Origin of the sequence: Psychrobacter sp. CAL346-MNA-CIBAN-0220 (assembly GCF_040309805.1) — a bacterium.
In the GTDB taxonomy this organism is placed as follows: domain Bacteria; phylum Pseudomonadota; class Gammaproteobacteria; order Pseudomonadales; family Moraxellaceae; genus Psychrobacter.
The window spans coordinates 173,014-288,356 of sequence record NZ_JBEOPF010000004.1 but is presented as its reverse complement, the minus strand read 5'-3'; the positions used below and the strand labels follow the sequence as shown (position 1 = coordinate 288,356).

90 protein-coding genes and 1 riboswitch (2 of these 91 only partly in view) are annotated in these 115,343 nt (G+C 42.3%); of the genes, 26 read left to right on the top strand and 64 right to left on the bottom strand.

Translation table 11 applies throughout. The features are described 5' to 3' along the window. From AAEY88_RS10135 to AAEY88_RS10120, 4 genes are all read right to left on the bottom strand, one after another. Positions 1–275 carry the 5' portion of a hypothetical protein gene (locus AAEY88_RS10135; protein WP_350562001.1) on the bottom strand. It extends 49 nt beyond the left edge of the window, so only the first 275 of its 324 coding nucleotides appear in the window; the start codon lies at positions 273–275; its stop codon lies off the left edge, out of view. 99 nt (positions 276–374) lie between these two features. Continuing rightward, positions 375–1,292, bottom strand: coding sequence for a 4-hydroxy-tetrahydrodipicolinate synthase (gene dapA / locus AAEY88_RS10130; RefSeq protein WP_350561999.1), 918 nt, complete (start codon positions 1,290–1,292; stop codon positions 375–377). Positions 1,293–1,649: 357 nt separating this feature from the next. Beyond that, positions 1,650–2,846, bottom strand: a complete 1,197-nt coding sequence (locus AAEY88_RS10125) for a hypothetical protein (RefSeq protein ID WP_350561997.1) — start codon at positions 2,844–2,846, stop codon at positions 1,650–1,652. A gap of 285 nt (positions 2,847–3,131) precedes the next feature. Further along, the gene (locus tag AAEY88_RS10120) at positions 3,132–4,574 is read right to left on the bottom strand and encodes a Do family serine endopeptidase (RefSeq protein WP_350561995.1); all 1,443 of its coding nucleotides are present in this window, start codon (positions 4,572–4,574) and stop codon (positions 3,132–3,134) included. Positions 4,575–5,294: 720 nt separating this feature from the next. On the opposite strand from AAEY88_RS10120, the gene AAEY88_RS10115 reads away from it, so the two are divergent. Then, positions 5,295–7,691, top strand: a complete 2,397-nt coding sequence (locus AAEY88_RS10115; protein ID WP_350561993.1) for a cation:proton antiporter — start codon at positions 5,295–5,297, stop codon at positions 7,689–7,691. A gap of 90 nt (positions 7,692–7,781) precedes the next feature. On the opposite strand, the gene tmk is transcribed toward AAEY88_RS10115, so the two are convergent. Next, entirely contained in the window at positions 7,782–8,492 is a 711-nt protein-coding gene (gene tmk, locus AAEY88_RS10110; RefSeq protein ID WP_350561991.1) for a dTMP kinase, read from the bottom strand. A gap of 121 nt (positions 8,493–8,613) precedes the next feature. Continuing rightward, positions 8,614–9,897: an endolytic transglycosylase MltG gene (gene mltG / locus AAEY88_RS10105; protein ID WP_350561989.1), complete on the bottom strand. Its 1,284-nt coding sequence runs from the start codon at positions 9,895–9,897 to the stop codon at positions 8,614–8,616. Between the two features lie 164 nt (positions 9,898–10,061). On the opposite strand from mltG, the gene AAEY88_RS10100 reads away from it, so the two are divergent. Next, positions 10,062–10,826 carry a DpnI domain-containing protein gene (locus tag AAEY88_RS10100; protein ID WP_350561987.1) on the top strand — a complete coding sequence of 255 codons (765 nt, stop codon included), beginning with the start codon at positions 10,062–10,064 and terminating at the stop codon, positions 10,824–10,826. A 10-nt stretch (positions 10,827–10,836) separates the two neighbouring features. Here the strand turns inward: AAEY88_RS10100 and AAEY88_RS10095 are convergent, their stop codons facing one another. Then, positions 10,837–11,403 (bottom strand): hypothetical protein, encoded by a 567-nt coding sequence (locus AAEY88_RS10095; protein ID WP_350561985.1) that lies wholly within the window; start codon positions 11,401–11,403, stop codon positions 10,837–10,839. A 168-nt stretch (positions 11,404–11,571) separates the two neighbouring features. Here AAEY88_RS10095 and AAEY88_RS10090 point away from each other — a divergent pair, with 168 nt between their 5' ends. Continuing rightward, positions 11,572–11,766 (top strand): DpnD/PcfM family protein, encoded by a 195-nt coding sequence (locus AAEY88_RS10090; RefSeq protein WP_350561983.1) that lies wholly within the window; start codon positions 11,572–11,574, stop codon positions 11,764–11,766. Positions 11,767–11,770: 4 nt separating this feature from the next. On the opposite strand, the gene AAEY88_RS10085 is transcribed toward AAEY88_RS10090, so the two are convergent. Together AAEY88_RS10085 and AAEY88_RS10080 are read right to left on the bottom strand one after the other, a co-directional pair. Further along, positions 11,771–12,760, bottom strand: a complete 990-nt coding sequence (locus tag AAEY88_RS10085; RefSeq protein ID WP_350561981.1) for an aminotransferase class IV — start codon at positions 12,758–12,760, stop codon at positions 11,771–11,773. Positions 12,761–12,762: 2 nt separating this feature from the next. Then, positions 12,763–13,452 carry a hypothetical protein gene (locus tag AAEY88_RS10080; protein ID WP_350561979.1) on the bottom strand — a complete coding sequence of 230 codons (690 nt, stop codon included), beginning with the start codon at positions 13,450–13,452 and terminating at the stop codon, positions 12,763–12,765. Positions 13,453–13,963: 511 nt separating this feature from the next. On the opposite strand from AAEY88_RS10080, the gene aroE reads away from it, so the two are divergent. Beyond that, positions 13,964–14,818: a shikimate dehydrogenase gene (gene aroE / locus AAEY88_RS10075; RefSeq protein ID WP_350562085.1), complete on the top strand. Its 855-nt coding sequence runs from the start codon at positions 13,964–13,966 to the stop codon at positions 14,816–14,818. Positions 14,819–14,902: 84 nt separating this feature from the next. Here aroE and AAEY88_RS10070 read toward each other — a convergent pair whose 3' ends face one another. After that, positions 14,903–16,030, bottom strand: coding sequence for an FUSC family protein (locus AAEY88_RS10070; protein ID WP_350561977.1), 1,128 nt, complete (start codon positions 16,028–16,030; stop codon positions 14,903–14,905). Between the two features lie 390 nt (positions 16,031–16,420). Here AAEY88_RS10070 and AAEY88_RS10065 point away from each other — a divergent pair, with 390 nt between their 5' ends. Continuing rightward, entirely contained in the window at positions 16,421–18,241 is a 1,821-nt protein-coding gene (locus tag AAEY88_RS10065; RefSeq protein WP_350561976.1) for an acyl-CoA dehydrogenase C-terminal domain-containing protein, read from the top strand. 221 nt (positions 18,242–18,462) lie between these two features. Beyond that, a complete protein-coding gene (locus AAEY88_RS10060) occupies positions 18,463–18,918 on the top strand; it encodes a hypothetical protein (RefSeq protein ID WP_350561975.1) in 456 nt (151 codons plus the stop codon). 130 nt (positions 18,919–19,048) lie between these two features. On the opposite strand, the gene AAEY88_RS10055 is transcribed toward AAEY88_RS10060, so the two are convergent. Beyond that, positions 19,049–19,423 carry a 5-carboxymethyl-2-hydroxymuconate Delta-isomerase gene (locus AAEY88_RS10055; RefSeq protein WP_350561974.1) on the bottom strand — a complete coding sequence of 125 codons (375 nt, stop codon included), beginning with the start codon at positions 19,421–19,423 and terminating at the stop codon, positions 19,049–19,051. A gap of 84 nt (positions 19,424–19,507) precedes the next feature. Continuing rightward, the gene (gene ybaK, locus AAEY88_RS10050) at positions 19,508–19,978 is read right to left on the bottom strand and encodes a Cys-tRNA(Pro) deacylase (RefSeq protein ID WP_350561973.1); all 471 of its coding nucleotides are present in this window, start codon (positions 19,976–19,978) and stop codon (positions 19,508–19,510) included. A 306-nt stretch (positions 19,979–20,284) separates the two neighbouring features. On the opposite strand from ybaK, the gene plsB reads away from it, so the two are divergent. After that, positions 20,285–23,092, top strand: a complete 2,808-nt coding sequence (gene plsB / locus AAEY88_RS10045) for a glycerol-3-phosphate 1-O-acyltransferase PlsB (protein WP_350561972.1) — start codon at positions 20,285–20,287, stop codon at positions 23,090–23,092. A gap of 158 nt (positions 23,093–23,250) precedes the next feature. On the opposite strand, the gene ettA is transcribed toward plsB, so the two are convergent. Beyond that, positions 23,251–24,912, bottom strand: coding sequence for an energy-dependent translational throttle protein EttA (gene ettA / locus AAEY88_RS10040; RefSeq protein WP_350561970.1), 1,662 nt, complete (start codon positions 24,910–24,912; stop codon positions 23,251–23,253). Positions 24,913–25,416: 504 nt separating this feature from the next. Here ettA and AAEY88_RS10035 point away from each other — a divergent pair. The 4 genes from AAEY88_RS10035 (at position 25,417) to AAEY88_RS10020 (ending at position 29,631) form a co-directional block, all read left to right on the top strand. Beyond that, the gene (locus tag AAEY88_RS10035) at positions 25,417–26,700 is read left to right on the top strand and encodes a 2Fe-2S iron-sulfur cluster-binding protein (RefSeq protein ID WP_350561968.1); all 1,284 of its coding nucleotides are present in this window, start codon (positions 25,417–25,419) and stop codon (positions 26,698–26,700) included. Between the two features lie 324 nt (positions 26,701–27,024). Further along, complete coding sequence (locus AAEY88_RS10030; protein ID WP_350561966.1) at positions 27,025–28,521, top strand: acyl-CoA desaturase; 1,497 nt, start codon at positions 27,025–27,027, stop codon at positions 28,519–28,521. 169 nt (positions 28,522–28,690) lie between these two features. Further along, positions 28,691–28,984 carry a GNAT family N-acetyltransferase gene (locus tag AAEY88_RS10025; protein WP_350561964.1) on the top strand — a complete coding sequence of 98 codons (294 nt, stop codon included), beginning with the start codon at positions 28,691–28,693 and terminating at the stop codon, positions 28,982–28,984. Between the two features lie 353 nt (positions 28,985–29,337). Next, entirely contained in the window at positions 29,338–29,631 is a 294-nt protein-coding gene (locus AAEY88_RS10020) for a 4a-hydroxytetrahydrobiopterin dehydratase (protein ID WP_350561962.1), read from the top strand. Positions 29,632–29,763: 132 nt separating this feature from the next. Here the strand turns inward: AAEY88_RS10020 and AAEY88_RS10015 are convergent, their stop codons facing one another. Then, entirely contained in the window at positions 29,764–29,919 is a 156-nt protein-coding gene (locus AAEY88_RS10015) for a DUF1328 domain-containing protein (RefSeq protein WP_025646712.1), read from the bottom strand. Between the two features lie 614 nt (positions 29,920–30,533). Between AAEY88_RS10015 and AAEY88_RS10010 the strand changes: the two genes are divergently transcribed. After that, positions 30,534–31,901 carry a saccharopine dehydrogenase NADP-binding domain-containing protein gene (locus tag AAEY88_RS10010; RefSeq protein WP_350561960.1) on the top strand — a complete coding sequence of 456 codons (1,368 nt, stop codon included), beginning with the start codon at positions 30,534–30,536 and terminating at the stop codon, positions 31,899–31,901. A gap of 787 nt (positions 31,902–32,688) precedes the next feature. After that, positions 32,689–33,195, top strand: coding sequence for a hypothetical protein (locus AAEY88_RS10005; RefSeq protein WP_350561958.1), 507 nt, complete (start codon positions 32,689–32,691; stop codon positions 33,193–33,195). 162 nt (positions 33,196–33,357) lie between these two features. Here AAEY88_RS10005 and AAEY88_RS10000 read toward each other — a convergent pair whose 3' ends face one another. Next, the gene (locus AAEY88_RS10000; protein WP_350561956.1) at positions 33,358–35,925 is read right to left on the bottom strand and encodes a Tex family protein; all 2,568 of its coding nucleotides are present in this window, start codon (positions 35,923–35,925) and stop codon (positions 33,358–33,360) included. Positions 35,926–36,272: 347 nt separating this feature from the next. On the opposite strand from AAEY88_RS10000, the gene ompR reads away from it, so the two are divergent. Then, entirely contained in the window at positions 36,273–37,034 is a 762-nt protein-coding gene (gene ompR / locus AAEY88_RS09995) for a two-component system response regulator OmpR (protein ID WP_350561954.1), read from the top strand. A gap of 32 nt (positions 37,035–37,066) precedes the next feature. Next, positions 37,067–38,245, top strand: coding sequence for a GTP-binding protein (locus AAEY88_RS09990; protein WP_350561952.1), 1,179 nt, complete (start codon positions 37,067–37,069; stop codon positions 38,243–38,245). 97 nt (positions 38,246–38,342) lie between these two features. Here the strand turns inward: AAEY88_RS09990 and AAEY88_RS09985 are convergent, their stop codons facing one another. The 4 genes from AAEY88_RS09985 to ubiG form a co-directional block, all read right to left on the bottom strand. After that, positions 38,343–38,609: a DksA/TraR family C4-type zinc finger protein gene (locus AAEY88_RS09985; protein ID WP_350561950.1), complete on the bottom strand. Its 267-nt coding sequence runs from the start codon at positions 38,607–38,609 to the stop codon at positions 38,343–38,345. Positions 38,610–38,812: 203 nt separating this feature from the next. Next, complete coding sequence (locus tag AAEY88_RS09980; RefSeq protein ID WP_350561948.1) at positions 38,813–39,613, bottom strand: YciK family oxidoreductase; 801 nt, start codon at positions 39,611–39,613, stop codon at positions 38,813–38,815. A gap of 108 nt (positions 39,614–39,721) precedes the next feature. Further along, positions 39,722–40,432, bottom strand: coding sequence for an HAD-IA family hydrolase (locus AAEY88_RS09975; RefSeq protein WP_350561946.1), 711 nt, complete (start codon positions 40,430–40,432; stop codon positions 39,722–39,724). A gap of 82 nt (positions 40,433–40,514) precedes the next feature. Further along, positions 40,515–41,342 (bottom strand): bifunctional 2-polyprenyl-6-hydroxyphenol methylase/3-demethylubiquinol 3-O-methyltransferase UbiG, encoded by an 828-nt coding sequence (gene ubiG / locus AAEY88_RS09970; RefSeq protein ID WP_407074447.1) that lies wholly within the window; start codon positions 41,340–41,342, stop codon positions 40,515–40,517. A gap of 495 nt (positions 41,343–41,837) precedes the next feature. Between ubiG and AAEY88_RS09965 the strand changes: the two genes are divergently transcribed. Then, positions 41,838–42,458, top strand: coding sequence for a thiol:disulfide interchange protein DsbA/DsbL (locus tag AAEY88_RS09965; protein ID WP_350561944.1), 621 nt, complete (start codon positions 41,838–41,840; stop codon positions 42,456–42,458). Positions 42,459–42,579: 121 nt separating this feature from the next. On the opposite strand, the gene yjgA is transcribed toward AAEY88_RS09965, so the two are convergent. The 8 genes from yjgA to mazG all read right to left on the bottom strand — a co-directional run bounded on the left by yjgA (position 42,580) and on the right by mazG (position 50,654). After that, positions 42,580–43,089 (bottom strand): ribosome biogenesis factor YjgA, encoded by a 510-nt coding sequence (gene yjgA, locus AAEY88_RS09960; protein WP_350561942.1) that lies wholly within the window; start codon positions 43,087–43,089, stop codon positions 42,580–42,582. Between the two features lie 48 nt (positions 43,090–43,137). Beyond that, positions 43,138–44,076 carry an RNase adapter RapZ gene (rapZ, locus tag AAEY88_RS09955; protein ID WP_350562081.1) on the bottom strand — a complete coding sequence of 313 codons (939 nt, stop codon included), beginning with the start codon at positions 44,074–44,076 and terminating at the stop codon, positions 43,138–43,140. A 134-nt stretch (positions 44,077–44,210) separates the two neighbouring features. Further along, positions 44,211–45,089: a pantoate--beta-alanine ligase gene (gene panC, locus AAEY88_RS09950; protein WP_350561940.1), complete on the bottom strand. Its 879-nt coding sequence runs from the start codon at positions 45,087–45,089 to the stop codon at positions 44,211–44,213. Between the two features lie 132 nt (positions 45,090–45,221). Then, on the bottom strand, positions 45,222–46,022 hold the full coding sequence (gene panB / locus AAEY88_RS09945) for a 3-methyl-2-oxobutanoate hydroxymethyltransferase (protein ID WP_350561938.1): 801 nt from the start codon (positions 46,020–46,022) through the stop codon (positions 45,222–45,224). Positions 46,023–46,239: 217 nt separating this feature from the next. Beyond that, positions 46,240–46,740: a 2-amino-4-hydroxy-6-hydroxymethyldihydropteridine diphosphokinase gene (gene folK, locus AAEY88_RS09940; RefSeq protein ID WP_350562079.1), complete on the bottom strand. Its 501-nt coding sequence runs from the start codon at positions 46,738–46,740 to the stop codon at positions 46,240–46,242. Positions 46,741–46,882: 142 nt separating this feature from the next. Then, positions 46,883–49,144, bottom strand: a complete 2,262-nt coding sequence (gene pcnB, locus AAEY88_RS09935) for a polynucleotide adenylyltransferase PcnB (protein ID WP_350561936.1) — start codon at positions 49,142–49,144, stop codon at positions 46,883–46,885. Positions 49,145–49,351: 207 nt separating this feature from the next. Next, on the bottom strand, positions 49,352–49,804 hold the full coding sequence (locus AAEY88_RS09930; protein WP_350561934.1) for a helix-hairpin-helix domain-containing protein: 453 nt from the start codon (positions 49,802–49,804) through the stop codon (positions 49,352–49,354). Continuing rightward, a complete protein-coding gene (gene mazG, locus AAEY88_RS09925; RefSeq protein ID WP_350562077.1) occupies positions 49,773–50,654 on the bottom strand; it encodes a nucleoside triphosphate pyrophosphohydrolase in 882 nt (293 codons plus the stop codon). The genes AAEY88_RS09930 and mazG overlap by 32 nt, the downstream gene beginning before the upstream one ends. A gap of 358 nt (positions 50,655–51,012) precedes the next feature. On the opposite strand from mazG, the gene AAEY88_RS09920 reads away from it, so the two are divergent. Further along, positions 51,013–52,512 (top strand): phosphomannomutase CpsG, encoded by a 1,500-nt coding sequence (locus tag AAEY88_RS09920; protein ID WP_350561932.1) that lies wholly within the window; start codon positions 51,013–51,015, stop codon positions 52,510–52,512. A gap of 334 nt (positions 52,513–52,846) precedes the next feature. Here AAEY88_RS09920 and AAEY88_RS09915 read toward each other — a convergent pair whose 3' ends face one another. The 24 genes from AAEY88_RS09915 to sdhC form a co-directional block, all read right to left on the bottom strand. Then, positions 52,847–54,184: a UDP-glucose/GDP-mannose dehydrogenase family protein gene (locus AAEY88_RS09915; RefSeq protein ID WP_350561930.1), complete on the bottom strand. Its 1,338-nt coding sequence runs from the start codon at positions 54,182–54,184 to the stop codon at positions 52,847–52,849. A 39-nt stretch (positions 54,185–54,223) separates the two neighbouring features. Further along, on the bottom strand, positions 54,224–55,897 hold the full coding sequence (gene pgi / locus AAEY88_RS09910) for a glucose-6-phosphate isomerase (RefSeq protein WP_350561928.1): 1,674 nt from the start codon (positions 55,895–55,897) through the stop codon (positions 54,224–54,226). A gap of 3 nt (positions 55,898–55,900) precedes the next feature. Further along, the gene (locus AAEY88_RS09905; RefSeq protein WP_350561926.1) at positions 55,901–56,818 is read right to left on the bottom strand and encodes a UTP--glucose-1-phosphate uridylyltransferase; all 918 of its coding nucleotides are present in this window, start codon (positions 56,816–56,818) and stop codon (positions 55,901–55,903) included. Between the two features lie 222 nt (positions 56,819–57,040). Beyond that, positions 57,041–58,564 carry a glycosyltransferase family 2 protein gene (locus tag AAEY88_RS09900; protein ID WP_350561924.1) on the bottom strand — a complete coding sequence of 508 codons (1,524 nt, stop codon included), beginning with the start codon at positions 58,562–58,564 and terminating at the stop codon, positions 57,041–57,043. 12 nt (positions 58,565–58,576) lie between these two features. Next, positions 58,577–59,746: a nucleotide sugar dehydrogenase gene (locus tag AAEY88_RS09895; protein ID WP_350561922.1), complete on the bottom strand. Its 1,170-nt coding sequence runs from the start codon at positions 59,744–59,746 to the stop codon at positions 58,577–58,579. 44 nt (positions 59,747–59,790) lie between these two features. Then, positions 59,791–61,209, bottom strand: a complete 1,419-nt coding sequence (locus tag AAEY88_RS09890; protein WP_350562075.1) for a mannose-1-phosphate guanylyltransferase/mannose-6-phosphate isomerase — start codon at positions 61,207–61,209, stop codon at positions 59,791–59,793. Positions 61,210–61,239: 30 nt separating this feature from the next. Beyond that, on the bottom strand, positions 61,240–61,686 hold the full coding sequence (locus tag AAEY88_RS09885; protein WP_350561920.1) for a GDP-mannose mannosyl hydrolase: 447 nt from the start codon (positions 61,684–61,686) through the stop codon (positions 61,240–61,242). Between the two features lie 4 nt (positions 61,687–61,690). Beyond that, positions 61,691–62,650 (bottom strand): GDP-L-fucose synthase, encoded by a 960-nt coding sequence (locus tag AAEY88_RS09880; RefSeq protein WP_350561918.1) that lies wholly within the window; start codon positions 62,648–62,650, stop codon positions 61,691–61,693. 29 nt (positions 62,651–62,679) lie between these two features. Then, positions 62,680–63,795, bottom strand: a complete 1,116-nt coding sequence (gmd, locus tag AAEY88_RS09875) for a GDP-mannose 4,6-dehydratase (protein WP_350561917.1) — start codon at positions 63,793–63,795, stop codon at positions 62,680–62,682. Positions 63,796–63,827: 32 nt separating this feature from the next. Continuing rightward, positions 63,828–65,645, bottom strand: coding sequence for a hypothetical protein (locus AAEY88_RS09870; RefSeq protein WP_350561915.1), 1,818 nt, complete (start codon positions 65,643–65,645; stop codon positions 63,828–63,830). A 158-nt stretch (positions 65,646–65,803) separates the two neighbouring features. Beyond that, positions 65,804–67,474 (bottom strand): hypothetical protein, encoded by a 1,671-nt coding sequence (locus tag AAEY88_RS09865; protein ID WP_350561913.1) that lies wholly within the window; start codon positions 67,472–67,474, stop codon positions 65,804–65,806. Positions 67,475–67,487: 13 nt separating this feature from the next. Further along, the gene (gene glf / locus AAEY88_RS09860) at positions 67,488–68,585 is read right to left on the bottom strand and encodes a UDP-galactopyranose mutase (RefSeq protein WP_350561911.1); all 1,098 of its coding nucleotides are present in this window, start codon (positions 68,583–68,585) and stop codon (positions 67,488–67,490) included. A 12-nt stretch (positions 68,586–68,597) separates the two neighbouring features. Then, positions 68,598–72,101 carry a glycosyltransferase family 2 protein gene (locus AAEY88_RS09855; RefSeq protein WP_350561909.1) on the bottom strand — a complete coding sequence of 1,168 codons (3,504 nt, stop codon included), beginning with the start codon at positions 72,099–72,101 and terminating at the stop codon, positions 68,598–68,600. Between the two features lie 67 nt (positions 72,102–72,168). Beyond that, positions 72,169–73,653 carry a hypothetical protein gene (locus tag AAEY88_RS09850; protein ID WP_350561907.1) on the bottom strand — a complete coding sequence of 495 codons (1,485 nt, stop codon included), beginning with the start codon at positions 73,651–73,653 and terminating at the stop codon, positions 72,169–72,171. A 65-nt stretch (positions 73,654–73,718) separates the two neighbouring features. Then, positions 73,719–74,759 (bottom strand): UDP-glucose 4-epimerase GalE, encoded by a 1,041-nt coding sequence (galE, locus tag AAEY88_RS09845; protein WP_350561905.1) that lies wholly within the window; start codon positions 74,757–74,759, stop codon positions 73,719–73,721. Between the two features lie 107 nt (positions 74,760–74,866). Beyond that, positions 74,867–75,745 carry a succinate--CoA ligase subunit alpha gene (gene sucD / locus AAEY88_RS09840; RefSeq protein ID WP_350561903.1) on the bottom strand — a complete coding sequence of 293 codons (879 nt, stop codon included), beginning with the start codon at positions 75,743–75,745 and terminating at the stop codon, positions 74,867–74,869. Positions 75,746–75,867: 122 nt separating this feature from the next. Continuing rightward, positions 75,868–77,034 carry an ADP-forming succinate--CoA ligase subunit beta gene (sucC, locus tag AAEY88_RS09835; protein WP_350561901.1) on the bottom strand — a complete coding sequence of 389 codons (1,167 nt, stop codon included), beginning with the start codon at positions 77,032–77,034 and terminating at the stop codon, positions 75,868–75,870. A 154-nt stretch (positions 77,035–77,188) separates the two neighbouring features. After that, entirely contained in the window at positions 77,189–78,640 is a 1,452-nt protein-coding gene (gene lpdA, locus AAEY88_RS09830; RefSeq protein ID WP_350561899.1) for a dihydrolipoyl dehydrogenase, read from the bottom strand. Positions 78,641–78,888: 248 nt separating this feature from the next. After that, positions 78,889–80,151 carry a 2-oxoglutarate dehydrogenase complex dihydrolipoyllysine-residue succinyltransferase gene (gene odhB / locus AAEY88_RS09825; protein WP_350561897.1) on the bottom strand — a complete coding sequence of 421 codons (1,263 nt, stop codon included), beginning with the start codon at positions 80,149–80,151 and terminating at the stop codon, positions 78,889–78,891. Positions 80,152–80,398: 247 nt separating this feature from the next. Beyond that, the gene (locus tag AAEY88_RS09820) at positions 80,399–83,266 is read right to left on the bottom strand and encodes a 2-oxoglutarate dehydrogenase E1 component (RefSeq protein WP_350561895.1); all 2,868 of its coding nucleotides are present in this window, start codon (positions 83,264–83,266) and stop codon (positions 80,399–80,401) included. Positions 83,267–84,540: 1,274 nt separating this feature from the next. After that, a complete protein-coding gene (locus tag AAEY88_RS09815) occupies positions 84,541–85,251 on the bottom strand; it encodes a succinate dehydrogenase iron-sulfur subunit (protein ID WP_350561893.1) in 711 nt (236 codons plus the stop codon). 226 nt (positions 85,252–85,477) lie between these two features. After that, positions 85,478–87,328, bottom strand: coding sequence for a succinate dehydrogenase flavoprotein subunit (gene sdhA, locus AAEY88_RS09810; protein ID WP_350561891.1), 1,851 nt, complete (start codon positions 87,326–87,328; stop codon positions 85,478–85,480). A 374-nt stretch (positions 87,329–87,702) separates the two neighbouring features. Continuing rightward, positions 87,703–88,089, bottom strand: coding sequence for a succinate dehydrogenase, hydrophobic membrane anchor protein (sdhD, locus tag AAEY88_RS09805; RefSeq protein WP_350562073.1), 387 nt, complete (start codon positions 88,087–88,089; stop codon positions 87,703–87,705). Between the two features lie 20 nt (positions 88,090–88,109). After that, positions 88,110–88,496, bottom strand: coding sequence for a succinate dehydrogenase, cytochrome b556 subunit (sdhC, locus tag AAEY88_RS09800; protein WP_350561889.1), 387 nt, complete (start codon positions 88,494–88,496; stop codon positions 88,110–88,112). Between the two features lie 1,183 nt (positions 88,497–89,679). Between sdhC and gltA the strand changes: the two genes are divergently transcribed. Next, positions 89,680–90,960 carry a citrate synthase gene (gltA, locus tag AAEY88_RS09795; RefSeq protein ID WP_350561887.1) on the top strand — a complete coding sequence of 427 codons (1,281 nt, stop codon included), beginning with the start codon at positions 89,680–89,682 and terminating at the stop codon, positions 90,958–90,960. A 143-nt stretch (positions 90,961–91,103) separates the two neighbouring features. Here the strand turns inward: gltA and AAEY88_RS09790 are convergent, their stop codons facing one another. After that, a complete protein-coding gene (locus tag AAEY88_RS09790) occupies positions 91,104–92,102 on the bottom strand; it encodes a hypothetical protein (protein WP_407074446.1) in 999 nt (332 codons plus the stop codon). A 149-nt stretch (positions 92,103–92,251) separates the two neighbouring features. Then, entirely contained in the window at positions 92,252–92,824 is a 573-nt protein-coding gene (locus AAEY88_RS09785; protein WP_350561885.1) for a type IV secretion protein Rhs, read from the bottom strand. A 383-nt stretch (positions 92,825–93,207) separates the two neighbouring features. On the opposite strand from AAEY88_RS09785, the gene AAEY88_RS09780 reads away from it, so the two are divergent. Both AAEY88_RS09780 and ribBA read left to right on the top strand, forming a co-directional pair. Next, positions 93,208–94,497, top strand: coding sequence for a replication-associated recombination protein A (locus AAEY88_RS09780; protein WP_350561883.1), 1,290 nt, complete (start codon positions 93,208–93,210; stop codon positions 94,495–94,497). 312 nt (positions 94,498–94,809) lie between these two features. Then, complete coding sequence (ribBA, locus tag AAEY88_RS09775; RefSeq protein WP_350561881.1) at positions 94,810–95,922, top strand: bifunctional 3,4-dihydroxy-2-butanone-4-phosphate synthase/GTP cyclohydrolase II; 1,113 nt, start codon at positions 94,810–94,812, stop codon at positions 95,920–95,922. 134 nt (positions 95,923–96,056) lie between these two features. On the opposite strand, the gene AAEY88_RS09770 is transcribed toward ribBA, so the two are convergent. From AAEY88_RS09770 to AAEY88_RS09745, 6 genes are all read right to left on the bottom strand, one after another. After that, the gene (locus tag AAEY88_RS09770; RefSeq protein WP_350561879.1) at positions 96,057–96,581 is read right to left on the bottom strand and encodes an acyl-CoA thioesterase; all 525 of its coding nucleotides are present in this window, start codon (positions 96,579–96,581) and stop codon (positions 96,057–96,059) included. A gap of 35 nt (positions 96,582–96,616) precedes the next feature. Beyond that, complete coding sequence (locus tag AAEY88_RS09765; protein ID WP_350561877.1) at positions 96,617–97,600, bottom strand: hypothetical protein; 984 nt, start codon at positions 97,598–97,600, stop codon at positions 96,617–96,619. A gap of 133 nt (positions 97,601–97,733) precedes the next feature. Next, positions 97,734–98,633, bottom strand: a complete 900-nt coding sequence (locus AAEY88_RS09760) for a uroporphyrinogen-III synthase (protein WP_350561875.1) — start codon at positions 98,631–98,633, stop codon at positions 97,734–97,736. A 108-nt stretch (positions 98,634–98,741) separates the two neighbouring features. Continuing rightward, positions 98,742–99,752, bottom strand: coding sequence for a hydroxymethylbilane synthase (gene hemC, locus AAEY88_RS09755; protein ID WP_350561873.1), 1,011 nt, complete (start codon positions 99,750–99,752; stop codon positions 98,742–98,744). A 331-nt stretch (positions 99,753–100,083) separates the two neighbouring features. Next, positions 100,084–100,821, bottom strand: coding sequence for a LytTR family DNA-binding domain-containing protein (locus AAEY88_RS09750; protein ID WP_350561871.1), 738 nt, complete (start codon positions 100,819–100,821; stop codon positions 100,084–100,086). Positions 100,822–101,446: 625 nt separating this feature from the next. Next, positions 101,447–102,598: a histidine kinase gene (locus tag AAEY88_RS09745; RefSeq protein WP_350561869.1), complete on the bottom strand. Its 1,152-nt coding sequence runs from the start codon at positions 102,596–102,598 to the stop codon at positions 101,447–101,449. A 131-nt stretch (positions 102,599–102,729) separates the two neighbouring features. Between AAEY88_RS09745 and argH the strand changes: the two genes are divergently transcribed. From argH to thiC, 3 genes are all read left to right on the top strand, one after another. Next, complete coding sequence (argH, locus tag AAEY88_RS09740) at positions 102,730–104,103, top strand: argininosuccinate lyase (protein WP_350562069.1); 1,374 nt, start codon at positions 102,730–102,732, stop codon at positions 104,101–104,103. Between the two features lie 362 nt (positions 104,104–104,465). Further along, positions 104,466–104,762: an oxidative damage protection protein gene (locus tag AAEY88_RS09735; protein WP_350561867.1), complete on the top strand. Its 297-nt coding sequence runs from the start codon at positions 104,466–104,468 to the stop codon at positions 104,760–104,762. Between the two features lie 91 nt (positions 104,763–104,853). Continuing rightward, positions 104,854–104,978: riboswitch (TPP riboswitch) on the top strand. A 251-nt stretch (positions 104,979–105,229) separates the two neighbouring features. Then, entirely contained in the window at positions 105,230–107,182 is a 1,953-nt protein-coding gene (gene thiC / locus AAEY88_RS09730; RefSeq protein ID WP_350561865.1) for a phosphomethylpyrimidine synthase ThiC, read from the top strand. A gap of 116 nt (positions 107,183–107,298) precedes the next feature. Here the strand turns inward: thiC and AAEY88_RS09725 are convergent, their stop codons facing one another. Together AAEY88_RS09725 and AAEY88_RS09720 are read right to left on the bottom strand one after the other, a co-directional pair. Beyond that, the gene (locus AAEY88_RS09725; protein ID WP_350561863.1) at positions 107,299–108,189 is read right to left on the bottom strand and encodes a fructose bisphosphate aldolase; all 891 of its coding nucleotides are present in this window, start codon (positions 108,187–108,189) and stop codon (positions 107,299–107,301) included. 188 nt (positions 108,190–108,377) lie between these two features. Next, complete coding sequence (locus tag AAEY88_RS09720) at positions 108,378–109,316, bottom strand: EamA/RhaT family transporter (protein WP_350561861.1); 939 nt, start codon at positions 109,314–109,316, stop codon at positions 108,378–108,380. A gap of 302 nt (positions 109,317–109,618) precedes the next feature. Between AAEY88_RS09720 and AAEY88_RS09715 the strand changes: the two genes are divergently transcribed. From AAEY88_RS09715 to AAEY88_RS09705, 3 genes are all read left to right on the top strand, one after another. Beyond that, positions 109,619–111,532: an ABC transporter ATP-binding protein gene (locus AAEY88_RS09715; RefSeq protein WP_350561859.1), complete on the top strand. Its 1,914-nt coding sequence runs from the start codon at positions 109,619–109,621 to the stop codon at positions 111,530–111,532. Positions 111,533–111,580: 48 nt separating this feature from the next. Next, positions 111,581–112,465 carry an alpha/beta hydrolase gene (locus AAEY88_RS09710; protein WP_350561857.1) on the top strand — a complete coding sequence of 295 codons (885 nt, stop codon included), beginning with the start codon at positions 111,581–111,583 and terminating at the stop codon, positions 112,463–112,465. Positions 112,466–112,536: 71 nt separating this feature from the next. Continuing rightward, positions 112,537–113,271 carry an alpha-ketoglutarate-dependent dioxygenase AlkB gene (locus AAEY88_RS09705; protein WP_350561855.1) on the top strand — a complete coding sequence of 245 codons (735 nt, stop codon included), beginning with the start codon at positions 112,537–112,539 and terminating at the stop codon, positions 113,269–113,271. 36 nt (positions 113,272–113,307) lie between these two features. Here the strand turns inward: AAEY88_RS09705 and AAEY88_RS09700 are convergent, their stop codons facing one another. From AAEY88_RS09700 to AAEY88_RS09690, 3 genes are all read right to left on the bottom strand, one after another. Further along, positions 113,308–113,505 (bottom strand): hypothetical protein, encoded by a 198-nt coding sequence (locus AAEY88_RS09700; RefSeq protein ID WP_350561853.1) that lies wholly within the window; start codon positions 113,503–113,505, stop codon positions 113,308–113,310. A gap of 38 nt (positions 113,506–113,543) precedes the next feature. Further along, entirely contained in the window at positions 113,544–114,551 is a 1,008-nt protein-coding gene (locus AAEY88_RS09695) for an NADP-dependent oxidoreductase (protein WP_350561851.1), read from the bottom strand. Positions 114,552–114,681: 130 nt separating this feature from the next. Continuing rightward, positions 114,682–115,343 carry the 3' portion of an endonuclease/exonuclease/phosphatase family protein gene (locus AAEY88_RS09690; RefSeq protein ID WP_350561849.1) on the bottom strand. Its footprint extends 97 nt past the window's final position, so 662 of the gene's 759 nt are visible here — the last part of the coding sequence; the start codon falls outside the window, past its right edge; the stop codon is at positions 114,682–114,684.

Genomic DNA, 115,343 nt, shown 5'->3' with positions numbered 1-115,343 from the left:
AGCTGATACTGTTTACCCGAATCGTTTTGTAATGTAAGAGTGTTTGCTCCTACATTTGGCGTTGGATATAAGGGTACAAATGGCGCTGTTTCTTGTGCAGCAGGAAGCTCTAGTGGCGCAAGTTTTTTGCTGTCTTGATATTCTAAGCTGCCATTATCACGTTGGCCAAGCCAACCCTTTGCCGTTTGGCAGCCGCTCAACACTAAAGTACTGCCCAAAATTAGGGTCAGCAAGGTGGGAAGCATCTTTATGGTGGGTAATGATGTTTTCATCATATTATCTCTATATTGTCTTTCAGAGTTAGCAATTAGCGCCTATGCAGACGTGTAGCTTATCACTTGTAATTAATTGGCTTACCGTTTTTCGCTGAGCATTTATAGCAAATTTGCCCTAACATTTGCCTTAACTAAGGCACTATCAATGGTCGCGTGATGTTCTTTCGCTAGCCATACTAGTGGCAAACGAATACCGGTATCTATCAGGCCCATTTTATGTAGCGCATACTTAGCAGGAATGGGACTTGATTCAATAAATAGATCACGGTGTAAATGCTTAATGATATCGTGTGCATGGTTAGCAGCAGCAAAATCACCACGTAGGGCGGCAGCAAAAGTCATACTCATCGCTTGCGGTACGACATTAGCTGTCACCGAGATATTACCTTTGGCGCCCACTTTCATTAGCTCCAGCGCGGTAACGTCATCACCTGATAACACAACCATTCGCGCACCGACCGCTTTAATCAATTGCTCGCCACGCGCAACCGAACCAGTAGCATCTTTAATCGCCACAATATTATCGATATCGGCTAAGCGCTCTACCGTTTCTTGAGCAATATCAACGACAGTACGCCCTGGTACATTATAGAGCATTTGCGGCATATCAACCGCTGTAGCAATCGCTTTATAATGCTGATATAAGCCTTCTTGTGGCGGCTTGTTATAGTAAGGAGCAACCAATAGCGCGCAGTCTGCACCAGCATCAGCCGCTTCTTGCGTCAGCTTAATGGCTTCGGTGGTATTATTGGCACCCGTACCTGCTATCACTGGCACACGGCCCTTAACATGCTGCACAAAAAAGCGAATGACATCGCTGTGCTCTTGCATAGATAAAGTAGCCGATTCCCCAGTGGTACCTACAGCGACGAGGCAATGAGTGCCTTGCTCGATTTGCCAGTCTATGAGGTCTGCCAGACGTTTATAATCGACCTTGCCGTCAGGATGCATGGGCGTTACCAAGGCTACCATTGAGCCTTGAAGTCGGGTTTTGATGTCGTCGTATGCTGTGCTCATAACCGTGCCTTACCGTGTTGTCCTAGCTTTTGTCAAAGCTGTCATGATAGTCGTATGCAAGAATTATTGCCTTGCTTGATTTTAATGCTAGTGGTGCGTTACTTTTTTATAAAAAACTCTTTTCGTAAACAATATTATTCGATCAATATTACTCTTAAATTAGCACTACTAATTAAGCGCTTAATCAAATCCCCGTATTATTTACGGTTACAAATGCCTGCTATTGTAGCATATTTTAATTTGTTGCCTCACTATCAATTAGGCACGAGTTTACTATCAATAAGCCGATACTAACCTTATATTCTAGGAATCATTTTAGCTCAATTGCTTAGTATTGATAAAAAATTTTGGCATATTTTAACGAATCGTCAACACATCGATAGTCGGACGATACAACCGAAACGGCAGTCCTCGCGTACCAATGCCACTACTGACAAATATTTGGGCGCTACCATGTTGATACAAGCCGCGCTTTTTACTAAAGCTGTTGGTAGTAAAACCCGTAGACTTACCGTTCATCCGATGCTCAGCTTGGCGCTGTTGCCCGGTCAATACGCCTTGCAGTGCTGATTTTTCTGCGCCAGCTATCAGAAGTGGGCGTGGCCGTATCAATTTTGGTAAATTGATAATACTATCAAAGCGCGACGCAAGGATAATCACCGGCTGCGTAGCATTAGTAATTTTGACACTCAGCGCCTCTTTATTAGGTGCAATCATTATCTCATTATTCGTCAGCGGCTTCGGTAGGTCTTGCCAGCCATAAAGCATTGCTATAATCATGGCGTTAGCTTCAGCAGCGGCCTCATTATTTTGGCTATTGCTTAAACCATCAGCGGTTAGTTGCGTATTCTCTTTATAAGCGCATTTGGAGGATAGCGGTAAACACTGCTGCCCAATATAGCTAATATCAAGCACATCAAAGGCGGCAGCTAGGGTATCTTCCAATAATGGCTGGCCTTGCTTGGTGGTATTAACCGACTGATAGCGTAAATCTGAGGTGCTCATGACGGTGTAAATAGGTTTATTCACCCCTTTAAATAACATCAACTGCCCGACTAAATCAGCACCCGGATAATACAGCCAATCGCCAGTAATCAGCACCACATCTGCTGATAACGCGTTAATAGTAGCGACTAGCTTACGAATATGGCGTGGTTTTCCGCTATATAGCCCAATACGTAAATCTGCCAATACTGCCACCGTGAGCGTCGCTTGCAAGCCAAGATCAATCGCTTGAGGTTGTAAGCGCAAGCGATTGGGTTGTACGATAACTGTATAAAAATATAGCGCCATCATTAACATAGCACCGGACACCGCCAGTACCGATAAGCTACCAAATAGTGGCGTCAGATTTAATACCCAGCTAACCATCAATAACAACGCCCAAATTGGCATAGTATAAGCAGCGTAATACAAGGCTAATTTAGGCCAAATACGCCTAAAACGCTTGCTGGGATTGGCATTAAAAGTTTGTAGCCCTGACCACAGTATCACATACGCCAGCAGTGCCGTCGCAGTAGTGATACAGAGCGTGTAGATAGCGTGGTCAATCATGGTTACCTGACTGTAATGTGAAGGTATAAAGATAAAAAATAACTTATTCCGTATGAGATTTTAAAGATAAGGCTGACTATAGTGTCATTAATATGAGCCTACTTGGTCACTAAATTGATAAACAACTTAAGAGATGCATGCCGTCAGCTTCTAAAAAATCAGCCATTATAGAGGTCGACGTCGATGATAGCCAAGGATAATTACCCACGCTTACTGGTATAAACATGATCATTAAGCACGATCAAGCAGCCATTAATAATCATCAGTAGTTGCTATCTCTTAGCATTATTCAATACGTAAACCAATAATTCCAGGAATACCCTGTCGCATCACCTCAATGGTGACTACGCCTTTTTTGGGTAATGAAGAAATAGCGCTTGAAAAGTCAGTCACCTTTTTAATAGGTTTCTGGTGCAGATTGGTAATAATATCGCCTGCCAATATTCCTGAACGCGCTGCCAAACCTATCGGGTCAACGGTAGTAACCAGTATGCCGGTCTTATTATCGGCTGCCAGCTCTGCTTGCTCATCAGTAGTGAGATTACGTAATCGAAGCCCTAACTGCACCTCATTGTCTTGTTGATCCCGACCTTGTGCTTGTACATCCTTGGGCGCATGGTCGAGTTTACCAGTCACTATCAACTGCTTACCATCCCGCTGTAATTGTGCCCGAAAGGGGTCATCAGGACGTGCCCGATTAATCAGGTTCAATAAATCCGACGCGCGCATAATTTTGATATCGTTATACTGCAAAATAATATCACCAGATTTTAGACCTGCCGTTTGTGCTGGCGAGTCTGGAGAAACCCGGGTTAGTAGCGCCCCTTGCGGACGGGATAGCTTATAAGCTTCTGCTAAATTACGATCAATATCCTGTGGATAGATACCCAAGTAGGCACGGCTTACTTCGCCATTGGTTTTCAGTTGCTCATAGATATCCATCGCCGCATCAATTGGGATGGAGAACGACAGACCCATATAACCGCCAGTCCCACTAAATATACGCGAGTTAATACCAATGACTTCGCCGCGCTGATTAAACAAAGGTCCCCCCGAGTTTCCCGGGTTTAGCGCCACATCGGTTTGGATGAACGGTACGCTAGTCTCACGTGAAAAGCTACGTGATTTGGCGCTGACAATACCGGCAGAAGCTGAGTAATCAAAGCCAAATGGTGAGCCAATGGCCAGTACTGGTTCACCAACTCGAAGCTTATTAGAGTCACCAATCGGTAGCGCTGGAAAATTACTGCCGTTAACTTTTAATACCGCCACATCCGAGCGCTCATCACTACCCACTAAGGTCACATCAAGCTCAGTCCGATCATTTAACGTAACAGTGATTTTATCTGCACCTTCGACGACATGATGGTTGGTAAGCATATAACCATCAGCAGTGACAAAAAATGCCGTCCCATAAGCGTGTTCAATAGCAGGGGTTGCTGCTTGTTCTGGAATGCGCAGGCGATCCCCAAAAAACTGTCTTAACAGTTCAGCAGTCTGGGCTTTGGCGAGTTCTGCCTCACTGACAGTTTTAGTGACATTGACGCGCGCCACTGCAGGGGTAACTTGCTGCACGAGATCTGAAAAATCAGCGGTAGTAACTGCTGCCTGTGCATTTGGAGCGATAGATATGCCGAGACCAGTTGTCATTACTGTACCAATGGCGATTGCCAGCGCACTGCGCTGCAGCCATTGTTGTACTTTATTAGTGGTTGATTGTCTGTGCATATTATCGCCCTTATGAATGGTCTATATATCAGTTATTTATATCTGTTATTGATCTTACTTTTTAATCAAGTTATTCATCAATACCAATGCCTGTTTATATATTTATCTTATAAATTTATTATTTATCCGTTATCTATTGGCATCAGTAGCGGCAGCTTTTTTCTTAACCATACTTTGGCCGTGTATCTACTTATTAGTTTAATAATAAGACATCATCATATTCACAACCACCTTTAGAGCTGTTTTCTTGGTCAGTATAATAAACGCTGCTGCCCTATGATAAATTCTACAGCTAACTTATGGCGGTCGTTGTTATGCAGCATAACCTAAGAGGTGGCTATTTGCATAGCGGTACAGCCTACGTTATGCCGGACGCGCTTGGGACAGATAAAATAAAATCATGTTATAATAACAAGCCAAATAACCTGTAAAGCAAACAAAAGTCTATTATTAATTATAGTTATTACCCATAATATCAGCGAATTAGCTATACTTATTCCTGTTCACCGTTTTTTACTGCCTCAGATTATCTCTGTTTATCTCAGGGCACTTTTGTCCCTGCTACTACTAACTATATGTCATTAACGCATTGAATGACTCATGCGATTACTTATGATATCTATAGTTATTATCAGCCAGTTGTTATCAGTTTTTGTGATAATTGGCTATAGCAAACCTTAATAGTTGTGAAGTATGTGACGCTTATAAAAGGATTAATTTATGGATACCGCCCTATTATTATCTAGCGTGGTTGGGATAGGCATCGCCGCCCAATGGTTGGCTTGGTACTTAAAGCAACCGTCCATTTTGTTTTTATTACTGATTGGTATCATTATCGGGCCGGTATTAGGATACTTTGATCCTGATTTGGTATTAGGCGAGCTGATGTTCCCTTTTATCTCATTAGGCGTAGCGATTATTTTATTTGAAGGGTCATTGACTTTAGAGTTCGATGAGATCAAGCAACACGGAACTGTGGTACAGATGCTGGTATCCGTTGGGGTGCTCATCACTATCGCCATTGTAGCGCTATCGACTTACCTATTATTCGATGTCGATCCCTTGATCGCCTTACTATTTGGGGCACTGGTATGCGTGACCGGACCGACAGTAATCATGCCACTACTGCGCAGTGTTCGCCCTAATAAGAATATCTCCAATATCTTAAAGTGGGAAGGTATCATTATCGACCCAATCGGCGCTATTGCGGTGGTATTGGTCTACGAATATATCATCTCGGGCGGTGAAGCCAGTAGTATTTTACTATTTGCCAAAATCGTGGTGCTGGCGACCTTATTAGGTCTGGTTGGCGCATGGGTGCTAGCGTTCTTAATGCGTAAGCATATGGTACCTGAGTTTTTGCGCAACGTCTTTACCTTAGCTTTTGTCCTAGTCTTATTTTCAATATCGAATCATTTAGAGCACGAGTCTGGCCTTTTAACGGTTACCGTACTAGGGGTGGCGCTGGCCAACTGGCCAAAATTCCCACGCGATACCATTCTAGAGTTTAATGAATCCTTAACCATACTGCTTATATCTGTACTGTTTATTATCCTTGCCGCTCGTGTTGAGCTGGCGAGTTTGATGAGCGTTGGTTTTGCCGGTCTGGTACTGTTGGCCATCGTGATGTTTGTGGCTCGTCCCTTGTCGGTTTGGGCTTCTTCAATTGGCTCTAACCTCAAAACCAATGAAAAACTGATGATCAGCTGGATTGGTCCGCGCGGTATTGTGGCTGCTGCTATCTCTTCACTGTTTGCTATTCGCTTGCAAGAATATGATATTCAGGGCGTTGAACTGTTAGTACCCTTAGTATTTATCGTCATTATTGGCACGGTAATGATTCAGGGCTTAGGCGCAAAAATGGTTGGCAATTTTCTGGGGGTCCGTGAACCTGCGACCAATGGTATTTTAGTGGTTGGTTCTAACCCAGTAGCACTATTGGTTGCCACGTCCTTAAAAGAGCAAGGCTTTGATGTGATTGTCGCCCATAACAACTATACCAATATCGCTGGGGCCCGTATGAGTGGCCTGCGCACCTACTTTGGTAATCCTATTTCCGACCACGCTGACCACCATCTCGACTTAATCGGTATCGGTCATCTGTTTGCTATGAGCATGGATAAAGAACTTAATACCTTATCCGAGATTCATTATCACCATGAGTTCGGTGAACAAAAGATTTATCGTCTTAAATTCAGTGACGAGAAAGTCAAAAATGAGCGCGATGATAAGCAAGCAAACTACCATTCGCAGTGGCTATTTGGCAAAGACGTGACCTACACTAAGCTTGCCAGCATGCTGTCAAAAAAAGCGCGTATTAAAATTACTAACATTACTGACAGTTATAGCTTTGCGCAGTATAAGGCGGATAACAAGCAATTTGTCCTACTGTATACCCTCGATAAAGAAGGTAAGCTAAACGTTATTACCAATAAATTCGATGGTAATGTACCGCGTGATCGTAAGCTGGTTGCTTTAGTAGTCGATGACGATGTGCAACCAAAACCTGTCGACGTCACTGCTAAACAGGAGCAAGCTCGCATCATTGCCGATGAAAAATTCGAAGCCAGCTCCAAAGCACCTGAAAAGCGTAAAGAAATAGAGCTTATTGATAAGGAAAAAGAGCCACCTGCACAGAGTAATCCAACAGGCGAAAGTAACGATGCTGAGCTAAAGGGTCAAGCTAGTAATACTGACAAGCAAAACCCCTTGCAGGAAGGTATGCAAACAGATCTAAAAAATAGCGCGGTAACAACCGAGCCGTCGCCAGCAGCTGCTAAGCCTGCTATTACAGAAAAAAATACGACGTCAGAACCTAAGAGTGCTGAAGTTAAAAGTCCTGAAGTCAAGAGCCCTGAAGTCAAGAGCCCTGAAGTTAAAAGCCCTGAATCCAAAAAAAGTACGACGCCTAAAAATAACAGCTCAGCGTCAAAGCTAAAAGCCAATGCCAATGGTAGTGGCAGTGCCCCTAAAACTAAAAAAGGGTCGCTTGATCCCAATCGTTTACCTGATACTAATAACAGTGTTGGAACCAATACTGCGAACGACAATGCTAAGAGCGGTGTTGAGAACAGTGCTGAAACCAGTATTAAAAACAATGGAAAGCAGGACAAATAGTAACTACTCTTTACCTTACTCTTTTGACGAAAACCCCAGCTCAATAGCTGGGGTTTTTTATGGGAGTTATAATCTCAAGCGTTGTAGATGCTAATCAATATCAAATGATAATTTAAGCACTTGCCAAATACGGGCGTTCACCTCATCCGTATGTCCTGACGCATCAATACGCTGAATACGCTCAGGATGTTGCACGGCCAGCGCGCTAAAACCCTCATGTACCCGTGTAAAAAATGCCGTTGCTTGCTGCTCGAAGCGATCTGCCACACTGCGTTTATTAGCGCGCGCCATACCTTCTAACACTGGCAAATCCAGCCATAGCGTTAGGTCAGGTAATTGCGGAATAAACTGCGCGATAAGGGCTTCAATCTTTGCTAATACTAGCGTATTCCCATAGGCACGCCCAAAACCTTGATAAGCAAAGGTTGAGTCCGTAAAACGATCACAGATTACCCATGACCCGCGCTGCAAAGCTGGCAAAATAACCTGCTGTAGATGGTCACAGCGCGCCGCAAATAACAACAACAGCTCGGTATCATCATTAATATCTGTGGCGGGATCTAACAAAATATCGCGCAGGCGCTCAGCAAACGGGCTACCACCCGGCTCACGCGTACACAGGTAGTCAATATCGTTGGCTTGCAAGCGCGCGCATAAAGCTTCAATCGCTGTGGTTTTACCAACGCCTTCGGTACCCTCGAAGCTAATAAAACGCCCTCGCTGCTTTAATTTAGCCGATACATTATTTGTAGCGGTTTGAGTAGTTGCTGCAGTAGAGCTAGCGCTTACAGGTGCTGACATCATATGGCCTTATGTGACATATATTTATTATAACTGCTAAATATTCTGACAGTTCTACAAGTTACCTATTAGAAAGCTACTTAGTAAAAAACTATCTAGCAAATGGTGACTTCTATATTCTTTATTGCGGCGGCATTTGTGATTTCTTTTCACGCATCACGTTCAGATATTCTTTTACCGCTTGATTATGGCCGGCCAAGCTATTGGTAAATTTGTGCCCGCCATTACCAGTTGCAACAAAGTATAGCGCATCACTATCGGCAGGATGCAAAGTAGCTTCGATAGAGGCGGCAGAAGGTAGTGCAATTGGCGTCGGCGGTAAACCATCAATCTGATAAGTGTTATATGCAGTCTTTTCATTAATATCTGACTTACGAATATTGCCATCATAGCGACTGCCCATGCCATAAATAATAGTAGGGTCGGTCTGCATACGCATACCTTTATTCAGGCGGTTACTAAATACCGCAGACACTAAGGGACGTTCCTCAACCACGCTGGTTTCTTTTTCGATGATAGAGGCCATAATCAACGCTTCATAAGGACTTTTATAAGGCAGATTTGGCGCACGATTGTCCCACGCTGTCGTCAGTGCCTGCTGCTGACGCTTATACAGATCGGTGAGCACTTTTTTATCGCTGGCTCCTTCACCATAATAATAGGTATCGGGAGCAAACCAACCTTCAAGGTTATAATTGACGATAGAATCAGCACTGTTGGTCACCGCGTCCGGCAATACGCCGACTAAATCTAACGCTTGCGCAATACTGGCGTTATCGGTATCAGCGGTCAAAACTTCCTTCTTGATACCTTTGTTCTCGCGCAAGGTTTGATATAAGTCTTTAGAAGTCTTACCTTCGATAATTTGTACTTTTACCATGGCCACTTTTGCGCCTTGTTCTAGTACTTGTAATACTTCAGCAATCGTTGGATTCGCGGATATCTGATAGATACCGGCATGTAGTGGGGCATCGATTTGTGACTTGATATAAAGCTTAGCGATACTGGCAGAAAACAGCGGAATCTGCTGTTGCCACTGTGGTAGTAAACCGTAATAAGTGTCGCCTTTCTCGATCGTCACCATCTGCTGCGGCTGGGTAATGCGCCCAAACAAGGTCTGATAGACCATCACCAATAAAAACGCAGCAATCAGCCCGAATACCAATAATATCTGATAACCTCGCATCATAAAAAATGATTGATGGTCTTCTTTATAACGTCGTGGTTTACTTTGTTGACTAATCAGTGAGATATCGGTTGCTGATACTTTGTCTTCTTCTACCTTATCCGCGTTGGGTTCTAGTTGAGACTGCTCCGCGCGCGCTTCATCAGCCGCGATATTCTTATCAGGGGGTGGCGTATCATTAGGACGTTCAGAAGGTGTTTCAGGTGTCGGCTTGCTCATGGCAACTCGCGAGGCAGTAGTTTGCTAGAATTTAGCATTGAACCGTGTGTTTTTCAATGTTATTTGTTTGGTCGTTAATAATTTACTCATTAATATCTGATTTGGCTTCCTATTTAGCCTACCAATTAATGGACCTTTTTACGGTTATAAAATGGCCAGTCACTATGGATTTAACTTTTAATACTAAATTAGCTGCCAACTATCGCTCACCACCACAAATTATTCGAGTGCTTAGTGAGGCGTGGGTAAAAGACAACGGTTATTGTCCTAATTGTAGCGTTCAGCCGTTGTCTGAATTTGCTAATAATCAACCGGTTGCAGACTTTTATTGTAAGAATTGCCATGAGCAATACGAGCTTAAAAGTAAGAAAGCAAAGCTAAGCAATATCATTAACGATGGTGCTTATGACACTATGATTAAGCGTATAAGTAGTGAGAATAATCCCAGTTTTTTCTTTTTGACTTATTCTAAAGAGTTTACCGTTAATAATTTTTTGATCATCCCCAAACATTTTTTTAAGCCGGATATGATCATTAAGCGTAAGAAGTTACCGCTAACGGCAAAGCGCGCTGGTTGGGTCGGCTGTAATATTGATTTGCGCCAAGTTCCTGAGTTTGGAAAGGTATTTTTAGTCAAAAACCAACAAGTGATATCCCGAGATATTGTCACCACTCAATTTCAGCAGACATTGTTCTTACGAGAGCAAACACAACGTACACGCGGCTGGACATTAGATATTTGGCAATGTATTGATAAGTTGGACGTAAACTTTTCTTTAAATCAGGTTTATGCTTTTGCAGATGAGCTACAACTCAAACATCCTGATAACCATCACATTCATGACAAAATCCGTCAGCAATTACAAATCTTACGTGGTAAAGGGTTTATTGAATTTTTGGGTCGTGGTAATTATCAAAAGATAGTATAAATTGTCCTGGTTATACTAAGCGTTTTTTAAGATAGCCTTTAGGTCGTAAGTGGCCTTCTCTATCAAAATAAGCAGGCGTAGTGATCGTTTTTTGGTTGTCCCAAAGTGGCAAGTGCATTGTAGCAACGAGACACTTATGGTATCTATGAGGCGGATAATCCATCTCTAACTCATCATTCACGGGGAAAAAATGTTGAACGTCATTATCCAGGTAAGTATGCCGTCTATTTTTCACATAATTATTCCAGTGCCACAGCAGTTCAATAGGTTTGCGGACAGGTTTGGTAAATGCTTGTCGTTTTACGGTAATGGCACACATGATAAGCTCATCATGAAGCAGACAATGCACACCTTGCTCAATCACTTCTTTGCGTGTATGCGCATATTCAAATATTCCACCAAAGGCAATAAACTTCTTAAAATCTTGCAAATACATAACGCCAAATGCCAGCTGTGTAAAGCGTGATAAATGGATAATTTCATCAGGATATTTTTGCGCTTTACGGCAAATTTCATCAAAAATCATTAATCGGCGCACTTGTAGAGGAATGCTTTCTTCTTCATAGACTGAGCGCATGGGATATTATCCTTTGTTAAAAACAGGATCATTGATCACTTTGCATCAAGGTACAAGTACAGGTAACAAAAGACGATCACTTCTCTTAAGTCCTTTTGATAATCCGAGTGACATAATAGACGTAATATAAATGACTAAAGTTGTTTGATAATTTTGAGAGAGGGTATTATGAGAAAAAACGTAAAAGTAGAAAAAACCTTTCACATAGAAATTATCGAGACACTCAGTCAGATCGTTGAGAGTGTCGCTGAGGACGAGCAAACCGCTCTTTTAAAAGCGCAGCAACTTTATAGAAATGAAGAAGTTGTTTTAGATTCAGAAGATTATATGGATACCAAGTACAATATATTTGAGTGGGAATAGAACGTCATACTGAGAAACAAACCTTATCCCCACTTAACAAGCTAAGCATAGTTATCGGTATTATCCCACGTACTGCATTACAGAAGAATAGCCGAGTTATAGTAGGTAAATCTTTATCCCCTAAAACACGCATTTCTACTGGATTATCGGTCTTAGCAAATCCATCAACGATGACTTGTCGTAGAACTCCTGTAACCCCTGATTGAGTAAGCGGCGGCGTAAACCATTGTCCGTTTAGCAGATAGTTTTCGCTTAAATGAGTGCTGTTGACTGCCTCTAGAGTGGTTATATTTGAGCTAGAGAATGATTGCTGGCAAGCTGATTTATCCGTATCTACTACGTTACCTTCATTTGCTAATTGATAGAACATATTGCTCATCGTGCCCTCAACCCAGCTCCCCGTCATATCGCGTATCAGCCCTTCGCCTATATCCGATTCTGTCACCTTAATACGCTGTAACTCACCACTAGCCAACACATTATCCAAACGATTAAGACTTTTCAGACCGGCTAAGATCGGTGGTAGACAAGCCAGTTGCGCATTCAAACATACCGCTGTTGTTGCCGGTTGCATGAGTACTGTGCGCCCATCGGGCAAACGCACAGACTCAGCGCTAGTGATTGGCATAGCAGAGGATTTTAGCCAGATCTCGCAGGCGCTACCGGATGCATCAGGGATAAAACCATAACCACGTATATCTTGCGCAGCACGGGTGACGACAAGTTTCATCAGCCCTTGTTGTAACTGCTGAGCGTAGGCTTGTAATGTAGCGAGTAGTGCTTGGCTATCTATATCAAGTTGCAACGCATAGGCATGAGAAATGAGGCGCTGGTAATGGTAATCTTGCCACAATATCGCCCCATCGATGACACCCATAGTGGTAAAAAACCCATCACCATATGCCATCCCGCGGTTGTCTGGTGTTATCGCAACCGTGGCCGCAGTATTGGCCTGCGGATAGAGACATCGCCAGTGGCTAGGCTCAATAGTCATATTTAGCTGGCATCCGCTTCTTGCGTGGCTGATTTATTAAGTACCAACATACAGCTGTAAAATTCACATTTTGCCAGCTCAATTTTTTGACCGCCAATACTGGTATTTTTGATAATTTGACCACTGAGTATATCAGAGAGCACTTTACCACCGGCATCACCCATCAGTTGCCGCGCCAGCTTATAGGCTTTTTTGGCATGCGCTTTACTGAGCTTCTTTTCTTTATCAGAGTCACTGGGATTGGCGTAATACCAGCCAAGCTCAAGATATTTTTCAGAGTCAATTAGGTCTAAATAAGGCGCATCCGTGCTCATAAAACGATATTTGGTTGCATGGTTACTAGCGTAGTCTAGGCTGTTCTCATCGGTACTCACAACCTTGCCAAATGCGGCTTTGATTTGATCAATATCATTGATACTGAGCGTCTCAACTTGCGCGCTACCCCATGACGATACATCATAGCTAACTGCCATGCCTTGCTCAGCAGTCGCCCCATCTAAGTCAGCATTCGGCATGGGGTTTGTCTGTACAGGCGCAGCGTCGGATGCTTGGTCAGTAGTAACGTCTGAGGCAACTTCAGAGGTGGCGTCTGTCTTAGAGCCATCGCACGCGCTCAAAGTTACGCTAGCTGCCATCATTATACCGACCATGACGGTCTGTAGGGGGTGATTCCACATGGGCAATTTACTCACACTGTTAGGGTCTTAGAATGATATTAACGAGTCGGCAAAGGCCGCTGATAATAAAGAATAGTATTTTAAAGCCGTGCATTTTAAATACATTAGGGTATCAGTATGATGAATGTCTGCAATCAGTAGATATTAGGATTAGAGGATATAGGCATAGCAGTCATTCGTGCAATAAATGCGCCAGTTATATGGCTGCAATATTAACCATATCATGCTGATTTCGACTCTGATATTTAAAAGGCTATTGGGTTTACAGTTTACCCAACTGCCTAGACATTAACCACCTTTTAGGTTACGGATAACAGTCCCAGGGGGTACAGATTTGTTAAAAACCTTGTTATCCCCTATGATGGATAAAGCCTATTGTTTTATCTTAGGTGTACAACAAGTATTAATAATAAAAAAGCCACTTAACCAACAGTCACCCAATGGATGCCACTCAAGAAGACATACCATCAATTTTATAACATCGAACCTTTCACCTATCATAGGTAGCAGACAAGCTATGAATCAAATGACCCAAAATTTTATCGTCATTGGTAATCCGATCGACCACAGTAAGTCTCCTGAGATTCATCATGTATTTGCCGCCCAAGCTGGACTTGATATTCACTATCAGCGTCAGTACTGCCCAAATGATGCCGCTAGCTTTACTGCAGTCGTTGAAGCATTCTTTCATGGTGGCGGCGTGGGTGCAAATGTTACCGTACCGTTTAAACAGGTGGCTTATGATTGCTGTCTGGCACGTGGCGGACTATCGGAACATGCTAAAGTCGCCGGCGCGGTCAATACGCTGTTATTGAATAAAGACCTGCTAAAAGAGGGCTCATCAGTAAAAGAGGCCCTATATGGAGACAATACTGATGGGCAAGGCTTAGTTAAACATATTATCAGCTTAGGTTGGCCGCTTAATGGCGCACAAGTCGCGATTATTGGTGCAGGCGGTGCGGCACGTGGGGTAATATTACCCCTTATTCAAGCCGGAATTGCTCAACTGACCCTTGCCAACCGCACCCTAAGCAAGGCAGAAATGCTGATAACTGAACTTAGTGCTGCCAGTCTTGATATTCATCATCATGCTATTAATAGCTGTACGACAGATAAGCTGACCGGCCAGTTTGATTTGATTATTAATGCCACCTCTATCGGGCTGTCAGATAATACCTTACCCTTAGCGGATGAGGTAAATTGCCACTACGCCTACGATATGATGTACGGGCGCGATCTGCCGTTCTTGCAGCATTTTGCGGGGCGTGGTGCTCAAACGTCTGACGGCTACGGTATGCTTATTGGGCAGGCAGCATTGAGTTTTGAGCGCTGGACAGGACACACGATTGATGTAAATCAAGCGACTCTAGCGTTGGAATAACAGTCTTAAAAACAGTCGGCTTCAATAATTAATGAAGATAATACCGACTGATTTACGGTTATCAAATTTTTGCTATGTTCTATCTCAACTAAAGCGTGTTAATAGCCATTTTTCAATACGGCGTAATGGCACGCGCAGATTCGTTGAATGCATCACGACCCCACCACTTAGACCAACCATACAGCCAAGTGCAGTATCGAGCAAGCGCGCACGCATCACTTCTTGATAAACATGTGTTGAGAGCGGCAAGCCACTGCCATATTCTGCGATAAATAGGGTTAGCGGGGTAATAAATATCACCGCCATTCCATAATGACGATCGACCAATGACTCAATACAAAGCATCATCGCCAATATCGCAACCGCCACCCCCCAAATCGGCAGCCCCCAAGATAGCATCCAACCTGCCAGCACCACACCTATCAGCGTTCCAAGCAAGCGGTGTAACTGCTTAATCCACATGGTACGCAAATGAATACCTTGAATAATAATAAAACAGCTGACTGCTGCCCAATATGGGTTAGACATCTCTAGCATGACCGCTATCAATAACGCTAAACTGACAAAGCCCGCCACAATAATACTTTCGCTGATGGTATCCGGCTCATAAGTATAGATAGGCGCAGGTACAGTCTCGCGGGTTATTAATAAAAACAGTGAGTACAGCAGCCCCATTACCAGTGCAAAACCACTGCCTAACATCACCAATCCTGTTGCTGGTAATATCTGCGTCAGAGGCAGTGGTATAAATAACGCAATGGCACTGGCCATCATAATAAACAGACCTGCTGGTGGCGGTTGTCGATAATGGCGTCCAAATACTACGATACCAAAAGCAATTAAGGTAAATACGGGCAGCCTGACAATAGGAATCTGCTGCGCTATCAAGCCGAGCGCAAAGCATAGAGACATGGCAAAACCCCATGACATTACCGTCACTAAGCGATGAGGTAGTGACCCTGTGAATGGCAAGTTTAAAATAACCATTGCCCCTAACGAGGCCTTAATACCTGAAGGTAAGTCTCCGAAGTACGCGCCAACGAACACTGGAAAGCTGATCGCAATAGCAGCTATGATAGGCATATGCCACGGTCGACGGCTGCGATTAACCGTTAGCAGATGCGTCAGCTCACCATTGATTAAACGCTTGATATGCATAACTACTTGCTTAATCCAACCTGTTGGCGGTGTAGAGGGCCTAGACGCGCTCATAAAGTGCTACCCTTATTAAATAAATTGACTTTAGTTTGTCCGTTAGTAGATTATCGGTCAGGATAAAGACGTTAAATAGAAAATAGTTAGAAATACATAAAATAAAGTAATTGGTTGTCTTCTTTGATATGAATATTAATTATATATAGTATATTTGTTAGAATAGAACACCTATAATGATGTTAACTGCGTAATCAATAACTGGTTTAAGAAAACCTTAACTGCCATTGAAATCAATAATCTGTGCTTAACAATATCTAAATGCTCTACGTACCCTAATACTTAACGACGATGACGCTTAATAACAATCACGCTTAACAACAATCACGCTTAATAACAGTAGCAACGAGCTAATAAGTGATTTGAGCGAACTGACTAGAGAGACCGACTATGTTAACTTACAAAGCCCCTTTACGTGACATCAAGTTTTTGATTAATGACGTTTTTGATTTTCAAGAACATTATAAAGACTTAGATAATGGCCACAATGCCGATCCTGAAACCGTTGATATGATCTTACAAGGCTTTGCTGACTTCGCCGAAAATGTTTTAGCACCTATTTATCAACCAGCGGATGCGGAAGGCTGCCATTTTGATAACGGGGTGGTAACGACTCCTAAAGGCTTTAAAGAAGCTTACAATCAGTTTGTGGATGGCGGTTGGCAAGGTATCTCATACCCTGAAGAATACGGTGGGATGAACTTGCCAATGTCAATTAACCTTATTAAGTCTGAAATGATGGGTACGGCGAACTGGCCGTGGGCCATGTATCCTGGTCTATCAACAGGTTGTATTAACACTATAATGCAATACGGGTCGGATGAGCAAAAAGAGGCCTACTTACATAAATTAGTCGAAGGATCATGGGCAGGTACCATGTGTCTGACTGAACCTCAATGCGGTACAGATTTGGGTCAAGTCAAGTCAAAGGCTATTCCACAAGAGGATAATAGCTACAAGCTTAGCGGCACCAAAATCTTTATTTCAAGTGGTGAGCACGACCTAACCGAAAATATTATTCATATTGTCTTAGCACGCCTACCAGATGCCCCAGAAGGCACGCGCGGTATCTCATTATTTATCGTCCCAAAATTCTTGCCAAATAGTGATGGTGAGATTGGCGAGCGTAATGGCGTCTCTTGTGGCTCTATTGAGCATAAAATGGGTATTAACTCATCAGCGACTTGTGTACTGAACTTTGATCAAGCAATCGGTTACCTTATTGGTGAGCCGAACAAAGGCCTCAAAGCGATGTTCACCTTTATGAACACCGCCCGTATCGGTACCGGTATCGAAGGTTTAGCCCATACTGAATTGTCCTTCCAAAACGCCCTACCATATGCCAAAGATCGGCGTTCAATGCGTACCTTATCAGGTACTAAAGACCCTGAAAAAGTCGCTGATGCTATCATTCATCACGCAGACGTACGCCGGATGCTGCTGACTCAAAAAGCCTTTGCTGAAGGTGGCCGCTCAATGATTTATCATTCAGCACGCTACGCCGATAAAATGTCACAAGGCATTGCTAATGGCGATGATGCCGAGTTCGAGAAATGGGATGATAAGCTTGGTTTTTATACCCCAATCCTAAAAGGCTTCTTAACTGAATTAGGCATTGAAGCGGCCAAACATGGTCAACAAATCTATGGCGGTCATGGCTATATTAAAGAATGGGGCATGGAGCTCATCGCCCGTGATGCCCGTATTGCCACTATGTATGAGGGTACTACGGGTATCCAAGCGCTGGATCTATTAGGCCGCAAAGTACTGCTACAGTCAAAAGGTAAAATCATTCGCGACTATACTTCCAGCATCATGAAATGGTGTAGTGAATATGCGCTTGATAAAAACATGCGTAAATTTGTTTGGGCGCTAACCAAGCTATGTGCAGAATGGAATACCCTTACCGTACGTCTAATGCTGATGGCTCGTAAAGACCGCGAAATTATTTCAGCAGCGTCAGATGACTTTTTGATGTACTCAGGCTACGTAATGATGGGTTACCACTGGGCGCGTATGGCGGCAGTTGCCTATGACAAGCTAGAGAATGGGGGTACAGAAGCGCCAGAATTCTACAAAGCCAAAATCCAAACCGCAGAGTTTTACTTCGATAAAATCTTGCCACGTACCTCAGGTCATGCCGAAAGTATGGTCGCACCAAGTGAGAGTATGACGGCAATGGATATTGAGAACTTTGCATTTTTAGACTAAGATTTAGTTGCCTTTAAAATCAAAGTTTAAGAACAAGAAGCAAGAATAAAAAAGCGCCTAGCTTATTAATAACGAGGCGCTTTTTTTATGATGAATTTTTCATTTATTGAAAACTATAAAATCGGTACTGAAAACTCAGGAAGTATTGTATAAACTTAGATATAGATGCGGATTTTCACACCAGTAGAATGGTAACTTTCTAATATTTACAGGAGCGGCTAATGTTCCCATTTCCTCTTAAATTGCTTATATCTACTATCGCTATAGTTAGTGTAATGATAGCTACTGATGCACAAGCCACCAGTTCCAAGGTAGCTGCCGACCAACCGATTCGCTTTGCAAAAGGGCAAATCAGTACGACCCTTACTGGCACATTAAACCCCAAGCAACATGAGCGCTGGTATCAATTTGAGGCTTCAAGTGGACAATACGCGCTGATTAATATTGCGCCGCTAGCAGGTACATCTGAGACTGCTAATGTTGGTGTATTGCATATGCCAAATGGGTCACAAGACGGCACCAAAGGCGGTATTATCTACCAAGGATGTTTGCCTGTATCCGGCACATATCGCTTGCGTATCGCCCGTAATTTGATGGCAACCCGTGGCAAAACGGCAGGCTATACCGCTGAAGTGATTATCCTACCTAAATATGTTAGCGAGACCCTTTGCCCATAAAAGAAATCTATAACAGAAAAATGATAGTGGAAAAACTAAAAAGTGCGGCAACGAAGCCGAGTGCAGACCGTAGCTGGCTTATACAGACAGATAGATGAGATGGCATACTGTGAATTAACTTTTTAACTCTTTAACTACCAAAAACTTTCTTTTGATAAACGGCGCTAATCTCTTCAACCTCGACACATATTTGTAGTACTGCTCGCCCTGACTGTGCCGCACCAAGCTTGTCTTCTATTGCCGTGACCAATAGCTCAGCCAGTTGATTACGAATACTACTGTCTCGACCTGTCATTAGTTTGAGATGGGCATAGATAAAACCTTGCGCTTGTTCATCATCCTCTATCCCCACTAAAAATGTATTAACCGGCAGTATACGCGCTTTAATATCAGTGGCTTTGCCAAAATGACCACTATCCCAAAGGACTTGATTAAGTGCTTTAAGCAAGGATTCAGCATGAGGAATACTGACGTTAGGCGTCGCTTGGATGGTTAAATGCGGCATGGAAGTCGTCCTTGTTATGGGGATAGGATATAGTAATTTATCTAACATAAAAGCCAGTTAGGTTTTAATGTTTTTACAGGGTGGTTAGCTATCCGCAATGGCAGCAAAGCGCGCCTTAAGCGTATCTGCTAACTGCTGTGGTGGCAATTCAATCTCTAGTCCACGGCGACCAGCACTGACATATATTGTAGGCTGCGCTTGCGCTGAACTATCAATCACCGTTATTAAATGCTTTTTTTGTCCTAATGGACTAACGCCGCCCAATACATAGCCAGTACTGCGTTCGACTTGTTTCGGTTCGGCCATTTGTACTTTTTTACAGGCGAGCACTTTGGCTATTTTTTTCAGATTTAGAGTGGTATCAACCGGCAGAATAGCCACCGCTAGTTTGCCATTATCGGTTTCGACCACTAAAGTCTTAAAGATGCGCTCTGCAGCAACGCCTAATTTTTCAGCAGCTTCTAAGCCATAAGAGACCGCATTATTATCATGAGCATAATCGTGCAGCTGATAATCAAGGCCGCGCTGTTTGGCAAGGTTAATGGCAGGTGTCATAAGCGTTCACGTTCAGTCAGTGATGATAAAAAGGGTATTTACTTATCTTACGCAAAAAGAGCGCTCATTTAAACATGCAATCGGTTAAACCTCATACTATCAACCCATAACAGTACCCATACAAAGCAATCGAGTGCAGGTTACACCTGACTTATCAAGGCCTCTAGGGCGAACGAGCTTGATGTTGGTGTCGTTTTATAGCGGGTAGACTATAATATCAAGCAGAGATACCGACACCATATATCGCTTCACTTACTTTTATGGCATCATAAGCGCATTATATTTTACAAAGTTTGACTTTTGATTATGATACCCAGTTTTTTAAAAAAGCGGATGTTTAAAGCGCCTGTTGTTGCCGATACCACTGACAAGGCTCAAACCTCTGACAGCAATAAAGTGGCGACCACGTCCTATACCAAAGCACCGATTAACCAGCTCTATCGCAAGATATCAGGGCAAGTACTTGATGTGGCGGTCAAGCCGAAATTATTAGGCGAGCTACCAGAATTTGATACTGACGATCAAACGCTGACATTTTATGTGCTGCAAGATTATTCGCGTTCTAATAGTATTTTGATTGATCTGCAAACTCAAGAATATAAATTACCAGCCGCTCTAGTTGGGGTAAAAGATCGTATCCATCAAATAGATGAAAATGCAGCCATTATATTTTTGCATCATCCAAAAGCCAAAGACGATCAGCTGTCGCCGCGTCTATCGCGTCTGATTGCCGCGACATTACAGTATTCAGAGGTTAAGATTCGATTGGTACCAGTCTCGATTCTCTGGGGACGCGCCCCTGAAAAAGAAGATTCCCTATTTAAGCTACTGATGACCGATGGTTGGGAAGACCCCAGTATCACCAAGCAGTTATTTAATATTGGGGTGATGGGGCGCGATACCTTTGTCCAATTCCATCCACCGCAAGACTTAAGAACTATTATATATGACAGCCTGCACGACGAACAAGAATCTGACTTAGACGAGCCTGCATTATTTGATGATATTTTTACAGCTGATCTTAAAGATAGTGGCACTGCTATTACTGGCAACTCTAATAATATAGACCGCTTAAATGAGACAGATAAGATCAATAATAAAGGGCCGCGTCATGCATTGGTTTCTACTGCTGATGCCAATCGCGAACTGCTACGGTCACTCCAACAGCAGCTAAATGTTTATCTTGATAAGCAACGCGCCAGCATGCTTGGCCCTGACTTGTCAGATAGACGAAACCTGGTGGATAAGCTGATTTACTCGCCAGCTATTAAGCACGCCATAGAAAGTGAAGCTAACGAGACAGCGGTCACAGTTCGTGAAGCACGTGGCACTGCTAAAGGCTATGCTAATGAGATGGTTAATAACTACTCCTACCCCATTATCCGCGTCTTTGATCGGTTTTTAACTTGGTTATGGACGCAGCTCTATGATGGCGTGGAAGTCCATCACTTTGAGCGCGTGCGCGAGCTGGCGGCTGATTATGAAATTATTTATGTTCCTTGTCATCGCAGCCATGTTGATTATCTATTACTGTCCTACGTTATTTATAAGCGCGGCTTAAGCATTCCTTATGTCGCCGCAGGCGATAACTTAGATGTACCCGTATTAGGGCCATTTTTACGCGGGGCAGTAGCCTTCTTTATTCGTCGTAGCTTTCGAGGTAACGCCCTTTATACCGCGGTATTGCGTGAGTATATGCACTCTCTTATTACCCGAAAGACGCCAATTGAATACTTTATTGAGGGCGGGCGCTCACGTACAGGGCGGTTATTACCACCTAAGATGGGTATGTTGGCAATGACCGTGCACAGTCAGCTACGCCATACCAATAAGCCGGTGGTCTTTATTCCGACTTATATTGGCTACGAGCGTATTATGGAAGGGGGCACTTATGTTGGTGAACTAAAAGGCAAACCCAAAGAATCAGAATCCTTAATAGGGCTACTTAAAGTGGGTCGTAAAATTGAGCGCATCTTTGGTCATGTTCATTTAAGCTTTGGCACCCCCCTACATCTTAGCGATTTTATGCAAAAGTTTGATGTGCCTGCTGATAGTTTGCCTATAGATCGCACTGATACGCCGCTAGATGAAAAAGCCAGCGCCATGGTCGATAATATTGGCGTCAAAATCATGCAGCACATTAATAAAGCGGCGGTGGTCAATCCAGTATCGTTATTGTCCTTAGTGCTACTATCAGCACCAAAAGCGGCGCTTGATGAAGATATTTGCCGCGAGCAAATTGCCCTTTATCAAGGTATTGCACGCCAAGTGCCGTATGCTGATGACACAGTTATCACCGATATGAGCCCGCAGAAAATCATCGATTATGGAATCAAACTCAAACTTATTGAGCGCACGCCGCATATCCTAGGGGATATTATTCAAGTGGCTGATAAGCAGGCCGCACTGCTTAGCTATTTCCGTAATAACATCTTGCATGTGTTTATTCTACTGTCATTTTTAGCAGCGCTAGTGGCACGCAACGGTCGCATCACCCGCAGTCGCCTTGATGGTATCGTGTCGCAGCTGTATCCCTTTTTACAAAGTGAGCTGTTTTTACATTACCCAGCGCATGGTTTGACGGATACCTTGAATCAAAAAATCGAAAACATGCTGTCTCATGGTCTTATTGTCGAGTTAGGTGATGACATTCTTAGCGTACCTGACGCCAATAGCAGTCATTATCAGCAGTTAGAAGTGTTAGCAACGCCTGTTGGCCAAAGTCTTGAGCGTTACTTTATGACCTTGGCTCTGCTTGCTCAGCAAGGCTCAGGGAACTTAACGGCAGAAGAAGTCGTTGACTTATGCCATCTGCTCGGACAGCGCTTATCGGTCCTATATGCCGATGATATTCCGGACTTCTTTGATCGTTCGCTGTTTCTCAGCTTCGTTAATGCGCTTATCCGCCTTGACTATCTACGAGAAGATGAGGAGACCGGCGTATTAACCTTTGACAAGCGTATTGATAATATCGCTCATCATGCCAAATATGTGCTTAGCCCCGATATGATGCAAATTTTGCAGCAAGTGGCGAGCCTTGATGAGAAAGCAATTGCCCACGCGATTACTGAGATTAGCAATAAAAAACAACGTAAGTTCAGTCGTAAGCGTTAATATGAATTGAAAGTTTTAACTATCATTTAAGCCGATAATTTAAATCAAGAATTTAAGCCCATAAAAAAGACCTCTAATTAATTAGAGGTCTTTTTTTGAATGTCTATAAGTTTAATAAAAGCGATATTATTTAATCCGCCCCTATTCTACTTAAGATACTAGCTGGTAATTTTCTTATACTTCATACGTTTAGGGCCGGCATTATCACCAAGTTGCTTTTTACGATAAGTCTCAAACTCAGAATAGTTACCGTCAAACCAGACTGGACCTTCTTCTTCAAATGCTAAGATATGAGTCGCAATGCGGTCAAGGAACCAGCGATCATGCGACACGACCATAACGGTGCCAGGGAATACTTGAATAGCATCTTCCAGCGCACGTAAAGTTTCAATGTCTAAATCGTTCGATGGTTCATCCAGTAATAAGACGTTCGCCCCTTGCTTCAAAGTTTTCGCCAGTTGTAAGCGGTTACGCTCACCACCGGACAGTTGACCAACACGTTTTTGTTGGTCTGAGCCTTTAAAGTTAAAGCGGCCGATATAAGCACGGCTGGGAGTGGTATATTCACCAACAGTGATAATATCAAGACCGTCAGAAATTTCTTCCCAAACGGTTTTGTCGTCATCTAAATTATCACGAACCTGACCGACATAGGCAACGCTAACGCTTTCACCCAAATCAACTGAACCACTATCTGGGGTATCACGCTCAGTAATCATATTAAATAGCGTGGTTTTACCGGCACCATTCGGGCCAATGATACCGACGATAGCCCCTGCTGGTACGTTGAAGCTTAGGTTTTCATAGAGCAAACGGTCGCCAAATGATTTAGCGATATCATTCACTTCGATGACTTTATTACCCAAACGAGGACCAGGTGGAATATAAATCTCAGAGGTCTCGTTACGCTTTTGGAACTCTTGTGAGTTGAGCTCTTCAAAACGCTGGACGCGAGATTTAGACTTGGCTTGTTGGCCTTTTTTGTTTTTACGGATCCAATCCAGCTCTTTTTTCAAGGCTTTAGCAAACGATTCTTCTTGCTTATTTTGCTGCTCTAGACGGGTATTCTTTTGCTCGAGCCATTCAGTGTAGTTGCCTTCATAAGGATAACCATGACCACGGTCAAGCTCCAAAATCCACTGGGCGACATTGTCCAAGAAATAACGGTCATGGGTAATAGCCACGATAGTACCGCTATAGTTTTGCAAGAATTGCTCTAGCCAGGCGACAGACTCAGCGTCCAAATGGTTGGTCGGTTCGTCGAGTAACAGCATATCAGGACGCGACAGCAGCAAGCGGCATAAGGCCACACGGCGTTTTTCACCACCAGATAGTCTGCTGACGTCCGCATCCCATGGTGGCAAACGTAGCGCATCGGCTGCTTTCTCTAACTGCGAGCTTAAGTTATGCGCATCCCACGTTTGAATAATGTCTTCCATCTTGCCTTGTTCTTCGGCAAGCTTGTCAAAGTCAGCATCAGGCTCAGCGTATTCAGCATAAATGGCATCTAGACGCGCTAACGCATCTAAGGCTTCACGCATACCGTCTTCGACATTACCGCGTACGTCTTTACTGTCGTCTAGCTGCGGTTCTTGCGGTAAATAACCGATTTTAGTACCCGTTTGGGCACGCGCCTCCCCGCTAAATTCGGTATCAACCCCAGCCATAATACGTAGCAAAGTTGATTTACCCGAACCGTTGATTCCCAAGACGCCGATTTTGGCACCAGGGAAAAAGGACAGATTAATATTTTTTAGAATCTCACGCTTAGGCGGAACAAGTTTTGACACGTTGTTCATCGTGTAAATATATTGAGCCATTAACACTCCGATAGACTGCATAGAAGAGGTCAACAAACACGACTTAGCGATGATGCTAAACGTGCCGTACCTCAAAATCTGGGTTACCAATTGTCTGCTATTATCGCATTGTGGCGCATGCCCTGCAAGCTATAGTCTGCCTATAGTAAAACGTCACCATCGTCAACCTCGATTGCCGTCGCTGTTTTCATATTCTAGATATAGCCTACTCGCGGTTTCTTTATATTTATATTATTATGAATTGACTGTCACAGGCGGTTTTAACTAAAAACTGGAAATAAAATTACTATTTAAGATGGCACCTCATCTGCCTGATAGACTTAGGTGGGTTAATTGCCACAAAAAATTGCAGCAAACCTTTCGCAAATCTAAGCAATAGCCGTTAATATATTAGAATAGCTAATCAATAAAACTAACGTTTAAAAATTTTATTGATATAAATTTTGTTATAACAGACAATTATAAAGTATTGAAAACAAGCCTCAAAAATAAGGTATTGTGCCTATGACCAGCGGTTACCGCCCTGAACTCGTCCAACGTGCTTTTATTGATTTTATTGGCACTAAACTACATCCGTTTTGGTCATTGACGACGCCCAAGTTGCGCCTTGTTGCTCGGCAGCCACTCAGTAACGATTTGATTGCGCTACATTTTGCAAGTAATCACGCTTTTAAACAGCAGGTATTTGGTTTACAGGGTGGATGGCAAGGCGGACAACACCTTAATTTAACTATCCCTATTGATGGGATTAACCATCAGCGTAGTTACTCGTTAGTGGGTTTGCCGCAGCAATCACTGTGGTGGCACGATGACTATCATGAATCTAATAACGAATCTAATAATGACGTTAATGATAAGTATCATAAAAAGCAAAAGCAGCAAGGTCATAGCATTACTATCGCTGTTAAACCCCAAGGTTTGGTTTCTGACTATCTGACTAAGCATGCCGTGCTTGGGTCAATATTTGGTAGCAGCATACCGAGTGGTGATTTTACGTTAGCGCAAGCAGATTTGGCAAAAAAGGTAGATTTAACAACTTTGTCTAATAAGCAGCAACCGCTATTATTTATAGCAAGTGGGAGCGGTATCACTCCGATGTTAGGACTGATTATGCAGGCACTACAAGGCGTGCAAGAGGTAGCTTTATTACATTATAATCGTAGCCCTATATTAACGTCCTATTGGCAAGACTTAGCTAAAAATTATCCAGCCTTTACTTATCATCTGATTAACACTGAAGATTCCAGTACCTATTTAGCGGGCACGCGGCATTTAAGTGCACAAAGCTTATTATCACTAGCGTTACCATTAGCAGACACGCAAATATTTGCTTGCGGCTCGCAAACATTTTTAGCCGAGCTATATCGCGTCGCCGCTGAAATAGCGTTGCCTAGTGGTTCTGTATCAAGTGACCATTCAGCAATTAACGCATCATTATCTGACAGCCATTCATTACGCGACAACATTATCATCGAGCGCTTTGGCACCGCTTTACCTGAGTTAAATAGTGACGGGGAAAATAAAATAGAGGAAGTAGAGTCAAAAACCATCTATTTAAGATCCCGGCAACGCCAATTCGACAGCAGTAGCACTTTATTGCTCGGTGCTGAACAAGCAGGCATTCGCATGAACTATGGCTGTAGGCAAGGAATTTGCCAGATGTGCCGTTGTAATAAAATTAGCGGCATTGTCAAAAACATTCAGACTGGTAAAATAAGCAGCGACGGTTATGAATCGATCCAAACCTGTATCAATGTGGCACTGACAGACGTAGTACTCGATATCTAGCGACAGCCAAAAACCCCATTAGCTATCAGCACTCCATAGAACACTTATAGATAGAATGGACGCACAAATAATTGATGGGCTTTGAAGGTTCGATAGCGGTAGGATTGATATTTATTTATTCATTAGTTATTATTTAAATTATTAATCATAAGATTAGATATACTAACCAAAAGACAGCAACTATTACCAGATGTAAATAGACTAACATTACCCTGTATTGTATGCTGAAGCTTACTTGACCTATTAAACCGATCCTGGGTTTCCAATACTGTATTTTCAGATATAGTACTTCCAACTATTAACAGCCTCGGTTAAGGATTACTTATGCGCATGTTACCGCCTATATCCACCGCACACTCTGCTGTACCCATACTGACGGCATTAACTGATGAGCAGTTGATCGGACAGGGTCGCCCAACATTGGCAGCGCAAACCGCTGCTCATACAGCAGCTAATGACGATCAAATTGCTAAAGGCAATACTGATAGTTCCTTTGATAATCAACACCCTGAACATCAAAACTCAGAGGCGCAGATTAAACCTATGCGCTACCCTATCTTGACGGGTGCGCCATTATCGAAAGCGCAGACCGAAGCGCTTGCGGGTGAGTTCAATACACTCTATCAAAGTGTCATGGACACCCTTGATGGCAATGATGCACGCTATATTAAGAGGGTTTACGCCACGGTGGTTTATAGTGAACTTGTTGCGCGTGGCCTACTGGCAGTGGCTGGACGACTGTCATCACGACGACACCAACTGAGTGTATGGCTACTGGGTACTACTGTATTGAGTTTTAGTAAAATTTTAAACAATATGGAGCTTGGTCATAATGTCATGCACGGACAGTATGATTGGATGCAACATCCACATCTGAACAGCCAAAACTTCGACTGGGATATTGTTTGTCCTGCCCCTTTATGGCAGCATTCTCATAACTATCTGCATCATACTTTGACCAATATCGTGGGACGTGATCATGATGTCGGCTATCATTTGATTCGGGTCACTGATGAGCAAACTTGGACACCAAGCGATCGCTACAACCCATTTAAAACCCTAATCCTAGCACTCGGTTTTGAGTGGGCAGTGGCTTTCCATGATATTCAAATCAGTGTTGACGAATATGCAGATACTCCGCAGCTGCCACTGATAATGCAAAAGAAGTCACGCGCCTTATTTGCCAAAATTGTTCGGCAAGTCGGTAAGGATTATATTGCTCTACCTGCCGTTGCAGGACTGACTTTAGGTCGGGGTAGTGCCGTTAGCACTCTAAGCGGTAATATCACTGCTAATATTGCTCGTAATCTGTGGACGTGGGCGGTGATATTTTGTGGACACCTTACTGAACAGGCCCACATTTATACCCATCTTGACGATAATGAGAGCAAAGGTGACTGGTATGTACGTCAGATTCTGGGCTCGAGCAACATTGAGGGCAGCAAATTATTCCATATTTTAACCGGTAATCTATCGCATCAGATTGAGCACCATATCTTCCCTGATATGCCTGCTCACCGTTATTCTAGTGTCGCACCCCAAGTGAAAGCGATATGTCGTAAGTATGGCTTAGGATATAATACCGGACATTTTGGTACCCAATTTCGCCAAGTGCTGGCACGTATTCATCATTTCAGTAAGCCGAGCGCTGATGAGTGGCAGACATACACCCAATCAATAGCAACGACTGATGCCAATCAGGTAACCGAAAACGGTGCTGAGAAAAATGCTAAAAAAGAACAGAGAAGTAGAGAGTTGGGACGCGGTCTGGGTAAATATATCCCGCAAGTAGTGCGCCAAGCTTGGTTTTATGCCTGGTAATTTGAAGGATAATAACATCTGCCCTATCTACTTTTACGGTAAACCACTGGTCAAAAGAGTGGTAAATGCTGACAATAGTAAGATGTAAATTCGGTTGCAAGTGGCACTGCCATCATATTGCACCCTATTGATAACAACTACTTATTTATAATAAAAAAGGAGTTCTCTTATGAGTACACCAGATTCGCAACAAGACTTAGATATTAATCATAACGAACAAGCCAATCGCTTTGAAACCACCCTTGATGGACAAACTGGCTATATCAGTTATCAAGAGCGCGGCGATACCTTGGTTTATGACCATACTATTGTGCCTCAAGCGTTAGGTGGTCGCGGAGTGGGCTCAGCCTTAGTCAAACATGCCCTAGACTATGCGCGTAAATATGACAAAAAAGTCGTGCCCCAATGCTCATTTGTATCATCGTATATTAATAAGCATCCTGACTACCAAGACTTGGTATAGCGCTTTCTTATATAAGATTCTTTATATAGAAATCGTTATATAGAATTAACCATATAGAAATAGTATCACGAGATAGAAACACCCTAGAAAACGCTTTCAACCTGTCTTAAATTACCTGCCTACACCCCTAATATCTTTACCCATATATTTCTAACTGAATATATGGCAGGATGTAAGGCGTAGGTAGGTTTTTTGCTCTATAGCCATTTTAACACCGCCATTATGAAATAGCAGGGTCAGAAAATAATAGCAGAGATATAAGACTAGCATGATTTTACTATTCGCTTTGGGCTTGATACTACGGGCGCCCCGAATCTTCAATTAATTTTTATACAATAATAAAGGATATTCCTATGAGTAGTTTATCTGATAAACAAGTCGATTTGCAGTTAGAAGACTTAGCTGGCTGGCAGCGTGACGGCAATAGTATCGTTAAAACTTATCACTTTAGTAATTTCATTGAGGCCATTAGCTTTATGAGCCAAGCGGCATTTCATGCTGAGGCACTTGAGCACCATCCAGAATGGCACAATATTTATAACGTAGTGGACGTACGTCTAACGACTCACGATACTGGGGGTATCACTAGTCTTGATATTCGTCTGGCAAAGCGTATGGAACATATTATTCAGCCCAAACGTTTGTAAATGTTTTTTTGCCACGGCCATCAAAGGCTTAAACGTATTAACTTAAAGCGACAAGTTACTCAAACAAAAAAAGCCCTCAATTGAGGACTTTTTTTATGCGGCTTCTTTACGATTAACTTGAAACCCTTGCCATTACATCTTACGACCAACAAAAGCCACGATAAATAATATAACCGCGACTACTAAGAAAATGTATGCCAAGTTAGAAGATAGACCAGCTACCCCACCAAAACCTAGTAAGCTTGCGATCAGTGCGATAACTGCAAAAATAATAGCCCAGCGAAACATAATCATTCTCCTCAGATAAAAAATAAAGCTAAGTAACGTGTAGCAAGGTACTTTTTTATATTGATTGTCTTATCATGAACTCATTTATTGACTGTTTAATGAGAACTTATAATATAGACCTCGATACTTTTAATCTTTAATGCTAATCGTTACTGCTTGTTTTGTTGTTAATATTATTGCTTACGAGTTGTGATGCTAGATTAGCAATATATTGCAGGATTAAACGTTCATTTTGGTAATCATCACGCTATATTGTGTAACCTGTGTAGCAGTATTACCTTGTTTGTAGCAAATTTGACTCTTTTAAGTTTTTTTTCTTGGTTTCTATTCTTGAATGTGCTCAGATGATTTTGTCAGCTCAATTCTTTACATTATTACTAGCCAGCAATCTGCTATAAACATAAGTAGCTTACGCTCAGCTTTTATACTCTAATTTTTATATCAGTTTTTATATCGACCGTGAAAAACAAGATCCAGTAATTAGATTTTTGTTTTATAACGATTATTTAAAGTTAGTTGCCATTCATATCATCTTCATTTATCTAATAATCACCTGTATAACAATTATTTTTATAACAAACGTTTTTATATAACAGTCATTAAGGACAACCAATATGGACAATAATACACAAACAGCGTCAGATTTTAATAAGTCAGATAAAACAAAGCAGGCTAATAATGGAAATCGTCCTTATGCAGTGGTTTTATATGGTGCTACTAGCTTTGTAGGACAAATAACCGCTCACTACTTGGCACAGTTTTTATCCAATGCAGAAACTGATGCTAGCTCAGTATCTAAAGACAGCTCAACAGCCAAATCAGCAGTAACTTGGGCGATAGCAGGTCGCGATGAAGACAAGCTTAAAAAATTGCAGACTGAAATCAGTCACAAAAAAGATGATGGCGCAACACCTACTAAAGTAGATATTATCATTGCGGACAGTAACGATGAGGCCAGCCTCGATGAGATGACTCAACAAACACAGGTTATCATCTCAACCGTTGGCCCTTATCTGAAGTATGGTGAGCCACTGATCAAATCTTGTACCAGTAACGGTACCGATTATGTGGATCTCACTGGTGAGGCTATCTTTATCAAAGACATGATGGACAAATACCAAGATTCCGCTAAGCAAAGTGGAGCACGGATTGTCAACTCATGTGGCTTTGACTCTATCCCCTCAGACTTAGGCGTCTACTTCACTCAGCAGCAAGCCGAAGCGCAATTTGATAAAGTCTGCAATGTTATTCATATGCGCGTAAAAGCGGCTAAGGGCGGATTGTCCGGCGGTACCATTGCTTCGATGGCCACTATTTTTGAAGAAGTCGGTCAAGATAAAGAACGTCGCCGACAATTGGCCAACCCGTATCTACTTAATGACGATCAAGACGTTCCTGATGCGCGCCAAGATAATGTCAGTAAGCCGGAATACGATACCAAGCATGGCCGCTGGCTGGCACCCTTTGTGATGGCCAGTATTAATACGCGTATCGTCCATCGTAGTAACCAGCTGCTCGACTACGAATATGGCCGCGATTTTAAATATGACGAAGCGATGTGGATGCAAGATGGGGTCAAAGGTCAATTGATGAGCTATGGCTTAAGTGTGGGACTATTAGGTTTCGCTACTGCCATGACCTTTAAGCCCAGTCGTGAGTTTCTATCAAAGCACGTTCTAACCAAGTCAGGTGATGGCCCATCTAAATCTGAGCAAGAAAATGGCTTTTTTGACATTCGCTTCTTTGGTAAGACTTCTAAGAATGACAGCATTACTACCAAAGTCACGGGCGATAAAGATCCAGGCTATGGCAGCACCTCACGTATGCTGGCCCAATCAGCATTGTGTCTGGTGCAAGATATTGCTAAAGAGGATGTTAAAGGTGGCTTTTGGACGCCAGCATCAGCTATGGGTGATAAGCTATTAACGCGACTTAAAACCCATTCTGGCATCTGCTTTGAAGTCGTGGATGATGCTAAGTAGTGTGTACTGATTGATAATTAGGCTGGTTTTTTTATAAATGTTATTAGAGAGGTATACAGTTCGATAGTCCTTTATATCAGCTGTTAATTAAATGACCATATCTTAGCAATGAGATATGGTTTTTTATCACCTACCTTTAATTATTTATTCCTATCGAATGTTAATAAACGCTACCATCCTATCTATTTGATAACGAATATTTCTGGATTCTTACTTTTTAATACATTAAGATAAATATTCTTAACGTATTGTTATATCGATGGTCAAGAAGTCAATACTGACGTTATTAATAACATAGCAATCAACCACATCTTTGCCGTGATTGACGTTCCTAATAATGATAAGTAAAAACGTCCTATACACCTAAATACTGATTGAGTTCTTATCATTAAATAAAATGATAGAGCTACGAAACGTCAAAAAATATCCTAATATTAATATAACAACACGACTACAGCAGTTGCGCAATGTCACATGAAAACATCAAGCCGTTAGACTATTAATCTATGTACTACTGAACTATTAGGGTTTTAGTTGCTACTCTTACATTCAGAGGTTCTGACCGACTTAGTTTGGTTTATGAATCACTGTGTTCGTACTAATCATGACAATCACAACCGTGGTTATCGTGATTTTATTTTATCTATCTGTATTATGTTAGATATACTAAATACACATATTTGAAATTGTAAATAGAGTCGAGCTGCACGAAACAACGTTAAATGTTAGTCAAGTTTAAGAGTGCTTTAAACGGACACTTTAAATATGTAAATCAAGGAATCAATTAATGAAAAACCGTACTTTACCTTTGTCGCTACTCATTGGCGCTGCCCTTACTATCCCAAGTTTAGCAATGGCTGCACCTACTAATACTATGCCAGTGAATATGCAAACTGCGACTGCTGACAATACGCTTCAGACTGAAGTCAAAAGTGCCGATGGTGGGCTAGCGTCAGTCCAAGTGAGTCCGTTTGAGATTAGTGAAACAAAAACCTTTTCACGTACCAGCACGAACAATCGCAATAACAAAGAAGCCGTCGCGACTCAGATAGAAACCATGCAAGACCCACAACAAGCCATGCAAGACCCACGACAAACCATGCAAGACCCACGACAAACCATGCAAGACCCACAACAAACCATGCAAGATCCACGACAAACCATGCAAGACCCACAACAAGACATGCAAGATCCACAACAAGACATGCAAGACCCACAACAAGATATGCAAGATCCACAACAAGATATGCAAGATTCGGAAGAAGACATGCAAGATTCACAAGAAGTGATGTAACTGTAACCACTCATTAGATAAGAAAGATAAAAAATTACGACGGTAAATTTTTTTAGCAAAACAGCTTTCAAATAGATATTTTAGACCAAAAAAGGCAGCCCGATGGCTGCCTTTTTTAGTCTTGTTTATTTTTATTGAGCAATTAGTTGCTGATATATCCAACTACTTCTTAGATTTGGCCACGCCTGCTTCTTTTAAAAGTGCGCCGAGTGTACCCATTTTGATTGGTGCGTCTGCTTTGGGCTTCGGTGCTTTACTACGATTATCAGTAGCATTCGCACTGCCTTTGTCATTTCTATCTTGACGCTTACCGCGCGGTGCTGATGGGCGTTTATTAGTATCAGGACGTTTGTTAGCATCAGGACGATTACTGCGCGGACGACTGGTTTTGTTGTCGTCACTGCTATTGTTATCGGTTGCAGTAGATTTAGCGGCTGTCCGTGCTGGCTTTTCAACTTCTGGTTTCATACTAAAGCCGATACGGCCACGCGACTCATCAATAGCAATAACGCGAACTGAGATGATATCACCTGGTTTGACGCGGTTCATCGGATCCGCAACGAAGTCATTGGCCATCTGTGAGATGTGTACCAAGCCATCTTGATGGACGCCAACGTCAACGAAGCAACCAAAGGCAGTGACGTTAGTAACCACACCCTCTAAAGTCATGCCTTCAGTCAAATCTTTGATGCTATTGACATCATCGCGGAAGTTTGCAGTTTTAAACTCCGGACGCGGATCACGGGCAGGTTTGGCCAGCTCTTCTATGATGGCTTTGACACTAACATTATCGTCATTAGCAGCAAGGGCTTTAATTTCAGTGGTATCGATACTATTAAGCACACCATCATTGCCCAGTACTTCCGCTAACGCTTTGCCCGTTTGCGACAGTAGCGTTGCGACCAATTCATAGCTTTCCGGATGAACCCCAGTCGCATCAAGTAAATTACTACCGTCATGAACGCGTAAGAAACCTGCGGCTTGCTCAAAGGTTTTAATCCCTAGTCGCGGGACGTTTTTTAGGGCTTCGCGGCTATCGAATGCACCGTGTTCTTTACGGTAGGTCACGATTTGCTGAGCGACATTGCGATTGAGACCGGCAATGTGTGCCAAGATCGCAGGACTGGCGGTATTGACGTCAACGCCGACCGCATTCACGCTATCTTGGGTGACTTTATCAAGGCTATCTGCCAATTGAGTTTGGTTAACATCATGCTGATATTGACCGACGCCAATGGCTTTTGGATCGACTTTAACCAACTCTGATAAAGGGTCTTGTAGACGACGGGCAATAGAGACTGCCCCGCGTACTGAGACATCCATATTGGCAAGCTCATCACTGGCAAGCTCACTGGCCGAATATACCGACGCGCCAGACTCATTAACGATAACTGCTTTGGCTTGCAAGCTGTCATTGGCTGCCAAAATCTCTTTAATCATTGCATCTGTTTCGCGGCTAGCGGTACCGTTACCAATCGCCACTAAATCGACGTTATAAGTGCTTAGCAGTTTATCAATGACTGTTTTAGCTTCAGCCATTTTATTATCAGGCGCAAATGGATAGACAGTGGCCACTACTGGCTTATCCGCCTCATCGAGCATAACATGGCCTTGGGCATCGACAATGGCCATCTTGACGCCATGACGGATGCCAGGATCGACGCCTAAGATAACTTTGCGACCCGCAGGCGCTGACATCAATAAATGCTGTAAATTATTGGCAAATACATCAATGGCATCCGCCTCTGCGGTCAGACGCTTTTCAGTCAATATGCGATGCTCAATATGTGGACGCCACTTATCTTTCCATAAGCTACTTGCTGCCTCGCTTAAAAACTCGCGACGAGCGTCAGGGGCTTTAACATCGATATCAAAATATTTAACAATTTTTTCGATAAACGGCGCGTCTTCGCCTTCAATCTTTAGGCCTAAGACGTTTTCTTGGCGACCACGTAGCATGGCTAATAAGCGATGATTGGGCAAACGTGCGAGGCTCTCACTATGTTCAAAGTAGTCTTTGAACTTCTCACCGACTTCACGCTTCTCATCACTGGCAACCGCAGAGACAATACTTGCTGTCTTCGCAAAACCGTTACGTAACGTATCTAGTAGGCCTAACGCTTGCGTCCACTCATCAACGATGATGGCTTGCACGCCAGCAAGTTGTTTTTCAATATCGCTGAAGTCGACTTCGATCTCGTTACCGCTATTATCAGTAACGCTAGATGGCGCTTGATAATCCGTAAGCGCATCCGTTGGGGTAATTTCTTGGGTCAAAACCGCTTGGGCAGCGGTATCTAAGCCAGCCGCACGAGCTTTAGCGGCTGGTGAACGGCGACGCGGACGATACGGCAGATAAATATCTTCAAGCTCAAGCTTGGAGGTCGCCTTATCAATACGGGCTTGTAGCTCGTCTGTTAAATTGCCCTGTGTGCTTAACAGCTCAATGATTTTAAGGCGGCGCGTTGCCATATCACGCTCATAGTTGAGCGACTTTTCTAGCGCACGTAACTGTACATCATCAAGGTTTTGGGTCTTTTCTTTACGATACCGTGCAATGAATGGCACGGTATCACCCGCATCGTAGAGTTTGACAAACGCATTGACTTGAGCAGTCTTAATGCCAAGCGCGCGAGCAAGCTTGTCGTGAATATTCGCGTGTGTGGTTGCATCCAAGCCCTGCGCATTTGTCGAGGTCTTAGATGACGTTAAGGTATCAGTGCTACTCATATACGTATCAATCATTGAGAAATGTAGTTTGGCATTATAGCAAAAGCTGGATGAATAAAAATCCTTTTTATAATTTCGTTACTTATCATAGTTTTTATGGCGTAAATCACCATATATTGTCAGCCCTGCGCCTTTGTTAAACAAACGCATACAGCATTTATGCGCACGAGTGATGCAATTGGTGGTGCAATCTTATACACTAAAGCGGTACAGCGATAAATATTAAGCAATACTTAGCTGTTGCACAAAAGTTGTGGTTGTCCTATAAAATCTTATAATAGCGAATAAATGACCCTTCACCCAATTAATCACTCTGACAATAGTAATGTTCATTAAGGGATTCTTGCATGACTGACAATAAAAGCTCCGATAAAATGACTCAGCGCATTTTAGTGGTCGATGATGATGCGCGCCTGCGCTCTTTGCTGCAACGCTTCCTAGAAGACGACGGTTTTGTCGTGCGTACCGCTCACGATGCCAGTCAGATGGATAAATTGATGCAACGTGAACTGTTCTCTTTGGTGGTATTAGATTTAATGCTTCCAGGAGAAGACGGCATTAGTATTTGTAAACGTCTACGTGAAGATAATAGTGATATTCCTATCATTATGCTGACCGCTAAAGGTGGGGATGCCGATCGCATTGCCGGTTTAGAGGCCGGTGCGGATGACTACCTGCCTAAGCCCTTTAATCCAAAAGAGCTATTAGCGCGTATCAAAGCCGTGCTGCGCCGCCAAAATCGTGAGTTACCGGGTGCACCCAGCTATCAGCTTGAGGTGGTCGAATTTGGCCCTTGGACGCTTGATTTGTCTACTCGTACTCTTAAACGTGATGGTAACTTGGTAACGCTAACCACTGGTGAATTTTCAGTATTAAAAGCCTTAGTTCAGCATCCCCGTGAGCCTTTAACCCGTGATAAGCTGATGAACCTGGCCCGGGGCCGTGAATGGGGTGCAATGGAACGCTCAATCGATGTGCAAGTATCTCGTTTGCGTCGCCTTATTGAAGATAATCCATCACAAGCGCGTTATATCCAGACCGTATGGGGCGTTGGTTATGTCTTTGTACCTGACGAAGCCGAAACTGATGCGACCAAGACCACTGATTAGTTGATAGCTCTTAGCTCAGGTTTCCATATTTTATGACCACATCCTCAATCTTGCAAAACGTACCCTGTACTTTAGTGACAGGGTTTTTGGGTGCCGGTAAGACTACCGTCATCAATCAACTGCTGGCTACTAAACCTGCTGACGCGCGCTGGGCGTTATTGATTAATGAGTTTGGGCGCATTGGTATTGATGGCGCATTGCTGGCAAGTGCGCAACAGGGTAAAAACGGACAAAACAATATCGCTATTCAAGAGGTTAGCGGTGGCTGTATTTGTTGTACCAGCCAATTGCCGCTACAAATCGCGCTAAGCCGTTTATTGAGTGAGCACCGTCCGCAGCGCCTCATTATTGAGCCCACAGGCCTGGCACATCCGCGCGAGCTGTTACGCCAACTTAGTGCCCCACATTGGCAAACGGCTCTATCCATGCGAGCCGTTATTACCGTACTCAGCGCGGTACAATGGCAGCAAGAGAAATATCGCAGCCACGATGGCTTTCAAGCGCATGTACGCGCGGCTGACGTGGTAGTGATTAATCGTTATCAGCAACTTGCTGCGCTTGACCAACAGCAGTTGCAAGATTGGATTACCACGCTAAATGCCCATGCAAGCGTTATTTGGACGACCTCTGATCAAGGGGCTGAGCATGAATTAGTAGAGTTGATGCTAAACCAGCTAACGGCGCAACTTGACCAGCCCAGTCAGGTTATCTCGCAGCTGCGCCTAACCAATACGAGCCAGTCCCGCATTAGTTTAACCTTACCTAAGCATTTAGCCCCAAACACCTCAACTACGTCTGGTGCGTCTGTTAATAGTGTTGAGGTAAATACAAACAATGAGCTGCCCTATCGCTATCATGATCAGCAACAAGGCATGCTATTAGGCGGTTGGCGACTGCCACCTGAGTGGGTGTTTGCCACCGATGAATTACAACAGTGGCTATTACAACTGCCAAACTGGCAACGTATTAAAGGCCTTGTGCATACGTCAGACGGCTGGCTACAGCTGAACTTTACCCCTGATAGCTTCACTATTAATGACACTAGCGCACAAATTGATAGCCGATTAGAGGTCATATTACTTGCTGACACCAATATAACAAGCAAGCCCATTACTACGGTAAAAAATGGTAGCGCAGAGACTAAAAATAAGCAGCAACAACCTATAGATTGGGAAGTATGCGATCGTGAACTGATGGCGCTGATTCTTTAAAAAAGACTATGAAATAACGCTTATAGAGTACTTCAAATAACAAAAAAGCTAACATTGACTCACAGTGTTGGCTTTTTTATTAATTTTTCAATCTCTATTAGCGTAATTGACTGTCTTTACTACCGCGCCGATTAAAGAGCTCAGCTGCCCTAGCTTCTTGCTCAAGCTCAGTCTGACAACCAATGCAATGCTGAACCCCAGATACTGCTACCCGCCGTGCCTCCGGAATTGGGTTACCGCATTCATCACAGAACTCTGCGCTATCCCCTTTCGGTAGCGAGCTGCGTACTCGGTCTAAGGCATCATTGACCGTTGCATCCATCTGTTCGTGCTCTGCCCCATCTCTTGACCATCCACCTGCCATAATCGTATCCTTTGTAATTTACTAATCACTTATTATTGCCAATTACTTTTTATTAACAGTTGCTTATTATTAATACTATAAAACTGTTTAAGAACAGATAGATGGGGATAAATGACCCTTCTTTCAATATAGTAATCGGCATAAAAGACATTAGAAACAGACCATTTACATTGACATTTTAGGTCTAGATTGAATTCCTAAAACTAGTCTTTTGGTTGCAGCGCCACTACTTGCCCGCGCACATTAATACTGGCATCACTCATTAAACAAACATAACCAGCCATAATTTCTGCAGGGGTTTTAAGGGTCATTGGGTCCTCACCTGGAAAAGCATGGGCGCGCATATTAGTACGGGTGCCGCCGGGATTGATACAGTTAAAGCGCAAATTGCTGGTATTTTGGGTCTCTTGGGTAAAGATATCGCTCATCCCTTCAGTAGCTTGCTTTGACAATGCATAAGCACCCCAAAATGCGCGTGGATGAGTACCAACAGTGCTTGAGGTAAAGACAATAGAGCCATTTGCAGCATCTTTGAGCAGTGGTAATAGCGCTTGGGTCAACATAAATGTGGCAGTAACATTAACCTTCATAACTTTAGCAAACATATCGACATCATACATCTCGAGCGGCGTCAGCACACCTAATAGGCCCGCATTGTGCAATATGCCATCAAGTTGCCCCACTTCTTTAGTGATTAGCCCTTCTAACTGCTGCATTTCATTATAGGTTGCCGCCTCTAAATCCATTGGTAGAACCGCCGGCTGCTTGCCACCCATGCTTTCGATTTCATCATAAACCGCTTCAAGCTTGCTACTGGTACGACCTAATAGCAGTACAGTGGCGCCGTAGCGGGCATAGGTTAGTGCGGCAACCCGTCCAATACCAGCGCCTGCACCAGTAACCAAGATAGTTTTGCCATCTAGGCAGTTATCTACTGGCTCAAAGTTACGAATATCGTCATGGTTTAAAGAGGGCTTAAAATTTTGATTGGTGCTGTCGCTCATTAGATTACTCACTACTTATCGATTTATTTTGGAAACTACTGTTAAACATTTACCAGCTCATACACAGATTTATAAATAGTAACTTCTTTTAAATAGTAACTTCTTTATTTATAAATATTCAAATTTACCTGATGACAGCAATAGCTTATTTAACTGCTCAGGGGTGTCAGTAATATAGCTTGCCCCCCATTGCTTTAAACTTTTCTGATCTTCAGGTGGAATATAGCCGTAAGCGGCTAAAATAGTCGGCATCCCAGCTGCATTGCCGGCATCAATATCACGGATATGATCACCGACATAGAGTACGCAACTAGCGCCGCCACGTGGTATCCCCAGTTTTTCTAATGCCAAATACATCGGTTCAGGATCGGGCTTAGAGCGTGAGACATCTTCAGGGCAGACCAATACCGCACAACGCGCATCTAACTGCATTGTCTTTAATAACTGTTCAGCTAAATAGCGCGGCTTATTGGTAACAATGCCCCACGGTACGCCTTTTTGCTCAAGTGTGGTCAGTACTTCTTCAAGCTCGCCAAACACGCAGCTATCCACACAGATATCCGCTTCATAATCATCTAAAAACTGTTGGCGAAATTTTAGTAGTTCCTCATCGCTTACCGTTGATTGCTCATTATGGTGTAGCATGAGCTTGACCATCGCTGACGCTCCGGAAGAAACTTGTTCACGAATGTCAGACTCAGCAGGCGCTTGCCAGTTATTCTCTCCGCTCATTTTACCGATAATTCGTACAAAATCGGCGGCGGTATCGATTAAGGTACCGTCAAGATCAAATAAAACTGCTTTTACAAATTGGGACATGACAGATGCTCTTATGGTTATTACAAGTGACGCTAAGCGATAGTGACGCCAATAGAGGGCGAATTTAAATATAGTGGACTCACTATAATGGTTTCTGTACCGCCATCATATAATTAACATCAACATTTTGCGCCAGCCAATAACGCTTGGTCAGCGGATTGTAGTGTAGCCCGATGATATCTTGGCGGGTAAATCCAGCATTAATGGCCATTTTATCAAGCTCAGCGGGGGTGATAAATTTAGCATAATCATGGGTACCACGGTCGAGCAAGCGCAGCACATATTCGGCACCAACAATGGCAAATAGATATGATTTGGGGCTTCTATTAATGGTAGATAATACACAAACGCCGCCGGGTGCAAGGAGCTCAAAGCAAGCTTGAACAATAGAAGCGGGATTCGGCACATGCTCAAGCATCTCCATACAGGTCACCACGTCAAACTGGCCGGCATGGGTTGCTACTAAGCTCTCAATCGCAATATGCTGGTAACGCAAAGTATTATTTAAGCCACTTTGCTCAGCATGGACACTGGCCGCTTTTAGGTTTTCAGTTCCTAAGTCAATACCGGTCACCTCAGCACCGCGACGCGCCATAGACTCTGCTAAAATACCGCCGCCACAGCCTACATCTAGGATTTTTTTACCCGTGATTCCCGTGTCAGCGCTCTTGTCCGAGCGGTTACTGATGTAGCCGCGCTTGACGTTTTCTTCTATCCAATTAAGGCGTAACGGGTTGATTTGATGCAAAGTTGCAAATGCACCGGTATTGTCCCACCATTCATTGGCCAGTTTATTGAACTTATCGACTTCGCTAGGATCAACATTGGTCACGGTATTTACCGCCTCATTCATGCTAGTGTCTGTCTGGCTACCAGTATCGTGCGCAGCAGAAGGTACATCTGAACTCATAGCGTGTTCCTTTATTAGCGTTATTAGTAAATGTCGTTAGTACCATATAAAATCAGTATTTTATATCAAACGGCTAGTTATTAAAGCGTTTATGTCTAAATGTCTATAGTAGTGATAGACAGCTGCAACAGTATGCTACTTAATGTCGTATAAGGTTAATGTTAGCATGACAATGGTCGGTTTGTCGTGAAGGCTTATGTGCCTGATTGTGACTACCTTCAAAAGTTATGCTTGGATTAATAAAGCAATTAATCGCTATCTTTATGGCTAAACAGTAGGCATTTTTTCAGGGTTGATATTATATTGGGCAACCGTAGTAGGTCTTAGTAAGTTACTATTAATAATGCCTCACAGCTTTACAACCTTTGGTTAAGAATCCAGTTCACAAGCACTACCGTTTTACGTTATTATAGGCAAACTTCAGGCAAACTGCGCCTAACGCTTTATCATTTATTATCTTTAAATCCTCAAGTATTTATCCCTCAAGGAAACAGTATGAAACGTGTCATCGCATTGACTGGTCTGGCCTTCGCCATTGGACTTGCCAGCACGGGCGCCCAAGCCGCCAATTATGTCGCAGGAAAAGACTACCGGGTGCTAGACAATCCAGAGAACATCAGCGGTGATGCTATCGTTGTACGTGAGTTCTTTTGGTATGGCTGCCCGCATTGCTATAACCTTAACCCGCATATGGAAAAATGGGCAAAGACCAAAGGTAAAAACGTGGCCTTCTTTAAGACCCCAGCCGCGCTCAATCCTGTTTGGGAAGCCAGCGCCCGCGGCTTTTATTCAGCCCAGCTTTTAGGCTATGAAGATAAAACTCATGATGCTTTGTTTGAAGCAGTACACACAGACGGTAAACAACTCTTTGATCAGGCCTCACTAAGCAAATGGTATGCATCAAAAGGCGTTGACCAAAAGAAATTCAACAGTCTTTATAACTCTTTTGCCGTGGGTACTAAGATTGGGCGTTCACAAGCAGGCGCTAAGCGTTATCAGCTGACAGGAGTACCGGCAGTCGTAGTCCAAGGTAAATACGTTGTGACTGGTGAAGGGGCTAAGGTGGTTAAAGTGGTTGACTATTTAGTCGATAAAGCACGTGCTGAGAAAAAATAGGGTGCGGTAAAAAAAGTAAGCGCTAACTATTTACGATCAAATCATTAATTAGCGACATTAAAAAAAGCCAATCATTACTGATTGGCTTTTTTGTATTTAACTTTTTATAGTGGTATTTTAGCTATTTTAGTTGCGTCAAAATAGCCACTTCACGAATATAACTGACCAAATCTTCCTTAGACTCCTGCATCAGCTCATCATCTTGCATGTGCTTGGCGTATTCAATCCATAATAACAATTGGTATAGGCTATTGCGCTCAGAAGCTTTGTACTGCTTCACAAACTGTTTGAGTGTGCCCTCGTCATTGATATTCAAACGCTCAGACCAACTTTCTATTTTAGCCACTTGTTCACTAGCAAAGAAGGCCTCAAACAGAGCTTTGACCAGTTCGTGACGGTTTTCTTCACTGATTAGCTTACCCACTCGTTTGGTCTGACGATTACGTGCATTAGCACTAGTAATGTCGGCAAGTGCCATTAGTTCTGCCATAAAATAGTCACTGGCAGGGAGCTTTTTTAGCTGCTTTTTGGATAAGCTGGACAGTGGTATCGACAGCGTTTGTAAGCGCTCATGGGCTTTTTTAAGTTCAGTGCGCGAAACGCGCATGTCATGTTCTGACCAGTCAATCATACAAGCTTTCCAAAATAATGAATAAAAAATAGAGGTGGCACATAAGGCTTACCAGCGGCGTTTTTCTCGATGCTTAGCGACGACGGTTAAACCTTCTGGCAAATTACCGTTAAGTCTACGCTGTAACTGCTCAGTAATAAAGACCGAGCGGTGTTTACCGCCCGTACAACCAATGCCGACCGTCACAGTATGGCGGTTATTGTGCAAAAAATCAGGCAACCATCGGCTTAAGAACGTAGCGATATCGTCGGTCATTTCAGCTACCTCAGGATAATCGGCAAAGAAATCACCGACTTCAGCATCCAGACCAGTCGCCGTACGCAGTGTAGGGTTCCAATGAGGATTGGGCAAAATTCTAACATCAAATACAAAATCAGCATCGATAGGACTGCCATATTTAAAGCCAAAGGACAGCAGATTGATGACAATCTTATTGTCCGCCCCAACATGGTCACGAAGACACTCTTTTAGCTGATGGATATTGAGCTTACTGGTATCAATTTTAATATCAGCACAACTGGCAATCGGCTCTAACAGTTCGACTTCTTTTTTAATAGCAGCGGGCAAATTATAGGTGGTATTCCCTGAACCTTCGGCGTCTTGCGCCATCAAGGGATGCACGCGGCGGGTCGCATTAAAACGCGCTACTAACGTATTCTCTTGCGCCGTTACATAGATTACTTTAACCGTCTGCGCACCATAAGTCTGCTTTAAAGACTCATGGATCACCGCAAAGTTAGATAAATCTGCCCGTGGCGAGCGTATATCAACCCCGAGCGCGATACGCCGTATGCTGCTCTCACTTACTAACTTATGAGCAGCTTCAGGAACTAAAGATAAGGGCAAATTGTCAATGGAGTAGTAACCCAAATCTTCTAAAATATTTAATACTGAGGTTTTGCCTGAACCTGAACGCCCTGACACCACTAAAATACTGATGCTGTCATCTGTCGATTGTACTGGCGTTACTGGGTGCTCTTGATTCATACCTGCTGCTTCCATGACCCATCATCCTAGTCTATTACGTCCATTGAATCACTTTTACACTATTTGCTATCTACTGCCACGTCAACCACTATTGCTTACTAGCTGAACATTTATTAATAGTGGCTGCTTGAAAGCTATTGATTAACATTTATCAGCTGGTTGTCCAGTAAGCGCGCACGACCTAGCCAAGCGGCCACTAAAATAATTAAATCTTGTACATCAAGGGGCGATTTTGAGGTTTTATTATTTAAAGCTTCTAGTTGCAGCGTTTTTACTTCTAGATAATCAATATTAAAACCAGCGTTGCTAATGCGTGTACTTGACTCTACTATAAGAGCTGCAAGTCCTTGCTGAGTATGAGCGCCATCTGCTAATTGTTGTGCCAAATACTGTAATTCTTGATGCAAAATTGGCGCTACTTGCCGCTCTGCCGGACTTAGATATTGATTGCGCGACGATAGAGCCAAACCGTCTACCGCGCGGACAATAGGTGCGGCGATAATATCAATAGAATAGCTCAAATCACGTACCAATTGCTTGATAATAGCCAATTGTTGATAGTCTTTTTGGCCAAATATGGCCACGTCAGGCTGTACGATATTAAACAACTTAGAGACGACAATGCCAACCCCGTCAAAATGATCTGGACGCGATTGTCCGCACAGCTGGACAGTAATCGCACCGGCACGAATTGAGGTAGATGGCGGTAACACCGCATACATCTCATCGACATGGGGTGCAAAGATATAATCAGTACCGACCGTAGCTAACTTTTTGGCATCGTCGTCAAGCGTGCGCGGATAGCTGTCAAAATCTTCACCCACCCCAAACTGGGTAGGGTTAACAAAAATACTAACCACCACAATATCGGCATGCTGTTTGGCAATTTTTACCAGCTCTAAATGCCCATCGTGTAAATTACCCATCGTCGGCACTAAGGCAATACGCTGCTGACTGCGGTAAGGCTGTAAAGCGGTACGTAGATCTGAGATATAAGGATGGATAATAGGCATTGCTTGATCTTCTTATCTTTTTAAATAAGCCAATTTAAGGTAGGGTTTAATTATTGAAGCACTGCATCTTTTTTTGAGCTACTATAAAAGTATAAACGTGGCTATAACTATATGTTATAGCCAAACTATATTCTAGCTAAATTGGTGTTGCTCTGTTGGAAAACTACCCTCACCTACCGACTGTTGATATAACGCAAATGCCCCTTCAATACTGCGGGCAGTGTTACGCTCATCGGTCAAAAAATCATGTACGAAGCGCGGAACGCGGCCATGGGCCATACCGAGCATGTCATGCATGACGAGCACTTGGCCATCAGTATCAGCCCCAGCGCCAATGCCAATCACCGGTACTGTAACGGCCTCTGTCACTGCTTTTGCCAATTCAGCGGGAACGCATTCTAACACTAGCAACGCTGCTCCTGCGGCAACGACTGCCTGGGCATCGGCAAGTAACTTATTGGCCGCTTCATCGCCGCGACCTTGTATCTTATAGCCGCCAAAAACATTGACAGATTGCGGGGTCAAGCCCAGATGGACACAGGTTGGCGTGCCAGCCATGGCGAGCGTTGTGACTAAGTCACATAACTCACGACCGCCTTCAATCTTAATAACATGCGCGCCCGCTTGCATCAAGCGCCGACTATTGGTCACAGCTTCTGGTAACGTCACATAACTCATAAAAGGTAAGTCTGCTAAGATTAGGGCATGGTCATTACTGCGAGCAATATTAGCCGTATGATAAGCCATATCGTCGACTGTAACGGGCAAGGTTGAATCATGGCCTTGTACGACCATACCCAAACTATCACCGATCAAAATCGCATCAATCTGCGCCTTATCCATCATCCGGGCGAACATCGCGTCATAGCAGGTCAGACAGGTAAATTTAGTGCCGTCTTTCTTGTATTTATTTAATGTCGATAATGTTGTCATAAGACCCTTAATAACTCTATAAAAACAATATTGTTAAAACCGTAATTAGGCAATGTAAGTTTTACTATAATAGTAGTAATATCAATAACAGGGCGCAGCAGAATTCGATCAGCTATCAATTTCTTCTATCGTCAACTCAAAACAGATTCAGCCTCTATAACTATATGACAACATTATGTGAGGTCGACTGACTATATGAATTTTTATGACAATTAGCTTATGTATTGTCTGTCATCAGCTTCAGCCCTGTCCAATCTTCACTTGGTGGATAGCTGCTTATCAACTTATCGCCAATTAATAATTCTGGCGCCAGCTCACGTAGTGGTAACAAGACAAAATTGCGCTCAGTCAATCCAGCATGCGGTATGGTTAATTGCAGCTCTGTAATCTGCTGCTGACCATACAATAAAATATCCACATCAAGACTGCGCTCACCCCAATGGCGACGACGGGCGCGCTTAGCCTGCTGCTCTAACTGTTGGCAAAATGCCAATAGCTCAAACGGCAGCAGCGTGGTCTCAAAACCAACCACTGCATTGACAAAATCAGGTTGATCTTGTGGGCCCATCGGTGCAGAGGCATAAAACGAAGAGACTCGAATATCTTTTATAGACTGATGCTGACGCAAACTATCAAGCGCTTGCTGTAAATGCTCGACCGGTGAACCTAACTCGTTAGCAAGGTTACTGCCCAAGCCTAAATAGCAAGTGAGCCCCATCACAGAATTATCTGAGCTGTTAGCTCTGTTATTGGCACCATTAACAATAGGTACATCAGCTTCAGTATTACTGGCTCGGGTGCTACTATTTACAAGAAGGCTCATGGCTATTATTTTGCTCTACATTTTAATTTTAAAGCTATTAATTATCAGTCGCTATTTTATCAGAGCTAGGCTGACGACGGCGACGTTTTGAGGGTACAGGGCCTTGGTTAGTAGCCAATTTATTATTACTGGGATTACTAGCCTTAGCGACTTTTTTTACCTCAGCCTCAACTTTAACGTCAGTTTCTTTAACGGTAGCTTCTTTAACATCAGCCACTTTATTAACTTTACGTTTGGTCTCGGTTTTGGCCTTAGGCTGATCAGCGGCTTTAGGCGCTTTTTTTGCATAATCAGCGCTCGCGGTGCTATTGACCTCTGCCACTTGGGGCTCTGAGCTTGGTTGACGTCGGCGGCGCTGATGCGGTATCGGCTCATTATTGGTGCTGACCAATTGTGGCGACTTTGCCACCGTGGCTACCGATTTTCCTGGGGTTGCCTTAGCTGCCGAGCGCGTTGCAGTTACTGTCGTAGCAGATTCTTGCTTGGCATTAGCCTGCTTCGTTTTAGGCGCTTTATCATGAGCTTGCAGGTCTTTACTTTTGCTATCGGCACTCACCCTAGTTTTCTTAGGCGGCGTTTGTTCCTTATTAGGAGCAGGTTTTGCTTTTTTAGGCTCAGTTTGCTTCATATTATCGCTAGCAATCTGCTTTTGCAGTGGCGGCACGACGTTTTTATGCTCTATCACAAATAAAGGCGCAGGCTGAGTAGCGCGACTTTTATTGGCTGTAGGGTCATCAGAAGCGTCACAACTAGCAAGAGACAACTGTTGTAGCTGCGCAAGCTCACTGTTGTTCTGTTGTGCTTGTTCGGTGAGCGCCTTATTAGATCCTTTACTAGGATGGGCTTTTGATCCAACAGCTTGCTTTGACTGCGACTCTATTGGCGAGGAATTATCGGCAGCACGGCGACGGCGACGTGATGGAATATTGGACGCGTCATTGACTATGGTCTGCTCCTCGCTACTACTGCTGGGCACTTGAGCGTCATTATCCAATTGCTTAATCTGCTCGTTAGCCACTTCAATGTGTTTTGAGCGATTACGACCACGACCGCGCTTATAGGAACCGCGACGAATGTTCTCATCAAACTCGTTAATCGCTTGTTGTTGTTGCTTCTCAGATAGGGTCTGATAAGTCTGCCACCAGTCGCCCATGCCATTGGTTGACTCTGATAACGGATGCTCAGCGTCACCGCATTGCTCCCGTAATAATAAAAAGTCAAAACCGGCACGAAAGCGCGGGTGTTCGGCAAGCTGTAAGATTTGCTTACTACGCGGGGCAGCAAGTTTGGGCTGTAATATCCAGATATCACGGATAAATTGTTCCGCAAATTTAGGAATAGCGGTCTTGATACGCTGGCGATCAATGACTTTACTGGCCGCTTGCATCTGGGCTTCTGCGAACGGCAAGTTACGTTTTTTGGCCTTTTCTAACTGATGGAGATAGTTCTCCCACAGTAAAGCGGCATAAAAGAATGCCGGATTGATACTTTTACCAGCGCCAATACGCTTATCGGTATTAATGGCCACTTGCTGTACTAAAGCGCTGGGCTCAGATGGCGGGTAAATAATTAGACTATCAATAGCGCCGGACTCAAACAATAGCGGCAACAAGGGTGCCAGATAGCCACCGGTGAACATCTTCTGGGTTTCATCATATAAACGATGCGGCGATATTTGATCCAACCGCGCCCAATTATCATCATGGAATTGCTCGGCCAGCTCATCATCAAACTCAAAGCCTAATTTGGCTTTAAAACGTAGGGCGCGCAGCAGGCGTACCGGGTCTTCTTCAATACGAACCGAGGCCTTGCCCAATAGACGAATAATTTTATTATCAATATCATCAAGCGCGCCGCAATAATCATGCACCACACCTTTCAGCGGCTGATAATATAAGGCATTGATAGAGAAATCACGACGGACAAAGTCTTGCTTGATATCGCCCCAAACATTATCACGAATAATCATGCCATCTTGATTGGTATTGGCATCACTGTTTGAAGGCCCGCGAAAAGTGGCCACTTCGATTAACTCACGTCCTGAGTATACATGTGCCAACTGAAAGCGGCGTCCAATAATGCGGCAGCGCTTACCGAAGACGTCTTTGATCTCATGCGGCTTGGCATCAGTGACGGCATCGAAGTCTTTGGGTTTCAGACCCAGTAAGGTATCACGCACACCACCACCGACGATATAGGCGTCAAACCCAGCTCGGGACAAAGTGGCAATTACTTCAGTAATGGAATTGGGTAATTCAGATTTATTCAGTTCTAACTGCTTGGCGGCACGCTCGGCCATGCATCTACTCCTCGCCGGTATTCTTAACCACCCCTGAAGAACACAGCGTTTATCAGGCGGATGTATCCGCTAGTTTAACAAATTTTATGCTTGCTGGGTGTGTTATGACATTAACTTACACGCTATTTTGTCAATAGTGGCGTTATTCAAAGCGACAGGTAGCGTTAATTCAAAAAAACAGTCCAGCGTAATAGTAAATAAAACCAGCTAATAGCGCAGTTGCAAACGCGATCGATTGTTCTCGATGGTTTTGGGGCCGATACCTTTTACTTTCTGTAACTCATCTACGGTTTTAAAACCGCCAAACATCTCCCGATATAAAACAATCGCCTGCGCTTTACTGCTGCCAATACCATATAGCGACACCAGCTCGCTTTCGGTGGCACGATTAATATTGATACCGAATTGCTCGCGTGCTTGGGTCTCTACTTTTTCTTGCTGTAATAAATAGTGATAAGCACTTTGAGCATCGTCAAAACAGGGGGCCGCATTGGCATTGTTGAGCATAACACTAAAGATAAATATTAAACAAAAACCAGCGCTGGCGAGCGAAGTGATTACTGGCACTCTATCATTATGAGCCCTAGTGGGGTTATTGGATGCTATAGCACCTATCCTGATATCAGTACTATTGAGCTGATGGTTGATGCGAGCGCTCATGCTGTTTTGCTGCCTCCCAAAGCGCGTCCATCTCGGTTACATTACTGTCTTCTAAACGCTTACCAACCGCTTCTAGTTGCGCTTCGATATAACCAAAGCGTGATTTAAACTTATGTACACAAGTCAGGGTAGCCGCTTCGGCATCGAGGTTTAATTTACGGGCGACATTGACCAAAGCAAACATACAATCACCCAGCTCTTTTTCAATATCGCGTATATTAGCTTTTATCTCAACTTTTGACTTATCTATAAGCTCAGCTTTTAACTCGCTTACTTCTTCATCAAGTTTGTCGAGCGCACCACTTATCTCTTCCCAATCAAAGCCTAACTTTGATGCTTGCTTTTGTACCTCTTGCGCTTGCATGAGAGCACTACCGGGCCTGCAAGCCTCTAAACGACGGCGCGGCTTACCACGTTCAGTGCGTTCTGCTTGCTCTTCAGTTTTAATCTCATCCCAACGGACTTTAACAGCCGCCTCATCTTTGAGGTTTTCGGCTTCAAATACATGCGGATGGCGACGAATCAGCTTTTGTTGTAAGGTGGTAATGACATCGCCAATATCAAAACGTCCTTGCTCGGCATAAAGCTGACAGTGAAAAATGACTTGTAGTAACACATCACCAAGCTCACCTTTGATATCTTCGTCATCATCGGTCTGTACCGCCTCGCCCAATTCATAGGCTTCTTCGATGGCATAGGGAATTAGACTATGATTGCTTTGTTTTTGGTCCCAGGGGCAGTCTGCGCGCAGACGCGCCATAAGCGCTAGTAAGTCAGTTAGATTACCGCTCGCTATTGGTGTTCCTTGCACCGGATTGGGCGCTGTAATCTTATTTTTCTCACTATTTATAGAGGGTAAATTATTATCTTCTTGATTGTTTATAGGTTTGGGGTCGTTCATAGTCTTAGGATCGTTCATAATGGTTACTCTTAGATTTTTGCTTATAGTCAATACCAAATAAAATAGATACGCTCATAGTCATGTGCCACTGGTAAAAATTTTTCTGGCTTGCTGTGCGACTACGCCACTCTAGAGGCTTCGGAAATTTCTCCCAGCTATACTGTATTCGCTTTAAAGTGGCTCAACGATAGCAACACGCTTCTACCCTATTCATTTATGAGTTAGTGTATCATTTAATAGTTATTAACTCGTTTTTTTGCTGCTCATTCCATAATCAATCTACTCAACCGCAAGGAACTTCACTATCATGTCCACCACCGATAACGCCGCTACTTCTAGCTACACTCCTGCTGATAGCAATTTTAAACCCATAAGCATCGGCTCTTTCAAGGCTTATGATATTCGTGGCGAGCTGGGGGTCAATCTTGATGACCCTATTGCTTATCGTATCGGTCGGGCTTTTGGTCAGATTTTATATCAACGTTATGCGGCATCTTCTGATAATAATGGTGATGACATGGCAAACCTACAGCCCGCTATCGTGATTGGTAGTGACATCCGCCATTCCAGTGAACAGTTAAAGCAAGCAACCATTGCAGGTATGATTGATGCTGGTGTCGATGTGATAGATTTAGGCATGACCGGCACCGAAGAGGTATATTTTGCCACCAGTCATTATCAGGCGCTGGGCGGGATTGAAGTCACTGCCAGTCATAATCCTATTAATTATAACGGCCTAAAATTAGTCAAAGAACATTCAAAACCGATCAGCGCCGATGATGGTCTAGCAGAGATTCAGCAGCTGGCAGAATCTGGTCAATTTGCTACTAGCCATAAACCAGGCAAGTTGCAGTTATTGACCGCTAAAAACGCTTATATAGACCATGTCATGAGCTTTATAGATACCGATAAATTAAAACCATTAAAGCTGGTCATTAATTCAGGCAATGGTAGCGCAGGACCGGTGGTTGATTTACTAGTCGATAAATTGGCGCAAGCAGGCGCACCGATTGAAGTAATAAAGCTGCATCACACGCCCGATGGTAGCTTTCCGAATGGTATTCCTAATCCAATGATTTTGGCCAATAGAGAAGCTACCCAACAAGCGGTAATCAACCATAAAGCAGATCTTGGTATTGCCTTTGATGGTGATTTTGATCGCTGCTTTTTATTCGATGAAAATGGTGCATTTATTGACGGTAGCTATGTAGTCGGTATGCTCGCCCAAGCTTTTTTGAATAAATATCCGGGCGAGTCCATCGTTTATGATCCACGAGTGATTTATAATACTGAAGCCGTTATTGATACGCACCAAGGTAAAGCGGTCATCAGTAAATCAGGGCATTCTTTTATCAAACAAGTCATGCGTGAGTCAGGAGCGGTTTATGGCGGTGAGATGTCCGCCCATCATTACTTCCGCGACTTCTGCTACTGTGATAGCGGCATGATTCCTTGGCTGTTGACTATTGAGCTGTTATCGATTACCGGCAAAACCCTATCAGAGTTGGTCACCGGTTATATCACTGATTACCCCAGTTCAGGTGAATTGAATTTCCATCTGACCACGCAGGATGCACCAACTATTATTACCACTATTGAAGAAAATTTCAGTGCTCAAAACCCTACTAAATCAACGTTAGATGGGCTGAGTCTTGATTTTGGTGACTGGCGTTTTAATCTGCGCGCGTCCAATACTGAGCCCTTAATCCGCTTGAATATCGAAACGCGCGGTGACGAGCAATTATTGATCACTAAAGTGCAAGCGCTTCAGCAGTGGTTAGCAGAGCAAGGCGCCGTACCCGCTTAGCTATAGTCAATACCAAATAAAATAGAGACGCTATAATAGAGACGCTATATAGTCACGTGCGGCTGGTAAAAATTTGCTGGCTTGCGGTGCGGCTACGCCACTTTTCGATGCTGCAAAAATCTCTCCCAGCCACACGGTATCCATTCTAAATTAAACCGACTATATCTTAAATCAACTATAAATATCTGCATCAAATAAAGATCTACTTTCAAATACTTGATAAAAAAAGCGCCTGTTAATCGCTACATTAACAGGCGCTTTTTAACGTTTTAAGCATTATTGTTTTATTCTATAAACTCACATGACTGACAAAGTTTAAAGCAAAGTAACTGTGCTATTTAGCGCGACCAATGCCCATATAATCCCCTACCAAGGCATCAATTTGTGGCCGGGTTAGCGCATTTTGGGCATCGAATATAGGTTGAGCAGTATTATTAACTCGACTGATCTCTAAACTACCCTCTAACGGCCAGCTCATGATAAATAACGCTTGGGTATCAACAAGCTGCGCATAAGGGTCAGTAACCAATTGAAATAAACGCTGTTGGTCATATAGAATATTTAGCTCTACCTGGGCCTTAGGGCTATAAACCAGAGTACTAATATTATAAGACCACAGCAACTCTAGGAGCGGATGAATAGCAGAGCCTGCCGTACGTCCTGAGCCTACTTTATAGGTACTACCCCAAATCATTACGGTTTTATGATCGATAAAGCCATCAAAATATTGCCAAAACTTACGGAATATCAGCTCTTTTTGATCTTTATTAATATGCATCACTGACTGCAACAATGGCATGGCAACGCTATTGTCTTGGCTTGATTGTTGTAGTTTATCAAGCTCAATAGGTAGCGTATTACCGCCAAAGCCCCACCCTGCTTGTAGATAACTGCTACCAACGCGTGCATCTAAGCCCATGATACGGCTGACTTGCTGAATGTCTACTTGCTGACTATCAGCAAGCCGCGACATCTCATTCATAAAGCTAACTCGTGTTGCTAGCATCGCCATAATACTGCTGCGGGCAAACTCTATGGTGGCGATATCGGCATGATGAGAGGCGCGCGCATGTTGCATTAAAGGCTGTACGGCAGTTAAATATTGACTACTATCAGGGGTTTTTTCACCCAGTAACCACAACGATGGGGTCAGCATTGAGCTATAAGCTTCTCCATCTTGCAAAAATACAAACGGCACATAATAAACCCATGCTCGTTGCAATCGCGCCGCAAGCGCGGCAACTTGTCCTAACTGCTCGATACCACTCAGGATAATAGGCTGCGCTTGCTGACGGCTATGATTAAAAGCGGTCAGCCAGCTATCATTTGTCCATACTGACTTAATACTATCTAAAAACAACCAATAAAGCGCCACCGGGGTGCTGCTGCCGTGCTCTGAGGGCTCATAGTTCTCGATAAGCTTGTCAGCACTCTCTGGTAACGGTTTACTGATAATCTGTTGCTGCTGGACATACAGCTGCCATAGCGCTTGCAAATGATGTTCAAAGCCACACTGCTGTAGCTGTTGCTCCAATATTGTGCTATCGGCATATAAATGGACGGTCTGTCCTAGACTTGCCAGCACTACGGCACTGGTAATGGCTTCAATACCATGGCCAATAAGGATACAGACTTCAGAATTTTTGAGATGTTGCTTAGCATTGGAGGACATGCTGCTACCTTTATAGGTTAAATGGGTTATTTAGGCGAGTTACGACAGCCGTCTAATATGCTGTAGCAACTGTTCGGTGGAGGTATCAAATTGACTGTTACTGTCTTGTTGCAACGCCTGATAGACAGTTTCTGCCATCTCCTTACCCATTTCAACGCCCCATTGATCAAACGGATTGATATCCCAAATACTGGCCATTACATAGACTTTATGCTCATATAACGCAACCAGCGCGCCCAAGCTATGGGGGGTCAGCTCGTCAATAAGTAGGGTGGTCGAAGGTTGATTGCCACGATAATGCTTATATTTGTCCGCATCACAAGCAATAGTCACAGCGGCAAGCGTGTCATTACCAAAAGCCAATACTCTACTTTGTGCTAAACAATTCGCTAGTGATAACTCATGCTGATGTTGCAGCGAGGCATTCTGCGCTTCATCACTATAATGACGGACACAAGCAATAAAGTCACAAGAGACGTGCTGAGTACCTTGATGCAGCAGCTGATAAAAGGCATGCTGGGCATTAGAGCCGATCTCACCCCAAAGGATAGGACAAGTATCATAGTCGATATGTTCGCCACTATGCGTGACCGACTTGCCATTGCTTTCCATTTCTAGCTGGGTTAAATAGCTGGGCAGGTAGCTTAAACGCCCATCATAAGGCAGTACGGTATGGGCATGGATCTGTAAAAAGGTACTGTTCCAAACAGCAAGTAGTCCGAGCAGCACCGGTAGATTATCGGCAAAATCAGCATTAGCAAAATGCTCGTCCATACTGTGCGCGCCCGCTAATAACGCCTTAAACTGAGGCATGCCAATACGAATCGCTAGCGCCAGCCCAATCGCTGACCATAAGGAAAAACGTCCACCGACCCATTCCCAAAGCTGCAGTTGGTGCTCAGGATGAATACCCCAAGCGCTCATCTTGTCACTATTGGCTGAGATACCGATAAAGTGACGGCGTAATACGCTATCTTGAGTACCCGCCCGCAGGGTAGCAGTAGCCAGTAACCAGGATAAGGCGGTCTTGGCATTAGACAGGGTATCAACGGTACCAAAGGATTTAGAAGAGATAATAAATAATGTGGTTTCCGCATTTAAGCGCTTAAGTAGATTATCAAGCTGCGAGCCATCCATATTAGAGACAAAATGCACCACAATATCGGTATCTGCCCACTCATCAAGGGCAGTAGCAGCCATCAGTGGCCCCAAATCAGAACCACCGACCCCAATATTGACCACATCAGTAATCGCCTTACCCGAGAACCCACGCCAAGTGCCACTCCGGATACGCTGTGATAAGCGCTCTACTTGGGCCAGACTGTTATGCACATCGGCAACCACATCCTGATCAGCAACGTTTAGCTCAGCAGTTGCGGGCAGACGTAGTGCAGTATGTAACGCCGCTCGCTGCTCGCTGGTATTGACCATAGCACCTTGTAATAACGCCTCAATACGCCCCTGCAAATCACAGCTGTCCGCTAGATTCAATAAACCAGCAAGCACAGTCTCATCAACACATTGCTTACTATAGTCCATATAAATCGCGCCAGCTTGCGCACTAAAGCGTGTGGTGCGCGCCTTATCCTCAGCAAACAAGGTCGCCAATGACCACTTTTGCTCGGCAAGCTGCTGTAACTGCGGCCAATACTCAGAGCGGCGGGCGCTATTAGCGGTGTTATTGGATGCTTTATGGTGCAGGGTATTATTCATGGGTTATTCATCATCGGCTAATTGTTTTTGAGCGAAATAAATAAAGGCTTGCATATAAGAGTGCATATCACCAGCGTCATAACTATCACCACGCATGGTGGTCACATTGACCCCATACTCACTAATCAAGGCGTCGATCGCATCGGTCAGCTGAATCTCACCACCGACCGAGGCGGTAGTATTGGCTAAATAATCAAAGATTCGATTGTCAAAGACATAGCGGCCGACCACGGCTAGCCGTGAAGGTGCCTCTGCTAAACTAGGCTTTTCCACAAAGCCTGCAACTGCAAAGCTAGCGTTAGCATCGGTATTGTCATTAATATCTGTATTGTCATTAGCATTAACATCACTGGTATTATTAACATCATTATCAACAGCGCTAAGCTTAGCAATACCATACTTATGCACATCCTGATCAGCGACTTTATCGACCAATATCTGTGAATGACCATCCTTAGCAAAGGCAGTTATCATAAAGGCTAAATTATCGTTATGCATATCAGTGGTAAAGGGATCGAGTACCACATCAGGCAGCATAACTACAAAATCATGCTCGCCGATAATGGGCCGCGCTGCCAGTACCGCATGGCCAAGACCGAGCGGCTTACCCTGACGTATCATCGATACTGTCACATCCTCGGGCAGCCAATTTAGGCTATCCGCCAGCTGATCTTTGCCTTTGTTACGCAGCTGATTATCAAGCTCAGCATTGGTATCAAAGTAGTTTTCGATGGCGCTCTTTTGCGCATGGCCGACCAGTACAATATGCTTGATACCGGCAGCAATCGCTTCTTCGACCACATAATGAATCGCAGGACGATTACCGAGTGGCAATAGCTCCTTGGGTACGGACTTGGACAAGGGCAACATGCGTGTACCAAAGCCAGCCACAGGGATAACGGCGTGGGTAATGTTCTTCATTAAAAAATGTCCTATCAACTTTGTATCAAAAATAAATTATTAATTCTTAATACGAGTAATTATTTAAACCTTATTTTAGACTATAATCAGTTCACAATAAAAGAGAGTCATGTATAGCAACGTGCCACTGGTATAAATTTCTCTTGCGTGCTGTTCGCAAGCGTGACAGAGGCTGCAAAAAATTCATATCAGTAGCACTGTATCGTTTTTAAATTGAATAAACTATATATTCAATACTTTAGGTGTCACTACACTTTGCTGTAAGTTCAGTTTATTCACTTTGATACTATCCGGTATACCTATAAATACTGCTTGAGTGGCATCTGCTTGCTGCTGCACTGTCGGCATGAACGGACAATTCTTTTTATAGAGCATATCTATATGCCACAGTCGCCATGCTTCCCAATAATCCAAACGGGCTAAAGCAGCCGTATGATTATATATACCAAATTCTTCTGAGGTCATTAAAGAGTTAGGACGATGGCTAGCGATAGTTAATGGTTTTTTAATGACGCCAATTCTCTCGTTACCGTATATTAATTTCAAGCGCTCATAAAACTCACTATCGGCTCCAGTGCGGACAATATGCCATAAGCCCATTCGTTGGTTGACCGCTTGCAAACGAAACATCGGCGATGCTGGGTTTTGACGCATAAAGGGATAGATTTGCCGGACATAGTACTGCCCTTTATGATCCAATCTGAGCCAATATGATGTGGTCGCAATAAGGTTAGGGTTATCGATCAATGGCTGTACTTGCTCAGCTATTTTTTGTGGGTGCGCCCAATCATCGGAATCTTGGCAGGTTAAAAACTCACCCGTCGCATATTGTGCCCCGATGCTTTTTGCGGCAAATGTTCCGACATTTTGGGGTAGCGCGATGATTTTTAGGGCTGCATGTCGTTTGCTCAAATGCTGTAAATGCGTAAGCGTATCGTCAGTACTGGCATCATCAATAACTATAACTTCTAAGTTTGACCAGGTTTGCTGCAATAAGCTATTAATACAGCTATCAATGGTCGCATTAGCATTATAAGCGGTGACCACAACGGTCACTTTTTGCTGCTGAGCAACAGATTCATATTTTTGTTTATTTTTTTGCTGTTGGATTAACGTGGCCGCTGCTTTTAAGTTCGTCACTGTAAAGGAATACTGATCATTTATTAGATCGATATTAGCAAGCTGATGATGACTAAATATCTGATTTAAATTGGTGAGCTTAGAGAGGGTATGATTAAGCGTTATATTATTATACAAACACTTTTTATCCGCATAGTCACTCTCTGACCTGTCTACTAAGAAGTTGTCTAGACGACTATCAAGATCAAAGGAAGAATGACAATATTCATGAAGAAGCGCAAAGTATAGCCCTTGATAATAAGAATTAGCTAAATACTCTGAATTCACTTCCAAAAATTTGAGCACTTCTTGAGGATAGTACGAAATGATATCTTTGATAAATTCATTATGAAATTGACGATATTTCTTATTATATAAAATAGGCCTAATACAAGATTTAGCTGACTCATCAGTTAAGGTCTGACGTTTAATACTAGCGATAGCAGTTACTACCTGATGACGCCGAGTCTTCACTGGTGTCCAGGGAGTGTACTGCAAGACGGTATGATATAGGCCTAAACGCGCAGCATACCAACGAAGCTTGGCAGTAGCATAGCGCGATCTAGGCGACAGAGCAGCTAGAGCATGAGTAAACTGCTTGTGTTTAACATAAGAGAAGTATTTCAAATAAAACCCTGATTAGTAGTCTGAACCAGATAAGTCCCTGGTATATATCTTATCTAAGCTATCTTCTAGCTCCTCTGAGAGTCGATTCGCCACTATAATATCGGCCTTAGCTTTAAATACATCTAAATCATTGATCATGTCACAGTCTAAAAAGCTACTCTCAGTGAATTTTGGTTCATAAATAATGATAGTCGTACCTAATTCCTTTAAGTGCTTGATAATACCTTGTATAGCGGAAGCCCGAAAATTATCAGAACCAGCTTTCATTATTAAACGATAGATACCGACGACTTTAGGGTTGCTTGATACTATATCATTAGCGATAAATTCTTTACGAGTATTATTTGATGAGACCACAGCCTGTATTAGATTCTGTGGGACATTCTCATAATTAGCCAATAACTGTTGCGTGTCTTTAGGTAAGCAGTAGCCACCATAGCCAAAGGATGGATTGTTATAAAAATCCCCTACTCGTGGATCTAGGCAAACCCCTTTAACAATTTGCTCGGTATCGAGGCCATGCACGACTGCATAGGTATCAAGTTCATTAAAGTAGGCAACTCGTAAGGCAAGGTAGGTATTGGCAAATAATTTAATCGCTTCAGCTTCAGCACTATTGGTTAATAAAATTTCAATATTTTCTTTAACCGCACAGTCTGCAACTATCTGCGCAAATCTTGAGGCACGCTCAGACTGCTCACCAACGATAATACGTGATGGATACAAGTTATCGTATAAGGCTTTACCTTCCCGCAAAAACTCAGGAGCAAACATCAAGTTATCGATACCCAGTTTCTTCTTGGTTTTTTTGGTGAAACCAACTGGAATAGTAGACTTGATGATGATAAGTGCGTTGGTATTGATTGCCAGTATATCGTTAATTACTGCCTCTACACTACTGGTATCAAAGGAATTAGTGTCTGTATCATAATTGGTCGGTGTGGCGATTAATATGTAGTCAGCATCCGTATAAGCTTGCAGCTTATCGGTAGTGGCAAGCAAGTCCAACTCTTTACGCGCTAAAAAGTTCTCGATCTCTTTATCATCAATCGGCGACTGACGCTTATTAATTTTATTAATCTTCTGTTCGTCAATATCTAAGGCAGTAACCTTGTGCTGTTGTGCTAGTAACACAGCATTAGATAGACCGACGTAACCTGTACCCACGATGGTAATATTCATTAGAAACCTAATTGTTATCTTGCATTATTACTGGTTAAAATTAGTTAAGCTCTGCCATATCGATCTTCAAACCTTACGATGTCATCCTCACCTAAGTATGAACCGACTTGTACCTCTATCATCTCAAGATCTACTTTACCTGGATTCTCTAAGCAATGAGTCGCTCCTAATGGAACATAAATAGATTGATTTTCAGTGACTAAACTTTCTGTACCATCGACAATTACTTTGGCTGTACCCGACACTATGATCCAATGCTCAGCGCGGTGATGATGCATTTGTACTGATAGTTTTTCACCTGGTTTAACGGTGATACATTTTACTTGATAGCGGTGGCCACTGTCGATAGAGTCATATTTGCCCCATGGACGATAAACTTCACGGTGGACACTGTATTCCTGGCGTTTTTCCGCTTTTAGATGGTTAACAATACGTTTGACCTCTTGAGACTTATCTTTGGCTGCAACTAAGACCGCATCTTTAGTTTGAACCACAATCATGTTCTCCAAACCAACGGTCGCGACCAACCCTGTCTCTGCAAATATATAGTTATTATGACTATCAACGGTAACAACATCCCCAATTATGACGTTATCTTCTTTGTCTTTATCAGAAACTTCCCATAAGGACGACCACGCGCCAACATCACTCCAGCCTGCATCCATTGCAATCACTACGGCTTTAGTGGTTTTTTCCATAACTGCATAGTCGATAGACTCGGCTGGGCAATCAGAAAAGCTTTTTTTATCAATACGTACGAAATCTAAGTCCATATCTACATTACGCATGGCCTCATTACAGGCATTATAGATATCTGGACGATGACGCTCTAATTCAGATAGATAGCTTTGGGCCTTAAAAGCAAACATCCCGCTATTCCACAGGTAGTTACCACTATCAAGATAGGCTTGAGCGGTAGCTAGATCAGGCTTTTCAACGAACTGCTGTACCTCAAATCCATTTTGCTCACCCGCTTCAGGATTATACTTGATATACCCATATCCTGTTTCAGGAGCATGAGGAATAATACCAAAAGTTACTAATTTATCTTGCTGTACATGCGCTTGTGCTTGTACGACTGCTGTCCGAAAAGCGGATTCGTTCAATACTACGTGATCAGCTGCCAATACCAGTAGTTCAGGATTATCTTGATATTTCGTCGCATAGATAGCAGCAAGAGCAATGGCTGGTGCTGTATTTTTTCCAATAGGCTCAAGGATAATATTATGATCTAACTGACCAATCTGACGCAGTTGTTCGGCAACAATAAAGCGATGCTCTTCATTACAAATGACGAGAGGTGGCAAACATTCAAGACCTTGCAGTCTCAAAATAGTAGTTTGCAACATAGTGGTCTCACCGTATAGCTTTTGGAACTGCTTAGGAAAAAGCTCACGCGATAACGGCCATAAACGACTGCCTGTTCCGCCCGCCATAATTATCGGTAGAATCATAATATTTATCCTAGATTTATTGGCAACAATTCATCAATACTAAAAATATGCTTTTGTATTTTCATGCACATCAGCATCTTGAAGTAGGTCTTTGATAGTGAACCATTGGTATTTATGGTGCTGATCTAGAGGGAGCGTCTCTAAGGTATGATCTATACTAAACTCATAAGCCATGGCAACGTAGTGTGTCGATGGCTGGTTACCAAAGACACTATCCCCATAAAAGTGCTCGAACACGCCTAAAAAACTTGTATCCTCTATTGAAAACGCTTGATCCAATTCAGCAAGGGTCAAGCGTTTAAAAGCCATAGCAAGACTTTCATTTTTACGAATGCGTCCACCCGGTACAAACCAGTATCCTTGCGCTGGACGATTGTTCCGCTTACCTAATAGAATATGACCTTGCGTATTTTTAATAATTAAATCAATTGATACTAAAGGCGTGTCTTGAATAACGGTTTGAAAATCTACATCATTTAAATACATTGTGTTACTTTCTAAAACTTTCTTGATTGTCTAAAAACCAATCATAAGTTTGCTTGAGACCATGCTCTAAGTCAATATTGTATTGCCAGCCTAATGACTTTAATCGGTTAACATCCATTAGTTTACGAGGTGTGCCATCAGGTTTTGAGCTATCCCACACAATATCGCCCGTATACCCTACGACTTTAGCAATAGTCTCTGTTAACTCTTTAATTGTGCAGTCAATCCCTGTTCCGATGTTAATATGGCTTAACATCGGTTCTGTATGTTTGTCATAAATATGTTTGTCTAAATCCATGACAAAAATACTAGCGGCTGCCATATCACCGACATACAAAAACTCTCGCATCGCTCGTCCAGTACCCCATGCAATGACTTCAGGTAATTGGTTAATTTTTGCTTCATGAAAGCGTCTTAATAAAGCTGGGATAACATGGCTGTTTTCTGGATGAAAATTATCATTCATACCGTATAAATTGGTTGGCATAACGCTGCGATAATCTCGTCCATATTGTCGATTATAGCTCTCACAGAGCTTAATCCCTGCAATTTTGGCCATCGCATAAGGCTCATTTGTTTCTTCTAAAGTGCCTGTTAATAAGGCTGTTTCTTGCATTGGTTGATCAGCAAACTTAGGATAGATGCAGCTTGAACCCAAAAACAGCAGTTTTTGTACATCATTCAGATGTGCCGAATGAATAATATTTGCTTCAATCATCAAGTTTTCATAAATAAAATCAGCAGGATAATTATTATTAGCTTGTATACCTCCTACTTTTGCTGCTGCTAAATATACTTCATCAATTTCATGAGACTCAAAAAACTCTTGAACTTGTGATTGATTGGTTAGGTCAACTTGGCTTCTATCACATGTAATGACTTGAATATCATTACGTGTGCTTAGCTCTCTTAGGATTGCTGATCCAACCATGCCCTTGTGACCAGCTATAAACACTTTTTTCATATTAATTCTACTGTTTAATAGTTAAGTAGTTACTCAAATGGAATTGTAGTTTCATAACCATGAGCTTTTAGCAGCGCATATCTTTTAGCAGATTTTAAATCTTCCTGTACCATTTCTGCACACATCTCTTGTGCTGTAATCTCGGGTGTCCAACCAAGTATTTCTTTCGCCTTGGTTGGATCACCTAATAAGGTCTCTACTTCAGAGGGACGGAAGTAACGGGGGTCAATCTTTAAGATTACATCGCCTACATTAAGCGCAGATGCATTGTCACCAGTTATCGCAGCTACAATAGCGACTTCATCGATACCTTCGCCTTCAAAACGTAGTGTGATACCGAGCTCTGCTGCTGACCAGTTGATAAAATCTCTCACGCTGTATTGCACACCAGTGGCAATGACAAAGTCATCTGGAGTATCCTGCTGTAGCATCATCCACTGCATACGTACATAGTCTTTTGCATGGCCCCAATCGCGTAGCGCATCGATATTACCCATATATAGACAGCTATCAAGTCCTTGAGAAATATTAGCAAGGCCACGAGTGATTTTACGGGTAACAAAAGTTTCACCACGACGTGGAGACTCATGGTTGAATAAAATACCATTACATGCGTACATATTATAAGACTCACGATAGTTGACCGTGATCCAGTAAGCGTACATTTTTGCTACGGCATAAGGTGAGCGCGGATAAAATGGCGTGGTTTCTTTTTGCGGGGTTTCCTGTACTAAGCCATATAGCTCAGAAGTACTGGCTTGATAAAAGCGCGTCTTTTTCTCTAGACCTAAGAAGCGAATAGCTTCTAGCAGTCTTAAAGTGCCCATAGCATCAACGTCAGCGGTATACTCTGGTGACTCAAAACTAACGGCTACATGGCTCTGTGCACCAAGGTTGTAAACTTCATCCGGCTGTATCTCAGATAAGATACGAGTTAGGTTTGAGGTATCAGTTAGATCGCCATAATGTAGATGAAATCTTTTATTTTTTTCATGTGGATCTTGATATATATGATCTACCCGCTGAGTATTTAATGACGATGCACGGCGCTTGATACCGTGTACTTCATAACCTTTTTCCAATAAAAATTCAGCCAAATAGCTACCATCTTGACCAGTCACACCAGTGATTAATGCCTTTTTCATTTTTTAGCTCTCCTTTTCAAACCCGTAAATAGTTAAGATATATTTTTTATTTTTTCATTGATTAAAATTGTGCTTATTGAATTTTCTTTATTTTCAACTATTTTTTTATAAAAATCTACATTAATATCTTTTTTCACATGTATATCATTTATTAGTAGCACAAGAGCGGCAACTATACTTCCTTGATTTGCTGCACTGTTGAAATACTCGATAAGATGCGTCAAAGGTGTTGTATCATTCCATTGTATAAGTTGCGCGAGATTTTCTAAGCTCCTGAGCTTATTATCTCTTAATTGACCTTCTAGATACAAATCACCTTTTGCAATTTGATTATCCTTATAATATAAAGACACTAAAAATATTTTATAATAAAAATTTTCATCATCTAAACTGATACATTTTTCTAAATAGACAATTTTATCAGATATAGAAAGACTCTCTTGGAATTTATGCACAAACTGTATAATAGAGAAAGACTTTATGAGTGGGTTAATTTTATCAGAATATAAAAAACCTTCCTTATTTCCATAAAAGTCATTAAACGCTTTCAACCTGCTATCTAATTTAGGGGTATATTCATAACCACTTTTTCTTTCTCCACCTCCTATCCAAAGAGCTAAGATGGCAAAACCAGAAAAACCCGCAATAACTATCTGACATCGAGACATTAGTACGATATCAAATAAAGCAATTTGAGATTCATTATAATATTTTTTGATAAGATTTTTAGAATACAATATATTGTACTTATCAGCTAAATAACTACAAAAATCATCGTCTTGTCCAAAGATAACTATACTAAACCCCTCTTTTATAAGATTCTGTATCGTATTTTCTAAAAGAAAAAATGGAATTATTTTTGAATAAAAAGCAGGTTCCCATCTATATCGACCAAAAATTATATCGCCTGCTCTAATATGTATAGCAACAACCTTATCAGATAGTGGTATGCTTTCTGCGTGGCTCTTAGCTAGTAATACTTTCTCACTAAAGCCTACTTTATTAAACGCTTTTTTATAGTCCATACTATTAAAATTAGTATAAGGATAAGGTAACATCTTTGATATATTACCTTGCTGTACCAAAAAACCATCGCAATTTTTTACTTGAGCTTGGTTTATTGATGACAATTCTTTGAGCGAATACAACTGCATTTCTTTAATTTTTTTGCGTTCCATTATGTGCTGTTTTTGAAAGTTTTTACTGAAAATTAAATCTTTTTCGTTAGTAGCATGGAAGTCATTATTATTAGTTTGCCATGAGAATATAAAGTTACCATTATTTTTTTCTGCTAAGAGCATAACATTTAATAGTGCCCTCAGCCTTTCACCCATTCCATCCGCTCTATTTGCAACGAAATTATTTTTTATATTTCTTAAAGGGTCTTTAATAAGAAATCTAATATTTGATAAGTGTAAGTAATTTTCTTTGAGTAGAGTTATTTTTAACTTTTTCAATAAAACCCTACTTTTTAGTGGAATAGTTAAAGGCATACTTTCAGGAGAACTACCAAAAAAAACCGTGCCAAGATATAGTAATACTTCGTTATCATCTTTATCGTAAGCAGTTATTCTTAGTTTAGAAGCTATTTCATCAAAAGGATTTTTCTTACGATTATTAATGACAATATACTCAACAGCAATTAGAGACTTAAACTCAATCTGCCACCACGGGTTTAACTCTTTATCAGTATGAAAAGCAAAGTCTTTATATACATTATTAATTACGGCACGTTGAGCATCATTACCTTGAGACCACTTCGAAGTTGAACTCTGGATAGCAGTACCTAAATTACCTATATCTATTAATTTCTCACTTTCACATAGATTTTTAATAAAATCACTTGACATTTCAAAACCTTAAAATAACGACACTATTAATAATAAATAAATTGAAAGTATTATCACTGACTCTAAATATTCTACTAACAACCATTTATAAAGAAAGTAGATATTATTATACCCATGTAATTAAAAAACTAATACTTGTTGTTATAAAATGACTAGTATTAATTCATATCACTCATAAATTCTATTAAGATAAGAGAGTGCATAAAGCTTCCCGGAGTTTGTAAGTTATCTATTGAATTTTGGAAGTCAATAGATTCAAATTTTTGATAGAATTTATTTATGTATGATTTTCCAAAATAATACTCGATAAGCTCTTTATTTTTTTCTAAAGACATAAATGCTTTATCACGTAAGATCTGTAATGGGGAAGAATACGAACTAACATCCAAATCTATGGGTAACTCAAATAGTAAATCTGAACGCTCCTCATTCTTAGACCAATATATCTCTCCACGCTGAATATTATCCTCAGTATCTATAATAGGAAGATATGATATATTTTTGTCAGTCATCCCTTTGCTAGGATGATCAAAAGGAATGTATAATAATTTATTACTATTATTGTACATTACGTCATATAGACTCTGTCCAGACTTTATTTCATCTTTAGAACTTAACTGGCTCAGTTTATCAAAATACTTACTACCTAAAACGGCGATTTTCATTCTGCTTCTAGGACTTTTTATAGTGTGACAGGTAGATCTGAACTCTTTATAATGTAAAACTGAAACATCTATTTCACTATCTTCTTTAAGGACAGATGAACTTTCGTCTATCTGCTTTACCCATTCTGTATATCTATCCTCTGAAGAAAAGAATTGTTTGTATTTTTCTATATATTCAGAAAAAGTTGAATACTTACTATCAGAGGTACCTGAATAAAAGTTTCTATTATCTCCTCCTCCTTCACCACCAATTTCCATCAATTTTGATTTAAAGTCTGTTATAGGAAATACTATAGGGCTATACCTACCAACATTGAAATACTTCCAAACAGCGTAACTATCTTGTGCTGAAGGCTTATCTAACTGATATTTTTTATCAATTTTAGTGTTTAAATTAAAATCGAATAAAGAAACTAGGCGTTTTGCAATCTCAAAGTCTTTAGTATGCTTTGGATTTGAGTTAATTTTAAGTCTATTATTACTTTCGGCATCTTTAGCTACCTTTGCATTATTCATCATAAAAGATAATAAGCACCTGCTATCCAGACCACCTGATAAATCATGGTGTAATGCTATGTCTTTATTAGAGAGGATAGTCAGATATCGACTTCTCCATATTTCTAAGCAATTTTTTAAAGCAGTTTTATAGCTCTCTTTAATCTCAGGACTTTTTTCTCTTTTAGTTATATATATCTGATTATCATTATCATCTTTAACTAAGATAATATCTCGGCTAATGGGTAACACTTTAATCTCGTTAACAAAGGTATTGTATGACGTCAACTGCAAAGCTAACGCCAGTTCAGACTTCCAAATCTCAACGTTAGATTCATTATAACTTACCGATATACCTTTATCTTTTAGGTGCTCAACTATGTAAATGATAGAGTTACTCACGCACCAATAATCCCCAGCATCATAATAAAATAGGGGATAATAGCCATGATAATCTCGGCTCAATCTATATTTATCTTCACTGATCTTATCAATTAATATATAGTTTCCATCTTCATAGCTATTGTAAGTAGTATGCTCTTTAGAGAAATCTTCAAAACCTTTACGGCCTATAACTAGGTTTACGCCAAAAAATGCATAACCATCAAAAAAATTGTGAAAATTAAGATTACTATCAGGGGATATAAATAAAATCTCATTATGCTTCATAGTAATCCTTTTTTTAAATTTTAAAGTGGTTCGCTAATTCTAAAGCTTCTTTTATAATGACATCCATATCTAAGTATCTAAATGTACCCAATCGACCTACAAAAGTTACTTTGTCTTCCTCTGCAGCTTTCGCTCTATATTGAGCGATTAGTTCATTACCTTCTAACAAATTAATGGGATAATATGGGATATCTTCTGGCTCACACTCTCGGCTATACTCTTCGAAATAAACTGTATTTTTATGCTCTTCCCATGTCGCAAAGTGCTTATGTTCAGAGATACGAGTATAAGGAACATCTTCATCACCATAATTCATCACAGCGCAGCCTTGAAAGTCACCTTCAGCATATTTCTTGACAAAATCTAATGTGCGGTAAGGCAGGCGACCGTATTCATAATCATAAAACCCATCAATAGTACCAGAGTAGAACACATGATCATAATCTGCTACTTGTGACTTATTAAAGGCAGTATTCAGATTTATCTTAATATTATGATGGTTTAGTATATTAGCGACCATAGCCGTATAGCCTTTAAGTGGCATTCCTTGGTACTGATGAGAAAAATAATTATCATCATAGTTAAAACGCACAGGTAGGCGCTTTAAGATACTAGCAGGTAAGGCTTTTGGATCTAATCCCCACTGCTTCTTAGTGTAACCCTTAAAAAATGCCTCATAGAGATCCTGACCTACGAATCGCAAAGCTTGATCTTCAAAGCTTTGTGGGTCTGTAATGCTCATATCAGCTTTTGATTCAATAAAATATTTTGCCTCTTTTGGCGACAAAGTTTTATCAAAAAACTGATTAATCGTCAGTAAATTGATAGGTAACGAGTAAACATGACCTTGGGTAGTGCTTTTTACACGATTGGTGTACGGTTGGAACTTTGCATATTTATTGACATAATTCCACACCTCTTCATTATCGGTATGAAAGATGTGAGGGCCATAAACATGAACCATAACATCCGTCTTATCATCACGCTCAGTATGACAGTTACCAGCAATATGGCTACGTGCCTCAAAGATAGTAATTTTATGTCCTTGTTCTGCTAATTCTCTACCAATTACTGCACAAGATAGTCCAGCACCTGCCATTGCAATATCCATTAGTTATTCCTTTTACTTATAAGCTTTAGCTAATTTAAGATCTTTGATCACATCGTATTCAAAAACTTCTTTAAATAAAATCTTAATTATTTCAATCATAGTATCAATGTGGGTATTTTTACCATACCCTTTCTGCTCTTTTTTATCGTAGTAGTAATAAAGTAACATTATAATATCGATTTTAGACTTAATTGACTGCTCTAAATCATGCATTGATAAAGAGACAAGTAGGCAAGTAAGCATTTGGTTTAAAGCAGCCTTAAATTTATGAATATTTTCTAAGTTTAAGTTCTCTCTAGGATGTAACTTAGTAAGGTCGTACTTCGATACATATTTGTCAGTAAGTGAATTTGTACCATACAAGTATAAGGTTACATAAACTCTAACGTCGCTACTACAAGTATTAATATCAGTAGTCTGAGAAATAAATACTTCTTTGTGAAGAGTGCTGATTTTTTCATAGGTCTGAGCTTTATAAAGAAGTTTCAAAATGTCTGCTTTATATGAACTCTTAGAAAGGTTACTTCTTAAGTACTCCACTTCTACACTATCAATATTATCTGATATGCCACGTGCTCTGGTATGTGATCGTGTTCTACCGTCAACCGCTGCCTCACTGTTACCAGAATGTAGTCTAAACACCCCTGAAGATATTGTAAAAGAACCTACATCTTTAGAGATATCATACTCTAACTTTTTTTCCCAAGGATATAAGTATACAATTTTATCCCAAGACCCCTTAAACCCAATACGTTTAAACAGCTCAACTTTTGGTTGAGATCCATATACCCTGTTCTCATTAAAAATCTCTAAAGCATCTTGTCTAAATGAAATTTGGGGCTCTTCGACACTATTAGTAATTGAACTGTTACGGTCGATCAAATCATTATTAGTTACACGCTCCATTGGCGTCAATACATACTTGGCATCTGTTGAATCAAGGTTTTTTATGAGCATATTAAAGCTTTGATCTGAAAGAAAACAATTACCATCCCAAGGCATAGTCCAACGATGATGGTTTTTGCCATGAGCTAGAGCAAAGTTTCTAGATCCATTATTATTCATCAGATAAGCATTTTTTAATCTTCGAACAGCAGTATTACATATCAAAGTATGCCAAGCACTTTTCTTCTCAAACCAATAATAGCTGTTTGGCATAGTTGTTAAGTCATAGCCTATATTTTTGAAATTCTCAAGATTAAAATCTATAACTAGATAACTAATATCATGCTTCTGAAGGTAGCTTATTAAAGTCTGCTTAATATCCTCATCAATGATTCTATTCAAAACAAAATACTTATCTACGTCTTTATAATTAGATTCATGCTCAACAATATGTCGCAGACTGCCTAAGGACTGATTTTCAACATGTAAACCATTTATACTATTGCCTATTATCCGATAAAAACCGATATTTGAGTTTATACCCTCAACGTTATTGTGAAGTTTTTTATTCTGTATTAGCTGATCAATACCATCAATAACTTCTTTTTGTTTAATCGCATAATCACTCTTCAGCTCACTAGGAATTCTATCTGCTGCCCAATTTAAAAGATTAGTTATAAAATTTTTCCATATGGGAAGTGCTTCATCAAATATTTCATATTTCTCTAGAATATGTTGAGTATAGCGTTGAGCCTCAAATACCATCATACGTCTTTCATCTACTATATTTGTAATTTGCTCCCTTTCTTCAAACTTTCTATGATTACAAACTGCTTTATCAAAAATACCTATCTTTTTTGCTACTGCTAAACTGTGCCAATGATAAGGAATATCATTATGTACGACCGTTTTACCAAAAAATATATTCTCATCATGTAAAAGGGTTGTTTTTATTATTCGAATCCAGGGATAATTGATCATTCCAAGAGCAAGTAATTTTTTCTCTTTATTACTTTTAGCTTTAAGTAAACGTTCCCAGGTTTTTTTATCTGAAGTAAACATCTCGTTAAGACTGTCTTTTTCATAATAGTGTAGATTATACTTAAATAAAGTTAAGTCAAAATCACTTTGCTTAGAGTAAAGCACCGCTTCTTCTAAATTCTTAATATCAACGGTATCATCAGCATCTAAAAAGTAAGTATACTCCCCCGTAGCAAGAGGAATTATTGAGTTTCTCGCTGACCCTGCACCTTTATTATTCTGCGAAAAAGAATAAAAATTTTCGTACTTATCTGAAAATCTATCGATTAACATTTTAGAGTTGTCAGTAGAACCATCATCTATTAAAAAGACCTCGATACTTATGCCTTTAATAGATTGAAGATTCTCTAAAGTGTTCTCCAACAAATCTTCACAGTTATATACGGGTATAACAATACTAAGGTCTACACTGTTATTTTTAATATTAAGTTTATCTAAAGTTTTTTTAAGGCTAGGAATCTGACCATAAAGTTTGCTAGTAGGTATTTCTGAGAGACTCATTATTCGCTTGGCCAGACTATATATTCTGGTTCCAAATAAACGGGAAATCGACTCATCATTCTGTCTTTCAATTGTCCATTTAATTACTTCCAGCTTTCTTAGAAGCTCAATCCAAAAAATATCATCGATCTCTGTATCTGATGTCAGGAAATAATTTAGAGTTGTATTGATATGTTGGATATGAGCGATTAGTTTATATTCATCAGCCCCCATCGTTTGCCCAACTCTATCCATTCTATGATAGGCTACAATATAGTCGATAATAACTATTTTTTTAGCGTTAATAATGACAAGCCAATGTAACGGATTATCCTCGTAAAAATAATCTCCCTCGGGAAAGTGTATGTCATATAATTTTAGAAAACTTCTTTGATAAAGTTTACGCCAAGGGACAGCTGAAAGCTTAAGTACCGAGGGATATTCTTTAGGATTAAAACATGTATTTAAAGGCAATCCAGCCCATCGTTCTTTGTCATAAGCTGGCTCCACTACTCTTGTACTATTATTAAACGTACAGAAATCTGCTAGGACTACTTGGGCTTGTGTTGATAATGCAGTTGTCACCATTTTTTCAATTGCACTTTTATCTAAAATATCGTCACTATCGGCATAAGCAATATAGTCGCCTTTAGCACTATCTACCCCTATATTGCTCGGTATGCCCGCTCCACCAAGAGTGTTGAACTCTAGGTTAATGACCTTAATACGGCTGTCTTGCTTTTCAAACATTCTAATAATGTTTAATCCATTATCAGTAGAAGCATCGTTGACGATAATCAATTCTATATTTTTATAAGTTTGATTTAATACCGACATGATACTTGCATCTAGATACGGAGCAACGTTAAATACGGGCATAATCACACTAACTAATGGGCCGTCTAACATAGATACAATATCAATGTTAGGAGCATCTACACTCTTAACATTAAGCGAATCAGGACTTTTATTTAGTTTACTATTAACCAGTTGAATATTGAACTGAGCTTGTTCATAAAGTGGATTATCGTTTGTAATCTCTTTATAGCTTTTTAGAGCCTCTTCTAACTTTCCTGCTTTAAACAACTGATTTGCTTTTTTAATATCCACTTAAGGCCTCTAATTTCTAAGAATAAATTAATAACTATTTAAAATTATATTAAATAGCTAGTAGAGATTACTTCTTGAATTTCATTATTTCTTTACTTATATTTAATGGTAACGCTATAAACTTCCTTGGAGATTCTAGACTTTTTGTAACAGTGTTACCAAGCTTATAAGATAAATGACCTCTTAATTTCTCAACCTCTAGGATATCATTTGCATTTTCTAATGCAGGTAAACTGATTAGCTCTTGCTCTATCTCTTTAAATTTATGATACTCTTTAGTTAATACAGCTGGTAATAAGACCGCATCTTTTATTGTCTTAGTTCTTATCATTGCGGCACCTAAACGATAGGGCAAATCATTTTTGGTTCTACTTTCTGGACTGTGATATATAGTTACAGGTTTTGCTGAGGCAGCTAAGGCTTTTACTGTTGCTTTAGCCTCAATCACTATATTTTTATTATAACTGTCTTCTAGTAGATCTTGGGTCTTATGTAATTCTTCAGTCAGCCAGCTAATTTCTTTATTAAAGGTGTGCTTTAAATTTTCTAGCTCTTGGATATTTTCTACTATAACCTTATTATGTTCTAGCTCTTTATTGCCTTTTTCAGTATCTCTTAATCTTAAAAGCTCTATATTTATATCTTTATTTTCTATTTTTAAAGTTTCTAGCTCTTTAAGTATATCTTTTATAACAATATCTTTATTATTAATTGTTTCCTTTAATTGCCTAGTCTCTAAAATTTCTTTTTCTTCTAAATTATTTGCTAGATTATCTATTGATTTTTTACTATCTATTAGCGCCTCAACTAATAGTTTTACTTCTGGCTTTTTAGTCTTATAAATACTACTACTTTCTATTAAATCTCCTTTAGTTAATAACACATTGAAAATAGAGATAACTTTAGGATAGTTTTTTATAAGCTCATTGACAATTAATTTAGAAGTTATATTCCCGTTGCACTCTAAATCTGTTTTTTCTACTCTAGAATGAATGCCAGTTTCCCAACCACTTTTTAGTACTAAAGAATCATTCAAAGATTCTAATAACCCCTTAGTTTTTACAATTTTTTTAATGGCAGCTTTGCCCTCTAGCAACACGCATTTATCTTGATTTTTATTCCAAAAATCCAACATCGCACTATGGTAAGTAAGCCATTCTTGCATCACAGTATCGATATTCGTTTCGGTTAGCTCCTCAAGCTCTAGATGAGAAAGCAACTTCTGCGGATGATCAAAAACTAATACGAATCGACTATTTTTATCCAAAGACGCCCAGTAAGGTAGCGCTAGCAAATTACTGCTAGCTTCCCAGCCCCAACTGTCTTGATCTATATTAGCCAATAAGAAGTCTACCGCCAAATTATCCGCCAGTTTATTGGTAGTGTTATCCTGAGAGCGACCTATGATTTTATTCAAAGTATCTGCTATTTGATTTGCTGATAGCTTTTGGACATTGGATGGGTTTGCTCTGTTTAAACCACGCTCATATAACATTTCAATCAACATAGCCGAAGACGATGAAGGATGTCCTGTCTGAATAATAATGCTCATAGATGCCTCAAGGCTTTTAATTAGTTATAACTGAAATGAATAATACAGTAGCGTCAAAATAATTGTCACTCATACCCATTTGGATTGGTACTTTGCCAGTGCCAAGTATCGGCACACATATCAGTGATAGAAAGCTTAGCTTCCCAGCCTAATAAGGTTTTGGCCTTAGTAGCACTAGAATAACAGCTGGCAATATCACCAGCGCGGCGATCAGCAAACTGATAAGGAATATTTTGTCCGGTCACGTCTGTAAAAGCAGTGACCAGCTCTAATACTGAGCTGCCTTTTCCGGTACCTAGATTAATAGGTAAGAAACCTACTGAACTGTTTTTTTCTGAGCTATCTTGCTGTTCTAAGTAATTAAGGGCCGCCACATGACCTTGGGCAAGGTCAGTGACATGAATGTAGTCGCGGACCCCAGTACCATCTACCGTCGGATAGTCATTACCAAAAATGCTGAGCTTAAACAGTTTACCGACAGCGACTTGGGAAATATAAGGCATGAGATTATTAGGAATATCGTTGGGATCTTCACCGATCTGACCGGACGCATGGGCACCGACTGGATTAAAGTATCTAAGAGTAATTAAATTCCAGTGTTTATCGGATACCGCCAGGTCTTCTAAAATATGTTCAACGACCAGTTTGCTTTGGCCATAAGGATTGGTACAAGAGCGCTTCGAGTTCTCATCGATAGGTAAGGTCTCAGGATCGCCATAAACCGTAGCAGATGAGGAGAAGATAAAGTTTTTAACCTCATATTCCGCCATGACTTCAAGCAAGCTGATCGTGCCGCTAACGTTATTGTTATAATACATCAAAGGTTTAGCAACAGATTCGCCAACGGCTTTGAGTCCAGCAAAGTGAATCACCCCAAAGAACTGATGCGCGGCAAATACCTTCCGCAGTGACTCACTATCGCGAATATCACCTTCGATAAATTCGATGGGCTGATCGATCAAGGTAGAGACTCGGTTAACGGCCTCACGACTGCTGTTAGATAAATTGTCATAAATGACAATATCGTAACCTGCTTGATGCAATGCAATACAAGTATGGGTACCGATATATCCCGCACCACCTGTTACTAATATTTTATTTTTCATACCCTCACCCAAAGCAATTCTTAAAATAAAAAAACACCCCATTGTAGGGGTGTCTTTGTAGTTTTTCAATACAGTTTTAGTAGTTACTTAATAGAACTCTGTCTATATTACTGCCAGCCAGTAACTTCTTTTAGCTTATCACCAATTTTTGAGGGATCGCGAGTATACGCAATGCCCGCATCTTCAAAGGCTTTGAATTTCTCTTCTGCAGTACCTTGACCACCTGAGATGATCGCGCCAGCATGACCCATACGCTTGCCTTCAGGAGCCGTAACCCCAGCGATATAACCAACCACTGGCTTAGTAACATGGTCTTTGATATAAGCGGCTGCTTCTTCTTCAGCCGTTCCGCCGATTTCGCCGATTAAGACAATAGCTTCGGTTTGTGGATCATCTTGGAACAGTTTCAGCGCGTCGATCTGGTTCATACCAGGGATAGGATCTCCACCGATACCGATACAAGTTGACTGACCAAAGCCCAGCTTAGTAGTCTGAGCAACTGCTTCATAAGTCAAGGTACCAGAGCGTGAGATAATGCCCACTTTACCCGGTAAATGGATATGACCCGGCATGATACCGATTTTGCACTGGCCTGGCGTGATAACGCCTGGGCAGTTAGGACCAACCATACGTACGCCGTCTGCTTCTTCGATATAGCGCTTGGCTTTTAGCATATCTAAAGTAGGCACGCCTTCAGTGATCACAATGATCAGCTTCACGCCAGCATCTACTGCTTCAACGATAGAATCTAGTACGAAAGGTGCGGGTACATAGATAACAGAAGCATCCGCTTGAGTGGCTTCCATCGCTTCTGCCATAGTGTTAAATACTGGCAAACCTAAATGCGTTTGACCGCCTTTACCTGGGGTAACGCCGCCAACAATTTTAGTACCGTATTCGATCGCTTGTTCAGAGTGGAACGTACCGTTTTTACCAGTGAAACCTTGGACCAATACTTTGGTGTCTTTATCAATTAATACACTCATTAGTTTTTCCTTGTATTCGGTTGTCTTGTAATAGCCGCAGCTTGAATAAGAGGGTGACAGACTGCTTATTAAATAAGCCATGAAGTCTCGATAACTAAGCGCACGCTATTACGCGTTGGCTACTATGCTTTGACAGCATCGACAATTTTTTGCGCAGCGTCTGCTAGGCCTTGAGCTGAGATCAGCTTCAGTCCAGACTCTTCTAGAATCTGAATGCCTTTTTCAGCGTTGTTACCTTCTAAGCGGACAACCACAGGTACTTGTACATCGACTTCTTTGATCGCCGCGATAATCGCTTCGGCAATCATGTCACAACGTACGATACCACCGAAGATGTTGATTAGAACCCCTTCAACGCTGCTGTCTTCAAGGATAATCTTGAATGCTTCAACAACGCGATCTTTAGTTGCCCCGCCGCCAACGTCCAAGAAGTTAGCAGGCTTGCCGCCATACAATTTGATGATGTCCATAGTCGCCATAGCAAGACCGGCACCGTTTACCATACAACCGATATTACCTTCTAAGGCAACATAGTTTAGGTCAAACTCAGCGGCTTTTAGCTCGCGCTCGTTTTCTTGTGATTTATCTTGCAACGCTGCAATTTTAGGCAGACGATATAAGGCATTTGAATCGATACCAATTTTGCCATCAACACAAACAATCTCGCCGTTTTCACGAACCGCTAATGGGTTAATCTCTAATAAAGCAAAGTCGTTTTCAACGAAGGCTTGATAAGCACCGGTCATCAATTTAACGAACTGATTGATTTGTTTGCCTTCCATACCCAATTTGAACGCCACATCGCGCGCTTGGTAAGGCATTAAACCTACTAATGGATCGACGTTTACTTTGAAGATTTTTTCTGGGGTAGTGTTAGCGACTTCTTCAATATCAACACCGCCTTCGGTTGAGGCCATGAAAGTCACACGACGCGTAGAACGATCGACAACCGCACCAAGATACAGTTCAGTCTGTACTGGGTACATGTCTTCGGCAACCAATACGAAGTTAACCGGTTGACCAGCAGCATCCGTTTGGAAAGTCACTAAGTTAGTGCCGATAAGCTCATCAGTCACTTGCTTGGCTTCTTCACGAGTCTTAACCAATTTAACGCCGCCCGCTTTACCACGGCCACCCGCATGTACTTGCGCTTTAATAACCGCGATGTCAGTTGGGGTTTTATCAAAAGCAGCTGCTGCTTCGTCGCCACTATAAGCAATGATGCCTTCTTGAATGGGCAATCCGTAGCTTTTTAGTAGCTGTTTTGCTTGATACTCATGTAAATTCATTGATTGTATCCTTTATTTTTTACAATTAATAAAAAGTGAAAGTAAGTGCGCGACCATATTCGTCTGGCGCACTGACTTGTGACCGCAGTAGCTTCTAATTTTCATAATGATAGTGAAAGCTAAATGCCACTTTGATCAGGTTATAGCACGTTCTTTATTTACGCTTTTTACGCTGGATGGCGTGAATAGCGCGTCCATCTGCCGATAAAGCGGCTTCATGGACTGCTTCTGATATGGTTGGATGGGCAAAGGTCATCAGCTGCAAATCTTCGATACTAGAGACAAATTCCATCGCAATCATACCTTGATGGATGATATCACCCGCACCAGCAGAGATGGCATGCATACCGAGCAAGCGATCGGTTTTGGCATCAGCCACAACTTTGATCGAACCTTGGGCTTCGCTTTGGGCCAATGCACGGCCGTTAGCAGCTAGGTTAAAGGAACCGGTTTTGACTTCATAGCCAGCATCGGCTGCTTCTTGCTCAGTCAAACCAACCCAAGCAATTTCAGGATGGGTATAAATAACGTTGATAATAGTATCATAGTTAACCTGCGCTTTTTCGCCATGCATACGCTCAGCGACCATCATGCCCTCTTCCATCGCTTTATGCGCCAGCATTGGGCCACGAACCAAGTCACCAATGGCATAGACACCGTCAAGATTGGTTTTGCACTGATCATTGACATCGATCAAACCACGTTCGGTCAATTTAATACCGCTGTCATCACCCAGCAATTTTTCAGAATAAGCACGGCGACCAACACAAACGATGAGTTTGTCAAAGCGCTGTTCTGAGGTTTCGCCTTGGTTCTCAGTCGTCACCACTACTTCATCGCCTTGGACTTCGGCATTGGTCACTTTGGTATCGACACGGATATCGAGGCCTTGCTTTTTAAACATTTTAGCCGCTTCTTTGGCCATATCTTTATCAACGGCTGCTAAAAGTTTAGGTAGGGCTTCATAAACAATAACTTCAGAACCCAAACGACGCCAGACAGAACCAAGCTCAAGACCGATAACACCCGCACCGATGACGCCTAAACGCTTAGGTACTTCGGTGAAATCAAGCGCGCCGGTTGAGTCAACGATACGGTCGCCGTCAGTTTTGGCAACGGGGATATCGATAGGCACAGAACCTGCCGCTAGGATAACGTTCTTAGCAGTGATAGTGCTTTCTGCTTCGTCAGCAAGAGCAGTAAATTTAACTTTTTTATCGCTACCTTTACCGTCAAGTAATGTACCCCAGCCTTGTAGCCAGTCGATACCATTACCTTTTAGTAAAGCGGCAATACCGCCGGTCAATTGCTTAACGATACCTTCTTTACGGGTAATCATTTTTTCAATATCGATAGCAACGTCGCCAGTACTGATACCATGCTCATCAAGGTCATGCTTAGTCGCTTCATAGCGATGTGAGCTATCCAGTAATGCTTTTGATGGGATACAACCGACGTTTAAGCAAGTACCGCCAAGAGCAGGCTCGCCTTTATAAATACGTTTTTCGATACAAGCCACGCTCATACCAAGCTGTGCTGCGCGGATAGCCGCTTCGTAACCACCAGGACCGCCGCCAATGACGACTAAATCATAATTGTCTTTCATAATACGTTTCCATATTTAATTTTATTTATAGTTAAGTGAGTAGTCAATTCAGTTTATTAATAAACAAGCCACATATCAAATGTCAGGCGCATAGTTAATACACTATTTGAGTAGATGTGCTGATATAGCACTTATTTATTATAATGAATATTGAAAATAACTAGAATAGCTGTCTATAGAGAATCTATCTATCATAGACGATAAAGCAAAAAGCTTGTATCAGCGGTTGCCAATACAAGCTTATGAGATTATAGGTCTAATAGCAGCAATGATGGGTCTTCGACCAGATCTTTAATAGTGACTAAGAACTGTACTGCTTCTTTACCATCGATCATACGGTGATCATAAGAAAGCGCCAGATACATCATCGGTAGAATCTCAACCTTACCATTGACCGCCATTGGGCGATCATTGATAGCGTGCATTCCTAAGATAGCGGTTTGCGGTGGGTTCAAGATAGGCGTTGACATTAACGAGCCAAATACCCCACCGTTTGAGATAGTAAAAGTACCGCCAGTCATATCATCTAGACCAAGCTTACCTTTTTGCGCCAAACCGCCAAGCTCACGAATCTTACTTTCAACATCCGCCATGCTCATCTGATCGGTATCACGTAATACCGGAACGACCAAACCGCGATCTGATGAAACGGCTACACCGATATCATAGTAACCGTGATAAACGATATCGTCGCCATCTAATGAGGCATTAACGGCTGGGAAGCGTTTAAGCGCTTCAGTAGCCGCACGTATGAACAAGGACATAAAGCCTAGACGGACACCATGACGTTTCTCAAAACGGTCTTTATATTGCGCACGTAAATCCATCAAAGGCTTCATATTGACTTCATTAAACGTGGTCAGCATCGCCGTATCTTGTGACGCTGATAATAGACGCTCAGCCACACGCTTACGCAAACGAGTCATCGGAACGCGTTTTTCGCTACGTTCGCCCGCTGACTCAGCGACAGGACGACCGCTATCAGTGGTGATACTGCTATCGGCTTTTAGGGTGGGGCTGGACATGTCGGTTTTAGTAACACGGCCGCCGCGACCACTACCTTCAACATCTTTTGGATCGACGCCACTTTCTTTAGCTGCTTTACGCACTGCTGGGCTTTGATCTTTATGATCGGCTTCAACGCTGTCTTTTTTATCGGTGCTTTTTTTGTCAGTGACCTGTACCGGCTCACCACCATCTGCTGCTTGTTTTGCTTGAACCGGAGCCGCAAGTTGGTCTGGGTCTACCGCAGGAGCAGGAGCGGCACTAGCGCTGGCACCCGCTTCAAATTCTGCGATCAACTCATCAGACAATACTGTATCATCGACTTGCTTAACGATTTTGGTTACCACGCCATTATCTGGCGCCACCACTTCTAATACTACTTTATCAGTTTCGATCTCAGCCAATAAGTCATCACGGTTAACTTGTTGACCTTCAGTGACATGCCATTCAACGATTGTGCCATCGGCAACCGATTCTGGAAACACGGGGGCTTTAATCTCAGCCATCGATATACTCCTTAGATTTGGATTTTACTATTTATTATTAAGTCGTGATAGGCAGTCAGCTACTATTATAGTGGGCTGGCTGTCATCGCCTGATGCGGATGCTGCTATATACTGATGTTTCTAAATACTTGTATTTCTAAGTACTAATGCTTCTAAATACTAATGCTTCTAAGTACTAATGCTTCTAAATAGAGATCGTTAGCGTACTGAATAAGTGACTAACGATGCTCTAATTAACTATCTTAATTTATTTAGACAACTCATCGACACTAACACCCAAACCACCAGCAATTAACGCTTGTTGCTGTTGGACGTGTAGTTTCGCAGAACCAGTCGCTGGAGCCGCACTAGCAGGACGCGCTATAGGCTCTAAAACTTTTGCTTTGGTTGGATGCGGTACTACGATGCGATACATGTCTGGAGCCAAGTAATACCAAGCGCCTTGATTCAGCGGCTCTTCTTGGGTCCAAACAATCTCGGCTAAGTGGCTGTATTTTTCAATTTCAGCAATTAAGCGTGCTTCTGGTAGCGGATACAGCTGCTCGATACGGACAATAGCAACATGGTCAAGACCTAACGCGCGGCGCTGCTCTAGTAAGTCATAATAGACCTTACCACCACATAGCACTAAGCGGGTGATTTCATCTGCATTTTGCTGATCCATCTCTGGCAATACGGTTTCAAACTTACCATTAGCCAGCTCTTCTAACTGCGAGGTTGCCAGCTTATGACGTAACAAGCTCTTCGGTGACATCACAATCAAGGGCTTACGAATTGGGCGTACCGCTTGACGGCGAAGCGCATGATATATTTGCGCTGGCGTGGTCGGAGTAATGACCTGCATATTGTCTTCAGCACATAACTGTAAGAAACGCTCAAGACGCGCTGAAGAATGCTCAGGACCTTGACCTTCAAAACCATGTGGCAATAGCATAGTCAAACCACAAACCCGCTGCCATTTGGTCTCGCCACTGGCGATAAACTGATCTATCACTACTTGGGCGCCGTTGACGAAATCACCAAACTGCGCTTCCCAAACAATTAAGGCATTGGGCACTGTGGTTGCATAGCCATATTCAAAGGCCAATACTGCCTCTTCTGACAATAGCGAATTATAGGTAGCAAAGCGTGCTTGGGTCTCGCTCATATGAGCAAGCGGCACATACATACTGCCATCATTAATGTTAAATAGTTCGCTATGACGATGGGCGAAGGTACCACGGCCTACGTCTTCACCTGTGATACGGACTAAAACATCATCATTATCGACTAGAGTAGCATAAGCTAAGTTTTCAGCGGCGCCCCAGTTGAGTGGTTCTTCGCCCGTTTGCATCGCTAAGCGCTGATCGACAACTTTTTGTACTTGGCGCTGTAATTTAAAACCCTCGGGCAGCTCTGCCATACGGCGACCATAGGCTTTTAATTTTTCAATATCGACACTGGTATCCCAGTCGTCAACTAAGTCATGACCGAGATAAGGGGCCCAATCAATGAACAGCTCAGTATTAGGCTCAAGCACTAAAGAGTTAACCACATATTCGCCACGATCTAGTGACTCGCGGTATTCATCTTCGTACTTTGTTTCTTCTTCATTGTTGAGAATGCCATCTGCAATGAGTTTTTTTGCATAAATAGCCCGAGTGGTTGGCAGTTTTTTAATCACCGCATACATAAGTGGCTGCGTTGCTGAAGGCTCATCGGCTTCGTTATGGCCGTTACGGCGATAGCAGAACAAATCAATGATGATATCTTTACCAAATTCATGACGATAATCTAATGCCAATTGAGCCGCAAATACTACTGACTCTGGATCATCACCATTGACATGCAAAATCGGCGCATGTACCATTTTTGCGACGTCAGTACAGTATTCTGTTGAGCGCGCATCTTCTTGACGACTGGTAGTAAAGCCCACTTGGTTATTGATCACAATATGCAGCGTGCCGCCTGTGGTATAAGCGCGGGTTTGTGACATCTGAAAAGTTTCTTGTACCACGCCTTGGGCAGCAAATGCAGCGTCGCCATGCACCACAATCGGTAATACTAAGTTACCTGTAGTATCTTTACGACGAACTTGGCGCGCGCGTACTGAACCCTCTAACACAGGTGAGACAATCTCAAGATGTGAGGGGTTAAAAGCCAAGGCTAAATGTGCTTCACCGCCTGGGGTCATCACGTTAGATGAATAGCCGTTATGGTATTTGACGTCGCCTGAGCCTTTTTCTGGCTGTACTTTACCGTCAAACTCATCAAATAGATCTGCTGGGTTTTTACCTAAAACGTTAACCAGTAAATTTAAACGTCCACGGTGGGCCATACCGATGACCATCTCTTTGGTACCATAACCGCCAGCCCGTTGGATGATCTCATTAAGCGCCGGAATAAAGCTTTCGCCACCTTCTAGACCAAAACGCTTGACCCCAGTATATTTGCGCGCCAAATACTTCTCTAAACCTTCGGCAGCGGTTAGACGCTCAAGAATAGACAGGCGTTTTTCGTTATCAAATTTGATATAGCCTAAATTGGTCTCAAGGTACTGCTCCATCCAGCGTTTTTCGGTGCTGGTGGTAACGTGCATGTATTCCACACCGATATAACGGCAGTAAACGCGCTCCATGATTTCAATAATCTCACGTAGCGGGGCTTCAGCCTTACCAATACTTAAGTCGCCAGTCGGATAGACAGTATCAAGGTCAGCTTCTGATAGGCCATGATAGGTCAAGGTTAAATCTTCAACCGCAGGGCGCGGTTGTAGCTCTAATGGATCGAGCTGAGCACGACGATGGCCACGGCGGCGATAAGCAGAAATAAGCTGTTGCACGCCCATTTGCTTAGGGTCAACGCAGTTGGTTAAGCTTGCAGCCCCTGAACTACTGGGGGCAGCTGAGCCTTTGTTGGCAGTTTGATTTCGGGCTAACAGTAAGAATTGCTCTTTAATGGCGTTGTGCTTCGCATCGCTCGGAGATTGGTACTGTTTGAAATAATGCTGCCAATCCGCATCGACGCTATCAGGGTCGCTTAGGAATTGCTCATAGAGGGATTCAATATAGTGGGCGTTGTCAGCGGCGAGTTCAGTATGTTCTACGTCAGCTGCTTCTTTAGTTATACTATTCATAATGATCGTCTATTTGATAGATAAATGAATGGAATCGTGCTTATTGTTGTGTGATCCGTCGTATGCTGGGCGCTTGGACAAATTGGCATCAGATATTAGAAAGTGTTTGCTAGGAATGTGGTTGCTAATAATAATTTATGGCTTAGAAGATAATGCATACTGTCTGTATCTATAATACGAACGTACGATAGATTCTTAAAGTAAACAATTATGGTCATATCAGCTATCTTGATTGTTTAACTGTTGGTACATTAACTATTTGTGAACATCCGGTCTTGTTTACTGCCTCGTTTCACAACGTTAACTTATATATAATGATGTCAGCTCCAATCAATATATTAATAACAGAATTTAAATAAAAGGTTATTTTACTTAACAGGCCAATATAATAGCCACTCCCTGCTACAACCGTTCTTTTCTTGACTAATAACCGCTGTCTTTGTGCTAAACATAAACTGCTATCTAGAGTAGCATGCTAAATTTGCCTGCCATAGTTTGTTTATTTAATAGTAGGTATTTACATAATGAATATCTACTATCAGCGCTGTTCTTAGTGTAAACATATTTCTACTACTCATAGTAAATCACTCATAAGACAATCAGTAGATCATTCATCAGACAAAACTAAAGGCAATTAGTAGTAGATCAAACCAACAGTCGCTATGATAGCATTTCTACAAACGTATTTTTGTGCCAACTTAGCAGATAATGGCTTTATTTTATCGAGTTCTGAACGACAGGGTAAATATCTAATATGATGTAAAAATACTTAGTACTATAAACCTAATAGGTCATATAAACTTAAGAACTAACGTTAGGAACCAGTATCATTATACCGTTAGATCAAGGAGCAGACATGGCTTCTTACACGCTACCAACGTGATGCTATTATAAACTTACATCAAATTAGCTATCAGTCATGATTAAGCATTTCTAAAGCGGCAAGGGTTCAGCCACTTTAAAACAGAGTCAGTATGATTGGTATAAATTTTTCGAAGCCTCTGGAGTGGCGCAGTCACACAGCAAGCGAGGAAAATTTGTACCAGTAGCCCATTATTGTGCCTGTACCTATTTTATTTTGAACTGACCATATCCATTTTATTTAGGTCTGACTATATTAATCGCTATTGTTAAGACCAGATACTTAACGGTTAATACGAGGCTATAGCCGTTGCCTACTTCACAAAAAACACCCGCCAACAAAAAACACCGTCCCATTATAGGACGGTGTTTTTTATTAAGACATTATATAAAATTACTATAAACCGCAGAACTTAACCCGCTTGATCAATCAGCATATTACGTAGATGACCAATGGCTTTGGTAGGGTTCAGGCCTTTTGGACATACTGCGACACAGTTCATAATACTGCGACAACGAAACAAGCTGAACGGATCGTCTAAGCGCGCCAAACGAGCTTGGGTGTCAGTATCACGGCTATCGACGACAAAGCGATTGGCGTTCAATAGGGCTGCTGGGCCTAAGAATTTATCAGGATTCCACCAAAAAGAAGGGCAGCTGGTTGAACAGCACGCGCATAAAATGCACTCATACAAACCGTTCATCTTTTCACGCTGCTCAGGTGACTGTAAACGCTCAGTTGGCGGCGCTGGCTGGTCGTTGATCAGGTAAGGATGGACTTTTTCGTATTGCTCGTAGAATTGGTTCATATCGACAACCAAATCACGAACCACAGGCAAGCCTGGTAGCGGGCGAATGGTAATTTTTTCCGGCAAGGTATTCATGTTAAGTAAACATGCCAAGCCGTTTTTACCATTGATGTTCATACCATCAGACCCACAAATGCCTTCACGGCAAGAACGGCGAAAAGTGATGGTTTCGTCTTGTTTCTTTAGGCGTAATAACAAATCGAGCAACATACGATCTGAATCTAGAAGCTCGATCGTATAAGTTTGCATACGCGGCGCTGCGTCCTTATCAGGATCGTAGCGATAGATTTCGATGGTGCGAGTACCTCGGCTCATAATGCTAAACTCCACACATAGGTGATGGCGGGCGTACAAAGGTTGCAGCATGGCAGCGCTAGCAGTCAATCGTTATCGATAAAACAGTAGCGCTGGCATGAGCTTGTAGCTGGCGGTCATCTTTAATAAATTAATGAATCTTAAAACGTTATTGCTGAATGGCTTACTTACTTAATTATTTGGCGACTTACTTATCATACGTAAGCTAACCGTACGCGAACGATACTTAGTAAACGCGAACTTTTGGCTCAATGTAATCAACCGTCAGCGGCACAGTACGCACGGGCTTATAGATAACACGATTGTCTTCTGAGTACCATAGCGTATGCTTCATCCAGTCGTGATCGTTACGACCGTTTGGTGCATAGTCATCATCTTCTGGGCGATCGTAGTCTGATACACTATGCGCGCCGCGGCTTTCATGACGGTTAGCTGCTGATATCATGGTCGCTTTAGCCACTTCATAAAGGTTTGCGACTTCAAATGCCTCAATACGCGCGGTATTGAATACTTGTGATTTATCGGTTAAATGGATTTGATCAATTTTTGCGCCCAGTGCTAGAATTTTTTCAACACCTTCGTCCATCATAGCTTGCGTGCGGAATACGCTAGCATGCTTTTGCATGGTTTCGCGAATCTCGTCAGCCACGTCTTGCGCATTGTAGCCTTCAGTTGACTGTTGTAACTTATCTAAACGGCCAACAGTGAAATCGAGAACCCGAGGATCAAGAGGCTTATAGGTATGATCCGCATGATGATATTCATCAACAATATGTTTACCAGCAGCACGGCCAAAGACTAGTAAATCAAGCAGTGAATTGGTCCCTAAACGGTTGGCACCGTGGACGCTCACACAAGCACATTCTCCAATCGCATACAGACCTTTAACCACATTGCCTTTGGTATACAGTCCTTCGTCGTCAGTACCCGCTTCTAGATCAGGCGTTATGACTTGACCGTGAATGGTGGTAGGAATACCGCCCATCATATAATGAATAGTCGGGATAACCGGAATAGGCTCTTTGGTAATATCAACGTTCGCAAAGTTTTTGCCAATCTCAAATACTGATGGCAGACGCTTCATGATAGTTTCAACACCTAAGTGAGTCATATCCATAACGATATAGTCAGCATTAGGGCCACAACCACGACCTTCTTTGATCTCTTGATCCATAGAACGCGACACTAAATCACGCGGGGCCAAATCTTTAACAGTTGGCGCATAGCGCTCCATAAAGGCTTCGCCATCTTTATTACGTAAGATAGCCCCTTCACCGCGGCACCCTTCAGTCAATAGTACGCCAGCGCCTGCCACACCCGTTGGGTGAAATTGCCAGAATTCCATATCTTGTAGTGGTACCCCAGCACGAACCGCCATGCCGATACCGTCACCGGTATTAATATAGGCGTTGGTAGATGCCGCAAAGATACGACCAGCACCACCCGTTGCTAGGACAGTAATCGGTGCTTGGAAGACCGCGACCGTACCAGTTTCTTGCTCAAGAGCGATAACGCCATTAATATTGCCGGCTTCATCTTTGATCAAATCAAGTGCAATCCACTCGATAAAAAACTGCGTGCCTTGCTCAAGGTTTTTCTGATATAAAGTATGCAGTAGCGCATGACCGGTACGGTCAGCGGCGGCACAAGCGCGTTGGACGGCTTTTTCGCCATAGTTTGAGGTATGACCACCAAACGGACGCTGATAAATTGTACCGTCTTCGTTACGGTCAAACGGCATACCCATGTGCTCAAGCTCATACACTACTTTTGGTGCTTCACGGCACATATATTCAATAGCGTCCTGATCACCCAACCAATCTGACCCTTTAACGGTGTCATAAAAGTGAAAATGCCAGTTGTCATTACTCATATTACCAAGGCTGGCACCAATACCACCCTGAGCGGCAACGGTGTGCGAACGCGTTGGGAATACTTTGGTGATTACCGCAACATTCATGCCCGCTTCGGCCAGATGTAGTGAGGCACGCATACCTGACCCACCGCCACCAACGATGATCGCGTCATAGTTAAGGGTTTTGATGTTGCTAATGGTATTATCTTGTCTTGTTGCCATTGCGATTTTCCTAATGCCTGTTGATGCTTTTGGAGTAAATACAAAGATTGTCTAATAGGCCATGATATCTGTACTGCTTTATCTCTCTCATACCCAGTTATCACGCCACTGACTTAAACAGTGCTGCTTAGACAACCCTCAACCACTTACTAAAATTTGCATATTCATGGTTATATAGGGGTTAGCTTATGGAATTAGGAGCTCATCATTTTACAAGCTGCTACATAAGCTAGTCATTAATTTATAAGTTACTATATAAGCCAGCACAACATAAACTTATGACTCTTATATAGCTATCAATAAACTGCTTTTAAACACGGTAACCGTCAGTAAAACTGACTGAGCAGTCTTGCAGTATTTATAAAAATTATAAGTTAAACAGCAATGACCCCAAAGCCATTACCCCAAAAAATCATAATACCCCAGAAGAGATAGACTAAAATGGCGATAATCATTAAGGCTTGTAGGATCAGACGCAAACCGGCAGCGCTTGAGCCCATTTTGCCTGTGGTGATATAGTCAGTAAATACCGTCCACATCCCAACCCAAGCATGTCCAGCAAGCGCAATAATAGCCACTAAGCTAAATAGACGCATCGGTAAGCTGGTCATAAATGCTGACCATTCAAAAAAATCCACATTACCATGGGTTAAAAAGAAGCCCACTAGTACCACACTATAGACGGCTAAGACTACAGCACTGATACGCTGGACAATCCAATCACGTGAGCCTGATCCTGTCAGACCGGTAGCGCTTTTGATTCCTGAATCATTTTTCATCATTAGAACATCACCCATACAAATGAGGCGGCGATTAGAAGCGCTGCAATAACAAAGCTGATCACGGCCGCAGTACGGCCAGATTTTAGCTCTTCATTCATGCCCATATCACCAAATAAGTGCTTAATACCCATCACAAAGTGATAAGCAATCGCTGCGACAAAAATCCATGCCAAAAAGCGGATAAGCACATTATCAAACACAGTCTCAAAACTCTCAGGCGATGCCAAAGAGGTCTGTAGTAACCACAACATGATAGGAATTAATAAAAATAAGATAATGCCAGATATACGATGTAAGATTGAGGCAATCGCAATCGGTGAGCTGTTAACGCTAATCACTTGGCTCAGAGGCAAATTAATGGGTCGGTTGCTTTTCACAGCGGGCATCCTTTTTTGCAGTTATATCCGGTAGCTGCTTATGATTTGGTATTTCTCTACCAAACACACTTAACAACACACGAGACGAATAAAGTAAGGAAGAGCTAGCTGACCTTGCTAAGGTTGCGCTATAGGTTAGTGTCGATATATGTAAATATAAAAATAGTAAATATAAGCATCAGCAGTGACTACCTCATTAATAAATACTACCTTTGATGACCCGCTATCTATAAATTCCTTACGGTTTTTTATAAACTGATTACTATCGGCTACTGGCAGTCAGCTCCAAAACAGTAAGCACGCTGGTCATGTATGGGTTAAGGTCAACTATCGGTTACAGTCATGTTTTGACTGAATCAATTACTTGGTCTATTTTTAGTAATGGCCTTAACGCAAAAAAGATAACGCTTCTAGGTCATCTTTATCATAGCATCTCTTGTTAAGGTAAACTTCACGATTACCACTATAAAAATAGAACAATTAACTTTAACATTCAAGCCCTAAACTATTGTTAAGCTTATAAATATACCAGTCAATGGTAACAAAATATGAGCGGCTATTTTGTATAAGTACCTATTTTGTTTCCCTGGTTTTAAGAATAGCTTTCCAATGAAATGAATAGTTACTATCAACATTTTTCAATTTGCACAAAGCCAGTACCAGTCAAATTGTGCTAATTATAAAATGCTTGGCCAACAATTACAAATTTATCCCCTGAATAGTGAATATCAACCTCATTTTAACAAAAAGATAGCCAGTAGTAACATTACTTCTCTGCTATTAACCCTAGATAGGTTATTGTCAAATAAATTCAATTCAGCTAATACTTATGCGCTGTCTGTTTTTGCCATCAACGCGCAAAAGTTTACCCTTACAATATTCCTAAAAAGATGCAGATTTCACAGCGTTAGTCGTCTTTATTATAATCTTTCAAAAAGGATAGTTTCGTCCTAAATAACTAAGCAGACATATTTTGATACAAAAATTACAATGGGTAAACACCCTGAAACCACGTGAATCATGGCCATTGGTAAGAAAACTCTTTTCAAACAAGGGATGTTTACTGCTAATATAGCCCGAATATTAGATTAGTTAAATTTATGTTTGTTCGTTCGTTTGACTAATAATGACGCGAGGGTATGCGTCAGTAGCATTTTTATTCTAACAAGCTAAAACCAATGGAGAGGAATTTATGGCTGATAATAACGCCACACTAACTGTAGATGGTAAGGAATACCAACTTCCTATTATTAAAGGTACTCTAGGACGCCCTGTCATCGATGTTGCTGCTTTGCAAGAGGCCGGTTATTGGTCTTATGATCCCGGTTTTAAAGTCACTGCGCCTGTTGAGTCCAAGATCACATTTATTGACGGCGGTAAAGGTGAGCTGTTACACCGCGGCTACCCTATCGATCAATTGGCCAATAACGCTGAATACTTAGAAGTTGCTTATGCCCTCGTTCATGGTGACTTGCCAACCGAAGCGCAAAAAACAGACTTTTACGAAAAAGTCCGTAAGCATGCAGGTGTGCATGATCAACTGCGTAAGTTCTTTGAAGGCTTCCGCCGTGATGCACATCCTATGGCTATTATGGTTGGTGTCGTCGGTGCCTTGTCTGCGTTTTATCATGAAGGCTTGGACGTCAGTGAAGAGCTTCATCGTGAAATCACCGCTATTCGCCTAATTGCTAAAATGCCAACGCTTGCCGCCATGAGTTATAAATACTCACAGGGCGAACCGTTTATGTACCCCCGTAATGACTTTAATTACGCTGAGAACTTCTTATATATGATGTTTGCAACCCCTGCAGACGTTAATTATAAAGTAGATCCTATCATCTCTAAAGCTATGGATAAGATCTTTACTTTGCACGCCGATCACGAGCAAAACGCCTCAACATCTACCGTTCGCTTAGCAGGTTCTACTGGTGCAAATCCTTACGCCTGTATCGCTGCTGGTATCGCCGCTCTTTGGGGCCCATCACATGGCGGCGCCAATGAAGCAGTTCTTGAGATGTTGGACGAGATCGGTACCGTTGAGAACGTTGATGAATTCATGGAAAAAGTAAAACGCCGTGAAGTGAAGCTAATGGGCTTTGGTCATCGGGTTTATAAAAACTTTGATCCACGCGCACAAGTCATGAAAGAGACTTGTGATGAAGTCTTAGGTGCCCTTGGTATCAACGATCCTAAGCTTGAGCTGGCGATGAAACTTGAGAAAATCGCCCTTGAAGACCCGTACTTCATCGAGCGTAACTTGTATCCAAACGTTGACTTCTACTCTGGTATTATTCTAAAAGCGATTGGTATTCCAACGTCAATGTTTACGGTAATTTTCTCACTAGCACGTACCTCTGGTTGGATCAGCCATTGGTTAGAGATGCACAGCTCACCATTCAAAATCGGTCGTCCACGTCAGTTATATACCGGTGAAACGCGCCGTGACTTCGTTAAAATCGAAGAACGCAAATAAGCAGTGCGGGCCTTAGGGTCAGCAGCATAAATGTAAAGCAACTTAAATAAAAAATCCCGCCACTGTGCGGGATTTTTTATTGACTTCATTATGTCAGTTTGATTAGGTCGGCTTAATCATGGTGTCTACTTTTTGATGAAGGACTACTGAAATTCTTTTAGGGTTTGTTCATACTTAGCGATTTGCTCATCATAGCCTTTAATGGTGTCATTAAATTTGGTCATCAGCGTTTCAAACTCCTGTTGCTGTGCGACCTTCATTTGCTGCATATCGAGCACTTGTTGCGCCTCTATTTGCTGCCATACTTGATGCTGGATAATGAGACGTGCTAGCGCTGGGCTTTTGACACTAACCCGTTCAGCAATCTCGGCATCCTCGAACAGCTGTGGTACTAAAGTGGCGATATTAAGCAAGGTATCGATCTCTTGGGCGCTGAGTACGGTCGTTGCTGGTTGATATAATGCTTGCAGCGCTTGCTGATAACGCTCAATCATCTGTGCTTCAGAGAGTATTTCCGGCTCTCGGGGCTCTAGGCTGATGCGTTTTAACACTTCTAAATCACGCTCACCAACCTCAGTGCTGGTATTAATTTCTACATCAGTATCTGTAGTCGCAGCGGTATTAGTGCCATTAAGGTCATTAATGATAGTATCGTTCTTCTGCTCATTAATAGCTGTTGGGTCTTTACTACCCACATTTCCCATAGTACCAGCATTGGGAGTGGTAGAATTAGCGCTTGCCTTGTCCGCAGACTCAGTCGTGCCATTCAGTAACGAGATAGTATCACTATCAGAGGCATCTGCCGCTTGTAGCGATTCATATTCTGCTTGCAAGCGTCGTTGTAGACTTTGCATTTGAGTGACATATAATGGCTGGAACTGCTCTATACGCGCGGCTGCCGAGTCGCTTTGTGGTGCTGATTTATTGGCATCAAGGCGTTGTTGCTCACTGGTTTGGCTGGCCGCGTTGTCTTCTGCTGCTGAATCGGATTGATCCTGACATCCAGTTAATAGCAAAATGCCGGTCAAAGTTGCCGCCAATAAGCTAGGCGAACGCCATGAACGGCTATTGGCCACACTTTTTGGCAAAGGGTCAGAGGCCAAAACATCATCGGGCTTCGGTGTTAAAACATTAAACATCACGGCACAGCTCCTACTCTTAAAGCTAACATTGATGTGTCTATCAGCTCATATTTATGATAAATTTTTATAAATTATTTTAAGTACTTGTCAACTATATAGCTGTAAAAATGAATGGTTTTATCTTAGGTTTATTGAGACGCAGTTGACTGTTAAACGGTAAGCGAAGAATTATCGGATTGAGTATTAGCAGTAAGCGGCACCTGCAAAAAAGGAATACAGGCCTCAAACGCCCGACAGTCTTTTCCGCTTTGCTGCTGTACAAAATAATCCTGTACCATACGTGCTTGCTGCTCAATACCATATTTAAAAAATGATTTACCAGCTATTAATACGTAGCTATAACGCCGATTAATTAGCGCTCCGCGCACTACTTTTAAGCCCTGCTGCAGCTGCCAGATGTGGGTTAGCTCATGAATCAGCCAGCTTTGCTTAGTGACGGCAACCTCGCTAAAATCTACCACCCAATCTGCTGGATTAAAATAAATATTGCCGTTAGGACTAACTGCGTAATTTTTAAGCACCCACCACGTGGTTTTAAGCTGCACTTTATCGAGCTGAATATTACTACCAAATACGGAACGGGCAAGAATGATCTCACCCGCACTAAGAGGTCGGGCTTGTTGTAGGTCGCCTCTAAAAAATAGGAAATACCGCTTTTGAATTAGCCCCTTTTTACTTAAAATATTTTTAACTAAACTATTTTTGATAGCGGGTCTTAGCATGATGAATGAATCCGTAATTTATCCTTTCTATTTAGCTTTTCTAACGTTATTAGTCTTCTATAGTCGATCCAATTTAAAAACGATACCAGTAGCACACTGATATGAACGACTCTGTTTTATTTTGAACTGACTATAGCTTGATTAGATACGATTAAGTCATAGATAAGGCTTGGAACGCTAGAATAAAAGTACATAGGACATAATTTGTACATTTACTTGACTTTTATTAATGTAAAACTGCGTTAACCTGGGAGGGGTTCATGGTCACACAGCAAGCAAGAAATTTTACCAGCCACACCTAACTATCAACATATCTATCTTATTTAGTATTAACTATAAATTATTATTCACTATTAATGACTGTTTTTACAGTAGAGAGTCTTATGTCCCCACCCTTCCATGCTGATACCCCACTTGCACAGCGTATGCGTCCGACCACCCTTGACGATATTATTGGGCAACAGCATTTATTAGCGGAGGGTGCGCCGCTACGGCGTTTGGTTGAGCAAGGTCATTTGCCATCCATTATTTTACATGGAGAGGCAGGAATTGGCAAAACCACTATTGCCATGCTGTTGGCCGCTGCGGTTGCACGACCGTTTCATGCGCTGTCAGCAATAAATACGGGGGTTAAGCAACTGCGTGAGGTGTTAGATAGCAAAGACTCATTAAGCTTTGAGTCGCCAGTGGTATTTATTGACGAGATTCACCGTTTTAATAAAGCGCAGCAAGATGCCCTATTGGGAGCGGTAGAATCCGGTGATATTACTTTGATCGGAGCGACCACTGAGAATCCTTCGTTCAGTGTTAATAATGCCTTATTATCACGCTGCCAAGTATATCGTTTAGAGCCGCTAAGTAGCGAACAAATTGCGGCGGTTCTACAGCGCGCACTCTTAGATGACAGCATCGTCAACAAGCTCACCATCGACTTGCAAGCGCAAAAATTTATCAGTCAATTAGCCCATGGTGACGCGCGTAAGGCGCTGAATTTATTGGAGCTGGCCATTCAAACTGCGGACCCTAAACAATCGCCTATCATCATTGATGAAGCCTTAGTCGGACGGGTAGCACAAACCGCGCTGGTACGTTATGACAAAGATGGTGAGCAGCATTATGATATTGTCTCAGCTCTAATAAAGTCGGTGCGGGGCTCAGACCCAGATGCTGCTTTATACTGGATGGCACGGATGCTGGTAGGCGGTGAGCCAGCAGACTTTATTGCGCGGCGCTTAGTAATTTTGGCCAGTGAAGATATTGGCAATGCCAATCCGAATGCGTTATTACTGGCTGATGCTGCCTTGCGCAGTGTGCAATCGATTGGCATGCCTGAGGCGCGTATCATTTTAGGGCAAGTGGTGGTTTATTTGGCCACTAGTGCCAAAAGTAATAGTACTTATAATGCTATTAATGCAGCAATGAAATTAGCAGAAAAAGATGCTTCACCAGTACCGCTACATTTACGTAATGGCGTGACTAAATTGATGCGCAATGAAGGTTATGGGGTCGGCTATGCTTATCCGCACCATTATCCCAATCACTATTATCCGCAATCCTATCTACCCGATAATCTAGTCGGTACGCATTTTTATGAGTTTGCAGACAACCAGCGTGAGCAGCATAGCAAGCAGTTCATGGACTGGCTAAAAACCCAAGCAGCGAGCAATGAATAATATAGCTACTATTTACTTGACTCGTCTATAGCGCTCATCATTAATAATACTCATAACTATTTTTCGAGATACTAGACGCTAGGATCTAGGGATAGCACCGCACAACCGTACAAAAACCTTTAAAATGATATAACTATTATAAAATACTTACACAAAAGATGAATCAAACGTCTGCTGGCTTTATTTGCTTTAGTCGATTGCTTGAGTTCCAATTGCTTTTAGCTACAGCGCGCATTCCAATCTACTGCTACAATAGGCAAAACATATTTTATACCCCACATATCGATAAATAATAAAACATTGAGATTTTTTATGAGTCTAAATACAGTTCCTGAAATCATCGAAGACATTCGCGCCGGTAAAATGGTCATCTTAATGGATGATGAAGATCGTGAAAACGAAGGTGATTTAATCATGGCGGCCACTCATGTGCGCCCTGAAGATATCAACTTTATGATCACCCACGCACGCGGCTTAGTATGCTTGACCCTATCACAAGCCCGTTGCCAGCAGCTTGCCCTACCGCTAATGTCAGACCGCAACGAAGCGAAATTTAGCACCAACTTTACGGTTTCTATTGAAGCCGCTGAAGGGGTTACTACCGGAATTTCTGCTGCAGATCGCGCCCGTACGGTACAAGCAGCGGTTGCATCGGCAGCTAAGCCTGAAGATATTGTCCAGCCTGGACACATTTTCCCTATTATGGCCCAAAACGGTGGGGTCCTACATCGCGCTGGGCATACTGAGGCGGGGTGTGATTTGGCACGCCTTGCTGGGCTTGAGCCAGCAGCGGTCATTGTAGAGATCATTAATCCCGATGGCACCATGGCACGCCGTGACGACCTTGAAATCTTCGCAAAAGAACACGGTATTAAAATCGGTACGATTGCAGATTTAATTAACTACCGTATATCCAATGAGCAGACGGTAGAAGAGGTAGAATCACACCCATTTGAAACTGAATATGGTACCTTTACTTTACATCGTTTCCGCGAATTTGGCGCTGATGAGACTCATTTGGCACTCGTAAAAGGCGATGTTAGCGCCGGTGTCAGTACCGTACGAGTGCACGGTTTTCACCCCTTACGTGATTTGTTTGCCGCTAAAAACGATACCACCGGACGTAGTGGCTGGAGTGTGCAGGCGGCGCTAGAAGAAATCAATGCGTCTGAGCGCGGGGTACTGGTCTGGATCGGTAATCATCAGCCGATTGATTTGGGAGATGCTTTAGATAAAGCCTCAGACAATCAATCACTGTCTACCCTTGCCCAGCAGCCGTATCGCAGTATCGGCGTTGGCGCCCAGATTTTACGGCATTTAGGGGTGCGTGATATGCGTCTACTATCCTCGCCTATGAAGTTCTATGCGCTATCGGGCTTTGATCTGAATGTGGTGGATTTTGTTCATGCCCCCAAGCAAGACTGATAGTAGTACGTGATTTAACATAAGCCGGTTATGTTATATAGAAAATAGCCAATAAAAAAGGCACGCTAATAAAAATTAGCGTGCCTTTTTACTATCTAATTATTATCCACAAAAAACCACCAACAAAATAGTAGCTAATATTTGGGGGTATGACCAACCTTTTCTTCTAAGGTAAATAAACGCGCACGTTCCTCTTTCGTCCACGGCAATTTGTCTTTACCATCGCTATCTAAACGAACAATGACAGCATCAGCAATAGCCACAAGCGCTTGTTGCGCGCAGCTATAATAACTATATTCTATCACTATACTGGTTGTCCCCAAACGTTGACAACGTACCCCCAGTAATAACGTATCTGGGTAAGTTACCGGCAACAAATACTGACAGCTTGACTGCGCCAGCACCGTCACCATACTACCATCGAACATTCCGAGTTCCTGTAAATAAGCGATACGGGCGGACTCAGCATAACGATAATAAACCACATTATTTAAATGGTTAAACGCATCCATCTCACCCCACTGTATCGGCTGAGTATGAATCACTGGATAATGTGCTAATTCGTTAGGGGCATCAGGGTAACCCTTGGTATGTAGGGGTCTAACGGGGTCTAAACTATCGTTGTTAGGGTTGATATTATTGTTATTTGCATCGTTCATAAGGGACCTATATTGTTCTTTATGTTTTAAAAGGATTAACGCTTAGGCTTATCCAAAAGCTGAGTGGTCAATAGCGGCGTTGAGGTTGGCGCATTTACAATCAGTTTATCCAGCCAAACGATGACTTCTGGAATATCGCTCGGTACTTTCATAGTGTCTAAGCCCTTATTTTCTATATTATTTTGATTGTTAGCCGTTGGCATAGGGCGCGTTGAAGTGTTAGAGGTAGCGGTATTTTTCTGCCTCGTTGGTGAAGTAGCCAATGAGTCTGTAGCGATTGTTTTTAGCTGTCCGCGCGCTTGGCGTAAGTAAGCAATTAGTTGGTCTTGCTCACGCATATTACTGGCTTGAATCGCTAGATTGAGGGTCATAATTACTTCATGAATAATGAGCTGCCGGCGGGTTAGTACTGCACTAGTACCGTTATTAGTATCAGGCGTTTTACTAGTAGAGAGCTGCAGACGCTCATGGCTATGCAAAAACGCTTGAATATTCTGTATGGCTAGACTTTGTAGCTGCCACGGGCTGGGTTGAGCGCTTTGGGCTTGCAAACGTTCAATATCCTTGGTTAAGTTTTGTTTAATGACAGTAGTCAATGCTGGTGCAATCTCGTTGCTGCTTTGCGACACTTGCCAATGCAGACCGCGTAATAAAGCAATCGCTGCCTGATCATCATTATCTGCCAGTAAGCGGTCAACTGCTTGTATTTGAATGCGTAGTAGATCCAGCTGATTTTGCGCTTGGCTACCGACTGCGCTACTCGCTTTTGTCAAAGTTGGCTGACTAATGGCAAAAAGACGGTCATCCATCTCATTTAAACGCGTAACCACTTGCGCGTTACTTTGTAAACGCTCATTCACATGGTTTTGAAAGCGCTGTTGACTGATATATAACCACAATAATGCTGCGATAAGCAGCAGAATGAGTAGCCATTGCAAACGCAATAATAAGATACTCGCTTGCCGGCGCTGCTGACCAGCAGAGGGGTTATTAGATGACGACTTCAACTTGCTTGACATAAAGCAGTACCGTTATTGATAGGTTTAAACGTACTAAAAAGGAGCTTGTAAGATGAATTGGTTACTATTTTTTCAATGATTACTGAAATTAATGACTACCAATAAATTCAATAGCGACTAAATTGGATAACGACTAGATACCATGACTAAGATTAATTGCCGTAAGAATAGTTTCAGGCGCCAAGTCTTCTACTCGCCAATAGCTTAGCTGCTGCTCAGCTACTTTATTAGCCAAGCGCTCACCCAATACTATATAAGTAAAGTCTGACAGCGTAAGTGATATTGCCTTGTCTGAATGTGAATCCGAAAATTTAGACTGTGCTTGACTCACTGCGCTTATCCAATGTTCAAAGGCGGTGCCACTGCTGATGATCACCATAGGTTTCGGCGGCGGTGCTTGCCTACTAAGCTGGGTAGTATGCACTCTAAAATGCTGTTGCCATTGCTGATAGTGCAAGTTTGCATCAGCTGGCAGGGTACGTTCATACCACGCAATACTATCGATGTGGACACCGCGCGCTTGTAAGGTATCAACCAATAACCGTCGTCCACCAAGCCCGCGCCAAACCAGCAGTTTATCGCCCGCTTGCAAACGCTCAATCTCTGGCATCGCCAGCATACCTTCATTATTAGCGACTGTTGGCTGCCGTACTTGATAATGAGCGGCTTGCAGTACGGCAGCGGTCGCCTCACCTACCGCAATTAAAGGGCTAGGTATTTTTGATTTTTCAGCTAATGATTGACTAGTAGCCTCGGTCTGTTTTTCTTGCTCAAGTGTTTGCCATACCGCTAAGCCTGCAGCAGCTGCCGTTGGACTCACGATGACCAGTGCTTGATAATTACCTGCCAGCCATTGGCGCATAACTGCGATATCAGCATCAGTTACTGGTCGTGGCTGCAATGCCAACATTGGCATATCTACCACCGTTAGTCCCGCTGCTTGCAAAAGGCAGGTCAAGGGGGCCGCGCGCTCTACCGGACGAGTATTAATTACGATCGGAGATGCTGATAACACGTTGGATGAACAAGACATAGAGATACCACTATATAAGGCTCATAATTGAGCAACATAAGTAACTTTCACTAATAATTAGCGGCTACTAATGAGTAACTGACATTATTAATAAGCGATACCTATTTACTATTCAGGATGATAAATCGCCGCTAAAATAGCCCCTGCGCCATCAGCAAGTAGCAACGTAGCCACCTCGATACCTAACTGATTGGCCTGCGCTTCTTGCTCTGCTTGGGTGCCTGTTAAGGCCATGCGTTTTTCGGCTTTGAGCAGCTCACTACCATCCGTTTGTCCAACCCGGCCACGTAACCATAAGGTAGTACCAGAGTCATCATTCTCATAATCTATGGCGTCAGCTGCATGCAGAACGGCATAAGCTGCAATCGGAACTTGACAACCACCTTCTAAATGACGATTTAAAGCGCGCTCAGCGATTAAGCGAATACGCGCCTGATCATTGTTTAGTGGTGCCAGTAATGCCAGAATTTCAGTATCGTCTTCACGGCATTCAATTGCTAATGCGCCTTGTCCAACAGCAGGCAAGCAGATATCAATATCTAATTCACCGCGAATACGCGCGTCGAGCTCAATACGCTGTAGACCGCTAGTCGCTAAAATGATGGCATCATACTCGCCAGCATCAAGCTTACCTAAGCGTGTGCCAACATTACCGCGCAAAGTCTTAATCTGTAGATCCGGACGATGGGCTTTAATTTGGCATTGACGGCGCAAACTAGAGGTACCGACTATGGCGCCTCTGGGCAGCTCATCGATACTATTATAAGTATTAGACACAAACGCATCAGTTGGTGAGGCTCGCTTACAATAGACGCCCAGCATCAAGCCTTTAGGTAGCTGCATTGGCACGTCTTTTAACGAGTGTACCGCTATATCAGCCTGTTTATCATATATTGCCTGTTCAAGCTCTTTAACAAATAAACCTTTACCACCAATCTTTGCCAATGGGGTGTCCAAAATTTTGTCACCTTTAGTGACAATTTTTAGTAAATTAATTGTCAGTTCTGGATACAAAGCTAGCAATCGATCACGAATGTGTTCGGCCTGCCATAATGCTAGAGGACTTTGACGGGTGGCGATGTTTAAGGTGGTTAACGCTGGTTGCAGTGTGGTGCTCATAAGTGGCCTCGTTATTATTAATGCGATAGTGTTGCTGTACGCTTAAAAGCAGATCATTTTTCCGTTTACAAGATTACGCAGGTTATAAAGCCGTCTAGTTGACGCAAAAAAATACCCCTATTTAATCATAAATAAGGGGTCGATGATACGGTCTAACTGTTTAGGAATTTTGGGCTGAGCGTTTTAGCCACTTTTTAATTTAGCTTCTTTTAGATGAACAGTTGGCCAAACGTTTATAGGCCACTGAACTTCAATAAAGGTCTATTTGCTTAAAAACTTCTTATTTCAAAAGCTTCTTGTCTTGAAAGCTTATTATAAAGGAACTGGAGCGCTACATACTATTAATTTTATCTCGTAATGCCGGTAGGTGCCGGCGGCTGACTACTAAAGTTTCATCAATACCTTTAAAGCGTACTTGATACTGTCCGGAGTCTACGGTCTCTAAATAATCTAAAAAACTCAGATTTATAATCGCATTACGATGAACACGGAACAGACGATGTTCAAACTCTTGTTCAAGCTCTTTTAACGTATCATCAATGAGTACAATGCCGCTCTTATGACGAACTTTGACATACTTTTGATCTGCAGTGAAATAATAGATGTCTTTTAGCTTAATCAGTTCAACACCACGATGCGTACGTGCTGCGATGTACTCACGCACAGGTCGAGCGGTTGGGTCCTCAAGTTCACGAATACCTTTTAGCTGCGCGGCATTTAGGTTCTTAGCTTTACCCAAAGCCTCCAGCAATTCGTCTTTGTTTGCAGGCTTCAATAAATAGCCAATAGCATTGGCCTTAAATGCCACAATAGCATAATGGTCATAAGCGGTAACAAAGATAATCGCAGGTGGGTTTTCAAGCTCGTTAAGCGCTTGGGCACAACGCACACCATCCATTTCTGGCATCCGTATATCTAGCAATATAACATCAGGCTGCTGAACTTTTACAACGGTAATAGCTTCGGCGCCAGTAGTTGCTTGTCCGACCACCTCATATCCTGATTCTTGTACAATCCTAACCAAACGCTCGCGGGCTAGTGGCTCATCGTCACAAACTACGATCCGCATATGAACTCCTTTCTTACAGCATAATGACTATAGTTTTGGTTTGTTTTCTTATTGGGTTTAATCTTACTTTCGCACGGCTTTTTTGCACGCTTCGCGGTCATACCGATATTTTTGAGAAGGCAGTAAGCGATTCTATATAAAGGACACCGTATCTATCTAATCTTAACTATTTAATAAAACTGGCTTCTTATTATGATTCTTTAATAAAAACGGCACACAAAATAACAAATATTTGTTTATTTTTTATTATTGATATTCGTAAAATGAAAAAAAATAGAGATATTAGCTATCAGCTTTGATTTGTCTATTTATAGGCAATATTTTCTACATTGGTATATATAGTCGATGCACTTTAAAAAAATTACAGTGCTGCTAAGATAAAATTTTCGAAGCCTCCGGAACGACGAAGTTGCACAGCAAGCGAGGAAAATTTATACAAGTCGCGCATTATCGCATCTGTGCCTATTTTATTTTGAACTGACTACATACCTAGCTACTAGCTATAAGAAGACTACGAGAGTCAACCTGTTAAGGTAATTAACACAAATGCAGCAATAAATATGCCATGTTTGAATGAAAAGAAATTAGGAAGGAAAATAGATAAAGGTAAGGAGTAGAAAAGGCGTTAGATCCCAACATCATGTAAGGGATATTGAATTATCGTTACAATTTGCTCACGAGTCACACTACTTTGAATGTTGGCACTTTGACCAAAATGAGCTCTTAAGCGCTCCGCCTGGATATAAAAATCCACATGTCGGCGCAAATCATGGGTAATCATTAAGGTTTTATTGGGCAGTTGAGCGCTAACCGTAATAGCAACCAGATCTTGCTGCCAGGTCACCACAATATCGATACAGATGGTTTCGGTGGTCATCTCAACTACGTTAATTAGCATTTTTTCAAGCACACTTTGCAACGTTAACGCCGTAATCACCATATCATACATTACGTCATCGTCAGGAAGGCGCCAATTCACAACCAGCTTATCGCCTAAACGGCTCCATTCAATCGCTAAATAGTGCTCACAAAGCGCCACTTCTTCTTCAAAACTGATCTCGCGTGACCCATTAAAACTGGCCCGAAATAATGCAGAGACGTGCTGTAATAATTCAGCAGCTTGCGCTGGATTGGATTCCATAAGAGAAATCAAGTTGTTAACAGTATTAAAGAAAAAATGCGGCGCAATACGGGCTTTAATTAAATCATTTTGAGCGGTAAGTTTATGCTCAAACGACTGTTTGAGTGCCATCAGCTCACGATACCGACGTACAAAGTACAGTAAGAAAACCAAACTAAAACCGCTAGTAATAACTAGATTAAATAATACATTTAATACAAACTCTTGGCGGTTATATTCAAGCCAACCCACATTAATCATGATCAACATTACTAGTGATATTGAGACTACAGAGGCCGCCATCAACAATGCTAAAACGTATATACTGACTCTAATAGGATTGATACGTTTAAAGATTGGCCGTAAATAATCCACTAAATATAATGTTGGAAAAATAGTCAAAAAATATTGAATAATTCGACCCAATAACCTGACCAAAAATTGCGACCAGGTCAGTAAATCATGACGGTCAATCACCGTTACAAACAGCGACCAAAAAAAGATATACAACAGCCACTGCCAAGGCGTCATGACTTCCATGAGCTTGGGGAGAAAAAACTCTAAACGCTCAGCTAGTAAGGCAACCTCATCCTTTGCTATACTTGAGCGCTTATTCTCTTGACTTGTCTTAGACCGATATGAACGCCAATTCTTCAAACCCTAGTAATCCCAAGCAAAATAAAAATTCACATGCGCCTGATTTTAGCACAAACACGGCGCCTATACAGACAAATGGCGTAACTACTGCTAACGCTGATAGTACCACGCAAAGCGCTCAAGGCCAGCAAATGTGGGGCGGACGCTTTAGTGAAGCGACAGACAGTTTTGTCGCCGCCTTTACAGCGTCAGTTGGTTTTGATCAACGCTTTGCCCGCCATGATATAGAAGGCTCAATCGCCCATGCGACTATGCTCAAAGAATGCGATATTCTAACTGCCGAGGAGGTAGCAACGATTATCGACGGACTCAAGCAAGTATGGGCTGAGATTGAAGCAGGCGAGTTTAACTGGTCAATTGCGCTCGAAGACGTGCATATGAACGTTGAATCGCGTTTAACAGATATCATCGGTGCAGTCGGTAAAAAGTTGCATACTGGACGTAGCCGAAACGATCAAGTTGCAACCGATATTCGCTTATGGCTGCGCGAAGAGACCGATAACATTATTGCGCTATTGGTGCGCTTGCAGAGCGGACTATTAGATTTAGCCGAGCAGCATACTGATACTATTATGCCTGGCTTTACCCATTTGCAAACCGCACAGCCGGTCAGCTTTGGTCATCACGTCATGGCCTGGTTTGAGATGCTATTCCGTGACACTGAGCGCCTCAAAGATACGCGCCGCCGTATTAACCAGTTGCCTCTGGGCAGTGCAGCCCTTGCTGGCACCACTTTTCCCATAGATCGTACCATTACTGCGGAATTACTCGGTTTTGAGGGGATTTGCCAAAATTCACTCGATGCGGTTTCAGATCGTGACTTTGCTATTGAGTTTACCGCTAACGCTTCGATCTTAATGATGCATCTATCGCGCATGAGTGAAGAGATTATCTTATGGATGTCAGCGCAATTTAATTTTGTACAAATACCCGATCGCTTTTGTACCGGTTCATCCATTATGCCGCAAAAGAAAAACCCTGATGTGCCTGAACTGGTTCGTGGTAAAGCAGCACGGGTATTCGGGCAACTGATGACCTTATTGAGCCTGATGAAAAGTCAGCCACTCGCCTATAATAAGGACAATCAAGAGGACAAAGAGCCCTTATTTGATTGTGTCGATACTCTCACAGGCTCGCTATTGGCATTTGCTGATATGCTACCAAATATCACCCCAAATAAAGAAAATATGCGCGCTGCAACCATGAAAGGTTATGCCACTGCCACTGACTTGGCAGATTACCTAGTACGAAACGGTGTTGCCTTCCGTGATGCTCATGAAGTAGTCGGTAATGCCGTCGCGCTTGGTATTCGTGAGGGTGTGGACTTGAGCGAACTGACCTTAGCTCAGTTACAAGCATTTAGCGACGCCATTGGAGATGATGTCTTTGAATATCTGACCTTAGAAGGCTCATTGGCAGCACGTGACCACTTAGGCGGCACTGCACCCAATCAAGTGAGACAAGCGGTCAGCCGTGGTCGCAGCCGTTTGGAAGTATTTGTTTAAGCCTAAACTTTTAATGGCTTAGACTTTTAATAAGTTGAAGCTTTTAATACGTTGAGCTTGTGAAAAAAATGGACATTAGCAGTCGCTTAAATAACTACCATTAAAACACTCGCCACTGCTGCGGGTGTTTTTTTTCAGATAATCAGGTACAGTGGCTGATACAGTGGGTCTACTCCAAAACGGATATAGCGTGACTGTGGGAAACTTTCAAAGTCACTGGAATGGCTCAGTCGACCAGCCAGCGAGAAAGTTTTACGAGCCTTACGAGTTTATGGGCTCTCTCTATTTTATTTAGTATTTCCTATCCTAGACAAGCTTTCATAAAAATTATTAAAAAACCAACATATAACAAGGAGCGAACCATGACTGACACTTTTAATCCCCAAGCGAGTATGGTATTTTGCCGTAAATATAAGCAAGATTTACCTAAAATGGCGCATCCTCCCTTTCCTAACAAAATAGGCCAAGGGTTACAAGAAACTGTATCAGATAAAGCTTGGAAGGAATGGCTTGAGCATCAAACCATGCTGATTAACGAAAACCATTTAAGCATGATGGACCCTGAAGCTAAGAAGTTCTTGACCGAGCAGCGTGATAAATTTTTGGACAATCAGGACTACGAGCGTCCACAAGGTTGGACGCCTGAAACTAAAAGCTAAGTGCTTAGCCTCATGCTGTTTTTATAAATAAAGCGGGCAAATGACTATGAGTGGTCATAGAAGTTTGCTAGTATGAAGTTGATTTACAACACTGACAGACTCGGGGTGCGGTGTATTATTAACTGTTTTAAAAACAGTTATGATGCATTCGCTGAGAGATCACCCGCCGAACCTGATGCGGTTAGTACCGACGCAGGGAAGTCTGAGCTGATGTTATCAGTCTTACAAAGGGCGCGCAGAAATGCCTGATTATTACCGCTATGCTTTACAGTTATAACATACTATGAAGATGCTACAAATAATCAGCTGCGCCCGACAATCCAGTTATATTTATTGACTATCATCACCTTTGATAGCGCGATTATTTAGACTGAACATTGGATTGAATTTGCAGACGTAACTATCACTCGCCCCCGCAGATTCTGGCGGTGTTGCCTTTACCATTAGACAACACGCTAGGACAGCATATGACTATTTCAAACACCACCTCAAACGCAAACGTGCCTGCTTACACGGACGCCACCCTTCATATCCCAGCCAACACTTCAGTTGGTTCTTCGGATGACGCTAACGCGACTAACAGCAAAGCCGATAAAAAAGCGGATGCCCTAAAAACCCCTGCTCATCGCAACCAAAAAGACGCCCGTTTTGAAGAAGACGCCCGCGATTTACACCGTATTCTTCCCGCTTCTCGTAAAGTCTATATCGAAGGCTCAAGGCCCGATATTCAGGTACCGATGCGCGAAATCAGCTTAGCCGACACCCCTGTTGGCGGTACTGGAAATGAAAATGGCGAGCACAATCCGCCGTTTTATGTTTATGACACTTCAGGTGTTTATACCGACCCTAATGCCACCATCGACCTCACCAAAGGCCTGCCAAAATTACGCGAAGGCTGGATAAACGAGCGCGATGATACTGAGCAGTTAAGCGGTCTATCCAGTAAATATGGACAAACACGCGCCCGCGATATCAGTACTGCTAACTTAAGATTCGCTCATATCGATAAACCGCGCCGTGCTAAGGATGGGCAGAATGTCACTCAAATGCATTATGCACGCCAAGGTATTATTACTCCCGAGATGGAATATATCGCCATTCGCGAAACCCAAAAGCAACATACGTTGACTGACATGCGCCAACATGACGGCGAGAGCTTTGGCGCAAATACCCACTCCATTATTACGCCTGAGTTTGTACGTAGTGAAGTGGCAGCAGGTCGCGCCATTATTCCCAACAATATTAACCATCCTGAATCCGAACCCATGATTATCGGTCGCAATTTCTTGGTGAAAATTAACGCCAATATTGGTAACTCAGCGCTAGGCTCCTCTATTGATGAAGAAGTCTCCAAAATGACCTGGGCAACGCGTTGGGGTGCGGATAACATCATGGATTTATCTACCGGTAATCATATTCATGAAACCCGCGAATGGCTGATTCGTAACTCACCAGTGCCGATTGGTACGGTGCCTATTTATCAAGCGTTAGAAAAAGTTGATGGCGTAGCAGAAGATCTAACGTGGGAAATTTACCGCGATACCCTTATTGAGCAAGCCGAGCAAGGTGTTGACTACTTCACCATTCATGCTGGCGTATTGTTAGATTATGTGCCAATGACTGCTGGACGCCTGACCGGTATTGTCTCGCGTGGTGGCTCTATCATGGCGCAGTGGTGTTTGGTACATCAACAGGAAAACTTTTTATATACCCATTTCGAAGACATCTGCGAGATTATGAAAGTGTATGATGTGGCCTTTAGCTTAGGCGATGGCTTGCGTCCTGGCTGCTTACAAGATGCCAATGATAAAGCCCAGTTTAGCGAACTAAAAACGCTAGGTGAGCTGACCAAAGTAGCCTGGAAGCACGATGTACAGATAATGGTTGAAGGTCCGGGTCATGTGGCGATGAACCGTATTAAAGAAAATATGGACTTGCAAATTGAGCTCTGTGACGACGCCCCTTTTTATACTCTAGGGCCGTTAACCACTGACATCGCACCGGGTTATGACCACATTACCAGTGCTATTGGCGCGGCAATGATAGGCTGGTTTGGCACAGCAATGCTGTGTTATGTGACACCTAAAGAGCATTTAGGTCTGCCCAATAAAAAAGATGTCAAAGACGGCATTATCACTTATAAAATCGCTGCCCACGCTGCTGACCTTGCCAAAGGCCATCCTGGGGCGCAGGCACGTGATAATGCGCTATCGAAAGCACGTTTTGAATTCCGCTGGGATGACCAGTTTAATCTGGCGCTCGACCCTGATACCGCACGTGAATTTCATGATGAGACTTTACCAAAAGACGCGCATAAGTCAGCCCACTTTTGCTCCATGTGTGGCCCTAAGTTTTGCTCGATGAAAATTACTCAAAACGTCCGTGATTACGCGGCAGGTTTAAAAAGTAAAGAGGCGTAGGCTGATTAGTTAGCACCGCATTATTTCAGTCCAAAAAAAGCCCTGCTATTTAAGTATAAAATCACTTATTTAGCAGGGCTTTTTTATGTTTCTAATTCAACGTTAACGGTCTGACTTTATACCTTTGACGCCTGATAAATCTCATCAATCGAAGTATTAATGGTATCGGCAAAATCCTCATCACTTTGCTGTTTGCTCAAACCTTCAGTAAAGGCGCGTGAAAAGCTCGCAATCATACCGGGATTTTGCTTGAGCTTAGCACAAGCATCACTACGACTATAACCACCAGATAGTGCCACTACTTTAAGTACTTTTGGATGGTCAATCAGCGCTTGATAGAAGCCTGCTTCTTCTGGCAAGGTTAGCTTCAGCATCACTTGTTTGTCATCAGCCAAGCGCTCAAGGTTATGCAAAATATGAGTCTTAAGTATTAACTCACAGTCATGTTTCTTAACACTATTAATGTCCACTTCTGGCTCAACAATTGGCATCAGGCCTTTAGAAATAATTTGCTTAGCCACATCAAACTGCTGCTGTACTACTAACTCGATACCGTCAACATTGGGCTCATAAATGACTGAGCGCATCTTGGTACCAAATACCGGATAGTTTTTGGCTTTATCTAATAGTAAGTCTAAATTAGGCATTGGGCGCATCACTTGCACGCCACTCATATGCTCTGCTAAGCCTTTATCAACCTTTAAAAATGGTACGATATTTTTATCTTCCCATAGATAATTGGCGGTCGGTTTGCCATTAACTTCGCGCTCCATAGTATCTTCAAACAAAATCGCCCCAAGGACGCGTTTATTATCAAAGCAATCGCAAGTCATAATACGCGCACGCATTTCATGCACTTGGTCAAACATCGCCTCATCATTATCATAATCATCGCCAGTGACGCCATAATTCTCTAATGCTTTGGGCGTACTGCCACCACTTTGATCGAGAGCAGCGATGAATCCTGAACCCTCTTTTATACGTTGTAATTGCTGTTGGTATTCCATGGAACGGTCATCCTATTTTTATTAATAAAGGTCAAGTGTTACAAAGGTAAACGGTCGTCTGCCAGTTTATGCAAACCTGTCCGTTTGTAGATAACCTTACCATAGGACAGGCTATGTGCCTATATCAGATAAGTTAAAGAAATAGCAGGAACTTGCTATCATATCAAGCTGCCATCACGCTAAAATTGTTACGCTAAAAACAGCACTACCACACAGCCAACTGCTAATAACAGTCCAAGCATATTGACGCGGTTGAGCTGCTCTTTAAATATTCCAACCCCAATAAGGGTTGCCACTGCAATGACCCCAACGTTCATGCCCGTAAATACAATACTAGGGGAATCGGATAATAGTTGATGGGCACGGATATAAGCATAAATGTTACCCATATTGAGTGTACCAAGTAGCAAGCCTGCCATCAGCGCTTTACCTTGCCAGCGCACCCGTGTAATCAGCAAATAAATTAACAACAGGAAGCCGGCTAGCCCAAAACTGACAAATAATGTCAACGGAAATGCCGCGCCTTGTTTGGCCACTTGTTTAAATAAGATATCAATAATGCCATAGCCTGCCCACACCGCAAATAGCCATAAAGGCGTGCGTAGGGCATGCTTATTAAGCACAGTATTGTTTACAGTATTGATATTGGTAGTATTGGTACTGCCTTTATTTGTACTGCAGTCATTATCAATAACAGTGTCGTTAACAATGACCGCTTGCTGTGGACGATAGACCAGGGCGGCAAGTGCTAAAAACCCTAACACCAGGCCAAACACTCGCGTGCCCGTCAACACTTCACCAAATAAAATAAATGCCGCAATAATTGGAATAATCAATGATAAGCGCTGAGCAGCATCGGACGCTACCATACCCACCGCTGCAATCGCACGACCGAGAATAACAAACACTGCTGGCAACAATATTCCAAGGGCAAGAATAATACCCCACGCCCCACCAAGATTACCAATACTGCTAATATCAGGTTTGAGTAACACCCAAGTAAGTATAAAAGCAATTGGATAACCGGCAACGATGGTCTGGCGAATATCGACATTTTGTTGGCGTAACACTTTAAGTAACACAGAAACGGCGACACTACACAGTACCGCTATTATTAAATACATCATAAGTTTCTACCTTATTGAGCCGAAACTCTATTAACCCGCTTTTAATTTTATTGAGCTCAACCCGGTTAATCAAAATAAAAACATAGAATGTAACAAGGTATTTAATTTACAGCAATCACTTTATTATCATTTAGCAAATAGGTACTGGATTGGAGTCTAAATAGTGTCTGCTGCGTTCAAATTACAATTACCATGCAGGCGCAATTGCGAAGTTTTGCTAAAATAGAGTGCTATTCTACTAACACAAGTAACGGTGCAAGATAACGTTTAATGGCGTTCATCTTGACGTATTATTATTGCCTATGAATGCTCTATTTCGCTTTTTTGAATCCCGCCTGTCTGCTTTTCCTGACACCCCAATGCCCCTGCCCCGTAATGGCCTCATAAAATTCCTATGGGCATGTACCAAAGGTTTGCGCGGCTGGCTGTTCCTGTTTATGATGCTGTCCGCCGGTATTGGGATTTATGAGGCCATGCTATTTGCATGGATTGGTAATCTGGTCGATTGGTTGGGTACTTATACGCCGCAAACGCTATTAACCGAAAAAGGCGATATGCTGCTGCTGATGCTGGCAGTGCTGATTATTAGTCCCTTCTGGATTTCCTTATCCTCGCTGATTCGTTTTCAGGCGATTCAAGGGGTGTTTCCGATGCAGATGCGCTGGCGTTTTCACCAGCGGATGCTCAGTCAATCCATGCAATTTTATCAAGATGAGTTTTCTGGTCGGGTTTCCGCTAAAGTCATGCAAACGGCGTTAGCGGTACGCGATACGGTGATGACGGTCACTGATATGCTGCTGTATGTCCTCGTCTACTTCATCACCACTGGGGTAATTTTATTTAATTTAGACAGTCTTTTATTGATACCGTTTGCAATTTGGTTTGTGTTATTTGGGCTGACGATGTGGTTTTTTATTCCTCGGCTCAAACGTACTGCCGTCGTTCAGGCCGATGCGCGTGCGCTGATGGTTGGCCGTATTACTGATGCTTACGCCAATATTATGACGGTAAAGCTATTCAGCCATTCACGCCGTGAGCTTAGCTATGCTAAAGATGCGATGGGGCAGTTTTTGGGAACCGTGCATGCCCAAATGCGCTGGGTCTCCCAACTCGAAATCGTTAACCATACTATTAGCGTCATATTAGTCAGCACTACCGCAGGGATTGGCTTGTATCTATGGCAACAGGGTGCGGTCGGCGTCGGTGCGATTGCTGCAGCGACCGCGATGGCACTCAGGCTAAACGGTCTAACACGCATGATTATGTGGCAAACGGCCAGCCTATTTGAAAGTATCGGCACAGTACAAGATGGCATGCGCACCTTATCTGCGCCGCAAACTATCGTTGATAAACCTGGTGCTAAAGCGCTGGTGGTCACCGATGGTAATATCGTCTTTGACCATGTCGATTTTAGTTATGAGGGTGATGGCAATACCGGTGATATTGAAGGCGAAAAAATCGATGAGGTCAACACTGCCGCGACGGCCCTTGTCGCCTCGCACATAAAACTACTCGATGACTTTTATTTAGATATTAAAGCTGGTGAAAAAATTGGCTTGGTCGGTCGTTCAGGTGCCGGTAAATCGACCTTGGTTAATTTGCTATTGCGCTTCTTTGATGTTGATAGTGGCAAAATCTGTATTGACGGACAAGCGATTGACAAGGTTACTCAAGAGTCATTACGTCAGCAAATTGGGATGGTGACCCAAGATACCTCATTGCTACATCGTACGGTACGCGAAAATATTGCCTACGGTCGCCCTGATGCCAGCGACGAAGAAATCATGATCGCGGCCAAGCAAGCTCAAGCTTGGGAGTTCATTGAAGACTTATACGATGAAAAAGGCAATACTGGTCTTGATACCCAAGTCGGTGAACGGGGCGTCAAACTGTCCGGCGGTCAACGTCAGCGTATTGCCATCTCGCGAGTGATGCTCAAAAACGCGCCCATTTTGTTATTGGATGAGGCCACTAGCGCCCTTGATTCTGAAATTGAATTTGCCATTACCGAAAGCTTAAACGACATTATGAAAGGCAAAACCGTTATTGCTATTGCTCACCGTTTATCCACCATTGCTGCCCTCGATAGACTGGTGGTGATGGATAAAGGCCATATTATTGAGCAAGGCAGCCATGATGAGCTCCTTGCTATGAATGGCGTTTATGCGCGATTGTGGCACCGTCAAAGTGGCGGCTTCTTAGGTGAAGACAGCTAGGCGGCCAAAACCACTCTACGTTAACAAACACCAGGACGGGTCACTATTATGGAAGCTTTTGCAAAAAGTATCGCTATCAAGGGTCAACAAGCGCGCTACTATCCATTGAATCATCTTAATAAATTAACAGACTCACAATCAACCATTCGTATGCCAGCGCACTTTTATGGCGGTAATGGTTTTACGGTTGGCACCTATTCACCGTTGTTAAGCTACCTTGCGACCGGCTTTGATTTGACCTCGTTAGCGATGCGTGGCTATTGGTATGATAAGCCAAGCAGCCGCCGCCTAACGCGCGCGCAAGATGCAGACATGCTTATTGAGTTTTTAGAAAAAACCCAAGATATACCTATTGTCGGTATTGGCCATTCTCAAGGGGCTACCGCCACTGCCATCGCTGCGGCTAAACGCCCTGATCTGTTCTCACAGCTGTACCTCATTGAGCCGGTGACTTTTACTAAGGCGCAAACGCTGCTATATGACTTGATGCCGCGCGCCCTAAAGTTAACTCGCGAACCCTTTAAAAGCACCTTGACTAAACAAGCTACGTGGCCAAGTGTGCCTGCTTTTTATGAGCACCTGCGCACTCAGCGAGCTTATCGACGTATCAGTGACGAGCACCTGCAGCTGTTCGCCAAAAACAGTTTGGTGCAGCAAGATAATGGCAGCTATACTTTGCTGTTTGCCCCTGAGCAAGAACTGGCCAATTATTTTGGTACGCCTTATATTGACGATGCGTTGAAAAAAGTACGCTGTCCTTATACCCTTATTACCGGCAAGCCTACCTTATTTATCAGTGATAAAGTGCGCAAGCAATGGCAAAAATTTGTCCCTACCGAATGTATTATCTCCCTACCCGATTATGGACACCTGCTACCGATGGAAGCACCTGAACAATGTGCGAGTATTATTTTAAAAGATTTCCTATGTTAACTAATTAGGCCAATTATCAAAGTAAAACCAAGATATATAACGATGCGATAAAAGTAAAAAGGTCTGAGCTGATGGATGATTTATTTACACCCAACCCGACTGACAATCTATTACCATACGATGGCCAGTTATATGACTTAGGACAGCTAGATTTGGGGCCGTTAGATATCGGTGAAATGAATGATACTTATAACGACCTATACCAAACTCTGCTGACGACTTTACCGTGGCACTCTGATATCGTTACCTTATTTGGTAAGACTCATATCACCAAACGAAAAATGGTATGGATGGGTGATAAAAGCTTAAGCTATCAATATTCTGGACATAGTCATAGTGCAATAGAGTGGCACCCTATTGTGTTTCATGTGAAACAAATAATTGAACATAGCATTCATGCGCTAAAGCTCAACCCTGCTGAAGCTAGTCATAATAGTGACTTAGATAATACAGTCAGACGAAATTCATTTAATAAAGAAAACCACTCTTATTTTAATGCTTGTTTGCTTAATTACTATCCGTCAGGCAGCGAGGCTATGGGTTATCATGCTGATAATGAAAAGGAGCTGGGCGCGCAACCCTTAATAGCGGCTTTATCGTTAGGGGCAACCCGAAAAATGCTTTTTAAGCATAAACCTGTTAAATATGAAGAATTACAAGATAAAGTGGCCCTTCATCTTACGTCTGGCAAATTGATTGTGATGGCAGGCATAACTCAGCAGTACTGGAAACATAGCATCCCTAAGACCAAAAAAGTCGCTGATGGACGTATCAGCCTTACCTTTCGGCGCATACTGACAGTGTAGCGATGTTTGTTTTAATAACCCTAATGGCATGAGGCTTTACCTCTGCCTTAATTTATACTGCTTTCTTAACCACTGGATCAAAACCGCCAGGGTTAGCAATGCTAACATCGGATAAATAAATAGGAGATCAATACGAATAGGTACGATAACCCCTTGCGCCCATTGCTGCATGATAAAGTGATAAGGCACATAAAGTACCCACGCACAAAGGGTAAAAATCTGTAGCTTAGTCATTATATCTACCCTTTTTAATATCTTTTACGCAGCTATTTTTATGCAGAAGCATTTAAGACAATTTTACCAAAGGTATCGCCTTTTTGTAGCTCGCGGTGGGCTTCTACCACTTCAGACAGCGGATAAGTGTGCTGAATATGTAAGATCAACTTACCATCAGCAATTTGCTGTAAGACACGCGCCATATCTTGACCGCTGCGCTGCGCCGCATATCCAGCCACGCTCAGACTTCTCTCATTGCCCGCCTCTTTGAGCTTATCAACCCAAATAGTGGGTAATACATTGACGCGACCCCCTGATTTGAGCACGCTAAGCGCACGCACACCCGCATTATCACCGACTAAATCAAGCAATACATCGGCTTGTAAGTCAGGAAATTTTTCATCTTTAGTATAGTCAATCCAACCAGTAAGCTTGTTTTTATCTATTAATTTATCAAGTTTGGCATACTTTTCTGGTGAGCAAATGACCGTTACTTTAATGCCATCTTGCGCTATTTTTTCCATCAATAACTGAATCAATAGGTGACCAACACCGCCAGCTGGGGCGTTCATCACCACATGCTCGCCTTTCTTGATATCAGCAAACTCTATAAACTGTAGCGCCGTTTGTCCTATGCAAGGTAGCGCGCCTGCTTCTTTTAAGGTAACTCCCTCTGGCACTTTAGCAAGCAGCTTGGCATCTACTGCCACATATTCAGCATAACAGCCGCCATCAAAGGTAAGGGCAGCGACTTTATCACCGACCACAAACTGAGCGCTATTACTGCTGACTACTTCACCTGAGACATCAAAGCCCAGGATTGCAGGCTGACCCTGATCGAATTTATTTTTACGGATATTATCCGCGCCCCAGCCTTTACCTTGACGGGTTTTATAATCAACAGGGTTGATACCCGCATAAGCAACTTTCACCAGTACTTGCTCATCAGTGAGCTCCGGCATACTGACATTATCTTGAAAATTCATGACGTCCGGCTCTCCAAATTCGCGGATTAGAACGGCATGCTGGGTACTTGGTAGCGGTTGATTAGAAACGTTAGACATTATCAAATATCCTTATATTCATTGGTTTATTTATTGAGTATTTTTTATCTTATTACTTATGGGTATTACTTAATAGCCCATATTGCTGAATAGCGCTTGTTTTGCGCTTAAATATGCTTGAGGAGATATATTAGGCTAAGGCCAGCTCGGCACTAATAGGGAGATGATCCGAGAGCGTTGACCACGGCTTACCATCATGTACCCACGCCCGTCTAACGGTTAGGTTACGCACATAAATACGATCTAAGCTGAGCACCGGTAGTTTGGCTGGAAAAGTCGGTAGCAGCTTACCATGGCAGTGTTTGAAAGCCTCTATCATACCGAGGTCACCGGCTAACTTGTCACAAGATAACTTTTTCCAGTCGTTAAAATCACCAGCCAAAATCAGAGGCCGGTCAGGGGCAATCTCATTACGCACATAATCACTAATAGCCTGATATTGCTTGAGACGATCACGCTCAAATAGATTGAGATGCGCGCACAATACCACTACTGGCATGTCCCAACCTACTGGCTGTACCTCACAATGCAAGACGCCGCGCTGCTCCAGCTTATTTACTGTTATATTGATATTATGCTTAGGATCTAGCGGAAAACGGCTGAGTACGGCATTACCATGATGACCATTTTCGTATTCTGAATTTTTTCCATAACTGTTTTCCAGTTGCAAATACTCCCCGAACCATTCGTGTTGGGACTGATCAGGATACTCGTTGTATTGCATATTGCGCTTTAGATTTTGTCCTTGTACCTCTTGCAGGCACAGAACATCTGACCCTACTTCGTCCAATG

Coding starts and splice junctions, on each gene's coding strand:
- dapA (WP_350561999.1), bottom strand. CDS start 1,292: ATGAGCACAGCATACGACGACATCAAAACCCGACTTCAAGGCTCAATG.
- AAEY88_RS10125 (WP_350561997.1), bottom strand. CDS start 2,846: ATGATTGACCACGCTATCTACACGCTCTGTATCACTACTGCGACGGCA.
- AAEY88_RS10120 (WP_350561995.1), bottom strand. CDS start 4,574: ATGCACAGACAATCAACCACTAATAAAGTACAACAATGGCTGCAGCGC.
- AAEY88_RS10115 (WP_350561993.1), top strand. CDS start 5,295: ATGGATACCGCCCTATTATTATCTAGCGTGGTTGGGATAGGCATCGCC.
- tmk (WP_350561991.1), bottom strand. CDS start 8,492: ATGTCAGCACCTGTAAGCGCTAGCTCTACTGCAGCAACTACTCAAACC.
- mltG (WP_350561989.1), bottom strand. CDS start 9,897: ATGAGCAAGCCGACACCTGAAACACCTTCTGAACGTCCTAATGATACG.
- AAEY88_RS10100 (WP_350561987.1), top strand. CDS start 10,062: ATGGATTTAACTTTTAATACTAAATTAGCTGCCAACTATCGCTCACCA.
- AAEY88_RS10095 (WP_350561985.1), bottom strand. CDS start 11,403: ATGCGCTCAGTCTATGAAGAAGAAAGCATTCCTCTACAAGTGCGCCGA.
- AAEY88_RS10090 (WP_350561983.1), top strand. CDS start 11,572: ATGAGAAAAAACGTAAAAGTAGAAAAAACCTTTCACATAGAAATTATC.
- AAEY88_RS10085 (WP_350561981.1), bottom strand. CDS start 12,760: ATGACTATTGAGCCTAGCCACTGGCGATGTCTCTATCCGCAGGCCAAT.
- aroE (WP_350562085.1), top strand. CDS start 13,964: ATGACCCAAAATTTTATCGTCATTGGTAATCCGATCGACCACAGTAAG.
- AAEY88_RS10070 (WP_350561977.1), bottom strand. CDS start 16,030: ATGAGCGCGTCTAGGCCCTCTACACCGCCAACAGGTTGGATTAAGCAA.
- AAEY88_RS10065 (WP_350561976.1), top strand. CDS start 16,421: ATGTTAACTTACAAAGCCCCTTTACGTGACATCAAGTTTTTGATTAAT.
- AAEY88_RS10060 (WP_350561975.1), top strand. CDS start 18,463: ATGTTCCCATTTCCTCTTAAATTGCTTATATCTACTATCGCTATAGTT.
- AAEY88_RS10055 (WP_350561974.1), bottom strand. CDS start 19,423: ATGCCGCATTTAACCATCCAAGCGACGCCTAACGTCAGTATTCCTCAT.
- ybaK (WP_350561973.1), bottom strand. CDS start 19,978: ATGACACCTGCCATTAACCTTGCCAAACAGCGCGGCCTTGATTATCAG.
- plsB (WP_350561972.1), top strand. CDS start 20,285: ATGATACCCAGTTTTTTAAAAAAGCGGATGTTTAAAGCGCCTGTTGTT.
- ettA (WP_350561970.1), bottom strand. CDS start 24,912: ATGGCTCAATATATTTACACGATGAACAACGTGTCAAAACTTGTTCCG.
- AAEY88_RS10035 (WP_350561968.1), top strand. CDS start 25,417: ATGACCAGCGGTTACCGCCCTGAACTCGTCCAACGTGCTTTTATTGAT.
- AAEY88_RS10030 (WP_350561966.1), top strand. CDS start 27,025: ATGCGCATGTTACCGCCTATATCCACCGCACACTCTGCTGTACCCATA.
- AAEY88_RS10025 (WP_350561964.1), top strand. CDS start 28,691: ATGAGTACACCAGATTCGCAACAAGACTTAGATATTAATCATAACGAA.
- AAEY88_RS10020 (WP_350561962.1), top strand. CDS start 29,338: ATGAGTAGTTTATCTGATAAACAAGTCGATTTGCAGTTAGAAGACTTA.
- AAEY88_RS10015 (WP_025646712.1), bottom strand. CDS start 29,919: ATGTTTCGCTGGGCTATTATTTTTGCAGTTATCGCACTGATCGCAAGC.
- AAEY88_RS10010 (WP_350561960.1), top strand. CDS start 30,534: ATGGACAATAATACACAAACAGCGTCAGATTTTAATAAGTCAGATAAA.
- AAEY88_RS10005 (WP_350561958.1), top strand. CDS start 32,689: ATGAAAAACCGTACTTTACCTTTGTCGCTACTCATTGGCGCTGCCCTT.
- AAEY88_RS10000 (WP_350561956.1), bottom strand. CDS start 35,925: ATGAGTAGCACTGATACCTTAACGTCATCTAAGACCTCGACAAATGCG.
- ompR (WP_350561954.1), top strand. CDS start 36,273: ATGACTGACAATAAAAGCTCCGATAAAATGACTCAGCGCATTTTAGTG.
- AAEY88_RS09990 (WP_350561952.1), top strand. CDS start 37,067: ATGACCACATCCTCAATCTTGCAAAACGTACCCTGTACTTTAGTGACA.
- AAEY88_RS09985 (WP_350561950.1), bottom strand. CDS start 38,609: ATGGCAGGTGGATGGTCAAGAGATGGGGCAGAGCACGAACAGATGGAT.
- AAEY88_RS09980 (WP_350561948.1), bottom strand. CDS start 39,613: ATGAGCGACAGCACCAATCAAAATTTTAAGCCCTCTTTAAACCATGAC.
- AAEY88_RS09975 (WP_350561946.1), bottom strand. CDS start 40,432: ATGTCCCAATTTGTAAAAGCAGTTTTATTTGATCTTGACGGTACCTTA.
- ubiG (WP_407074447.1), bottom strand. CDS start 41,342: ATGAGTTCAGATGTACCTTCTGCTGCGCACGATACTGGTAGCCAGACA.
- AAEY88_RS09965 (WP_350561944.1), top strand. CDS start 41,838: ATGAAACGTGTCATCGCATTGACTGGTCTGGCCTTCGCCATTGGACTT.
- yjgA (WP_350561942.1), bottom strand. CDS start 43,089: ATGATTGACTGGTCAGAACATGACATGCGCGTTTCGCGCACTGAACTT.
- rapZ (WP_350562081.1), bottom strand. CDS start 44,076: ATGAATCAAGAGCACCCAGTAACGCCAGTACAATCGACAGATGACAGC.
- panC (WP_350561940.1), bottom strand. CDS start 45,089: ATGCCTATTATCCATCCTTATATCTCAGATCTACGTACCGCTTTACAG.
- panB (WP_350561938.1), bottom strand. CDS start 46,022: ATGACAACATTATCGACATTAAATAAATACAAGAAAGACGGCACTAAA.
- folK (WP_350562079.1), bottom strand. CDS start 46,740: ATGGGGCTCACTTGCTATTTAGGCTTGGGCAGTAACCTTGCTAACGAG.
- pcnB (WP_350561936.1), bottom strand. CDS start 49,144: ATGGCCGAGCGTGCCGCCAAGCAGTTAGAACTGAATAAATCTGAATTA.
- AAEY88_RS09930 (WP_350561934.1), bottom strand. CDS start 49,804: ATGAGCGCTCGCATCAACCATCAGCTCAATAGTACTGATATCAGGATA.
- AAEY88_RS09920 (WP_350561932.1), top strand. CDS start 51,013: ATGTCCACCACCGATAACGCCGCTACTTCTAGCTACACTCCTGCTGAT.
- AAEY88_RS09915 (WP_350561930.1), bottom strand. CDS start 54,184: ATGTCCTCCAATGCTAAGCAACATCTCAAAAATTCTGAAGTCTGTATC.
- pgi (WP_350561928.1), bottom strand. CDS start 55,897: ATGAATAATACCCTGCACCATAAAGCATCCAATAACACCGCTAATAGC.
- AAEY88_RS09905 (WP_350561926.1), bottom strand. CDS start 56,818: ATGAAGAACATTACCCACGCCGTTATCCCTGTGGCTGGCTTTGGTACA.
- AAEY88_RS09895 (WP_350561922.1), bottom strand. CDS start 59,746: ATGAATATTACCATCGTGGGTACAGGTTACGTCGGTCTATCTAATGCT.
- AAEY88_RS09885 (WP_350561920.1), bottom strand. CDS start 61,686: ATGTATTTAAATGATGTAGATTTTCAAACCGTTATTCAAGACACGCCT.
- AAEY88_RS09880 (WP_350561918.1), bottom strand. CDS start 62,650: ATGAAAAAAGTGTTTATAGCTGGTCACAAGGGCATGGTTGGATCAGCA.
- gmd (WP_350561917.1), bottom strand. CDS start 63,795: ATGAAAAAGGCATTAATCACTGGTGTGACTGGTCAAGATGGTAGCTAT.
- AAEY88_RS09870 (WP_350561915.1), bottom strand. CDS start 65,645: ATGTCAAGTGATTTTATTAAAAATCTATGTGAAAGTGAGAAATTAATA.
- AAEY88_RS09865 (WP_350561913.1), bottom strand. CDS start 67,474: ATGAAGCATAATGAGATTTTATTTATATCCCCTGATAGTAATCTTAAT.
- glf (WP_350561911.1), bottom strand. CDS start 68,585: ATGGATATTGCAATGGCAGGTGCTGGACTATCTTGTGCAGTAATTGGT.
- AAEY88_RS09850 (WP_350561907.1), bottom strand. CDS start 73,653: ATGAGCATTATTATTCAGACAGGACATCCTTCATCGTCTTCGGCTATG.
- galE (WP_350561905.1), bottom strand. CDS start 74,759: ATGAAAAATAAAATATTAGTAACAGGTGGTGCGGGATATATCGGTACC.
- sucD (WP_350561903.1), bottom strand. CDS start 75,745: ATGAGTGTATTAATTGATAAAGACACCAAAGTATTGGTCCAAGGTTTC.
- sucC (WP_350561901.1), bottom strand. CDS start 77,034: ATGAATTTACATGAGTATCAAGCAAAACAGCTACTAAAAAGCTACGGA.
- lpdA (WP_350561899.1), bottom strand. CDS start 78,640: ATGAAAGACAATTATGATTTAGTCGTCATTGGCGGCGGTCCTGGTGGT.
- odhB (WP_350561897.1), bottom strand. CDS start 80,151: ATGGCTGAGATTAAAGCCCCCGTGTTTCCAGAATCGGTTGCCGATGGC.
- AAEY88_RS09820 (WP_350561895.1), bottom strand. CDS start 83,266: ATGAATAGTATAACTAAAGAAGCAGCTGACGTAGAACATACTGAACTC.
- AAEY88_RS09815 (WP_350561893.1), bottom strand. CDS start 85,251: ATGAGCCGAGGTACTCGCACCATCGAAATCTATCGCTACGATCCTGAT.
- sdhA (WP_350561891.1), bottom strand. CDS start 87,328: ATGGCAACAAGACAAGATAATACCATTAGCAACATCAAAACCCTTAAC.
- sdhC (WP_350561889.1), bottom strand. CDS start 88,496: ATGCCCGCTGTGAAAAGCAACCGACCCATTAATTTGCCTCTGAGCCAA.
- gltA (WP_350561887.1), top strand. CDS start 89,680: ATGGCTGATAATAACGCCACACTAACTGTAGATGGTAAGGAATACCAA.
- AAEY88_RS09785 (WP_350561885.1), bottom strand. CDS start 92,824: ATGCTAAGACCCGCTATCAAAAATAGTTTAGTTAAAAATATTTTAAGT.
- AAEY88_RS09780 (WP_350561883.1), top strand. CDS start 93,208: ATGTCCCCACCCTTCCATGCTGATACCCCACTTGCACAGCGTATGCGT.
- ribBA (WP_350561881.1), top strand. CDS start 94,810: ATGAGTCTAAATACAGTTCCTGAAATCATCGAAGACATTCGCGCCGGT.
- AAEY88_RS09770 (WP_350561879.1), bottom strand. CDS start 96,581: ATGAACGATGCAAATAACAATAATATCAACCCTAACAACGATAGTTTA.
- AAEY88_RS09765 (WP_350561877.1), bottom strand. CDS start 97,600: ATGTCAAGCAAGTTGAAGTCGTCATCTAATAACCCCTCTGCTGGTCAG.
- AAEY88_RS09760 (WP_350561875.1), bottom strand. CDS start 98,633: ATGTCTTGTTCATCCAACGTGTTATCAGCATCTCCGATCGTAATTAAT.
- hemC (WP_350561873.1), bottom strand. CDS start 99,752: ATGAGCACCACACTGCAACCAGCGTTAACCACCTTAAACATCGCCACC.
- AAEY88_RS09750 (WP_350561871.1), bottom strand. CDS start 100,821: ATGCGGATCGTAGTTTGTGACGATGAGCCACTAGCCCGCGAGCGTTTG.
- argH (WP_350562069.1), top strand. CDS start 102,730: ATGTGGGGCGGACGCTTTAGTGAAGCGACAGACAGTTTTGTCGCCGCC.
- AAEY88_RS09735 (WP_350561867.1), top strand. CDS start 104,466: ATGACTGACACTTTTAATCCCCAAGCGAGTATGGTATTTTGCCGTAAA.
- thiC (WP_350561865.1), top strand. CDS start 105,230: ATGACTATTTCAAACACCACCTCAAACGCAAACGTGCCTGCTTACACG.
- AAEY88_RS09725 (WP_350561863.1), bottom strand. CDS start 108,189: ATGGAATACCAACAGCAATTACAACGTATAAAAGAGGGTTCAGGATTC.
- AAEY88_RS09720 (WP_350561861.1), bottom strand. CDS start 109,316: ATGATGTATTTAATAATAGCGGTACTGTGTAGTGTCGCCGTTTCTGTG.
- AAEY88_RS09715 (WP_350561859.1), top strand. CDS start 109,619: ATGAATGCTCTATTTCGCTTTTTTGAATCCCGCCTGTCTGCTTTTCCT.
- AAEY88_RS09710 (WP_350561857.1), top strand. CDS start 111,581: ATGGAAGCTTTTGCAAAAAGTATCGCTATCAAGGGTCAACAAGCGCGC.
- AAEY88_RS09705 (WP_350561855.1), top strand. CDS start 112,537: ATGGATGATTTATTTACACCCAACCCGACTGACAATCTATTACCATAC.
- AAEY88_RS09700 (WP_350561853.1), bottom strand. CDS start 113,505: ATGACTAAGCTACAGATTTTTACCCTTTGTGCGTGGGTACTTTATGTG.
- AAEY88_RS09695 (WP_350561851.1), bottom strand. CDS start 114,551: ATGTCTAACGTTTCTAATCAACCGCTACCAAGTACCCAGCATGCCGTT.